General features: G+C 72.6%; 107 protein-coding genes, 1 tRNA gene and 2 pseudogenes. 69 read left to right on the top strand and 41 right to left on the bottom strand.

Translation table 11 applies throughout. The features are described 5' to 3' along the window. Positions 1–291 precede the first annotated feature (291 nt). Together Q2K16_RS18415 and Q2K16_RS18410 are read right to left on the bottom strand one after the other, a co-directional pair. Positions 292–822, bottom strand: coding sequence for a nitroreductase family protein (locus Q2K16_RS18415; protein ID WP_302738814.1), 531 nt, complete (start codon positions 820–822; stop codon positions 292–294). 84 nt (positions 823–906) lie between these two features. Continuing rightward, positions 907–1,746: a hypothetical protein gene (locus Q2K16_RS18410; protein ID WP_302738813.1), complete on the bottom strand. Its 840-nt coding sequence runs from the start codon at positions 1,744–1,746 to the stop codon at positions 907–909. Positions 1,747–2,062: 316 nt separating this feature from the next. On the opposite strand from Q2K16_RS18410, the gene Q2K16_RS18405 reads away from it, so the two are divergent. Both Q2K16_RS18405 and Q2K16_RS18400 read left to right on the top strand, forming a co-directional pair. Further along, positions 2,063–3,328 (top strand): aspartate kinase, encoded by a 1,266-nt coding sequence (locus Q2K16_RS18405; RefSeq protein WP_088643814.1) that lies wholly within the window; start codon positions 2,063–2,065, stop codon positions 3,326–3,328. A gap of 5 nt (positions 3,329–3,333) precedes the next feature. After that, positions 3,334–4,395: an aspartate-semialdehyde dehydrogenase gene (locus Q2K16_RS18400; RefSeq protein WP_302738812.1), complete on the top strand. Its 1,062-nt coding sequence runs from the start codon at positions 3,334–3,336 to the stop codon at positions 4,393–4,395. A 126-nt stretch (positions 4,396–4,521) separates the two neighbouring features. Here the strand turns inward: Q2K16_RS18400 and Q2K16_RS18395 are convergent, their stop codons facing one another. Beyond that, positions 4,522–5,898, bottom strand: coding sequence for a GGDEF domain-containing protein (locus Q2K16_RS18395; RefSeq protein WP_489671923.1), 1,377 nt, complete (start codon positions 5,896–5,898; stop codon positions 4,522–4,524). A 209-nt stretch (positions 5,899–6,107) separates the two neighbouring features. Here Q2K16_RS18395 and Q2K16_RS18390 point away from each other — a divergent pair, with 209 nt between their 5' ends. The 3 genes from Q2K16_RS18390 to Q2K16_RS18380 all read left to right on the top strand — a co-directional run bounded on the left by Q2K16_RS18390 (position 6,108) and on the right by Q2K16_RS18380 (position 8,069). Beyond that, positions 6,108–6,791 (top strand): histone deacetylase, encoded by a 684-nt coding sequence (locus Q2K16_RS18390; RefSeq protein WP_302738810.1) that lies wholly within the window; start codon positions 6,108–6,110, stop codon positions 6,789–6,791. Between the two features lie 142 nt (positions 6,792–6,933). After that, the gene (locus Q2K16_RS18385) at positions 6,934–7,392 is read left to right on the top strand and encodes a lamin tail domain-containing protein (RefSeq protein ID WP_302738809.1); all 459 of its coding nucleotides are present in this window, start codon (positions 6,934–6,936) and stop codon (positions 7,390–7,392) included. A gap of 200 nt (positions 7,393–7,592) precedes the next feature. Next, positions 7,593–8,069 (top strand): hypothetical protein, encoded by a 477-nt coding sequence (locus Q2K16_RS18380; protein ID WP_302738808.1) that lies wholly within the window; start codon positions 7,593–7,595, stop codon positions 8,067–8,069. Between the two features lie 23 nt (positions 8,070–8,092). Here the strand turns inward: Q2K16_RS18380 and Q2K16_RS18375 are convergent, their stop codons facing one another. Together Q2K16_RS18375 and Q2K16_RS18370 are read right to left on the bottom strand one after the other, a co-directional pair. Further along, the gene (locus tag Q2K16_RS18375) at positions 8,093–9,199 is read right to left on the bottom strand and encodes a calcium:cation antiporter (protein ID WP_302738807.1); all 1,107 of its coding nucleotides are present in this window, start codon (positions 9,197–9,199) and stop codon (positions 8,093–8,095) included. Positions 9,200–9,271: 72 nt separating this feature from the next. After that, complete coding sequence (locus tag Q2K16_RS18370; protein ID WP_302738806.1) at positions 9,272–9,952, bottom strand: M23 family metallopeptidase; 681 nt, start codon at positions 9,950–9,952, stop codon at positions 9,272–9,274. A 163-nt stretch (positions 9,953–10,115) separates the two neighbouring features. Here Q2K16_RS18370 and Q2K16_RS18365 point away from each other — a divergent pair, with 163 nt between their 5' ends. Continuing rightward, a complete protein-coding gene (locus tag Q2K16_RS18365; protein ID WP_302738805.1) occupies positions 10,116–11,432 on the top strand; it encodes a chymotrypsin family serine protease in 1,317 nt (438 codons plus the stop codon). A 112-nt stretch (positions 11,433–11,544) separates the two neighbouring features. On the opposite strand, the gene Q2K16_RS18360 is transcribed toward Q2K16_RS18365, so the two are convergent. Then, positions 11,545–12,276, bottom strand: coding sequence for an SDR family NAD(P)-dependent oxidoreductase (locus tag Q2K16_RS18360; protein ID WP_302738804.1), 732 nt, complete (start codon positions 12,274–12,276; stop codon positions 11,545–11,547). A gap of 69 nt (positions 12,277–12,345) precedes the next feature. Between Q2K16_RS18360 and Q2K16_RS18355 the strand changes: the two genes are divergently transcribed. Beyond that, the gene (locus Q2K16_RS18355; RefSeq protein ID WP_302738803.1) at positions 12,346–13,173 is read left to right on the top strand and encodes a LysR family transcriptional regulator; all 828 of its coding nucleotides are present in this window, start codon (positions 12,346–12,348) and stop codon (positions 13,171–13,173) included. 481 nt (positions 13,174–13,654) lie between these two features. Here the strand turns inward: Q2K16_RS18355 and Q2K16_RS18350 are convergent, their stop codons facing one another. Beyond that, positions 13,655–13,993 carry a hypothetical protein gene (locus tag Q2K16_RS18350; RefSeq protein WP_302738802.1) on the bottom strand — a complete coding sequence of 113 codons (339 nt, stop codon included), beginning with the start codon at positions 13,991–13,993 and terminating at the stop codon, positions 13,655–13,657. 147 nt (positions 13,994–14,140) lie between these two features. Between Q2K16_RS18350 and Q2K16_RS18345 the strand changes: the two genes are divergently transcribed. After that, positions 14,141–15,556 carry a helix-turn-helix domain-containing protein gene (locus tag Q2K16_RS18345; RefSeq protein WP_302738801.1) on the top strand — a complete coding sequence of 472 codons (1,416 nt, stop codon included), beginning with the start codon at positions 14,141–14,143 and terminating at the stop codon, positions 15,554–15,556. A gap of 3 nt (positions 15,557–15,559) precedes the next feature. On the opposite strand, the gene Q2K16_RS18340 is transcribed toward Q2K16_RS18345, so the two are convergent. Continuing rightward, positions 15,560–16,126 (bottom strand): NUDIX hydrolase, encoded by a 567-nt coding sequence (locus Q2K16_RS18340; protein ID WP_302738800.1) that lies wholly within the window; start codon positions 16,124–16,126, stop codon positions 15,560–15,562. 516 nt (positions 16,127–16,642) lie between these two features. On the opposite strand from Q2K16_RS18340, the gene Q2K16_RS18335 reads away from it, so the two are divergent. The 5 genes and pseudogenes from Q2K16_RS18335 (at position 16,643) to Q2K16_RS33045 (ending at position 23,004) form a co-directional block, all read left to right on the top strand. Continuing rightward, positions 16,643–17,620: a hypothetical protein gene (locus tag Q2K16_RS18335; RefSeq protein WP_302738799.1), complete on the top strand. Its 978-nt coding sequence runs from the start codon at positions 16,643–16,645 to the stop codon at positions 17,618–17,620. A 657-nt stretch (positions 17,621–18,277) separates the two neighbouring features. After that, a complete protein-coding gene (locus tag Q2K16_RS18330) occupies positions 18,278–18,970 on the top strand; it encodes a hypothetical protein (protein WP_302738798.1) in 693 nt (230 codons plus the stop codon). Positions 18,971–20,021: 1,051 nt separating this feature from the next. Next, on the top strand, positions 20,022–21,593 hold the full coding sequence (locus Q2K16_RS18325; protein ID WP_302738797.1) for a replication initiator: 1,572 nt from the start codon (positions 20,022–20,024) through the stop codon (positions 21,591–21,593). Next, positions 21,590–21,787 (top strand): excisionase family DNA-binding protein, encoded by a 198-nt coding sequence (locus Q2K16_RS18320; RefSeq protein ID WP_302738796.1) that lies wholly within the window; start codon positions 21,590–21,592, stop codon positions 21,785–21,787. Before Q2K16_RS18325 ends, Q2K16_RS18320 begins: the two co-directional genes overlap by 4 nt. After that, positions 21,787–23,004 (top strand): annotated as a pseudogene (locus tag Q2K16_RS33045) (tyrosine-type recombinase/integrase). The gene Q2K16_RS18320 and the pseudogene Q2K16_RS33045 overlap by 1 nt, the downstream one beginning before the upstream one ends. Before the next feature lie 742 nt (positions 23,005–23,746). On the opposite strand, the gene Q2K16_RS18305 reads toward Q2K16_RS33045, so the two are convergent. Further along, on the bottom strand, positions 23,747–24,559 hold the full coding sequence (locus tag Q2K16_RS18305) for a protein phosphatase 2C domain-containing protein (RefSeq protein WP_302738794.1): 813 nt from the start codon (positions 24,557–24,559) through the stop codon (positions 23,747–23,749). A 5-nt stretch (positions 24,560–24,564) separates the two neighbouring features. Beyond that, the gene (locus Q2K16_RS18300; RefSeq protein WP_302738793.1) at positions 24,565–25,395 is read right to left on the bottom strand and encodes a sigma factor-like helix-turn-helix DNA-binding protein; all 831 of its coding nucleotides are present in this window, start codon (positions 25,393–25,395) and stop codon (positions 24,565–24,567) included. Positions 25,396–26,083: 688 nt separating this feature from the next. Between Q2K16_RS18300 and Q2K16_RS18295 the strand changes: the two genes are divergently transcribed. The 20 genes from Q2K16_RS18295 (at position 26,084) to Q2K16_RS18200 (ending at position 39,224) form a co-directional block, all read left to right on the top strand. Beyond that, positions 26,084–26,455, top strand: coding sequence for a DUF6284 family protein (locus Q2K16_RS18295; protein WP_302738792.1), 372 nt, complete (start codon positions 26,084–26,086; stop codon positions 26,453–26,455). Beyond that, a complete protein-coding gene (locus Q2K16_RS18290; RefSeq protein ID WP_302738791.1) occupies positions 26,455–26,835 on the top strand; it encodes an RRQRL motif-containing zinc-binding protein in 381 nt (126 codons plus the stop codon). Before Q2K16_RS18295 ends, Q2K16_RS18290 begins: the two co-directional genes overlap by 1 nt. 26 nt (positions 26,836–26,861) lie before the next feature. Further along, positions 26,862–27,173 carry a hypothetical protein gene (locus tag Q2K16_RS18285; RefSeq protein WP_302746528.1) on the top strand — a complete coding sequence of 104 codons (312 nt, stop codon included), beginning with the start codon at positions 26,862–26,864 and terminating at the stop codon, positions 27,171–27,173. Beyond that, positions 27,173–27,838 (top strand): NUDIX domain-containing protein, encoded by a 666-nt coding sequence (locus Q2K16_RS18280; protein WP_302738790.1) that lies wholly within the window; start codon positions 27,173–27,175, stop codon positions 27,836–27,838. The genes Q2K16_RS18285 and Q2K16_RS18280 overlap by 1 nt, the downstream gene beginning before the upstream one ends. Positions 27,839–27,853: 15 nt before the next feature. Next, positions 27,854–28,714, top strand: coding sequence for an ABC transporter permease (locus tag Q2K16_RS18275; RefSeq protein WP_302738789.1), 861 nt, complete (start codon positions 27,854–27,856; stop codon positions 28,712–28,714). Further along, the gene (locus Q2K16_RS18270) at positions 28,714–28,872 is read left to right on the top strand and encodes a hypothetical protein (RefSeq protein WP_302738788.1); all 159 of its coding nucleotides are present in this window, start codon (positions 28,714–28,716) and stop codon (positions 28,870–28,872) included. Before Q2K16_RS18275 ends, Q2K16_RS18270 begins: the two co-directional genes overlap by 1 nt. 97 nt (positions 28,873–28,969) lie before the next feature. Next, complete coding sequence (locus tag Q2K16_RS18265) at positions 28,970–29,110, top strand: hypothetical protein (RefSeq protein WP_302738787.1); 141 nt, start codon at positions 28,970–28,972, stop codon at positions 29,108–29,110. Next, positions 29,107–29,295, top strand: a complete 189-nt coding sequence (locus Q2K16_RS18260) for a hypothetical protein (protein WP_302738786.1) — start codon at positions 29,107–29,109, stop codon at positions 29,293–29,295. Before Q2K16_RS18265 ends, Q2K16_RS18260 begins: the two co-directional genes overlap by 4 nt. Before the next feature lie 104 nt (positions 29,296–29,399). Continuing rightward, a complete protein-coding gene (locus Q2K16_RS18255; protein ID WP_302738785.1) occupies positions 29,400–29,624 on the top strand; it encodes a hypothetical protein in 225 nt (74 codons plus the stop codon). Between the two features lie 96 nt (positions 29,625–29,720). After that, positions 29,721–31,853, top strand: coding sequence for an FtsK/SpoIIIE domain-containing protein (locus tag Q2K16_RS18250; RefSeq protein WP_302738784.1), 2,133 nt, complete (start codon positions 29,721–29,723; stop codon positions 31,851–31,853). Between the two features lie 189 nt (positions 31,854–32,042). Then, a complete protein-coding gene (locus Q2K16_RS18245; RefSeq protein ID WP_302738783.1) occupies positions 32,043–32,318 on the top strand; it encodes a hypothetical protein in 276 nt (91 codons plus the stop codon). Then, the gene (locus Q2K16_RS18240) at positions 32,315–32,617 is read left to right on the top strand and encodes a hypothetical protein (RefSeq protein ID WP_302738782.1); all 303 of its coding nucleotides are present in this window, start codon (positions 32,315–32,317) and stop codon (positions 32,615–32,617) included. Before Q2K16_RS18245 ends, Q2K16_RS18240 begins: the two co-directional genes overlap by 4 nt. After that, positions 32,614–32,943: a nucleoside triphosphate pyrophosphohydrolase family protein gene (locus tag Q2K16_RS18235; protein WP_302738781.1), complete on the top strand. Its 330-nt coding sequence runs from the start codon at positions 32,614–32,616 to the stop codon at positions 32,941–32,943. The genes Q2K16_RS18240 and Q2K16_RS18235 overlap by 4 nt, the downstream gene beginning before the upstream one ends. Beyond that, on the top strand, positions 32,943–33,245 hold the full coding sequence (locus tag Q2K16_RS18230; protein ID WP_302738780.1) for a hypothetical protein: 303 nt from the start codon (positions 32,943–32,945) through the stop codon (positions 33,243–33,245). The genes Q2K16_RS18235 and Q2K16_RS18230 overlap by 1 nt, the downstream gene beginning before the upstream one ends. Before the next feature lie 23 nt (positions 33,246–33,268). After that, entirely contained in the window at positions 33,269–34,054 is a 786-nt protein-coding gene (locus Q2K16_RS18225; RefSeq protein ID WP_302738779.1) for a phosphoadenosine phosphosulfate reductase, read from the top strand. Between the two features lie 99 nt (positions 34,055–34,153). Then, on the top strand, positions 34,154–35,140 hold the full coding sequence (locus Q2K16_RS18220; RefSeq protein ID WP_302738778.1) for a bifunctional DNA primase/polymerase: 987 nt from the start codon (positions 34,154–34,156) through the stop codon (positions 35,138–35,140). Beyond that, on the top strand, positions 35,137–36,696 hold the full coding sequence (locus Q2K16_RS18215; RefSeq protein ID WP_302738777.1) for a hypothetical protein: 1,560 nt from the start codon (positions 35,137–35,139) through the stop codon (positions 36,694–36,696). The genes Q2K16_RS18220 and Q2K16_RS18215 overlap by 4 nt, the downstream gene beginning before the upstream one ends. A 445-nt stretch (positions 36,697–37,141) precedes the next feature. Beyond that, a complete protein-coding gene (locus tag Q2K16_RS18210; protein ID WP_302738776.1) occupies positions 37,142–37,315 on the top strand; it encodes a hypothetical protein in 174 nt (57 codons plus the stop codon). Further along, complete coding sequence (locus Q2K16_RS18205; protein WP_302738775.1) at positions 37,312–37,671, top strand: helix-turn-helix domain-containing protein; 360 nt, start codon at positions 37,312–37,314, stop codon at positions 37,669–37,671. Before Q2K16_RS18210 ends, Q2K16_RS18205 begins: the two co-directional genes overlap by 4 nt. Before the next feature lie 38 nt (positions 37,672–37,709). After that, positions 37,710–39,224 carry a LacI family DNA-binding transcriptional regulator gene (locus Q2K16_RS18200; protein ID WP_302738774.1) on the top strand — a complete coding sequence of 505 codons (1,515 nt, stop codon included), beginning with the start codon at positions 37,710–37,712 and terminating at the stop codon, positions 39,222–39,224. 117 nt (positions 39,225–39,341) lie between these two features. On the opposite strand, the gene Q2K16_RS18195 is transcribed toward Q2K16_RS18200, so the two are convergent. Together Q2K16_RS18195 and Q2K16_RS18190 are read right to left on the bottom strand one after the other, a co-directional pair. After that, positions 39,342–39,418: transfer RNA gene (locus Q2K16_RS18195), tRNA-Pro, on the bottom strand. Positions 39,419–39,585: 167 nt separating this feature from the next. Beyond that, positions 39,586–40,479, bottom strand: a complete 894-nt coding sequence (locus Q2K16_RS18190) for a metallophosphoesterase (RefSeq protein WP_204927041.1) — start codon at positions 40,477–40,479, stop codon at positions 39,586–39,588. 25 nt (positions 40,480–40,504) lie between these two features. Here Q2K16_RS18190 and Q2K16_RS18185 point away from each other — a divergent pair, with 25 nt between their 5' ends. Then, positions 40,505–40,960, top strand: a complete 456-nt coding sequence (locus Q2K16_RS18185) for a GatB/YqeY domain-containing protein (RefSeq protein ID WP_088643824.1) — start codon at positions 40,505–40,507, stop codon at positions 40,958–40,960. Positions 40,961–41,056: 96 nt separating this feature from the next. Here the strand turns inward: Q2K16_RS18185 and Q2K16_RS18180 are convergent, their stop codons facing one another. Next, positions 41,057–43,489 (bottom strand): penicillin-binding protein, encoded by a 2,433-nt coding sequence (locus tag Q2K16_RS18180; protein ID WP_302738773.1) that lies wholly within the window; start codon positions 43,487–43,489, stop codon positions 41,057–41,059. 402 nt (positions 43,490–43,891) lie between these two features. Between Q2K16_RS18180 and Q2K16_RS18175 the strand changes: the two genes are divergently transcribed. Next, positions 43,892–44,212, top strand: a complete 321-nt coding sequence (locus Q2K16_RS18175) for a WhiB family transcriptional regulator (RefSeq protein ID WP_302738772.1) — start codon at positions 43,892–43,894, stop codon at positions 44,210–44,212. Between the two features lie 44 nt (positions 44,213–44,256). Here the strand turns inward: Q2K16_RS18175 and bagB are convergent, their stop codons facing one another. Genes bagB through Q2K16_RS18160 form a run of 3 tightly spaced genes read right to left on the bottom strand, consistent with a single transcriptional unit; the run spans position 44,257 to position 47,066 of the window. Continuing rightward, positions 44,257–45,402 (bottom strand): ArsA family ATPase, encoded by a 1,146-nt coding sequence (bagB, locus tag Q2K16_RS18170; protein WP_302738771.1) that lies wholly within the window; start codon positions 45,400–45,402, stop codon positions 44,257–44,259. Positions 45,403–45,456: 54 nt separating this feature from the next. Further along, the gene (gene bagA, locus Q2K16_RS18165) at positions 45,457–46,434 is read right to left on the bottom strand and encodes an ATPase BagA (protein ID WP_302738770.1); all 978 of its coding nucleotides are present in this window, start codon (positions 46,432–46,434) and stop codon (positions 45,457–45,459) included. Positions 46,435–46,460: 26 nt separating this feature from the next. Then, on the bottom strand, positions 46,461–47,066 hold the full coding sequence (locus Q2K16_RS18160; RefSeq protein WP_302738769.1) for an Rv0361 family membrane protein: 606 nt from the start codon (positions 47,064–47,066) through the stop codon (positions 46,461–46,463). Between the two features lie 328 nt (positions 47,067–47,394). Here Q2K16_RS18160 and Q2K16_RS18155 point away from each other — a divergent pair, with 328 nt between their 5' ends. The 7 genes from Q2K16_RS18155 to Q2K16_RS18125 all read left to right on the top strand — a co-directional run bounded on the left by Q2K16_RS18155 (position 47,395) and on the right by Q2K16_RS18125 (position 55,321). Next, positions 47,395–47,880: a hypothetical protein gene (locus Q2K16_RS18155; RefSeq protein ID WP_302738768.1), complete on the top strand. Its 486-nt coding sequence runs from the start codon at positions 47,395–47,397 to the stop codon at positions 47,878–47,880. Positions 47,881–47,925: 45 nt separating this feature from the next. Further along, entirely contained in the window at positions 47,926–48,081 is a 156-nt protein-coding gene (sp36, locus tag Q2K16_RS18150) for a Sp36 family protein (RefSeq protein ID WP_088643831.1), read from the top strand. Positions 48,082–48,093: 12 nt separating this feature from the next. Further along, positions 48,094–48,555: a RidA family protein gene (locus Q2K16_RS18145; protein ID WP_302738767.1), complete on the top strand. Its 462-nt coding sequence runs from the start codon at positions 48,094–48,096 to the stop codon at positions 48,553–48,555. A 123-nt stretch (positions 48,556–48,678) separates the two neighbouring features. Next, positions 48,679–49,479 (top strand): MBL fold metallo-hydrolase, encoded by an 801-nt coding sequence (locus tag Q2K16_RS18140; protein ID WP_302738766.1) that lies wholly within the window; start codon positions 48,679–48,681, stop codon positions 49,477–49,479. After that, on the top strand, positions 49,476–53,051 hold the full coding sequence (locus Q2K16_RS18135; protein ID WP_302738765.1) for an adenylate/guanylate cyclase domain-containing protein: 3,576 nt from the start codon (positions 49,476–49,478) through the stop codon (positions 53,049–53,051). Before Q2K16_RS18140 ends, Q2K16_RS18135 begins: the two co-directional genes overlap by 4 nt. A 164-nt stretch (positions 53,052–53,215) precedes the next feature. After that, positions 53,216–53,734, top strand: a complete 519-nt coding sequence (locus tag Q2K16_RS18130; protein ID WP_302738764.1) for a hypothetical protein — start codon at positions 53,216–53,218, stop codon at positions 53,732–53,734. Between the two features lie 30 nt (positions 53,735–53,764). Further along, positions 53,765–55,321 carry a serine/threonine-protein kinase gene (locus tag Q2K16_RS18125; RefSeq protein ID WP_302738763.1) on the top strand — a complete coding sequence of 519 codons (1,557 nt, stop codon included), beginning with the start codon at positions 53,765–53,767 and terminating at the stop codon, positions 55,319–55,321. On the opposite strand, the gene Q2K16_RS18120 is transcribed toward Q2K16_RS18125, so the two are convergent. After that, entirely contained in the window at positions 55,308–55,634 is a 327-nt protein-coding gene (locus Q2K16_RS18120) for a hypothetical protein (protein ID WP_302738762.1), read from the bottom strand. The genes Q2K16_RS18125 and Q2K16_RS18120 overlap by 14 nt on opposite strands. 195 nt (positions 55,635–55,829) lie before the next feature. On the opposite strand from Q2K16_RS18120, the gene Q2K16_RS18115 reads away from it, so the two are divergent. Further along, on the top strand, positions 55,830–56,771 hold the full coding sequence (locus tag Q2K16_RS18115; RefSeq protein WP_302738761.1) for a transporter substrate-binding domain-containing protein: 942 nt from the start codon (positions 55,830–55,832) through the stop codon (positions 56,769–56,771). After that, positions 56,768–57,808: a hypothetical protein gene (locus Q2K16_RS18110; protein WP_302738760.1), complete on the top strand. Its 1,041-nt coding sequence runs from the start codon at positions 56,768–56,770 to the stop codon at positions 57,806–57,808. The genes Q2K16_RS18115 and Q2K16_RS18110 overlap by 4 nt, the downstream gene beginning before the upstream one ends. An 18-nt stretch (positions 57,809–57,826) precedes the next feature. Here the strand turns inward: Q2K16_RS18110 and Q2K16_RS18105 are convergent, their stop codons facing one another. The 8 genes and pseudogenes from Q2K16_RS18105 to Q2K16_RS18070 all read right to left on the bottom strand — a co-directional run bounded on the left by Q2K16_RS18105 (position 57,827) and on the right by Q2K16_RS18070 (position 67,085). Continuing rightward, positions 57,827–58,990, bottom strand: a complete 1,164-nt coding sequence (locus Q2K16_RS18105; RefSeq protein ID WP_302738759.1) for an acyl-CoA dehydrogenase family protein — start codon at positions 58,988–58,990, stop codon at positions 57,827–57,829. After that, positions 58,987–60,996 (bottom strand): ATP-binding protein, encoded by a 2,010-nt coding sequence (locus tag Q2K16_RS18100; protein WP_302746527.1) that lies wholly within the window; start codon positions 60,994–60,996, stop codon positions 58,987–58,989. Before Q2K16_RS18100 ends, Q2K16_RS18105 begins: the two co-directional genes overlap by 4 nt. Before the next feature lie 70 nt (positions 60,997–61,066). Next, positions 61,067–62,668: an acyl-CoA carboxylase subunit beta gene (locus Q2K16_RS18095; protein WP_302738758.1), complete on the bottom strand. Its 1,602-nt coding sequence runs from the start codon at positions 62,666–62,668 to the stop codon at positions 61,067–61,069. Between the two features lie 11 nt (positions 62,669–62,679). Further along, positions 62,680–62,832: pseudogene (locus tag Q2K16_RS18090) on the bottom strand (acyl-CoA dehydrogenase family protein); the annotation flags it as partial. 38 nt (positions 62,833–62,870) lie between these two features. Further along, entirely contained in the window at positions 62,871–64,577 is a 1,707-nt protein-coding gene (locus Q2K16_RS18085) for an acyclic terpene utilization AtuA family protein (protein ID WP_302746526.1), read from the bottom strand. Positions 64,578–64,752: 175 nt separating this feature from the next. Beyond that, complete coding sequence (locus Q2K16_RS18080) at positions 64,753–65,397, bottom strand: TetR/AcrR family transcriptional regulator (RefSeq protein ID WP_302738757.1); 645 nt, start codon at positions 65,395–65,397, stop codon at positions 64,753–64,755. Positions 65,398–65,528: 131 nt separating this feature from the next. Further along, positions 65,529–66,272, bottom strand: coding sequence for a metallophosphoesterase family protein (locus Q2K16_RS18075; protein WP_302738756.1), 744 nt, complete (start codon positions 66,270–66,272; stop codon positions 65,529–65,531). Positions 66,273–66,407: 135 nt separating this feature from the next. Continuing rightward, entirely contained in the window at positions 66,408–67,085 is a 678-nt protein-coding gene (locus Q2K16_RS18070; protein WP_067306583.1) for a Crp/Fnr family transcriptional regulator, read from the bottom strand. Positions 67,086–67,305: 220 nt separating this feature from the next. Between Q2K16_RS18070 and Q2K16_RS18065 the strand changes: the two genes are divergently transcribed. The 6 genes from Q2K16_RS18065 to Q2K16_RS18040 are packed head-to-tail and all read left to right on the top strand — an operon-like array spanning position 67,306 to position 72,605. Further along, positions 67,306–67,971 carry an adenosylcobinamide amidohydrolase gene (locus Q2K16_RS18065; RefSeq protein ID WP_302738755.1) on the top strand — a complete coding sequence of 222 codons (666 nt, stop codon included), beginning with the start codon at positions 67,306–67,308 and terminating at the stop codon, positions 67,969–67,971. A 57-nt stretch (positions 67,972–68,028) separates the two neighbouring features. Further along, positions 68,029–69,186: a CapA family protein gene (locus Q2K16_RS18060; protein ID WP_302738754.1), complete on the top strand. Its 1,158-nt coding sequence runs from the start codon at positions 68,029–68,031 to the stop codon at positions 69,184–69,186. 52 nt (positions 69,187–69,238) lie between these two features. Then, complete coding sequence (gene nth / locus Q2K16_RS18055; RefSeq protein WP_368052484.1) at positions 69,239–70,027, top strand: endonuclease III; 789 nt, start codon at positions 69,239–69,241, stop codon at positions 70,025–70,027. Next, a complete protein-coding gene (locus Q2K16_RS18050; RefSeq protein ID WP_302738753.1) occupies positions 70,024–70,641 on the top strand; it encodes a TlpA family protein disulfide reductase in 618 nt (205 codons plus the stop codon). The genes nth and Q2K16_RS18050 overlap by 4 nt, the downstream gene beginning before the upstream one ends. Before the next feature lie 28 nt (positions 70,642–70,669). Continuing rightward, complete coding sequence (locus tag Q2K16_RS18045) at positions 70,670–71,368, top strand: NUDIX hydrolase (RefSeq protein ID WP_302738752.1); 699 nt, start codon at positions 70,670–70,672, stop codon at positions 71,366–71,368. Between the two features lie 58 nt (positions 71,369–71,426). Then, complete coding sequence (locus Q2K16_RS18040) at positions 71,427–72,605, top strand: MarP family serine protease (RefSeq protein ID WP_302738751.1); 1,179 nt, start codon at positions 71,427–71,429, stop codon at positions 72,603–72,605. A 55-nt stretch (positions 72,606–72,660) separates the two neighbouring features. Here the strand turns inward: Q2K16_RS18040 and Q2K16_RS18035 are convergent, their stop codons facing one another. From Q2K16_RS18035 to eccCa, 4 genes are all read right to left on the bottom strand, one after another. Then, positions 72,661–73,386: a phosphatase PAP2 family protein gene (locus tag Q2K16_RS18035; RefSeq protein ID WP_302738750.1), complete on the bottom strand. Its 726-nt coding sequence runs from the start codon at positions 73,384–73,386 to the stop codon at positions 72,661–72,663. Between the two features lie 29 nt (positions 73,387–73,415). Continuing rightward, positions 73,416–74,213, bottom strand: coding sequence for a phosphatase PAP2 family protein (locus Q2K16_RS18030; RefSeq protein ID WP_302738749.1), 798 nt, complete (start codon positions 74,211–74,213; stop codon positions 73,416–73,418). A 41-nt stretch (positions 74,214–74,254) separates the two neighbouring features. Next, the gene (gene mycP / locus Q2K16_RS18025; RefSeq protein ID WP_302738748.1) at positions 74,255–75,610 is read right to left on the bottom strand and encodes a type VII secretion-associated serine protease mycosin; all 1,356 of its coding nucleotides are present in this window, start codon (positions 75,608–75,610) and stop codon (positions 74,255–74,257) included. Positions 75,611–75,685: 75 nt separating this feature from the next. After that, positions 75,686–79,657, bottom strand: a complete 3,972-nt coding sequence (eccCa, locus tag Q2K16_RS18020; RefSeq protein ID WP_302738747.1) for a type VII secretion protein EccCa — start codon at positions 79,655–79,657, stop codon at positions 75,686–75,688. Positions 79,658–79,759: 102 nt separating this feature from the next. Between eccCa and eccD the strand changes: the two genes are divergently transcribed. Beyond that, positions 79,760–81,160, top strand: coding sequence for a type VII secretion integral membrane protein EccD (gene eccD, locus Q2K16_RS18015; RefSeq protein ID WP_302738746.1), 1,401 nt, complete (start codon positions 79,760–79,762; stop codon positions 81,158–81,160). Positions 81,161–81,251: 91 nt separating this feature from the next. Here eccD and Q2K16_RS18010 read toward each other — a convergent pair whose 3' ends face one another. Beyond that, positions 81,252–81,755: an inorganic diphosphatase gene (locus Q2K16_RS18010; protein ID WP_302738745.1), complete on the bottom strand. Its 504-nt coding sequence runs from the start codon at positions 81,753–81,755 to the stop codon at positions 81,252–81,254. Between the two features lie 578 nt (positions 81,756–82,333). On the opposite strand from Q2K16_RS18010, the gene dacB reads away from it, so the two are divergent. The 4 genes from dacB (at position 82,334) to Q2K16_RS17990 (ending at position 87,760) form a co-directional block, all read left to right on the top strand. Continuing rightward, positions 82,334–83,755 carry a D-alanyl-D-alanine carboxypeptidase/D-alanyl-D-alanine endopeptidase gene (gene dacB / locus Q2K16_RS18005; protein WP_368052483.1) on the top strand — a complete coding sequence of 474 codons (1,422 nt, stop codon included), beginning with the start codon at positions 82,334–82,336 and terminating at the stop codon, positions 83,753–83,755. Between the two features lie 137 nt (positions 83,756–83,892). Next, positions 83,893–84,960 (top strand): zinc-dependent metalloprotease, encoded by a 1,068-nt coding sequence (locus tag Q2K16_RS18000; protein ID WP_088643858.1) that lies wholly within the window; start codon positions 83,893–83,895, stop codon positions 84,958–84,960. A gap of 91 nt (positions 84,961–85,051) precedes the next feature. Further along, the gene (tilS, locus tag Q2K16_RS17995) at positions 85,052–86,122 is read left to right on the top strand and encodes a tRNA lysidine(34) synthetase TilS (RefSeq protein WP_368052482.1); all 1,071 of its coding nucleotides are present in this window, start codon (positions 85,052–85,054) and stop codon (positions 86,120–86,122) included. Between the two features lie 9 nt (positions 86,123–86,131). Continuing rightward, positions 86,132–87,760, top strand: a complete 1,629-nt coding sequence (locus Q2K16_RS17990) for a gamma-glutamyltransferase family protein (RefSeq protein WP_302738743.1) — start codon at positions 86,132–86,134, stop codon at positions 87,758–87,760. 43 nt (positions 87,761–87,803) lie between these two features. Here the strand turns inward: Q2K16_RS17990 and Q2K16_RS17985 are convergent, their stop codons facing one another. Continuing rightward, a complete protein-coding gene (locus tag Q2K16_RS17985) occupies positions 87,804–88,766 on the bottom strand; it encodes a GlxA family transcriptional regulator (protein WP_204927076.1) in 963 nt (320 codons plus the stop codon). Positions 88,767–88,916: 150 nt separating this feature from the next. On the opposite strand from Q2K16_RS17985, the gene Q2K16_RS17980 reads away from it, so the two are divergent. The 4 genes from Q2K16_RS17980 (at position 88,917) to folE (ending at position 92,868) form a co-directional block, all read left to right on the top strand. After that, positions 88,917–89,054: a hypothetical protein gene (locus tag Q2K16_RS17980; RefSeq protein ID WP_168222574.1), complete on the top strand. Its 138-nt coding sequence runs from the start codon at positions 88,917–88,919 to the stop codon at positions 89,052–89,054. Between the two features lie 99 nt (positions 89,055–89,153). Beyond that, entirely contained in the window at positions 89,154–89,729 is a 576-nt protein-coding gene (hpt, locus tag Q2K16_RS17975) for a hypoxanthine phosphoribosyltransferase (protein ID WP_067302270.1), read from the top strand. A gap of 434 nt (positions 89,730–90,163) precedes the next feature. Further along, positions 90,164–92,170 carry an ATP-dependent zinc metalloprotease FtsH gene (ftsH, locus tag Q2K16_RS17970; protein ID WP_145922108.1) on the top strand — a complete coding sequence of 669 codons (2,007 nt, stop codon included), beginning with the start codon at positions 90,164–90,166 and terminating at the stop codon, positions 92,168–92,170. Positions 92,171–92,205: 35 nt separating this feature from the next. Next, complete coding sequence (gene folE / locus Q2K16_RS17965; protein ID WP_302746523.1) at positions 92,206–92,868, top strand: GTP cyclohydrolase I FolE; 663 nt, start codon at positions 92,206–92,208, stop codon at positions 92,866–92,868. A 72-nt stretch (positions 92,869–92,940) separates the two neighbouring features. On the opposite strand, the gene Q2K16_RS17960 is transcribed toward folE, so the two are convergent. Then, on the bottom strand, positions 92,941–93,627 hold the full coding sequence (locus Q2K16_RS17960; RefSeq protein WP_302746522.1) for a hypothetical protein: 687 nt from the start codon (positions 93,625–93,627) through the stop codon (positions 92,941–92,943). A 243-nt stretch (positions 93,628–93,870) separates the two neighbouring features. Then, positions 93,871–96,756 carry an FtsK/SpoIIIE domain-containing protein gene (locus Q2K16_RS17955; protein WP_302738742.1) on the bottom strand — a complete coding sequence of 962 codons (2,886 nt, stop codon included), beginning with the start codon at positions 96,754–96,756 and terminating at the stop codon, positions 93,871–93,873. Between the two features lie 226 nt (positions 96,757–96,982). On the opposite strand from Q2K16_RS17955, the gene Q2K16_RS17950 reads away from it, so the two are divergent. Beyond that, on the top strand, positions 96,983–97,546 hold the full coding sequence (locus Q2K16_RS17950; RefSeq protein WP_302746521.1) for a hypothetical protein: 564 nt from the start codon (positions 96,983–96,985) through the stop codon (positions 97,544–97,546). Between the two features lie 3 nt (positions 97,547–97,549). Here Q2K16_RS17950 and Q2K16_RS17945 read toward each other — a convergent pair whose 3' ends face one another. Genes Q2K16_RS17945 through Q2K16_RS17915 form a run of 7 tightly spaced genes read right to left on the bottom strand, consistent with a single transcriptional unit; the run spans position 97,550 to position 106,461 of the window. After that, positions 97,550–98,152: a hypothetical protein gene (locus Q2K16_RS17945; protein ID WP_302738741.1), complete on the bottom strand. Its 603-nt coding sequence runs from the start codon at positions 98,150–98,152 to the stop codon at positions 97,550–97,552. A gap of 13 nt (positions 98,153–98,165) precedes the next feature. Further along, complete coding sequence (locus Q2K16_RS17940) at positions 98,166–99,341, bottom strand: M23 family metallopeptidase (RefSeq protein ID WP_302738740.1); 1,176 nt, start codon at positions 99,339–99,341, stop codon at positions 98,166–98,168. After that, positions 99,338–99,886, bottom strand: coding sequence for a hypothetical protein (locus tag Q2K16_RS17935; RefSeq protein ID WP_302738739.1), 549 nt, complete (start codon positions 99,884–99,886; stop codon positions 99,338–99,340). The genes Q2K16_RS17940 and Q2K16_RS17935 overlap by 4 nt, the downstream gene beginning before the upstream one ends. A 4-nt stretch (positions 99,887–99,890) precedes the next feature. Continuing rightward, positions 99,891–101,864, bottom strand: coding sequence for an MFS transporter (locus tag Q2K16_RS17930; RefSeq protein WP_302738738.1), 1,974 nt, complete (start codon positions 101,862–101,864; stop codon positions 99,891–99,893). A 2-nt stretch (positions 101,865–101,866) separates the two neighbouring features. After that, entirely contained in the window at positions 101,867–105,721 is a 3,855-nt protein-coding gene (locus Q2K16_RS17925) for an ATP-binding protein (protein WP_302738737.1), read from the bottom strand. A 49-nt stretch (positions 105,722–105,770) separates the two neighbouring features. Beyond that, positions 105,771–106,133: a hypothetical protein gene (locus Q2K16_RS17920; protein ID WP_067302246.1), complete on the bottom strand. Its 363-nt coding sequence runs from the start codon at positions 106,131–106,133 to the stop codon at positions 105,771–105,773. 13 nt (positions 106,134–106,146) lie between these two features. After that, on the bottom strand, positions 106,147–106,461 hold the full coding sequence (locus Q2K16_RS17915) for a hypothetical protein (RefSeq protein ID WP_302738736.1): 315 nt from the start codon (positions 106,459–106,461) through the stop codon (positions 106,147–106,149). Between the two features lie 356 nt (positions 106,462–106,817). Here Q2K16_RS17915 and folP point away from each other — a divergent pair, with 356 nt between their 5' ends. The 7 genes from folP to Q2K16_RS17880 all read left to right on the top strand — a co-directional run bounded on the left by folP (position 106,818) and on the right by Q2K16_RS17880 (position 111,378). Further along, the gene (folP, locus tag Q2K16_RS17910; RefSeq protein ID WP_302738735.1) at positions 106,818–107,705 is read left to right on the top strand and encodes a dihydropteroate synthase; all 888 of its coding nucleotides are present in this window, start codon (positions 106,818–106,820) and stop codon (positions 107,703–107,705) included. Further along, on the top strand, positions 107,702–108,061 hold the full coding sequence (folB, locus tag Q2K16_RS17905; RefSeq protein WP_302738734.1) for a dihydroneopterin aldolase: 360 nt from the start codon (positions 107,702–107,704) through the stop codon (positions 108,059–108,061). The genes folP and folB overlap by 4 nt, the downstream gene beginning before the upstream one ends. Continuing rightward, positions 108,058–108,585 (top strand): 2-amino-4-hydroxy-6-hydroxymethyldihydropteridine diphosphokinase, encoded by a 528-nt coding sequence (folK, locus tag Q2K16_RS17900; protein WP_302738733.1) that lies wholly within the window; start codon positions 108,058–108,060, stop codon positions 108,583–108,585. The genes folB and folK overlap by 4 nt, the downstream gene beginning before the upstream one ends. Positions 108,586–108,652: 67 nt before the next feature. Continuing rightward, the gene (locus tag Q2K16_RS17895) at positions 108,653–109,129 is read left to right on the top strand and encodes a DUF3180 domain-containing protein (RefSeq protein WP_302738732.1); all 477 of its coding nucleotides are present in this window, start codon (positions 108,653–108,655) and stop codon (positions 109,127–109,129) included. A 100-nt stretch (positions 109,130–109,229) separates the two neighbouring features. Further along, positions 109,230–110,429 (top strand): ABC transporter permease, encoded by a 1,200-nt coding sequence (locus Q2K16_RS17890; protein ID WP_302738731.1) that lies wholly within the window; start codon positions 109,230–109,232, stop codon positions 110,427–110,429. Between the two features lie 77 nt (positions 110,430–110,506). After that, positions 110,507–110,812: a hypothetical protein gene (locus Q2K16_RS17885; RefSeq protein WP_088643875.1), complete on the top strand. Its 306-nt coding sequence runs from the start codon at positions 110,507–110,509 to the stop codon at positions 110,810–110,812. A 65-nt stretch (positions 110,813–110,877) separates the two neighbouring features. Next, a complete protein-coding gene (locus Q2K16_RS17880) occupies positions 110,878–111,378 on the top strand; it encodes a hypothetical protein (RefSeq protein WP_302738730.1) in 501 nt (166 codons plus the stop codon). 12 nt (positions 111,379–111,390) lie between these two features. On the opposite strand, the gene Q2K16_RS17875 is transcribed toward Q2K16_RS17880, so the two are convergent. Continuing rightward, entirely contained in the window at positions 111,391–112,386 is a 996-nt protein-coding gene (locus tag Q2K16_RS17875) for an ABC transporter ATP-binding protein (protein ID WP_302738729.1), read from the bottom strand. A 2-nt stretch (positions 112,387–112,388) separates the two neighbouring features. On the opposite strand from Q2K16_RS17875, the gene Q2K16_RS17870 reads away from it, so the two are divergent. Both Q2K16_RS17870 and Q2K16_RS17865 read left to right on the top strand, forming a co-directional pair. Further along, positions 112,389–113,075 carry an ABC transporter permease gene (locus Q2K16_RS17870; protein ID WP_088643878.1) on the top strand — a complete coding sequence of 229 codons (687 nt, stop codon included), beginning with the start codon at positions 112,389–112,391 and terminating at the stop codon, positions 113,073–113,075. A 164-nt stretch (positions 113,076–113,239) separates the two neighbouring features. After that, positions 113,240–113,962: an ABC transporter permease gene (locus tag Q2K16_RS17865; protein WP_302738728.1), complete on the top strand. Its 723-nt coding sequence runs from the start codon at positions 113,240–113,242 to the stop codon at positions 113,960–113,962. The last annotated feature ends 111 nt before the right edge of the window (positions 113,963–114,073 follow it).

The raw sequence follows: 114,073 nt of genomic DNA, 5'->3' as shown, positions 1-114,073 counted from the left end.
TCAGCATTGCGAAGGTGTCGGCGGGTGCCGGGCGGCGATGCCCGGACGGGTGCCGAGATGGAGTTCGGATCTGCTGGACGGCGCGGTTCGACTCCGCGACGGGGTGCCGGCCGGTCAGGCCCCGTCGCGGCGACCAAGGAGAAGGTACGCCCGCCACATGACAGAGTGACCCTACGTGATGAGCCGGGGGGTGCAAAGGTGGGTCCGGACTCTGAGATCGAAATCGCACCCGCCGGCCGCCGTCGCCGGACCTCCGACCGGGGTCCCGCCGTCACCGTCCAGGGCGGGGGGTCAGCCGAGCAGCAGGGCGTGGACCGGGTGCCGGCGGCGTAGCGCGGTCTCCCGGCGCAGCAGGTCTCCGGGCAGGGCGGACGGGTCGCCGAGTGGGCCCACGGCGGTCACCACCAGGGGGCGTACCCCGGTGGCCAGGTCCAGGTCGGCGGCGAGCGCGGCCCGGTCGAAGTCGCGGATCTGGCGCACGTGCAGACCGAGGGCGGTGGCCTGGACGCTGAGGTGGGCGATCGACTGGCCCAGGTCGTACGCGCACCGCTCCGGGTCGCCCGCGACGTGCGCGCCAACCACCAGCGCGGCGGCGTGCCGAGCCCAGCGCTGGTCGGCCTCGGCGAGGCTGACCAGGATGCGTTTCCAGGTCTCGTCGTCGCGGCGGCCGAGGGCGAACCGCCACGGCTGGGCGTTGCCGGCCGACGGCGCCCAGCGGGCCGCCTCCAGCAGGGATGCCGCCTCGTCGCCCGCCAGTTCGGCGGTCGGGTGGAACGCCCAGGGGCTCCAACGGAAGGCGAGCAACGGGGTGAGGTGAGCCATGCGAAGAGAATCCCGTATGGGGCTTTTGGCGGATTACCCCGCTATGGCAAATGTGGTCAAGGCCACCCGTAACGCCCGAACGGGTCAGGACGTTTCGGGGCTCGGCTCCGCCGCCGACGATCCCGGCTCCCGCCCGAGCGGCTCACCGGGCACCACCGGCCCCGCCAGCGGCACCGTGTCCGGCGCCGGGCCGGGTGGGCCGGCCAGGGTCAACGTGCCCAGCGCCGCCCGGACGAAGGTGGGCGTCCCGTCCGGCTGGTAGCAGTAGATGCCCACGTCCAACGGCGGGTTCAGCGAGGCGGCGGTGCTCTCCACCGCGTAGCAGGCCCCCGGGACCCCGGCCGGCGTGGTCGCGGTGGAGACCGACAGCGCGGTACGCCGGTCGGTGAGCACCTCCAGCCAGTCGGTGAACGGGTGCTGCACCCGGGGGTCCAGCCGGTGCGGCACCGTGTCGTCCCGGTCGCCCAGTCGTACGCAGCTCGCCGGCTCCGGCCGGCCGGCCGACGGCAGGCCGCACTGGAACAGCCCGTCCCGGGTGGCGGTGAGCGCGACGTCCGCCGTCCCGCCGAGAGCGCCCCCCGGCACGTCCACCCGCCAGCTGCCGTCGTTCGCGCTGGTCACGGTGATCTCGCGGGTCGGGCCGCCGGTGCCGGTCAGGGTGTACCGGGCGGTCAGGTGCCGGTCCCGGGCGGCGGCGGCCAGCGCGGCCAGCTCGTCGCGGGCGCTGTCGACCGCGGCGGGCGTCGGATCGGACGGCGACCCGGTCGGCGGGGCGTCCGGCCCGTCGGAGGCGCAACCGGCCAGCAGCACCAGCACCGGCAGCACCGGCAGCACCGACCGGACCGGCATCCCCCGGCGGCCCGGCGACCCCGATCGGAGCAGCGGTTGCGGTCGGGCCGGACCGGCCAGCTGGGCCGGCGGCATCCGACGGTCCGGAGGCGCCGGTCGGGTCGCGGGCTCCGGGGACGGCGGGATCGGGCGGGGGCGGGCATGCACCGGGTCATTCTGCGCCTGGCGACCGCCCCGGACGACCCCGCGCGGGCCGGTGACGGGCCGGGCGTGTCGCGTCGCGTCCCCGTGCGAACCGCCCTGCGCGGCGGTGGCCAGCGCCGGATGGTGGGATCACCCGACCCGCACTCGCGTACCGCCCGATACCCTGGGGTGGTCTGACACGCGCCGCCGGACTTCAGCCGGCGGCGTCGGCACGCTCAGGGTCGTCGCTGGGAGGGAGTGCGCCGTCGTGGCACTCGTGGTGCAGAAGTACGGCGGGTCCTCCGTCGCCAACGCCGAGCGGATCAAGCGGGTGGCCGAGCGCATCGTCGCCGCCCGCAAGGCCGGCGACGACGTGGTGGTGGTGGTCTCCGCGATGGGCGACACCACCGACGAGCTGCTCGACCTGGCCAACCAGGTCAGCCCCCTGCCGCCGGGCCGTGAGCTGGACATGCTGCTCACCGCCGGGGAGCGGATCTCGATGGCGCTGCTGGCCATGGCCATCCACAACCTGGGGTACGAGGCGCGCTCGTTCACCGGCTCGCAGGCCGGCGTGATCACCACCTCGGCGCACGGCCGGGCGCGGATCATCGACGTCACCCCGGGGCGGCTCAAGGGCGCGCTCGACGAGGGCGCGGTGGTGATCGTGGCCGGCTTCCAGGGCGTCTCGCAGGACACCAAGGACGTCACCACGCTCGGCCGGGGTGGATCGGACACCACCGCCGTGGCGCTCGCCGCCGCGTTGCACGCCGACGTCTGCGAGATCTACACCGACGTGGACGGCATCTTCACCGCCGATCCCCGGATCGTGCCCAACGCCCGGCACATCCAGCACATCACCTACGAGGAGATGCTGGAGCTGGCCGCCTGCGGCGCCAAGGTGCTGCACCTGCGTAGCGTGGAGTACGCGCGCCGGGCGGGGTTGCCGATCCACGTCCGTTCGTCATACTCGACCAACACCGGCACCATGGTCACCGGATCGATGGAGGACCTTCCCGTGGAACAGGCACTGATCACCGGGGTTGCCCACGACCGCAGCGAGGCGAAGATCACGATCGTGGGGGTGCCCGACGAGCCGGGCGCCGCCGCCAGCATCTTCGACACCGTGGCCGGTGCCGAGATCAACATCGACATGATCGTGCAGAACGTCTCCACCGAGGGCACCGGGCGCACCGACATCTCGTTCACCCTGCCCAAGGCCGACGGGCCCACCGCGATGGCCGCACTCAGCAAGATCCAGGAGCCGGTCAAGTTCAAGGGCCTGCTCTACGACGACCACGTCGGCAAGGTGTCGCTGATCGGTGCCGGCATGCGCTCGCACCCGGGCGTCGCGGCCGGTTTCTTCGCCGCCCTCGGCGCGGCCGGCGTCAACATCGAGATGATCTCCACCTCCGAGATCCGGGTCTCCGTGGTCTGCCGGGACACCGACCTCGACCGGGCGGTACGCGCCATCCACGACCAGTTCGAGTTGGGCGGCGACTCCGAAGCCGTGGTGTACGCGGGAACCGGGCGGTAGCCCCGATGGGACCGCAGCCCACCCTGGCCGTGGTCGGGGCGACGGGGGCTGTCGGCACCGTGCTGTGTGACCTGCTCTCCTCCCGGCGCAACGTCTGGGGCGAGATCAGGCTGCTCGCCTCGGCCCGCTCGGTCGGGCGGCGGGTGCGCTGCCGGGGCGAGGAGCTGACCGTGGGCGCGCTCACCCCCGAGGCGTTCGCCGGGGTCGACGTGGCGGTCTTCGACGTGCCCGACGAGGTGTCGGCGCACTGGGCGCCGATCGCCGTCGAGCGGGGTGCGGTCGTCGTCGACAACTCGGCCGTGTTCCGGATGGACCGCGACGTTCCGCTGGTGGTGCCCGAGATCAACCCCGAGCAGGTGCACCACCGGCCCCGGGGGATCATCGCCAACGCCAGCTGCACCACGCTGACCATGATCGTGGCGATCGCCCCGCTGCACCGCGAGTACGGCCTGCGGGAACTGGTGCTCGCGTCGTACCAGGCGGTGTCGGGTGCCGGGCAGGCCGGGGTGGACGCCCTGCACCTGCAACTCGGCAAGATCGCCGGGGACCGGGTGCTCGGCTCCCGGCCCGGCGACGTCCGGCAGGCGGTCGGCGACGAATTGGGCCCGTTCCCCGCGCCGCTGGCCCTGAACGTGGTGCCGTGGGCCGGATCGCCGGCCGAGCAGGGCTGGTCGTCCGAGGAGCTGACGGTCCGCAACGAGTCCCGCAGGATCCTCGGCCTGCCCGACCTGAAGGTCTCCGCCACCTGCGTCCGGGTGCCTGTGGTGACCGGCCACTCGGTCGCGGTGCACGCCGTCTTCGCCACCGAGGTCGACGCCGAGGGGGCCCGGGAGGCGCTGCGCAACGCCCCCGGCGTGATCCTGGTCGACGACCCGGCCGCCGGGGAGTTCCCGATGCCCATCGACGCGGTCGGCACCGACCCGTCGTGGGTCGGCCGCATCCGCCGGGCCGTCGACGACCCGCGCGCCCTCGACCTCTTCGTCACCGGCGACAACCTGCGCAAGGGGGCCGCCCTCAACACCGCCCAGATCGCAGAACTCGTCCTCAAGCCCCGTACCCGCCCCTAACCCCCACCCCCCACCCCACCCCGTGTCGATCAAGGAGTTGTGGTGCTCACAAAAGGCGTGAGCCAGGGCAAAAAGCCCACCACGAGTCCATGATCGACGCTGTCTGCGGCGGGGCGGTGGTGGGGGTCAGGGGGCGGAGAGGTGGACCCGGTTTCGGCCTCGGTGCTTGGCCGCGTAGAGGGCCTGGTCGGCGCGGTGCAGGGTACGGTCGGCCGGTTCGCCGGGGAACGGTAGGGCCACGCCCACACTGATCGTGCGGCCGGTGCGCCGGGCGGCCTCGGTCAGCCGCTCGGCGATGCGGACCGCCTCGTCGGCGTGGGCCACCTCGATCACCGCGACGAACTCGTCGCCGCCGGTGCGGTACAACTCGTCGCCGTGCCGCAGCGCCGCCTCCAGGGCACGGGCCAGCCCCACCAGCAGCCGGTCCCCGGCCTGGTGGCCGTACGTGTCGTTGACGCTCTTGAAGCCGTCCACGTCGATGGCGAGCAGCGCGGTACGCCCGGGGGTGGCCGCCGCGATCCGCCGCCCGAACGTGCCGGTGTGCCGTAGCCCGGTCAGCGGGTCGAGGCTTGCCTGTTCCCGCAGTTGCGCCAGGGTGCGCAGCCGCTCCAGGGCGGCCCACGCCTGCCCGGCGAGCAGTTCCATCAGGTTGACGGTGGTCGGGTCGGGGCGCAGCAGCCGCTCGTCGGCGACCAGCAGCACCCCGCCGTCGTCCGGTGGGCCGACCGGCACCGACACCAGGGTGCGTACCCCGGCACGGGCCAGCGCGAGGTGTTCCTCGGTGGGCGGGCAGCCCGACTCGCCCAGGGTGTAGGCCGCGCCGTACCGGTGGGCCCGCGCGACGATCCGGTCGAGCTGCGAGGTCGAGGCGTCGGCCAGCGCGGACCGGACCCGCGCCTCCCACTCGGTGGGGACGGTGGTCGGTGCGCCGACGTGGGGACCGTGCCGGCCGGCGAGCACCAGCACGGCGGTGGAGAGGGTGGAGACCTCCCGGGCGGCGGTGAGCGCGGCGGTCAGCAGGTCCCAGTCGGTGGGGGCGGCGGTCATCGCGGTGGCGTGCCGGAGCAGTTTCTCGCTGCGGCTCTCGGCGGGCGGCCCGCCCAGCGCCGCGATCCGGGCACCGAGCCGCTCGGCGAGCCGGTCGGCGGTCTCCCGCCACGGGGTGAGGTCCACCGGCCCGCTCCACTGGAGGTCGAGCACGCCGATCGGCCGGCCCTGCGGGTCCCGTACCGGTACGCAGATCTCGGCCGTGACGTCGGGGCGCAGCGGTAGGTAGTCCGGGTCGGCGGTGACGTCACCGACGGTGGCCCCCACGCCGGAGGCGTACACCCGGCCGACGATGCCCGACTTCGGCGGGACGGCGGAGAAGACCTGCCAGGCCCCGGTGGCGGCGATGCAGCGCAGCCGGTCGTGCACCTGGAGCAGGACGGAGATCGTGGCGGGGGCGTACCGGGCGAGCGTGGTCACCGTCCACCGGCAGGCCTCGGCGGCGGTCGACGCCATCGACAGGCGGACCGTGACGTCCCGGACGACTCGCTCGTGATCCACGTTCTTCCAGGTGGGAAAGGGCCCGGCGGGTACCGGGGCTGCGATCAAGCGTACTCAGCGGTGAGTGGTCGGACCCGCCAAGATCAGTTTGTTCGTACACATGTTTCATCCACAGGGTGTGGACAGGGCCTGTGGGGCGATAGCGTGGCGCGAGAGGGGGCGGGATGGAACTGCTCTGGTACGTCGCCTACGGGTCGAACCTGCACGCGGCCCGGCTTGGCTGGTACCTCTCCGGTGGCCGCCCACCCGGCGGGCTGCGCTCGTACCCCGGCTGCCGGGACTGCCGACCGCCGCGCCGGACGCTGCCGGCGCTGATCCCCGGCGGCATCTACTTCGCCGGCGAGTCCCGGGCCTGGACGGGCGGGATGGCCTTCTACGACCCGGCGCTGCCCGGCGTCGCGGCGGCCCGCGGCTACCTGCTCACCCGGGCGCAGTTCGCCGACCTCGCCGCCCAGGAGATGTACCGGCCCCCCGGCGACGACCTGCCCGCGCTCGACACGGCGGTCGCCGACGGCCGGGCCACCCTCGGCCCGGGGCGCTACGAGACCCTGCTGCGGGTCGGCACCCACGACGGCCTGCCGATGCTCACCTTCACCGCGCCGTGGCGGGCCGCCGACGTGGCGTGGACCCCGCCCGCCCCGGTCTACCTGCGGATGATCGCCGCCGGGCTGCGGGAGGCGCACGGCTGGACGCCGGCCCAGACGGTCGACTACCTGGCCGACCGGCCCGGGGTGACCGGGCACTGGACCCGACCCCGACTGGTCGACCTGATCCGCCCGCCGGACGAGTGCGGGTCGGTGGAAGGGACGCCCTCACCTGACGATCGCGCCATCCATGATCACCATTAGGGTCCCGCTGCCGGGACTGGCGGACCGGATTGGCGACGCGGCGCATTTCCGGTCCACGGTCGCCGGTCCGCGTCGATAACCTCGGCTCACTTTCCGTGACCGGTCCCCGTGGACGCCGGTCCGTGAACCTGTGGGGGTACGCGTGAAGCACACCAGACTCGTCGGACTCGCCGTGGCGCTCGCCGTCGCCGTCGGCGGTTCGCTCACCGTCGCCGGGCCGGCCCAGGCCGCCACCCCGGCCGTCGAGATCACGAAGGTCTACTACAACTCCCCGGGCACCGACACCCGCTCCAACACCAGCCTCAACGCCGAGTACGTCAAGCTGACCAACCGGCGCAGCTCGACGATCAACCTGAAGTCCTGGACGCTGCGCGACAAGTCCAAGCACGTCTACACGTTCTCCGGCGACGTCCGCCTCGCCAAGGGCGCCAGCGTCTACATCCACACCGGCAAGGGCAAGAACACCTCCACCCACCGGTACTGGGGCTCCGGGAACTACATCTGGAACAACACCGGGGACACCGCCTACCTGCGCAACTCCGCCGGCACCGGGATCGACTCCTGCTCGTGGGGAAGCAAGGGCAGCTACACGTACTGCTGACCACCGCTCGGACCCGCGGTGACCGGAGCGTTGAGGGGCGTACTCCGGCCATCGTCCGACCGTCCCGGGAAGGGCGGCCGGCGACTCCTCGCACCGGGAGTCGCGGCCGGTCCCGGGGCGGTCGCCCCGTTTGCGCCCATGCCGGCCCGACCCCGGCGTCCGGCCGGGTCCGTGTCGGTCGGCTCTGCCATGCTGGGCCGGTGACGGTGACCTGGCGACACCTGCCCGCCCCGGCCCGCGAGATCGCGGTGGCCGCCACCGCGGCCGTCGAGGCCGCCCAGGCCCACGACTGCGCGGCGTACGACGGCGTGGTGCCCCGGCTCGCCGGTGCCGACCGCGCCGGGCTGGTCCTCGGCGGGGTGGTCCGGCTCCTGCTGGAGCAGGCCCACCCCGACGGGCTCGACAGCGACGACGTGCGGCAGGTGCTGGAACGCTGCGTCCGCTCCGCCGCGACCTGGCGGCCCGACGTCGACCCGCACGTGGTGCTGGTGCTGCTGGCCGGGGCGCTCGGCGTCTACGACCCGGGTGACGACGACACCCCGCCCGACCCGGTCGCCGTCGCCGCCCACGCGCCGCTGCTGGTGGTCGACCTGCTCGCGGTGACCGGGGTCCCGTTCGCCGGGTGCCTGGAGGCGGCGTTCGCCGAGGTCGCCCGCACCGAACGCCACGACGACTGACGACGCCCCGCCGGTGCGGCGGGTCAGGGGCTGGCGGCGAGGAAGACGAACGCGGCGAGCAGCACCAGGTGCACCCCGCCCTGCAGGACGGTGGCCCGGCCCGGCACCACGGTCAGCACCCCGGTGACGACGGTCAACGCCAGCAGGGTCAACTGGGTGCCGGCGAGGCCGAGCAGCAGCGGCCCGTCAAGCCAGATCGAGGCGAGGGCGATCGCCGGGATGGTCAGGCCGATGCTCGCCATCGCCGAGCCGAGCGCCAGGTTGAGGCTGATCTGCACCCGGTCCCGGCGGGCCGCGCGGGCGGCGGCCAGGGTCTCCGGCAGCAGCACGAGCAGCGCGATGATCACCCCGACGAAGGACTGCGGCAGGTTCGCCGCCGCGACCCCGGCCTCGATGGTCGGGGAGACGGTCTTCGCGTCACCGACCACGGCGACCAGGGCGACGACGAGCAGCACCAGACTCGTCACCGCGGTACGCGTCGACGGCGGGTCGGCGTGCCCGTCGCCGTCGGAGTCGGGCACGCTGCCGTCGCTGGTCACCGGCAGGAAGTAGTCCCGGTGCCGGCCGGTCTGCACCATCACGAAGAGCCCGTACAGCGCCAGCGACGCCACGGCCGCGAAGGCGAGCTGGGCGGGGGAGAACTCGGGGCCGGTCTTGCTGGTGGTGAACGTCGGCACCACCAGGCTCAGGGTGGCGAGGGTCGCCACGGTGGCCAGCGCCCCACCGGTGCCCTCCGGGTTGAACACCGCCACCCGTCGCCGGAGCGCGCCGAGCAGCAGCGAGAGCCCGAGGATGCCGTTACAGGTGATCATCACGGCGGCGAAGACGGTGTCCCGGGCCAACGCCTGGGTCTTGTCGCCGCCACTGATCATCAGGGTGACGATCAGGGCGACCTCGATGACGGTGACCGCCACCGCGAGCACCAGTGAGCCGTACGGCTCACCGACCTTGTGGGCGACCACCTCGGCGTGGTGCACGGCCGCCAGCACCGCGCCGGCCAGCAGGAGGGCCACCACCGCCACCAGCACGCCCGGCAGCTCGCGGTTCCAGGTGACGAGCAGCAGCAGCACCGCGAGGACGGGTACCACTATCGTCCAGTCGGACATCCGGGGGCGGAGCAGCGCGGGCATGCCGTACACCCTGCCAGGAAAACCGGGTCGTCGCGCTGCGCCGGGCGGCGGACGTCACCGGGCGGGTGGTGGTCACCGTGTCGGCTCGACCACCGCCGCCTCGCCCGGGACGCCCCGGTCGACCTCGACCGGCGGGTCGCCCGCCCGCCGCCACGACCGGTAGTGCCGGAAGGTCATCGGCAAGCCCCGGGCGGCGTACGGGTCGGCGGCGTCCATCACCTGTAGGTGCAGGTGCGGCTGGGTGGAGTTTCCCGAGTTGCCGCAGTCGCCCAGCTCCTGCCCGACGCCGACCTCGTCGCCCACCGCCACCTGGACCGACCCGGCGCGCAGGTGGGCGAGCAGGACGTACCCCCGGTGCCCGGCCAGCTCGACGATCACGTGGTTGCCGGCGACGGCGCCCGCGCCCCGGCGGACCCGGGCCGCCTGGGTCAGCGCGTAGGACAGCAGCGTCGTCGGCGACCGGCGGGCCTCGTGGTCGGCCTCCCCGTCGTGCGCCGCCACCACCCGGCCGGCGGCGGGGGCGAGGACCGGCCGCCCGAAGGCGAGGAAGCGCTGCGGCGGCTCGGTCGCCAGCAGCGTCCGCCAGTCTCGGACGGTCGCCGTCCGTCGCCCCCGCACCGCCACGAAATCCATCGCGTACGTGGTGGCGAAGAGGTCGGTGCCGTGGCTGGGCACCCGCCGGGCGGGGCTGTTGCGGACCAGCCAGGTGCCCCGGAACGGCAGGGCGAGCACGACCGGACCGGGGACCGGCATCGGGCTCCTTCCGGTGGGACGCCAACGGTACGACGCCACGGCCACCGGCATCCCGGGGGCGAATCCGGCCCGGTCGTGACGTTCCACATCGGCCGGACAATTCTCCCGACGAAAACAGTACGCCCGTTCCGAATGGTCGGGCCGGCCCGGTGGCGTTCAGTCCGTGACCCGACAGGCGGGATTATTGCCGAACTTCAATTCATGGAAGATGCTCTCGATGGAGAAACAATCTCCAATTGTCGAGAGGACGCAGATGAACAATTCGCTCCGAAGACTCATCGCCCTGGTGGGCGTGGGTGTCGTACTGCCGTTCATGGCCGTGCCGGCCAACGCGGCATCACCGCGACCGCTCAGCATCGAGGCGGTGGCGGCCATGACGCCGGAACGACAGGCCACGGTGCTCGAACCGCTACGGGTGGCGGCCGACGCCGTGGCCCAGGTCGGGCTGGGCACCCGGACGGACATCTACACGCAGGTCGAGATGGCCGCCGACTACCGGTCGGTCAACGTCTACCTGACCGACGTGCGGCAGGGGCGCGCCTTCATCGCCGCGGTCCGCCGGGTCAACCCCAAGGTGAACACCCGGCTGATCAACGTGGTGCAGAGCAGGAAGTCGCGGCAGCAGCTCCGGCAGGAGATCACCGCCCTCACCGAACGCACCGACCTGCCCTTCACGGTCGGCCTGGCGGGCAGCTCCGTCGACGGCAGCGTCATCGAACTCGCCGTGGACGACGCCCAGGCCGCGCACGCGTACCTCGCCTCGCCGGCCGTCGCGCAGCGGCGCGCCGCCGCCGACGCCACCGAGATCCGCGTCCGGCAGGCACCCCCGTCGAAGCCGCTGAGCCGCTGGAACGACACCTCCCCGTTCTACGCGGGAGCAGCCCTCGGGCCGGCCTACGGAAGCGAGGCCTACTGCACCAGCGGCATCCCCGCCGTCAGCACCTGGGACGGCCGGCAGTGGCTGGTTACCGCCGGCCACTGCTACAACGTCGGCGACAACGTGTCGGCGGCCGGCGGCAATTACATCGGCCAGGTCAAGTACAAGCGGGCCGATCTCGACTCGGTATTCATCGAGGCGCCGACGTACCGATACACGTGGGACGGCGTCGACGCGACCGGCTACGCCCGCTATCTCAACGGCGTACGCAATGTGGCGGTCGGCGATTTCACCTGCCAGCTCGGATACAACTCGAAGGTCGTCTGCAACATCAGGACGGTTTACGCGGGCAATGCCAGCTGGACCGTCAACGGCACCACCGTCTGGGGCAGCTACGGCGTACCGAACGCCGGCGGCATCGTCGGTCGCGGTGGCGACAGCGGCGGGCCGGTCATCTACCTCAACGACCCCAACTCCCGCCAACTCAACGGCATCGTCAGCGTCGGCTACGGCTGCGGCGCGTCCGGGTGCACCACCGGACTGGGCTGGGTCGACGTGTGGACGATCTTCAACGGCTTCTCCATCAAACTGAACCCGTCCTGACCTGACCGACGGGGTCCGGCGGGCACGGGTGACCGGGCCGCCGTCGTCCCCGACTGCGCCAGGGGTCACTCTCAGTTGACGGGAGTGGCCCCTGACCTCGGGCTGAGCCGTCTCACCACGGCACCTTCCCGTCGTCGTCGAAGAACCCGCCGCTGGGGCACTCCCGCCCCAGCGTGGCCAGCCGCACCACCACCGCCGCGCCCTCGGCCGGCGTCCGGGACAGCTGAAAGGGCAGCCCCTTGACGAAATCCGTGTCGCACGCGCCCGGCGCGACCGCGTTCACCAGGATCCCGTCCCCGGCCAGCGCCTTCGCGTACTGCACGGTCAGCATGTTCAACGCCGCCTTGGACACCGGATAACCCAGCGACGCCGGCATCCGGCTCAGATAGTGGGTCGCGTCGGTCGTCCACGCCATCGACGACGTGCCACTGGACACGTTCACGATCCGCGCACCGGCCGAGCGGCGCAGCAGCGGCAGCATCGCCTCGGTCACCGTCACCACCCCGAACAGGTTCGTCTCGAACACCTCCCGGATGCCGTCCAGCCGGGCCGCCCCCGGTGCCTGCGCCGTCAGGTCACCGCCGATCCCCGCGTTGTTGACCAGGATGTCCAGCCGGCCGAACCGGGCCCCGATCTCCTCGGCGGCAGCAGCGACCCCGACCGGATCGGTCACGTCCAGCCGGATCGCCGACGCGCCCCCGATCTTCGCCGCCGCCTCCGCTCCGCGCTCCGGGTCCCGGGCACCGACCAGCACCGTGATCCCCAACTCCGCGAGGCCTTCGGCGACGGCCCGCCCGATCCCCTTGTTCGCGCCGGTCACCATCGCGATGCGTGCTCCACTCATGCACCAAGCCCATCACCGGCAGCGCCTGCGGACCAGGACCGAACCGGTCCGTGGCGATACCTTGGCGGTATGGATGACGTCGAGACGCGCGAGCTGCGTTACTTCGTCGCGGTCGCCGAGGAACTGCACTTCGGCCGCGCCGCACAGCGCCTCGGCATCGCCCAGCCACCCCTGTCCCGAGCGATCCGCCTGCTCGAACGCCGGATGGGTGTCACGCTGCTGGAACGCACCAGCCGCGCGGTCCACCTCACCCCACCCGGCGAGGTGCTGCTCACCGAGGCCCGCCGCGCGCTCGACGCGGTCGAGGCGGCGATCCGGCGTACCCGAAAAGCCGCCCAGACCACCCCGCGCCTGACCCTGGCCCTCAAACCCGGCGGCGACGCCGGACTACTGCGCACCATCCTTGACCGCTACGCGGCGTCTCCCGGCGCCGTCCCGGTCGACCTCGCCTTCCGGGTCGGCGAACGCGCCGCCATGGTCCGCGACGGCCGCGCCGACCTCGCCCTGCTGCACCGGCCGCAGAACGACCTGACCGGCCTGGACAGCGACGACCTGCACACGGAGGACCAGGTCGTGCTGCTGCCCGAGGGCCACCGGCTCGCCGAACGCGCCACCGTGTCGATGGCCGACCTGCACGGCGAGCCGATGCCCCGCTGGCCCGAAGCCCGCCCCGGCGTCACCGGCCACCCGGTCGCCGACAGCAACCAGCTGCTGCACCTGATCCAGCTCGGCCGCCTGATCGCCGTCGTCCCGGAATCGGTAGGCGAGTACCTGCCCCCGGGCCTGATCAGCCGCCCCGTCCTGGACGCCGACCCGGCCACCCTGGTCCTCGCCTGGTCGCAGACCAGCACGTCACGCGAGGTCGCGGCCTTCGTCCGCGCGGCGGTCACCGCCTGACACCGGCTCACCGCCGCAGCAACACCCGCGCAGCACCTGCCTTCCGCACCACGTCGATCCCGCGCAGCCGCACGGAACCGCTTGTACGTTACTGCCGTACAGAAGCACAAGGGGCACATCCATGGATCGGATGTGCCCCTACCTTTGTCGGGGTGGCCGGATTCGAACCGACGACCTCTTCGTCCCGAACTGGCGGCACGCTGGTCGGATCGGCTGTCATCCGAGGCCATCCGGCCTGCTGGGGTCGGGTGTGGTCGGCTCGGTTGCTGTACTTCGCTGCTGTACTGCTCGTCGACGAGGAACTGCCGGAGTGGGTGCGCATCTCCAGCCAGTGCCGGTGTTCGTCGCACGGGTGGAGTCGGCCGCAGCGGCACAGACTGAGGGTCGACTCGGCGTGCTTGGTCAGCAGGATGTCCGCGTAGGCCACCTGCGCTCGGGCGTACTCGCGGAAGGCTGCCGAGGTGTAGAGGGCTCCCACCGGTCACCGCCCCGACCTGTGGGTGTGGCGGCGGTGCCAGAGGGCTTCGGCGACGGCGTCCATGGGGTCGATCTCGCCGGCGGCCAGGCGTTCACGGGTGACGGCGATCCAGGGCGGCGAGGCGCTGACGGCTTCTCCGCAGGCCGTGCGCATCCCCTCCTGGGCGAGCCGGGCCAGCCGGCAGGGGTCACGTTGGTTCGTGTGCCAGCAGCCGGCGGCCACGCAGAAGCTGGTGCTGTCGGGTCGGTGGGCTTCCCAGAGGGCGCGGGCCAGTCGCCACAACAGGCGGTGCGGGCAGTCGGCGGGTGGTTTCACGGGCGGGTTGTCGATATCGAAGGACATGCGCCGACCATCCCGGCCGGCGGCGGCCGGTTCCATGGTCAGCGGTCATGTCACGGTGACATGGGACGGCTCGACCAGTGCGAATGGTCGCCCTAGGCTGTCGACCTGAACACCTTGAGTAGTTGGAATGCGACGCTGGGAGCTGCCATGCTGCCCGATCCACTGGGAATACCGGAGGATGCGTGGTCGCACGGCGGGGTGCTGAATGTCCTGGCCGCCCGCGACATCGGCGGGCTGTTCCGCTGGATCACGAGTCTCACCGGGGCGAGTCAGAGCCAGATCGGGGCCGCCGTCGGGCTGGCACAGGGCTACGTCAGCCGGATCATGGCCGGACGCAAGGTCACCTCGATCGACGTCCTGGAGCGGATCGCCGACGGCTGCCGGATGCCCGACCAGGCGCGTACCACGATGGGCCTGGCACCCCGCCAGGCCGCACCACCGGCCGCCGCCCCCAGTCGGCGCGTTCCCGACGCGCCGCCTATGCAGCGGACCTGGCGCGACGACGTAAGCAGTGCCGCAGAGCTTTGGCGAGGTGACGTGAACCGTCGAGACGTACTCCGGCAGGTGGCCTTCAGCTCCGCCGGCTACACCCTGCCGGCGCTGCGCTGGTTCACCGCCCCCGACCCGGCCCCGGTCACCCAACCCGGACGCAGCGCGGTCGGTCAACCCGAGATTGACACCATCCGGGCGATGACGGCGACCTACCGCCAGTTGGACAACCAGTACGGCGGCGGGCACGCCCGCGACACCGTCGCCCGCTACCTCCACCAGGAGGTGACCCCGCTGCTCACCGACGGCCGGTACGACCATGCCACCGGTCAACGGCTGCTCAGTGCCGCCGCCGAGCTGGCCCAACTCGCCGGGTGGCAGGCGTACGACACGGCCGAGCACGGCATTGCCCAGCGGTACCTGACCCTTGCCCTGGACTTCGCCCACGCCGCCGGAGACGACGGCCTCGGCGCGGAGATCCTCGCCGCGATGAGCCACCAGGCCACCTACCTCGGCCACACCGCCACCGGCCTCGACCTCGCCCGCGCCGCCGGCCGGACAGCCCGCCGCGCCGGGGTCCCCGTGCTGACCGCCGAAGCTCACGTCATGGAAGCCCACGCCCTGGCCAAGGCCAACGACGAACGGGCCTGCGCTGCCGCCCTGCACCAGGCGGAACAGGCTCTCGACCGGGCCGACCGCAGCGCCGACCCGCAGTGGCTCAGCTACTTCGACGAGGCGTACCTGTCGGCCAAGTTCGGCCACTGCTTCCTCGCCCTCGGCCGCAACACCCACGCCGAACGCTTCGCTGCCCGATCCCTACGCATGGACAACCGGTACGTGCGCGGCCGAGCCTTCAACCTGGCACTGCTCGCCAGCGTCCACGCCCAGCAGGGCGAACCCGACCGGGCCTGCGCCATTGGCGCGGAAGCCCTGACCCTGACCGCCCAGCTCCGGTCGGCCAGGGCCGTTCGCTATCTCCGTAACCTGCAAGCGCAGCTTGCCCCACATCGGCGGCTACCCGCCGTCCGGCACTTCACCGGCCGCGTTGACGCCACCCTCGGCCGGCGACGCTGAACGTCACAGCTCTCCCCGGGCCTTGCGCGCCACCAGCTCCAGCACCGCGATCACCGTGCCGGCACCGACGATCTCACCCAGGGACACCAGGCCGTACGCCTCGTCGAGCGGAATCCAGGCGACCTGCTCAGCCTCGTTCACGTCCACGGGAGCGCCGATGTGCTCAGCCTGCCGGGCCAGGAAGAGAAGGTTCTCGGCGTCAGCGGTGCCGACCCAGGGTTGGAAGGACAACAGCGGCTCCACCGCCTGGGGCCGCCAGCCGGTCTCCTCCTCGACCTCACGTACCGCGCACTGCGCTGGCTGCTCCTGGTCGTCGACGTAACCGCCGGGCAGCTCCCACACCCACCGGTCGAACACGAACCGGTGCCGCCGCATCAACAGCAGGCGCTCCCGATCGTCGAGTACGGCGACCATGGCCGATCGGGGAGCCCGGACCACGTACTGCTCAAAGCGCACCCCGTCGGGCAACTCCACCTCGGCGATGCTCAGCCGCGCCCGCCGGGTGTCGTCCACGACCCGTTCGCCGTGGATGGTCCACCGGGTCAACTCCGTCGCCTGCTCCTCCACCACCCCGCCAGTATCCGCGCCGAACCCTCACCACGCGCCGCAGGCAACGTCTCCTGGCGCACTGCTCGGCCGCCGCTCAGCCGACGAGGACCCCCACACTGGCCCCCGCCGGGGGGATGCGGTCTTAAGCTGTCAGCCGGTAGCAGTTGGTGGCGGTCTGCGTCGGCGAGCAGGTACCGGACGCCAGCGGTTCGCGTTCAGGGGCGACCCCTGTCGGCGCTCGTGCTGCCTTCTTGCTGCCTAACGCCTCGCTGACAAGTTCTGGGCGCTCAGTCCAGCCGTGTGCGTTCGTGTCTGCGAACAGCCGCGCGACTGTCCGCGTCGGGCCGCCGGCCAGCTGACCTCGTGCTGGCCGGTTGCTGTCGGCAGCTATGCCAGCCGTCTACAGGCATTCGCCGACCCCGCCGACTCAATGGGTGGACAGTCGGGTTTCGTACAGGTTGCGGGCCAGATGTTTACAGTTGGGGGCAGATAGTTTATTTTGGCCTTCCCGCTTCCACTATAGGGGAGGATTGGAAGATGGGCCATTATGGCTACCGGCTCTTCTTGGTGCGAGCTAGAGATGGCATGGGCCGAAAGAACCTGGATTTTGGCAACATCGCCAAGAGGCACTTCGCTGACATTCTGCATGAAGACATCAGCAAAAATCTAGATGAGACGTTAAAACTCGAAGACCCGCCAAAGATCCTGGAAAACGGATCATCTGCGCCACCCACCGGGTCTGTAGTGCGTTTTACCGCTATTGACCGCAAAGAGCTTGAACTTCGCCTCGATTTCTTCCATGGGCCATTTGGCGAGGGCGGGACACTTATCGACCCGGAAGGGGAAGATGAGGACCAGGATGTGGAGGGCCGGGCACTGTCAAATCCCTACCGCGCAATCCTCTGGTTTCCCAAGACCGGCACGGCTGGAATCCTTGCCGTTGAAGCCCGAGGTCGCGCTTGCCCGTATAGGCGAATCCTTGCCAGCCTCAAATATGTCCACAGCACCACGCATCGCCTCTTCGTAGAGGCCGGCGTTGCAGACAGGGCTGCCGTAGCTCACTTTATTCGAAATGGCGTGGTTCGTGAGCTGGAAGTTACATCTCACGGAACCGCCCGAGACGGTGACGTGCTAACCGACCGGATCAAGATGGTCGTGAAAATCAGTGGAGCCTCGAAGCTCCAGGAGAAGATGAGAGAGAAGGCCCTCCAGTGGGCCAATGTTCAGTGGAAGCGGCTTACAAATCAGGATGCTCGGCGGACGCTTGCTAAAGAACTTACGGAAACAGCGGTTGGTGTAACCATCCCGCTCGACTTCGATGACAGCTTGCTCCGAATCGACGGTCCCAACGACAGGAAGCGCACTTTGCGCCCGTCGAGAGACGTAGGCGAGTGGATTTATGACATCGCCGACTACCGGCTTGACGACGAAAAATGGTTCGCTCAAGTTTCGGCCTCCATTTCGGAGATCTTCCCAACGATCGCAGCATCTGAGGGTGTCGTACCTCCCAGCTAGAGTACGAAGGTGCTGGGAGGTGCTGTATGCGTGCAGGGCTGCTAGATCGGTTCAACCTGGGACCACTATTTCTAGATCACGTACGATCAATGCGGCAGGTGCGCCCCGACGGGTCTCCCGAAGACAAGGGCGACCCGCCGGATGCGGCTGCCCGAATTTTCCTATACGCGACTCCCGTTGCAGTCGCAGCTGCTTCACTTTGGCGCGATTGGAAGTTAACCGACCCTGGCTCCCTCTCTGGCGCGAGTGCGCTTATGGCAGGGATTCTCTTCGCCGCCTTCACGCAGTTGGCGACGCTCCGGGAGAGGCTTGAGGATCGCGACGAACCCATTAGCGCTACAACTAGAAAGCACTTTCGAGAAACCGCCGCTCACCTGATGATGGGGGCATTGACGGCTGCGGTCGAGGCGGCGTTTTTAGTCGTAGCTTCCGGCTCTCGAAATCATCCGGATGACAAGTTGGCCGAACTCCCAACTGCGATAGCTTTGGGAGTGGGAGCCTACTTGTTTCTGCTATTCGTCATGGCAGTTCGACGAATGTACTCCGCCTACCTTCGCGTCTTCGAAGGAGGCCTATACCTGCGCAAACCGCGCCGAAAGGATCACCAGCCTTACGACCAGTAGTTGCGCAATTGCCGGAACGAGTTAGCCTATAACTATGGATCTCGCGCTCCGCTCTTCGCGTGCAGCCGAGTCCCTGAGTAGGTGGCTCGCGCCGCTGGCCTTCAGTGACTGGTCAGCACCCCGGGTAACCGCAGCGTTGACACGGGGTGTGGTGGATTGGGGCGTCGCGCACGGTTGGCGGGTCCGATGCGAGGTCCCCAGCATCGCCGGTCTGCCCGGCATCCATCCTGACCGGCTGAGCTACCTCGATGTCGTCTGCGAGCGGCTAAACGGGCCGCCCATTGCCATCGAGATAGACCGCACCGACAAGCAATGGTCATCCCGCAAGCTGCTCTGCGAAGCCGACGCCGGAGCTGTCGCCGTCTGGGTTCGTTGGGGCAGCCCTCGGACGTGGATCGTGCCGCACCCTGTCGCCCTGGTCGACATCCCCACCACCTGCCGTCGGGTCGCTGGACGCCTCCTCTACTCCCGCGCCACCTCCGCACCAGCGCATAGCGTCGACGAACAACCCGGGCCAGCACCGGCCCGCTGCTGGGCCACTACCCGCAAGGGCCAACCGTGCCCCATCAACCCGCGTCCCTCTGGGCTCTGCCACGTCCACGATCCCGCCGTGCAGTGCGGCGCCCGCATGAAGAACGGCCAGCGCTGCGGCAACGCCACCGGCGGAGGCCCCTGCAACGTCCACAAGAACAGTCCGGCACTCGAAACTCCGACCGCCCTACTCTAAAACCGCGGCAGCAACCGACAGCGGGTTTGCCATCCCGTCTGCCGTCGACCCGCCCTCCTGGGGAGCGGGCCGCCGCCCGGCCCGCCACGTCAAGACGGCCTTGACGCACGGTCGAACGCTGGCGGGTCGGGCGGTGGTCTGCTCGGCTCGCCCGGGTCGTCGGCTGGCGGGATGGCTCGCGCAACCACCCACGGACCGCAACGCGCCGACGGGGTTGCAACCATCCCGGAGCCCGAGCGCCCCCGCCGGAGGCGCAGTAACCGCAGCCCCGTGATCGCCGCCAGCTCGCCGACGCTGCCGGCGTGCGCTCCCCTGCGCCGCGCGGGCTCGTGGCCGCGCGGCCCGGCCGGCTGCCGGCCCACCACACCCACGGTCAACGGCCTGTGTTCTGCGGCGGCCTCTTGGGCTTTCCGCTTCCGCGCCAGCCGCCGGGCGTTGCGTGGCCGGAGTCGGAGCGCCAGCGGAGCGACGGGCACGCGCCCAGGCGGCGGCGCGTGCGGCCCGTTCAGGGCCGCCTTGATAGACGTACAGAAAGTCCTCCCACACCGGCCGGCAGCCGGCCGTCTTGCGGGCTCACAGCGGGTTGACGTGTCGGTACCCGGTGCTACTCTGGCCCTCGTCGAGCACGCCAGCGCGGCCTTCCCGCCGGATCGCTGAACTCGACTTTGGAGTTGCCGAGCGGCCTTCCTGCCGCTGATGCGGGTCACGTCCCGCCGGCTCTCGATCGCACCGGCCGTTGCTCCGGCCCGGAATCCACTGAGCGGCCCAGCACGGCCTTCCCTGCCGTCCACGATGGCCCTCGGATTCGCACACCTCGACGGGTGGGGATCACCCGCGGCAACCCGCCGGTAGCCGACGACCAGGCACTCCACCCGTCCCGGCATCACCCAAGATCCAGGAACCCAGTTCAACGGCGGTCCAAGGCCGATGGCCAACCCCGCCCTCCGGCGTGAGCCGCCCTCTCCGGCGGTGCCAGGAGACACCACGAACACCACCGACGGACATCACTCCGGCGTCCGGTGGCAGTTCGTCGCCCGTCCCCTGCCACCCCTTGAGGAGAAACCGTGTCCACCTCACCGCCGGCCGTGACGCCCAGGCCCTGCACCGCGCCGCCGCCCCGGACTACTTCGGCTGGCTGGAGCACACCCGCGCCGCCGGAGGCTGCACCCGTCCGATCCGCCTGGCCGGCACCCTCACCGCCGTCGAGCCCGGCACCGGGCGGGTCCTGGCCGAGCAGCACACCGACGAACTGCCCGACCGGACGCTCTACAAGGCGTGCGGCAACCGCCGTGCCGCCCAGTGCCCCGACTGCGCCTGGGTCTACGCCGGTGACGCCTTCCAGGTCGTCCGCTGCGGCCTGACCGGCGGCAAGATCATCCCCACCACCGTCGCTGCGCATCCGGTCGTCTTCGCCACCTTCACCGCGCCGTCCTTCGGCCCGGTGCACCACCGGCACATCCCCCGGCACACCTGCACACACCGGCGGCGCTGCGACTGCCGTCCCGCACCCTGCCGCGCCCGGAGCACCGCCGGCACCTGCCCGCACGGGCGGCCCGCAGCCTGCTTCACCCGCCACGACGCCGACGATCCGCAGCTCGGTCGACCGCTCTGCCTGGACTGCTACGACCACGACCACCAAGCCGTCTGGAACTACTCCTCGGGCAAGCTGTGGCGACGCACGAAACAGGCCATCGAACGCCATCTCACCGCCGTGTGCCGCCGACGCGGCATTCCCCACGTCCAGGTCGTCACCGACTCCGGCCGGATCCGGCGGGTGCCTCCGGTGCGGGTGTCCCACGGGAAGGTCGCCGAGATGCAGCGCCGGGGCACGGTGCACTTCCACGTCCTGCTGCGCCTCGACGGCGTCGACCCCCACGACCGGCACGCCCTGCTCCCGCCACCGACCGGTATCACCGTCGACGACCTCGACGCCGCAGTCCACGCCGCCACCCGACAGATCACCGTCACCACCCCGCCGCACCCCGACCGCCCGCAGGGCTGGCCGATCGCCTGGGGTGAGCAGGTCGACGTACGCCGCATCGGCACCAGCGACGGCGACGTGACCGACGCCAAGGTGGCCGCCTACCTCGCCAAGTACGCCACGAAGTCCACCGAGGTCACCGGCCACTGCTCCACCCGACTCACCCCGGACACCGTCGACGCCTACGCCGACCCGGAAGGCGACCACCTCGCCCGGCTCATCGGCGCCTGCTGGCGACTCGGCCGCCCCACCCGACACCACCTCACCCGGACAGCCGGGAAGACGAAAGACCGTCAAGGCGACCTTGACCCCATACCCAATCCCTACGCCGGGCTGCGCCGCTGGGCGCACATGCTCGGCTACGGCGGCCACTTCCTCACCAAGGCCCGCCGCTACTCGGTCACCTTCGGCCTGCTCCGCGACACCCGCGCCGCCTACCGCCGCACCGAGCACGCTGACACCGCCGACAGCGACGACACCGCCGGCACGGTCACCGTCGGCACGCTGGCCTTCGTCGGCTCCGGCTGGCTGACCGACGGCGACGCCCTGCTCGCCAACACCGCCGCTGCCCAACGCCGGGAACGCCACCGCGTCGGCCGCGAAGAACTCGCCCACGAGGCGTGGTCGGGGGTGGCGGCATGACCCGACCCCTCACCCCGCGCTGGTACTCGCCCGCCGAGGTCGCCGTCCTGCTCGGCTTCGGCCTGTCCAAGGTCAAGATGAAGATCGCTACCGGTGAGCTGCGCTCCATCAAGGACGGCAAGTATCGCCGCATCCTGCCCGAGTGGGTCGACGACTACATCCGCGAACAGGTCGACCGGCAGGAGGCAGCTTGATGCCCGCCCGCACCCGCGCCAACGGCGAAGGCTCGATCTTCCCGTACCGCAACGGCTTCGCCGCGTACGTCTGGGTCACCAAGCCCGACGGGAAGCGGACCCGCAAGTACGTCTACGGCCAGACCCGGGAGGCCGTCCACGACAAGTGGATCAAGCTGCACCAGCAGGCCAAGGCCGGGCCGGTCGCCACCCGGGTGCCGACCCTCGGTGACTACCTGACCTACTGGCACCGGGAGGCCGTGCGCCCCAACCTTGCGCCGCTGACCTGCGCCACCTACGAGACGATCCTCCGGCTGTACGTGATCCCCGGCCTCGGCGGGAAGCGGCTCGACCGGCTCCAGGTGCGCGACGTGCAGACCTGGATCAACGAGGTGGCCCGTGACTGCCAGTGCTGCGCCCAGGGCAAGGACGCCCGCCGCCCGGAACTCAGGCGGCGCTGCTGCGCGCTCGGCCGGTGCTGCGGTGACGTGCCGTCCGCCCGCACCGTCAAGGACGTCCGGGGTGTGCTGCGCTCGGCGCTCAACCACGCGGCCACCGAGGAACTGGTCACCCGCAACGCCGCCGCCCTGGTCTAGCTCCCACCGGTCCGTCGCCGTCGGGGCCGGGCGTGGACCAGCGACGAGGCCCGTCGGTTCCTTGAGTCCGCGCGGGCCGACCACGATCCGCTCTACGCCGCGTACGTGCTGATCCTGGTCCTCGGCCTACGCAAGGGGGAGGTGCTCGGCCTCACCGGGGACGCCGTGGACCTGGCGGCGGGGGAGCTGTCGATCGGCTGGCAGTTGCAGCGGGTCGGCGGCCAACTGCTGCACCGGGAGACCAAGACGCAGACCTCGGACGCCACCCTCCCGCTGCCGGACATCTGCGCGGCGGCACTCGACCTCCGCCAGCTGGCGAGGAAGGCCGACCGCGACGAGGCGGGCATCGCCTGGCAGGGCTCCCGGCTGCTGTTCACCACCCGCTACGGAACGCCCGTGGAGCCGCGCAACTTCAACCGTTCCTGGGACGCCCGCTGCGCCCGCGCCGGAGTTCGGAAGATCACCGTGCACGACGCCCGGCGTACCTGTGCGACCCTGCTCGTCGACCTGGACGTGCACCCGCGCGTCATCATGCAGGTGCTCCGGCACGCCGAGGTGTCGGTGACGATGGAGATCTATTCGCAGGCGTCCTCGGACGCCACCCGCGACGCCCTCAAGCGCCTGGGCGAGAGTTTGCGCTGACCGCTGCTGTACTCCACTGCTGTACAGAAGCACCAGAGGGCACATCCATGGATCGGATGTGCCCTCTGACCTCTGTCGGGGTGGCCGGATTCGAACCGACGACCTCTTCGTCCCGAATTACGTCCGGTTACCTGTTGTGCCTTGAAGTCCAGCTATCCATGCAGGTCAGCATGTCGGCACCCGTTGGTCTGCATCGGGGGTTGGAGCTGCCTCACCCATGATCGTCTCCCAGAATTCTCCCCACGCTGGTGGCGGCGTGAACCCTCACACGCTTTCGAGGTCTGCGCTCACCCGTACAGGATGGGTCAACACGGTACGTGAGCTGCGATCGGAGCCCTATCCGTGCTCAGGTAAACCCCGATGTACGTCCCTGAATGAGACCACAACTGAGACCATGCCGGCCTGCGGTGCGCTCGACGCGATGGGCGCTTGCGCCACCGCCTCCGGAGGGATGGGCCTCTCTCGGCCGCGCCTTGCGGTCTAGCTGGGCGAACGCCGACCGAGGGCGGCGAGAGCTTTCAACTTTGGCACGCATTGGGCACAAGAGGCAGGCGGCCCGCAAGGCGGCCATGTCATACCCATGCGCAACTCTCCGAACACCGCCCGGTTCGTGATCTCGCGTCTACGTCGCTCTCAGCGGGCCGCTCTGCGTCCTTCTGACGCATTGCCTACTGAAGGCCCCGCTTCGAGGAAGGGCGCAACCTCAACGACTGGGTTGAGGTTCGCGCCCTTCCTCGCGAGTTCAACGAAGGTCTGCGGCGTATACAAGGGTAGCGTCATCACTCTTTTTATTGCGCGGCCACCGGGTGGCGATCGGGTCGGACTCTTCGAGTTTTCGTACGCGCCGGAGCGCTTCACCTGGTCCCTGATTCTCCAGCAGGTCAAGCATTTCTTCCCAGCTAACGTCATTGAACATTCGCACGAGCCTTGCCGCTCCATCGGTCAACAGGATCGACCGAGTAACGGATTCGATAGGTACTGATTCGATGATTGCGTGGCTGACAATCGTTGGGTCTGCTGCCGAAACCCAGAAACCGCCCTCGGTGTTACGGGCGGCTAGTTCTGCGTGCTTCATTCGGATCAGGGCATCGGCCTTTTCGGCTGATCCGATTGGATATTCGTCCGCTTCTTGGCGCTCCGTCTGCGCGGTCTTTTCTACTCGATCATCAATGATGACGCTTAGGTGTGAGTCGGAAGCAAGGACTATGCCGACGTCGCCGAGGACCAGGTATTCGAGGTGACTGAGTGTCCGGCGAAGAATGGCCACGGCCGCCGAAGGAGTACCTGGGCTTTTCAAGTCGCATTCGGGATGCTTGTCGGCAACGGTCTTAATTGCCGCTGAAAGGGCTGCTGGCAACGCTATTGATGTGTCGCTTGCCTGTGCCGAAACTGCGGCACCGAGTTGGGCTGCATACCAAGAGACGCCGTGGACGCAGCCGGTGTCGGTCCGGGCAGTCGCGCCGTCCAGCACAACGACAAGATTGGGTGATGCTGAGAACCAGTCTTCGTTGAGCTTGTCTGCCTTTGAAGGCTCTGACGCTGCAAGGATTCGCATGATTCTCAACTTTCGTGACGGTAGATCGGAGTTACGCGCTGGCAGGTGAAAACCCTCCGGGGGTCGGTTGGGTCGTACTCGCAGCGAACCACCATCGAGAATCGGCGATTCTTGAGTTCCTTGTGAAGTTGAGCAAGATTATCGGCAACGAAATGAGCGGCTCCCAGCGTTCCCTGTGCGTGAGTGCCGGCGAGGTACAGAAACGAGCCCTTGCCGTCCGGTCGGGGCAAGCGGCCGATGTAGCCGTAATCGGCAGATTGTCCATCGTCCCGGGGTGAACGATATTCGGTCTCGCCGTCAGTAAGATACCAACCGCGTTCGTCTGATGCGAATCGCAGATGTGGATCGGCCTCCATCACTTGTCCGACGAAAGGCAAGAGTCGTGGTGAGGTGAGGACAATGAGATTCGGGCGATTAAGGTGAACGAATCCCGGTGGGGGAACTACCTCGTAGCTGGCATCTAGCCCAACGGCCCGCGCCAGGTCTGCTAGGACGTTGTAGGCCGCGAAACTCTCTGCCGAGAGAACGTCGCCCGGGTCGTGGCGGCCGGATTCTTGCTTGCCCCCAATGGCGACTGTCAGGCGACCAGCACCCAGGAAGGCGCGTTCGGGACGGGTGCCGGCAGACAGCAGCTGCGAGACCCGCGATCGGGACATATCGAGCAGGTCTGCGATCTGAGCTTGCGTCATGCCGTCGACCAAGAGCTGTTCGAGGGCTTCCCGCCGAATTCGTGACAATTCGGCAATCGCGGCTTGGTAGTCCTCGATCAGTCCATGCGCGGCTTTTGCTCGTTCTCGCGTGTCATCCACGGTGGCTACCGCTGCGGGGTCCTTCACCCAGCACTCCCTTCGTCAAGGGGGCTAATCCTACCTGAGCTGCCGTGACCCGCCCGAACGCCTACCCCTCGGTGTCTAGGGGTGAACTCGCTTGTTGAGGGGGGTTGACTCGGTCGGTGGGGCGTGTTCAACTTGTCGCCACCAGCCCCCTGGACCGGATGGTTTAGGGGGATGGATTGCCGGTTGGTTGCTGCGTCGGCGTTGCGGCTTTGGCTGCGGCGTACGCGAACGGACCGCCGTGGCGCTCGGTGTTTGACAACTGCACAGAGGTCCCGGGACGCAGGGAGATCCGTCTTCCTTATTGGGTCCCGATGCGCGCGATCTAGGGGTGGCGAGCGGCGTTCGGCTGTTGACGTGTCCGGCCGCAAGACCTGTCCGCTTTAGGGGTTTGGCCCCTTGCTTGCCCAACCGAGGATCGCCGGGCGTGCCAGCACGGCACGCCCTTGTTGATCGCTGCGGAGCGCGGCCAGACCGGCCGCGCTCTGGCTGTTCGTCCGACCTGTTTCGAGCTGGGGAGAGGTGATCCCGCTATGTCCGCGATTGCTGCGTGTGTGCGTGTCACGACCAAGAGCCGCGCTGTCTGGCGGACCTGCATGGCGTGCGGGGTGCTCGCTCCGCTGGCCCCTGACGAGAGCCGTTGCCGGGCCTGCCCGCAGACGTCTCGCCGTACTGAGAGGAACCGATCGAAGTGACCCCCGCTGAGTTGGAGCCGACCGCCGCCGATCTGGCGGCGATCGACGCCGAGTGGCCGTTGATCGCCGCTGAGCTGGATGTGCTCGACGCCGAGATCAGCCTGTTCTACGCCGATGACCGGGGCGGCCCGTCGCCGCTGGACTGGCGCAGGTTGCGCCGGGCCGAAGCGCGCGTCACCCGCGCCGCCACGATGGTGGTTCGCCCGCCCTGGCACGCCGACGGGTGTGTGCCTCACCGCCTGGCGGTGGTCGGCCGGACCGGTTGCGGTTACGGCTGCGAGATCGTGCGCTGCCCCGGCTGTGGCGGTGAGCAGGTTCTCCACCAGGCCGCCGACGGGTGTCGGGCCAGCCTGCCTCGCGCGGTCTGATGTCCCGCATCCGGGCCGCCTACTGGGACCCGGACGGAACGCGGTTCGGAATCCCGACCTACTGGTGGCGAGGTGCCCCACCCGGCTACGCCACCCGCCGCCAACTCCGCGCCGCCGGCCTGCGCCCCGCCGGGCAGCCGATCGCCGCTCAGGTGCTCTGGCGCGGTGTCGGCGGCACCCGGACCGCCTACCTGTACCGGGTTGATCTGGCCCGGCCGAAGCGCACCGCCACCCCCGCCCAGCGGCGTGCCATCGCCGCCGCGTTGCTGGCCCGCCGCACCTGCCCGACCTGCCGGCGGGTGCGCCCCTACTACATCCCGCGCTCCCTCGGGGAGTGCACCGACTGCTCTCCCCTGGTGTTGAAAGAGGTTCCGCAGTGAGCAACCGGAAGAACCGCCGTTCCGTCCTGGCCGAACTGGTCCTGCTGGCCGACCCGACCGAGATCCGCTTCCGCCCCGACGGCACGTCGCTGGCCGTCGATTTCGCCAGCATCGCTGGCCTGAAGTCGTGGCTGCACCTGGCCGGACTCAACGACCCGGACATGCTGACCTCCGAGTACGACGGCACCACCGACGACGGCCGCGCGTACCGGCAGATGAACGCCTACCCCATGTGGCACGGCTGGAAGGTCTACGCCTCCGCCACCGACTACACCGACACCACCGGGCCGCTCGACCCGTCGACCGCTGACCGGCTCGCCGCGCTGGCGGTGGCCTGATGACCGCACGCACCTACACCCACCCGTCCGTGCTGGCCGGCATCGCCGCCGGTGCGTCGTGGGCCGATCCGGAGATGGACCCGACCCGCATCGACTGGGCTGTGCGCCGGGCGGTCGCCGCGATTCCGTTCCCGCTGGTCGACGGGCGTCCGGTCAACCCCGCCGCACCAACCGGCATCCGGTACGGCCGTAACTTGCTCGGTCACTGGGGCGAGCAGCAATGCGCCGATGCGGTCGTTACGGCGAGCAAGCACGGTTTTCCGTGGCTGGTCATGGTCGAGCGCGCCGATGGGCACGGGTGGGCGCTGCCCGGAGGGTACGTCGACCCCGGCGAAACCGCCCTCGCGGCTGCGGTGCGGGAGCTGGCCGAGGAAACCGGCCTGCTCGCCGACCCCGACCGTCACCCGCACGAGGTGATGCCCGCCCGGGTCGTGCCCGACCCGCGCGCCTCCGACGAAGCGTGGATGGTCACCACGCCGGTCCGCTTCGACCTGGGCATCTGCACCGGCCCGCTGCCCACCGTGACCGGCTCCGACGACGCCCGCCGCGCCGCGTGGCTGCCGGCCGTCGACTACCAGTCGCTCACGGGATACCTGGACACCTGCTACGGCGGCACCGTGTTCGCCGCCCACCGTGACCTGCTCGCCGCCCTGCTCGACCACTGAACGGAGGACATTGTCGTGACTGCCCCCACGCTGTCCGCGTACCCGAAGCCGGTAGACGAGTTGGTGCCCGCCGCGCGGGACCTGGCCGCCCAACTCGGCACGATCCCGTCCCGCAACCGCATCAAGAAGGAGTTGCGGGTGGGCGGGCCGAAGGCTGACGCGATCCTCGCCGAGCTGACCCGGACCCCGCCGCCCGCCGCCCTGTACCAGGGTGCCCTCGCGCGGCCCGTCGTGGCCGCCGCCAGCGTCTCGGAGGCCGAGCCGGAGGTAACCCCGGTGCCCACCGGCCCGGCAACGGACCCGATTGAGCCCACCGAGCCCGCCCCGGCCGACCCCGGCCCGGTGGTGGACCCGCCGCCGGGCGACGACGACGCCCCGCCTCCGGTTGCCGCGCAGCCCGCACCCGTCGCAGACCCGGGCACCAACATCACGTCCCGGCCGCCCCGGCCGGCGGTGGTGTGGCCGGTGGTGCTCATGGCGCTCGGCGCGTTCGTAGCCGTCTGGTCCGGATGGGTGGGGCTCGGCAAGCTCACCGGGTTCGGGAAGGTGGACCTGCTTCCCGGGATCGTGGAACCGGGTTCGTGGGCCACCATCGACTCCGCGATCACTCTCCCGATCGGGGTGGAGGCGTACGCCGCGTACGCGCTGTACGTGTGGCTGTCCGGCAGGGTGCCAACCCGGGCGCGCACGTTCGCCAAGTGGTCCGCGCTGGCGTCCCTCGCCGTCGGCGCGCTCGGCCAGGTCGCCTACCACCTGCTCGTCGCCTACGGCGTCACCGCCGCCCCATGGTGGATCACCACCCTCGTTGCCTGCCTGCCCGTCGCCGTGCTCGGCATGGGCGCAGCCCTGGCCCACCTCGTCAGGGAGGCCCACTGATGTTCCGCAAGACCACCGTCCCGAACACCATCACCGACCAGCAGTACGCCGACCTGAACCGGCGGGCGCAGAAAGCCAACCCGTCGTGGTTCACCGATCAGGCCGTCAAGCGGCGCAAGGCATCGTCCGCCCAGCAGGACAAGGCCGACCAGTCCTGACCCCGCCCGGCGGCACAGCCCAACGGCCTCGACAACCAGTGCTGTGCCGCCGGTCCCTACCCCTCAACCCGCATGGGATCTCGGGAGGACCCTCAGTATGTCCGATCGACAGTTGCGCGAACACCACGACCGCATCGTCAACCGCCGCCGGGAAGCACGCCTCGCCCAGATGGCCGAAGCGCAGCGCCAGGCCGACGACCGCAACCGGGCCGCCGCCGAGAAGCGGAACACCCGGTGAGCGGCGACCGGTTCGCCGACGCCTACGAGCGGTGGCGCGACCTGGACGCCACCGCCACCGCCACCGGCAGCACCACCGCCCGGCAAGAGGCTGAGCGGCAGCGCAAGGCCCTGCACGACCGTCCGGAGGTTGACCGGGCGCGGCGGCAACTCAACGGCCGCGCCGCCCCGCGTGACCGCCGCTGACCTTCCCCCAGCAGCACCGCTGGCTGTTTCCGCCGCTACCGGCTCATCACCCGGTGGCGGTGGTGGCTGCCAGACCGCCTGGCCGCCGGAAGGGACACCCCGTCATGGGTCTGTTCGGCAAGAAGTCCACTCCCACCCCTGCTCCGATCAATCGGGATGCGGTGCGGACCCTGCTCAAGCTCGGGATGGCCGAGACCGACGCCGCTGATCGCGACATCGACAGCCGCGAGTTCCGCGATGCCAAAGCCAAGTTCGAGCGGGCCTTCCGTTCTGCCGCGCCGGCTGACCAGGCCGCCGCGTACGACGCCCTGCGCCGACACGGCTACTGACCTGCCCGGCGGCACGGCCCTGGCCTCGCAAACCGTGCCGTGCCGCCAGCCCCCATCCGACCCGAGAGCAACGGACCTATTGGAGGAACCCCCATCATGACCAGCGATCCCATCATCAACCCGGCGGGGCCGCCGCCGGATGAGAAGGCGGCCCGGATTGTGGATCTGGCGCAGCGGCGTGCGGATCGTGCCGCCGCCGCGCAGGGCCTGGCCGTCGCTGACACCGCCGATGGCGAGACGGTCACCCCGGAGGCGGTCACCTTGGGTGGGCCGGTGGACCCGCCGGACCGCCGCCCCGATTTGGCCGAGTTGCTTGACCGGCGGTCCGGGCCGGTGCTGCCGGTGTGGTTGACCGACCGGCACCAGCGCCGTGACATGCTGCGCCGCGCCGTCGGAGCGGCCGGCTACCACGTGGGTACCCACGTGGTGCTGTCGCCGGTCTACGCGGGCAAGGTCGTGTGGTATGCGCCGCAGGGTGCGGCGCGGTTGGCGTCTCGGGTGCTCGGGTGGACCAGCGCCGAGACGGGGAACTGGCACCTGCGGCAGGACGCGGCGAACCGTAACGATCCGAAGACGTGGCTGGACCTGGACCGGCACCGGATGCGGCAGGCGTCGTGGCGGTGGTGGGTCACCGGGGCGGGCACCCTGGCCACCGGGACCGGTGGGGTGGTGCTGGCCTCCGACCTGGCCCCGTGGTGGGTGAAGGTTCCGATCCTGGCCGCCGGGCTGGTCGGGCTGGCCCGCTACGGCCGCCCGCTGGACAAGCCGATCCTGGCCCGCACGGTGGTCCGGGCGACGTATCGGAAGCTCACCGCGGAGTTGACCCGCAAGGGCATCATGGCCACCGGCCTGGTGAAACGGCCGGAGGACATCGTGTTCCCGGCGGGGGTGGGTGAGATCCGCCGTGACGGCCCCGGCTACCTGGCCATCGTGGACCTGCCCGACGGGGTGATCGCCGTCGACGTGGTGGAGCGGCGTGACCAGTTGGCCGGTGGGCTGCGGCTGCCGATGGATCAGGTGTGGCCGGAGGTGATGCCCCGGGAGCACCCGTCACGGCTGGCGCTGTGGGTGGCCGACCGGCCCGTGTCGGCGATGAAACAGCCCCCGTGGCCGCTGCTGCGCGGCGGGCAGACGGACTACTTCAAGCCGTTCGTCTACGGCTTCGACCCGCGTATGCGGCCGGTGGACTACCGCATGGATGAGCGCAACAGCCTGTTCGCGGGTTTCCCCGGCTCCGGCAAGTCGCTGTCCGCGCGGGTGGTCATGGCGGGGATGGCGCTCGATCCGCTGGTGCAGTTCGCCGTGTTCGACCTGGCCGGGCGGGGTGACTTCGACGCGTTCGAACCGCTGTGCGCGCCGGAGTTGTTCGGGTCCGGCGCGGACGAGGGCACCAAGCAGGACGCCTACCGGATGCTGATGTGGTTGCTCAAGGAGTGCGACGTGCGCGGCCCGCGCATCAAGCACTACGCCACGCAGGGCATGAACAGCGAGAACAAACTCAACCGGGCCATCGCCGCCAAGGACGCCCGGTTGCGGCCGATCGTCGCCGCGATCGACGAGGTGCAGGAACTCATCACCGACCCCGAGTTGGGCAAGTCCGCCGCCGCCGCGATGACCAGCATCATCAAACGCGGCCGGGCACTGGGCATCCACCTGATCATGATGACGCAGCGCATCGACAAGGAATCCCTGCCCAAGGGCGTCACGTCCAACATCGCCGTCCGTACCTGCCTGGCCGTGCCGTCGCACGTGGAAACCGACCTGGCGTTGGGCACCGGCGCGTACCGCCAGGGTGCCCGACCGACCCACTTCGAAGTCGGCGTGGACTCCGGATGGGGCGTGCGGGTCGGCTACGGGCCGATGACCTCCGCTCGCGCCGCCTACCTCGACCGGGCGGCGGTGGAGAAGGTCTGCGCCCGGGGCGTGGCGCTGCGCGGCGGCATCACCGGCCCCGCCGACATGCCGGCCGCGCGGGACATCCTGGACGACCTGCGGGCCGTCTGGGTCGGCGACGAGTCGGGCCAGCACTGGGAGGTGCTGACCACCCGACTGGCCGACCGGTTCCCCGAGGCGTACGGGTCGCTGACCCCGGCCGCGTTGTCCGCGCTCGTGCGCGGCAAGAAGGTCGAGTGCTCACGCCAAGTGAAGGTCAAGGGCACCAACCGGTCCGGTCTGTACCTGGAGAACCTCACCAAGGCACTCGCCGAGCGCGACAGCGCCGCCGGCTGAGAACCGGTAGCGCGGGCGGTAGCGGCCCGGAAAGAGGTAGAGCGAACTCTACCCGGGCCGCTACCGGCCCCACCTGCACCAACCTTCACCGGTAGCGGTAGAGCGGCACGCCGCCTACCGCCGGTAACCCCCTGTTTGGAGCCTCCAGTGACCCCCATCATGGCCGCTACCAGCACAAACACGCCCGAAATGTCCGTAGTCCTGTTCGCCGGAATTGCTCTGATTGTCGCTGTCGGTTACGCCGGAGCCTGCTACGTCCGGCCGTTCACTGCCTGTCACCGCTGCAAGGGCACCGGCACCGCCCCACCCACCTGGTGGCAGCGGCTACGCCAACGGGCCACCCACCCCCGCGCCCTCCACGGCCGCCCCGACTGCCGCCACTGCACCGGCACCGGCCTACGGCTACGCATCGGCCGCCGCGCCTTCAACCACTTCCGACGACTCCGCCGCCAAGGCACCCGATGACCACCCGCCGCACCAGACACGGCCACACCGACTGGTGCGGCCGGGACCACCGCTGCGGACTCGGCGAACACCGCTCCGAAGAGATCGTGGTCGACCTACCCGGCCACGGCCGCGCCGTCCTCGTCAGAGTCCGCACCGCCGCCGGCCGGGACCACGCCGAGGTCCGCGTGCGGGTCGCTCTCGCCCCGGCCGAGTTGCGCGCCCGCCGGCAGCTCCACGGGCTGCTGACCGATCTCCGGCACACCGTCACCCGGGCTGCCGTCGCCGGCCGCCCCCACCCATGGAAGGCCACCCCATGAAGCCCACCGCCGAATCCGGCGTGTTCGACGTCGCCGCCCTGGTCGCCGCCCGACTGGACGCCATCAACGGCACCGGCCGCGAAGAAACCTCGCTGCGCATCCTGAAAGTCACCGAGGAAGCCGGAGAGGCCGCCGCCGCGTGGATCGGCACCATCGGCCAGAACCCCCGCAAGGGCATCACCCACACCACCGCCGACGTCGCCGCCGAACTGGCCGACGTGGTGCTCACCGCCCTGGTCGCCATCGCCAGTATCGGCCACCACCCGCAAGAGGTGATCGGCGCGTGCGTCGAGAAGGTCACCGCACGTCTCGGGAAGCCCGCGTGATGGCCGGCTACCGCGACGACCGGCCTTCCCGGCGCGACGCGCCACTGACCGGCCTCGAAGTGTGGCTGGCCGGCTCTCCGGCCGAACTCGACGCCGCTGCCCGTGCCCTGGCCGCCGCCGGCCGCGTCGCGTGGCAGGGGACGCGCCGGCCGCTGACTGGCACCGACGCCGGTCGTTCCCGGCTGTACCTGCGGCTAACCGTCACCGCGACCCGGCGCGGCGTGCGGCCCGTCGGCCCGGCCAGCGACGACGGCGCGACCGTGCTGCCGTTCCCCGACCGGCGCTCCGGAGGTGCGGCGTGAGGGTGTTCTCCTACGGCGGCGGGGTGCAGTCGACCGCCGCCCTGGTCTTGGCCGCGACGGGGCGGATCGACTTCCCGGTGTTCCTGTTCGCCAACGTCGGCAACGATTCCGAAGACCCCGCGACGCTGGCCTACGTGGAGCGGTACGCCAAGCCGTACGCAGCGCTGCACGGCATACAGCTCCACGAGCTGCACCGGCAGCGCCGCGACGGCACGCGGGAGACGCTGTACGGCAGGCTGACCCGTGAGGGGTCACGGTCGCTACCGATCCCGGTGCGAATGTCCAACGGCGCTCCGGGCACGAGATCGTGCACGGCTGACTTCAAAATCAAGGTCATCGGCCGGCACCTCAAGGCCCACGGCGCGAGCGCCGACAACCCGGCCACGGTCGGGGTGGGCATCAGCCTGGACGAGATCGAACGCGTCAACAACCGCCGCTCCGAGCCCTACGAACGCACCGTGTATCCGCTGCTCGACCATGCGCCGCCGCTGCGCCGCCACGACTGCGCCCGCATCATCACCGCCGCCGGTCTGCCCGTGCCGCCCAAGTCGGCGTGTTGGTTCTGCCCGTTCCGCCGCCCGGCGACGTGGGCCGAAACCCGCCGCGACCGGCCCGACCTGTTCAACCGGGCGTGCGACTTGGAAAACCTGCTCAACGCCCGGCGGGCCGCGCTCGGCAAAGACCCCGTCTACCTCACCCGGTTCAACCGGCCGCTGTCCGCCGCCGTCGCCACGGCGCAAGACATGCTGCCCGGTTTCGACCCCGCCGACGATGACGCGCTGTGCGACAACGGCGCGTGCTTCACCTGACCCGAAACCCCTGACCGGCGCGCTTCGCGCGCTCACTGCCTGGTGGCCAGCGCCCGCGCGGCGCTGGCCACCGGCACGCCGCCGTCTGGAAGGACCGTCATGCCTGACCTTTCGCCGCTGTTGGCCGCCGCGCTCGCTCACGCCGCGCGCGGCTGGCACGTGTTCCCGCTGCGTCCCGACCACCCGCAGGCCGCCGAGGATGAGGCGAAGCGGCCCGCGTTCCCGAACCGGTGCACCGCCGACCGGTGCGACCGCACCGACCCCCGCTGCCGGGCCGCCGGGCGGCACGTCGGGTGGGAGGAACGCGCCACCACCGACCCGACCCGTATCCGGCGGGCGTGGTCGGCCCGCCCCTACGGCGTCGGCATCGCGTGCGGGCCGTCCGGGCTGCTGGTGGTCGACCTGGATGTGCCCAAGCACCCCGACGACACCCCGCCGGCCGAGTGGGCCGGCATGCGGGACGGCGTGGACGTGCTCACCGCCCTGGCCGCTCGGCACAACGGCACCATTGACGCGACCTACACACAGACCACCGGGCGCGGCGGAAGCCACCTGTTCTACCGCCACCCGGCCAGCGGCCCGGAACTGCGCAACACCACCGGGGAGCGCGGCGGGCTGGGCTGGAAGGTCGACACCCGCGCCCACGGCGGGTACGTCGTCGCCGCCGGCTCCACCGTCAACGGCCGCCCCTACACCGCCGCTCTCGACGTGGAGCCCGCACCGCTACCCGGATGGCTGGCCGGGCTGCTCGCGCCGGCCGTGCGGCCCGTCTACCGGCCTACCGCGGTGGCGCTGCCGCCGGACCGGCGCGGCCGGTATCTGGCCGCCGCGATCCGCCGCCAGGTCGACCACCTCACCACCGCCCGCGAGGGCCAGCGCAACCACGCCCTATTCGCCTCCGCCGTCGCGCTCGGCCAGTTGGCCGCCGGGGGCGCGCTCACCGAGGACGACGTGTGGGCTGTCCTGGAACCCGCCGCCGCGTCGATCGGGCTGCCCTCCCGGGAGATCGCGCACACCATCACCAACGGGCTACGCGTCGGCGCACGTAACCCCCGCCGCCTGCACACCGCAGGGAGGGCCGCGTGACCGAACGGTTGCAGGTCGGCTCCGGCCCCGAGAGCATCCGCGTCCTCAAAGCCGCACTCGTGCGCGGCCTGTTGCCGGACACGTACGTGTCCGCCGGGGCGCTGGTGCACATGGAAGCCGTCTCCGGTGGCCTGCCCGCCGCCGCCGACGAAGACTCACCCCTGCCCGTAGCCGCGAGCACCATCAACCCCGCCAGCCTGGCCGGGCTGCTCGCCGAACACGCCCGCGTCTACCGGATCAAGACCCGCAAGGACGCCGCCGGCAACCCCGAACCCTACGAGGAGGAAACCACCCCCTCCCGGGAGATCCTGTCCTCAGTGCTGGCCGGGAAGACGTGGCCGGGGGTGGCTCCGCTGCGCGGGATCATCGGTGCCCCGGTGCTGCGCCGCGACGGCACCCTGTTGCAGACCCCCGGCTACGACCCCGCGACCGGCTTCTACCTCGCCACGAAGGTGGCGCTGCCGCCCGTGCCCGACGAACCCACCCCGGAGCAGGTGGCCGAAGCACGCCGGTTCCTGCTCGGCCGATTCCTACGTGACTTCCCTTGGGCGTCCGCCGCCGATCGGGCCAACTACGTGGCGCTGCTGGCAACGCCGATCCTGCGGCACTTCACCCGCTCCCTGACCCCGTTCGCCCTGATCGACGCCACCATGCCGTCGTCCGGTAAGACGATCCTCACCGCCGGACCCGGGATGCTCTACGGGCAGCGGGTCATGCCCTGGGCCTACGCCGATGAGGAGTTGCGCAAGTCCATCACGGCGGTGCTCGCGGAGCAGGTGGGCGTGGTGATCTGGGACAACCTGGCCGAGGGCACCGTCATCGACTCCGCCGTGCTCGCGCAGCTCGTCACCGCCGGAGTGTGGTCCGACCGGCAGTTAGGCGCATCCCGCAACATCGCCACCGTCAACGACCGACTCTGGATGGCCACCGGCAACAACCTGCAAGTCGGCGGCGACATGGCCTCCCGCACCGTCCGGGTGCACCTCGACCCGAACATGCCCCGCCCGGAACTCCGCGACCAATCCGGGTTCGGCATCCCCCACCTCGACCAGTGGATCACCGCCCCCGCCAATCAACTCACCGTCCTGTGGCACCTGCTCGTGCTCGTGCTCGACTGGACACACCAGGGAGCACCCCGCGCCGCCGGGTTGTCGATGCGGCAGTTCACCCCCTGGGCGCAAGCCCTCGGTGGATTCCTCCACCACCACGGCATCGACGGATTCCTCACCAACGCCGCTGATGTCCGCGACATTGACGAAGACGAAACCCGCTGGCGGGCGTTCCTCACCACCTGGCACGACCGCCACAGCGACAAACCCCTCACCGCCGCCGACCTACGCCGCGACGCCGAACCCATGCACCTGGGCAGCGACGAACACGACCCCTGGGACGGACAGTTCATCACCACCACCGCCGGACGCCTACCCAACCCGCTGCAACTCGGCCGCATGCTCACCGGACAAGCCGGACGATGGCGCGGCGAACACGTCATCCGCGCCGGCCGCCACGAACGCGGCAACCGCGCCGTCTTCTGGGTCGAACGCCACCAGGGTTGAAACCCGCTGAACCCATCTCGGCATCTCGGCATCTCGGCAGAACCGGCCCGCTAGCTGCGAAAACACCCTGCCGAGATCCGGCCGATCAGAGAACGTCAATCTCGGCATCTCGGCAACATCCTGCCGAGATCACCACCGTTTGCCGAGATCTTGAAAACCCGCCTCCAAGATCTCGGCAAGCATTTCCGCAGCTCAACCGCACCTTTGCCGAGATGCCGAGATGCCGAGATGGGTTCAGCCCTCCCACACCACGACACGACCACCCGCCACCAACCCACCACGCCCACCCGCTGAGAGCGTCTGCGCAAGCCTCGCGCATTGCCTAACACCAACCCACCGGAGATCTTGGCTCTACGGCGCTCTCAGCGGGCCGCCCTACGGCTCCCTGTAGCAAGTCCTCTCGAACCCACCACCCGACCCGCCCGACAACCGAGAGGCCGCCAGCATGCGAATCAGGCTGCACGGCACCCCCACCGAAACCGCCGCCATCCTCACCGCACTCGCCCACGTGCTCACCATCCAGCACATCAGCCGGCCCTACCCCGACCGACCCCCGTCCGCCTGGCACCGCATCTACATCGACGCCGTACCCCGCGACCGTGAGGAGGCTCGCCAGTGAAACCCCATGACCTGAAACTTCACCGCGACAATCCGACCGGCCACCCCGGGCCGCTCCATCGGCCAGCAGAAGTCGCCAAAATCCTCCGTTGTTCCGAATGGTGGGTGAAGGAGCAAGCGCGGAAGGGCCGCATTCCATTCAGTTGGATCGGCGGAAGCTACCGGTTCACCAATGAGCACATCGCGGAGATAGTTCGTCTGTTCGAGCGTCGCCCGGCTAGCGCCGCGCCGCCGCGCCGCGAGACTCCTGCATCGCGCAGTGGTCGATCAGAAAACGCGGAGCCGGCAATTCAACTCAAGGCGCGCCGGCCCCGGCGGGTGCGTAACGCGGACGGGCAACCATCTATCGCGGCCTAGCCCACGTCTGGTGCCGCTGTATTGGGAAGGAGATCGATTTGGGGTACGCCGAGAAGCGCGGAGACTACTGGCGCGGCCGGTACAAAATCGAGCGCGGAAAGTATGGCACTGTCAGCGACACCAACGGTGAAACCATCCGCTTCCGCACCAAGCGGGAGGCCGAGCGCGCGGCCAACGACGAAGAGGCAAAGGTACGCGCTGGCCGCCGCCGCGACCCGGCCGAGAGCCGGACGACCTTCGGGCAGTACGTGAGCCGGTGGTACGCGGCTCAAGACCTGGCCGCGTCCACCTTGCAAAACTACAAGCGCCACATTGAGGAGCACTTACTACCCGCGTTCGAGCACGCCGTCATTGCCGATATCACGGCTACCGACGTTGTGACCTGGGAAAAGGAGGAAAGGGCATTCGGCTATGCCGAGTCGAGTATCAAGACCTGGCGTGCAACCCTCCATCTCATTCTTGCCGACGCGGTAGACGAAGGGTTGCGCGACGCTAACCCGGCCACGCGCCGCCGTGGCAGAGGTAAACGAGCGGGCCGCTCTCGCAATCGCGGTCCCGAGAAGGCAGTTACCAGCTCGCTTGGCATCCTGTTGCTTGCCGAGCGGGCCGCACTCCTGTCGGGTCGTGACGATGAATTCGTTGCGGTTGTTCTCAAGGGTTACACGGGAATTCGGTGGGGTGAGCTTGTAGGGCTAGAAACTCAATACGTCCGCTCTGCCGGGCTGAGGGTGGAATGGCAGCTATACGAACTCGACACGGGAGAGTTTCACCGCTGCCCGCCCAAGGACGATTCCCACCGCACGCTTGATTTGCCCGCGTGGCTGTTCGGCTTGGTGTCCGAGCACATCGCCCGCACGCAACCGAAGCCCTGCCCGTGCCATGGGCTCAAGTATGTCTTTCGCGGCTATCGGTCCGCCAACGGTGCGCCGCAGCGGCCAGGGCCGAAGCTGGCGGACGTGGCTCGCCGTGCTGGCGTGTCGATCGGCACCGCCTCCACTGTCCTAAACCACCCGGAGACAGTGCCGGAGACAACGCGAGCCAAGGTCGAGATTGCGGCCGAGGAATTGGGCTACATCCGGGGCGGCGGCCCATCGGGAGAGCTGGCCGCGCACTGGCGGCGCAACAGCTTTACGACATGGCTGTTCCGCCCGGCGGCTACTGGGTGGTATGCGAAGAAGGCCCCGCAGGATGCTCGCCCGGTGCCAGTGCTCTCGGACCCCTGGCCCGGCGTGCCGGTGCGCGGCCGGAACGCCACCGGCCGCGCTGACTCGTGTTGGCTGCCGATCGCACCCCGCCTGACGCCACATGGGCTAAGGCACACCCACAAGACGGTCATGGTCGAGCTGGGCACCCCTCCGAAGCTCATGGACGAGCGGATGGGGCATGAGGATGGGTCGGTGCAGGCTCGCTACTCGCACGTCACGCCGGAGATGCGTCAGCGGCTTATGACGGCGCTCACCGGCCGGTGGGATGCGTCGCTTGCGGCCCGCCGGGAGATGGCCCCGTGCTCGCCCGTGGCAGCGCTTGACCGGCTGTTGAAGGCGCGGGTGTAGATCGGCCGGGAGACAGGTTCCCATGATCGTCTCCCAGATTTCTCCCCACGTGCACTTTGGGATACGACTCAGGGCCGGCTTCCCGCAAAGGAAACCGGCCCTGAGCTGCACTAACTCTGGTCGGGGTGGCCGGATTCGAACCGACGACCTCTTCGTCCCGAACGAAGCGCGCTACCAAGCTGCGCCACACCCCGAGGCGTGCGGTGAAATAGTAGCCCACCCGCTCCGCCGATCAAACTCGGTACCCCCGGCACCGGCGACGGCGAGCCAGGCACCCGGCTCCGGCCTGCCCGCCCCCATGATCAGATCGCGGAACGGCAACCTGATCATGGGGTGGAGCGGCGGGGCAGCAGAGCGGGGATCAGCGGGGGGTGAGGGTGAGGATGCTGGCCTCGGGTGGGCAGGCGAAGCGGACCGGGGCGGTGGGATGGGTGCCGAGGCCCGCCGAGACGTGCAGCCAGGAGTCGGAGCCGGGCCAGCGGTGCAGGCCCTTCGCCATCGCCCTGGGCAGCCCGCAGTTGGTCACCAGCGCGCCGTAGCCGGGTACGCAGACCTGACCGCCGTGGGTGTGCCCGGCCAGCAGCAGGCCGAAGCCGTCGGCGGCCATCTGGTCGAGCAGCGCCGGTTCCGGGGCGTGGGCGAGCGCGATGGACAGGTCGGCGGCGGGGGTGACCGGGCCGGCGACGGCCGGGTAGTCGTCCTGCCCGATGTGCGGGTCGTCCACGCCGACCAGCTCGACGAGGCGGCCACCGGCCTTGATCGAGGTACGCGCGTTGTTGAGGTCCGCCCAGCCGGCCCCGGTGAGCACGTCCCGCAGTTCCTCGTACGGCAGGGCGGCGCCCTCGGTGTACTCCCGGCCGGGCAGGAAGTAGGTGAACGGGTTCTTCCAGACCGGCCCGGTGTAGTCGTTGGAGCCGAAGACGAACGCGCCCGGATAGTCGAGCAGGGGTTGCAGGGCGCGCAGCACCCCGGGCACCGCGTCGGGGTGGGCCATGTTGTCCCCGGTGACCACCACCAGGTCCGGGTCGAGGGCGGCCAGCGACGCCACCCACTGCTGCTTGCGCCGCTGGTCGGGCATCATGTGCAGGTCCGACAGGTGCAGCACGCGCAGCGGCTCGGCGTCGGCCGGCAGCACCGGCACGTCGTACCGGCGCAGGGTGAACATGTTGCGTTCGACGAGGGACGCGTACGCCAGCGTGGCCGCCCCGGCGGCGACGGTCCCGGCGGCGAGGCCGAATAGTGTGCGCTTTCGCATGCCGACCAGGGTAGTTTGGGCGTCCATGAGCACGCTGAAGGACCGCCTGACCGCAGACATGCGCGCCGCCCTCAAGGCGCGCGACGAGCTGACCACCTCCACGTTGCGGATGGCGCTGGCCGCCGTCGGCAACGCCGAGGTCGCCGGCAAGGCCAAGCGCGAGCTCTCCGACGACGAGGTGCTCGCGGTGCTGACCAAGGAGGCGAAGAAGCGCCGGGAGGCGGCTGCCGCGTTCGCCGACGCCGGCCGCGCCGAACAGGCCGACAAGGAGACCGCCGAGGGTGCGGTGCTCGACCGCTACCTGCCGAAGCAGCTCTCCGAGCAGGAGCTGACGGAACTGGTGTCGGGGGCGCTGGCCGCGGGCGGCTTCACCGAGAAGTCCCAGATGGGCCCGGCGATGAAGGCGGCCCAGGCCGCGGTGGCCGGCCGGGCCGAGGGTGGTCGCGTCGCCGCCGAGGTACGCCGACAGCTCGGCCTCTGACCCACCGTCACGCCGGTCGGTCCGCTCACCGGTACGTCGGACACGCGACGGGCGGGCACCCCGTGTGGGGTGCCCGCCCGTCGTCGTCGGTAGGGGTCAGTTGCCGTTCGGTGGTCGGCCCCCGGGGCCTCCCGGCCCGCCGGGCGTGTCGCCGCCCTGGTTCGGGGTGCTGCCGCCGCCGCTGCTCACCTCGATGGTGACCACGCCGCCCTTGATGGTGCGGCCGTTGGGGCTGGTGCCGGCGACGGTGCCGGCCGGGCACTCCGAGGCGATCTTGTTGTCGGAGACGACGACGGAGAAGCCTGCCTCCTTGAGCTTGCCCCGGGCACCGTCCACCGACTGGCACTTCACGTTCGGGATGGAACGCTGGTCACCGTTGATGATCTTGCCGTTGGGTGGGGTGAACTCGATGCCGGGCTTGCCCTTCATGGCGTCCCGCAGCGTCTGGTAGACCGCCGGGTTGATGCCGGTCGGCGTGTCGTGACCCATCTGCTGGTTGGTCTGCGCCCAGTCCGGGTCGGCCATGATGCCGGCCACCGCGAACTGCTTGGTCATCGCCACCAGCGAGGAGGTCTTCTCGCTGTCGGTGGTGCCGGACTTGCCGGCCACCGGCTTGCCGACGATGCCCCGGACGTTACGGGCGGTCGCCCCGGAGCACTTGGAGACCGACGACCGGTCACCGACCGGGCAGCGGGCCGCGTCCACGGCGGCCCGGGCCACCTCGGTGGAGATCCGCTGCTCGCAGCGCGGGTTGGCGACGTCGAGCTTGTTGCCCTCCGGGTCCTTGATCTGCTGCACCGGGATCGGCTCGCAGTACTTCCCGTCGGCCGCCAGGGTGGCGTAGGCGTTCGCCAGCTCCAGCGGGGTGGTCTGGGAGACACCCAGGGTGAACGCGCCCCACTGGTTGGCGCCGCCCTCCTTGGTGGCCCGGCGGGCGTCGTCGCTGCTGCGGAAGGTGATGCCGAGCTTCTGCGCCGCCTTGATCACGTTCTCTGCGCCCACCTGCTGCTCCAGCGGGACGAAGTAGGTGTTGACCGAGCTGCCGAAGGCGGTCCACATGTTGTGCACGCCGGCCATGCTCGCCGAGGCGTTCTTGGGGCAGTAGAAGTGCGTCCCCGGGCAGGCGGCCGGCGAGTTCTGCTCGACGATGTACTCCGACTTGAAGACCGGCGGCGAGTTGATCGGGTAGGCGAGCGGGATGCCCTTCTCCAGCGCGGCCACCATGGTGAACATCTTGAACGTCGAGCCGGCCTGGTAGCCGGTGATGCCCTGGCCGCCGCTGAGCAGCGGGTTCACCGTGTTGGGGTAGTTGCCCCGGATCTTCTTCTTGGCCTTTCTGGGGTCGCTGGAGTACTTGTTCTGCGGCTTCTTCGGGTCATCGATCTTGAAGTTCCGGTTGACCGACAGCGCGCGTACCCGACCGGTGCCCGGCTCGATCGCGGCGACCATCCGGGCGGCCTTGCTGTTCACCCCGAGGTTCCTGCGGACGGCCCGGTCGGCACCGTTCTGCGCCTGCACGTCGAGCGTGGTGGTGATGGTGTAGCCGCCGCTCTTGAGCCGCCGCTCCCGGTCGTACGTGGTGGAGCCGAAGGTCTCCTGCGAGAGCCACCAGCGGTAGAAGTAGTCGCAGAAGAAGCCCCAGTCCTTCTGGTTGGTGGCGACGCAGCCGTTCGGGGTGCGCTTGTCCTTCACCACCAGCTTGGTCGCCTTGGCGGCGTCCCCCTCCTGCTGGGTGATGGCCTTCGTCTTGATCATGTTGTCGATGACGTAGTTACGCCGGTCGAGCGCGAGCGGGTAGCCGCTGCGGGTGGTCGGATCGTTGGTGGTGGGCGCCTTGACCATGCCGGCCAGCAGCGCCGCCTCCTCGATCTTGAGGTTCTTGGGGGACTTGCCGAAGTACACCTGGCTGGCGGCGAAGATGCCGTACGCGCCGTTGCCGAAGGAGGCGAGGTTCAGGTAGCGGGTGAGGATCTCGTCCTTCGAGAACTCCTTGTCGACCTGGAGGGCCAGCCGCATCTCGCGGATCTTGCGGGCGCTGGTGTCCTCGGTCGCGGCGACCACGTCGGCCGGGTGGGTGGCCGAGTAGGCGATGGCCAGCCGGACGTACTGCATGGTCAGCGTGGAGGCACCCTGCTGGGAGTTGGTGCCGGACTGGTTGTTGACGAACGCCCGGGCCACGCCGTTGACGTCCACGCCGTTGTGCTTGTAGAAGTCGTGGTCCTCGGCGGCGACGATCGCCTTCTGCATGTACGGGGAGATGTCCGCGAGCTTCACGTCGCGCCGGTTCTCGTCGTACATGGTGGCCAGCGGGGTCTTGCCGTCGCTGGCGAGCAGGTAGCTGATCTGTGGCGCGCGGGCCACGGTCAGCTCCTTGGGCAGTGCGCCGAATGTCTCGGCGCCGGCCTTGGCCGCCAGGCCGGACATCGCCACCGCGGGGAAGGCCGCCGCCGCCACCACCACACCGGCCAGCAGGCCGCAGATCAGTAGCGATGCGGCGTTGGTGAAGACATTGTGGTCACGTTTCCGCATCCAGGTCACCTCGACAGGGTACGCGAGTAGGGAACGAGGGGCGCCGGGGCGTTCTTTCCCCATTTCCTGCGCGCGCCGACCTCGTTGTGCTAAACGCACGACCCCCGCTGCGAGGTTGCGGGTGACCGCGCCGAGTCTCCACCGATCGGTGGAGCCCGCGCAGCGTTTTCACGTACTCCGACGGGGTAAGCGGCGATCGAAGGCCCGGGAAGCCGGGACTGTCCGGAATGTTGGATTTCGCCGACAACGTTGCGTAATCATGTGACTACAGAGCATGATGGTGGCGGCGACACGAGCCACACGTCGTCCGTGCCTCCTTGGGGAAGGAACGGGCCGGACGACCGGGGGGAACGACGGCTGGTCGCACGAGTCGGTTGGTACTGCAAGGGGGGACGTGTACAGATGGGGATGATCACTGACTGGCCGTCGCTGGCGGCGTGTCAGAACGGGGACCCGGACGCGTTGTTCGTACAGGGCGCCGAGCAGAACGTCGCGAAGCGGATCTGCCGCAGCTGCCCGGTGCGGTACGAGTGCCTGGCCGACGCGCTCGACAACCGCATCGAGTTCGGCGTGTGGGGTGGCATGACCGAACGGGAACGCCGGGCGCTGCTGCGCCGGCACCCGCAGGTGGCGAGCTGGCGCAAGATGTTCGAGGCGGCGATGAAGAAGAACGCCAAGGAGCGCGGCGGCAAGGACAAGATCCTGGTCACCACCGCCGGCTGAGACCCGACCCGGCCGGTGACCGGCCCCGGCGGGCCGCTCACCGGTCAGGGGTGGCTGATCGCCGCGCCGATCGTCCGCAGCCCGTCGACGTCGTGCACGTCGGCGGGCTGCGCCGTCACCGACACCGTCGGCACCGCCGGGAACGCCTCGGTGAACCGCCGGGCCACCTGCTGCTCGCGGGCCGCCTGCTGGGCCAGCGCGGCGTGCGCCCGCAGCACGTCGACCGTGGCGTCGTGCCCGCCCAGCTCGGCCAGCCGGTCGGCCGCCGCCCGGCTGGCCGCCGGGTCCGGGCCCGCCGCCGGCCGGTGCACCCGGTTGAGCACCAGCCCGGCCAGCGGCATCCGCTCCGCGCCCAACCGCCCGGCGAAGTAGGCCGCCTCCCGGACCGCGTCCGGCTCCGGCGTCGCCACCAGCAGGAACGCCGTCTCGCTGGCCTGGAGGATCCGGTACGTCTGCTCGGCCCGCTGCCGGAACCCGCCGAACATCGAGTCGAGGGCCGCGACGAAGCCGGAGAGGTCGGTCAGCAGCTGCGCCCCGAGCACCTTCTGCACCACCTTCGAGAACATCCCGAAGCTGGCGGTGACGAAACTGAACATGCTCCGCCCCCCGCTGCGGGCCGGGGCGAGCAGCAGCCGCAGCATCCGGCCGTCGAGGAAGCGGGAGAGCCGGGCCGGGGCGTCGAGGAAGTCCAGCGCCGAGCGGGACGGCGGGGTGTCCACCACGATCAGGTCCCACTCGCCCCGGGCGTGCAACTGGCCGAGCTTCTCCATCGCCATGTATTCCTGCGTGCCGGCGAAGGTGGAACTCATGGCCTGGTAGAACGGGTTGGCGAAGATCTCCGCCGCCTTCGCCGGGTCGGTGTGCTGGAGCACCACGTCGTCGAAGGTGCGCTTCATGTCCAGCATCATGGCGTGCAGCTCACCGCCGCCCTCGACGTCGATCCCCTTGACCTGGCGGGGGGTGTTGTCCAGCTCGGTCAGGCCGAGCGACTGGGCCAGCCGGCGGGCCGGGTCGATGGTGAGCACCACCGTGCGCCGGCCGTGCCGCTCGGCCGCCCGCAGCGCCAGCGCCGCCGCGGTGGTCGTCTTGCCCACCCCGCCGGCGCCACAGCAGACCACGATGCGCACGCCGGGGTCGGCGAGGATCTGGTCGACGTCCAGCACGGGCGCCGCGTCTTCGGAAGGCACCAATCGAGCGTATCGGGCCGGTGGGGTCCGTGCGTCCGGGCCGACGTGAGGTGTGCGTCAATCCGCCCGACGGAGGATCTCGGCGAACGCCGCCAGCCCGGCGGAATCCACCCCGTCGGGCAGCAACGGCAGCTCGGTCACCGGCCGCCCCAGCTCCATCAGGTCGGTCCGTAGCGAATCCTCCAGCTCCCGCCGTACCTGTTGGTCCCGTGCCTCGCCGGCCAGCCCGGCCACGGTCGCCGGGTCGGTCGGCAGGCCGGCGGCGGCCAGCCCGCGTTTCAGCTCCGCCCGGGTCACCTCCCGGCCGGTGGTCGACGGCGGGCGGGCCGCGTTGACGATCACCCGGCCCACCGGGAAGCCGAGCTGGGTCAGCTCGGCGATCGCGTCCACCGTCTCCTGGACCGGCATCTCCTCCAGCAACGTCACCACGTGCACCGCGGTCATCGGGGAGCGCAGCAGCGCCGACACCCCGTCGCTCTGGGTCTTGATCGGGCCGACCTTCGCCAGCCGGGCGGTCTCGGCGGTGACGTTGAGGAAACGACCGATCCGACCGGTCGGCGGGGCGTCCAGCACCACCGCGTCGTACACCCGGCGCTGGCCGGCGGTGCGGGTGGTGGCCTCCTTGACCTTGCCGGTGAGCAGCACGTCCCGCAGGCCCGGGGCGATGGTGGTGGCGAAGTCGATCGCGCCGAGCTTGCGCAGCGCCCGACCGGCCGCGCCGAGCTTGTAGAACATGTCGAGGTACTCCAGCAACGCCTCCTCGGCGTCCACCGCGAGGGCGCGCACCTCGCCGCCGCCGGGGGCGTCGACGAGGTGCCGCTCGGCGTACGGGAGGGGGTCGACCCCGAAGAGTTGGGCGATGCCCTGCCGGCCCTCCACCTCGACCAGCAGGGTGCGGCGGCCGTCGGCGGCCAGGGCGAGCGCCAGCGCCGCCGCCACGCTCGTCTTGCCCGTGCCGCCCTTGCCGGTCACCACGTGCAGGCGGGACGGCCACCCGGTGCCGGCCGGGTCGGCCGGCCGCTCAGCTGCTCGCACCGGTCGAGCCTATCCACCCCGCGCGGTCAGCCGACCTCGCAGACCCACCAACCCGTCTTCCGTACGACGGTGAACCGCAACGGCTGCTCGGCGATCTTCTCGTCGGCGGTGGTCATGGTGAGGGTGGTGGAGACGGTGGCCCGGTCACCGTTCTGGCTGTCGACGGTCGGGCTGGACCAGCGGAACCGCGGGTTGATGTAGGTGGTGGCGTACCGCTGCACCTCGGCCACCTTGGCGTTGATCTTCTGCGGGTCGCGCGATTCCGCGCAGACGAAGGCGGCCGCCCTGCCGGCGTCGCGGTCCTGGTAGACGGCGGTGAGGAAGCCGTCCACCGCCACCGTCGGCTCCTTCGCCCCGTCGCCGCCCTCGGTGTCGCGTAGGGTCAGGAAGGCGAGCGTCCCACCGCCGCCGCAGAGCACGACGGCCGCCGCCAGCGCGAGCCAGGCGACCAACGCGCCGCGCCGCCGCGTCGGGGCCGCCGCCCGGTACCCGGGGTGACCCGTCGACGGCGGCGCGCCGACACCGGACGGGGAGACGCCGGAGGCGGTCGTACCGCCCGGCTCTGGTGGGTCCTGCCGTGGCGGTGGCCCGCCTGGCGATCCGCTCGCACCACCGAACGGTGGATGGGTCATGTGGTCCCCCGGGGGATGGGGCGCCGTCGCCGCCCCTGGCGACGACGCGGGTACGGGCGCGGCGGGCGACCCCTGATCGCCCGTCCGAGGCGCAAGGGTAACGGTCGATGGGCGGCGCGTGGCGGACCGCTCACTAGCTGCGGTGGGTCGCGATCACTTTGCAGACCACGCGAGTGTCACATATGTGACTTGATGTGATCAACCGTGCGCGTCCCGTTGTCCCTGCCCCGGGCGGGGTCCTACGTTCGTCCGGATGCGGGGGGAGCGGACCGGGTCGGCGCCCGGTCCGGACGGCGGTCATTCATGGTACGAGGCCGGAGGAAGGTACATGCGCGACGCGGAGAACATCGCCCGGGCCCACTTCTCATCACCAGGAGACCGGGGGAGGCGGGGAGGTTCGGCCGGCGAGGCGGACGCCCCGGGCATGGGGCTGCCGATGAACGAGCGGTCCTACCGCCGCTGCGCCGAGCCGACCGAGGCGCTGCGGATGCTCGGCCGCCCCGGTGACCGCACCCGGGACGACGAGGAGCCCGGCTACGTCATCCACCTGCCGATCCGGGTGGCCGACCTGGCGGCGGCGACCGCGCTGGCCGGCACCGTCGCCACCTCGCTGGGCTTCCTCGTCGAACTCGACGCCGGCGAGACCACCGTCTCCACCGCCGACGACCAGAACAACAGGCACCGGGTCTTCTGCGACCTGCTGCTGCCCGACCGGTCCCGCTGCCCCCAGCCGTACGACCACACCGGGCAGTGCGGCGAACTGCCCACCGCCCCCGAGCAGCGCCCCGCGCCCCGGCCGTCACCCGGACCGTAGGCTGTCGGCGACACAGTCCACGCCAGGCAAGGGAGCCTTCCACCGATGCAGAAGTGGGAATACGCCACGGTCCCGCTGCTGGTCCACGCGACCAAGCAGATCCTCGACAACTGGGGCGAGGACGGTTGGGAACTCGTCGCCGTGATCCCCGGCCCGAACCCGGACCAGTTGGTCGCGTACCTCAAGCGTCCCAAGGGCTGAAGGGGTCCGACGATGAGCAACGGACCCCACGCGAAGCTGGCCGAACTCGGCCTGGCCCTGCCCGACGTGGTGCCGCCGGTGGCCAGCTACGTGCCGGCCGTGCAGTCCGGTCAGCACGTCTACGTCTCCGGTCAACTGCCGGTGGCCGAGGGGAAGCTGCTCGCCACCGGCCAGGTCGGCGCGGGTGTCTCGCCCGAGCAGGCCAAGGACCTCGCCGAGCGGTGCGCGTTGAACGCCCTCGCCGCCGTCGACTCGCTGGTCGGCCTGGAGAACATCGTCAAGATCGTGAAGCTGACCGGCTTCGTGGCCTCCGCACCGGGCTTCCACGGCCAGCCGGCCGTGATCAACGGGGCCTCCGACCTGCTCGGCGCGATCTTCGGGGAGGCCGGCCGCCACGCCCGCTCGGCCGTCGGGGTGGCCGAGCTGCCGCTGGACGCCCCGGTCGAGATCGAACTGATCGTCGAGGTGGCCTGACCCCACCGCCACTCCCCGCGAGGTGACCCGGCCGGTCGGTCGAAAGCCGTGAAGGACCACAAACCAGTGGGCCGGTTCGGCAAGATCGCGGGGAGTGGCGCACAGGGTCGTACGATCGCAGCCATGACCGGGCATGTGACGGCACCGCCGGCCGCGCTGGCCGACCGGCTGCCGCAGTGGGTGACGTTGCTGCGTGCCCCCAACCCGGGGCCGATGACCCTGGAGGGCACCAACACCTGGCTGCTGCGTGCCCCCGACGCGGCACGGGCGATCGTCGTCGACCCCGGCCCGGCCGACGAGGGGCACCTCGCCGCCGTGGCCGCGTCCGGGCCGGTCGGGCTCGTGCTGATCACCCACGGGCACCCCGACCACACCGAGGGCGCGCCCCGGCTGAGCGACCTGCTCGGCGGGGTCCCCGTGCTCGCCGTCGACCCGGCACACACCGTCGGCGGGGACCCGCTGACCGGGGCGGCCGGGCAGCTCGACGGGTACGGGCTGGGCGTCGACCTGATCGCCACCCCCGGGCACACCGCCGACTCGGTCTGCCTACTGGTGTCGTACGGCACCGAGCGGGTGGTGCTGACCGGGGACACCATCCTCGGCCGGGGCACCACCGTCGTCGCCCACCCCGACGGCCACCTCGGCGACTACCTGGCCAGCCTGGAGCGGCTGTCGGCGTACCAGGGCATCCCGGCGCTGCCCGGCCACGGCCCGGCGCTCGCCGACTGCGGCGCGGCGGCCGACTTCTACCTCGCCCACCGCCGGGCCCGGCTCGACCAGGTCCGGGCTGCCGTCGACGCGGGCGCGCGCACCGCGCCCGAGGTGGTGGCGACCGTCTACGCCGACGTGGACCGGTCGCTGTGGTGGGCCGCCGAGTGGTCCGTCCGCGCCCAGCTGGAGTACCTGGGAGTGGAGCAGCCGTGACCTGCCCGGTGTGCGGCACGCTCGCCGTCCCGGGCGCGCGGTTCTGCCACAACTGCGGGGCGGCGCTGCCGGCCGCCGCCGGCCTGCCCACCGCCGAACGCCGGGTCGTCACCGTGCTCTTCGGCGACCTGTCCGAGTTCACCTCGTGGTCGGAGGATCTCGACCCGGAACGGGTCGGCGCGGTCACCGACCGGGTGCTCGCCGCGCTCGCCGGCGCGGTGAAGACGTTCGGCGGGCACGTCGACAAGCTCACCGGAGACGGCATCATGGCGGTCTTCGGCGCGCCCGTGGCCCACGAGGACGACGCCGAACGGGCCGTCCGGGCCGCCCTGTCGATGCAGCGGGCCGTGCGCCGGGTGCTCGACGACGAACGCGGCGGCGGCGCACCGCTCGGCCTGCGGGTCGGGCTGAACACCGGGGACGTGATCGCCGGCATCCAGGCCGCCATCGAGTACACGGTCATCGGGGACACGGTGAACACCGCCGCCCGGCTGGCCGACGCCGCCGCCGTCGGCGCGATCTACGCCGGTGCCCGTACCGCGTCGGCCACCCGGCACGTCGCCTCCTGGCGGGTGCTGCGCCCGCTGCGGCTCAAGGGCAAACGCGAGCCGGTCGAGGCGTACGAGCTGCTGGGCCTGCTCGACGCCCCGGGCACCCGGTCGGGGCTCGGCGACGAGGCGCCCTTCGTGGGACGGGAGACCGAGATCGGCCGGGTCGCCGGCCGGCTCGCCGAGGTGATCGACCGGGGCGAGCCCCGGGTGCTGCTGATGACCGCCGAGGCGGGGATCGGCAAGTCCCGGTTCGCCGCCGAGGTGGAACGCCTCGCCGCCGGCTACGACGTCGGCGCGGGCCGGTACGCCGCCCACAGCGGGGCCCGGGTGCTCTCGGTACGCTGCGCCGCCTTCGGCGAGCGACGCCGGCTGGCCCCGCTGGCCGACCTGGTCCGGGCCGCCGTCGGCCTGCCCAGCGACACCTCCACCGCGCTCACCCGGCCGGCCGTGGAGGAACGGCTGCGCCGGCTCGCCCAGCGGCTCGGCCGGCTGCGCGCCGACGCGCCACCGCTCGCCGGTGACCAGCTCCTGGCCCTGCTCGGGTACGCCGAACTGCCCGCCGGCAGCCCCGGTGACCAGGGCGGCTGGGGGGCCACCCCGCCGACCGCCGACGCCGAGGCGGTGCCGGTCGCGGTGGCCGGGCTGCTCAGCGCCCTGGCCGCCGAGGCGCCGCTGGTGATCGTGGTCGACGACCTGCACGACGCCACCGGCGAGACGATCGCCGCCCTCGGCGCGACGCTGTCCCGGCTCACCGGCCCGGTCCTGGTGATGCTGCTGGGCCGCCCGGAGCTGGTCCGGACCGCCGGGGCGTTGACCTGGATCGCCGACGCCGAGGTGCAACCGCTGCCGCCGCTGCGTGGTGCGGACGCCTCCCGCCTGCTCACCAGCTATCTCAACGGCGGCAGGCTGCCCCAGGCCGACGCCGACCGGCTGCTCGCCACGGCCCAGGGCAACGCCTTCTACCTGGCCGAACTGGTCACCCTGCTGCGGGAACGGGGGGCGTTGACCGCCGGCCCCGACGGCGGCTGGCGGCTGGTGCCCGGATCGCTGGGCAGCCGGCTGCTCTCCCGGGACCTCGCCGCCGTGCTCGCCGCCCGCATCGACGCGCTCCCGCCGGAGGCCCGGTCGGTGCTGCGCGACGCCGCCGTGGTCGGCGACGTGGTGCCCACCGGAGCGTTGGAGGCGCTGCGCGAGCAGCGGTCCGGGCCGGCCGGCCGGCCCGGTGCGGTGGCCGCCGTCGAGCTGGAACGGGCCGTGGAGGAGCTGCTGCAACGCCGGATGCTGCACCGCACCCGCAGCGGTTTCGCGTTCGCCACCCCGCTGATGCGGGAGGCCGCCTACGCCGGGGTGAGCAAGGCCGAACTCGCCGAACGGCACGCCGCGCTGGCCCGCTGGGCGACAGGCGTCCCCGGCGCGTCGGTCGCCCCGCCTGGCGGGTTCACCGACGCGGCCCGGGACGACTTCGTGGCCGAGCAGGTCGAGCGGGCCGCCGTCCTCGCCGACGCGGTGAAGCTCCGCCCGGACTCGCCGGCCCGGACGGTCGCCGGGCTCGGGGTGGCCGCGCTGGGCCGGGCCGCCCGCCGGGCGTTGCAGGCCGGTGAGCCGGCGCTTGCCGTCGAGTACGCCGAACGCGCCGCCGACCTGGCCCGCGACGGGCTGCCCCCGGCCGACCGGGTGGTGCACGCGCGGGCGTTGCTCCAGGTCGGCCGGGTCGGTGACGCGCTCTCCTTCGCCGAGAAGATCGCCGCCAACGCCGGTGACGACGCCGGCACCCGGGCCAGCGCCCTGCTGCTCGCCGGCCAGGCCCACCAGACGCAGGGCGACCAGGCCCGCGCGGTGGCCTGCTGGCAGGAGGCGTTGCAGGTGGCCACCGCCGGGGAGGTCACCAACCTGCGGGCGTCGGCGATGCGCCGGCTCGGAATGGCCGACTTCGTCGCCGGTCGGCTCGGGCAGGCGAGCAGCCGGCTCGCCGCCTCCTACCAGATCAGCCTCGCCGCGAAGGACCCGCGCGGGCAGGCGTGGGCGTTGCAGAACCTCGCCTGGGTCACCACCACCCGGGGGGACTTCGCCGGCACCGACGCGGTGCTCGGCCGGGCCGCCCGGCTCTTCGCCGAGCTGAAAGACCCGTACGGGCGGGCCTGGCTGCGCGGCACCACCGCCTTCGCCCGGCTGCTGGCCGGCCGGCTGGGGGAGGCCTGCCGGCTGGCCGGGATCTTCCTGCCGTTCGGGGAACGCGTCGGCGAGGCGTGGGCGGTGGGCACGCTGCGCGCGGTGGAGGCGTTCGCCGGGGCGGAGCTGGGCGAGGTGGCCGAGGCGGACCGGGCGGCCCGCCGGGCGTACCGGGACTTCGCCGCCGTCTCCGACGACTGGGGGCGCGGGTTCGCCCTGGTCGTCCGGGGGGTGGTGGCGCGGGGGCTGGGCGAGCCGGAGCACGCCGCCGACCTGTTCACCGACGCCCTCGCGTACGCCGGGCGGACCTCGCACCCGCTGCTGACCGGGATGGCCGGCACGCTGCGCGGCTTCGTGGCGCTGGACATGGGCGACTGCGAGACCGCCGAGCGGGACGCCCGTGCGGTGCTGACCGCCGTGGAACCGCACAACCCGCAGGCCCCGGCGCAGGCCGCCCCCCGGGTGCTGCTCGCCACCGCCCGGCTCGCCGCCGGTGACCCGGCCACCGCGGTCGGGCTGCTCGCCCCGGTGGCGACGACCGCCGCGAAGACGCCGACCCTGCTGTTCTCCCGCCGGCAGACCCTCGCCCGGTACGCTTCCGCGCTGCTCGCCCACGGCCAGACGGAGCAGGCGTTGGACTGGGCCCGACGGGCGGTCGCCGCCCCGGCGGAGGACGTCCGCAGCCAGGTGATCGGTGCCGGGGTGCTGGCCGAGGCGTTGGCGGCGTGTGGCCTGCCGGCCGAGGCGCTGGCCAGCGCGCAGGAGGCGGTGCGGCTGGCCTACGCCACCGAGCAGCGCAGCGAACGGGCCAGCGCCGACGCCCTGGCGGCCCGGCTGGCCGACGGGGTCTGACCGGGGCGGTCGGCGGGTGCCGGCGGTGGTCCCACGGCCCCGATCGCCGGCGGACGGTAGGTCTGTCGGTTCCGGGGATGTGCGCCCGTCGGCCGGGGCGGTTAGCGTGTCACTTCACGCGACCGCCCCTCGGTGCCGGTCGCGCCGTCGGGTGGGGGGGCAGGATGAGGTTGCCGCGTTCGGGCGCCGGTTGGACGATCGCGGTCTTCGGGGGGCTGGCGGTGCTGCTCGGCGCGCTCGGGCTGGTGTGGCCGGAGGCGCAGCTGCGGATGCTCGGCTTCGAGGTGCCGACGACCCGGGCGCCCGGCGACTACACCGGCACGTTCCTCACCGCGTCCTCGATGGCCTCGTTCAACATGGGCGTCTACTACCTGCTGGCGGTGGCGACCGAGTGGCGGGCGTTCTACCGGTTCACGGTGGTCTTCCGGTTGGTCACCTTCACCGTCTTCACGCTGACCGTGCTGGCCGACGTGGCGCCGGACCGGTTCCTCGGGGTGGCGCTCTGGGAGGGGGCGGGTGCGGTGGCGACGGCGGTCGGCCTGCGCTGGGACGCCCGTCGATCCACAGATCAGGGCGGTAGCGCTCCCATCTCGAAACCGTCCCAGGTCAGCGGCGTCTCCGGGGATGCGACGGGCCGGTCGGCGGCTGCCGGTCCGGCCGCCGCAGCCGGTACGGACCGCTGAGCGCCCCGGCGGAACGGGTATTTTCGAGCCGTGACCGAGACCCCGCCCGGCGCCCTCCGGCTGCCCAATGTGCCCGGTCTGACCGACTTGCAGGTCTTTGCCCGGGGTGGCTACGCCACCGTCTACCGGGCCACCCAGATCTCCGTCGGTCGGGAGGTCGCCGTCAAGGTGGAGAACCGCACCCTGGACAACGAACGCGACCAGGCCCGCTTCCTGCGGGAGGCGCGGGCGGCCGGGCGGATGTCCTCGCACCCGCACGTGGTGGACCTGTTCGACGTCGGGGTGACCGTCGACCGGCACCCCTACCTGATCATGGAGTTGTGCGACGGGTCGTACGCCGAACGGATGCGGACCTCGCCGCTCGACGCGTCCGAGACCCGTGACCTCGGCATCAAGATCGCCGACGCGCTGGCCCACTCGCACGCGGCCGGGGTGCTGCACCGCGACGTCAAGCCCGCCAACATCCTGCACTCGCACTTCAACTCGGCGGTGCTCGCCGACTTCGGGCTGGCCGTGCTGGCCGAGGCGCGGGACGCCTCGGTCACCCTGGAGGTGCTCACCCCGGCCTACGCCCCGCCGGAGATGTTCAACCACAGCCCGCCGTCACCTGCCGTCGACGTGTACGCCCTCTGCGCCACCCTCTACGCGGTGATGACCGGACGCCCCCCGCGCTGGCAGTCCGAGCGCAACCCGAGCCTGGTCACCGTCCTGGAACTGTTCCACCACCCGATCCCCGACCTGCCGGGAGTGCCCACCGAACTGGTCGACGTGCTGCGCGCCGGGATGTCCAACGACCCCGACGCCCGCCCCTCCGCCCTCGAACTGCGCGACCTGCTCACCGCGCTGCCCGTCGACCCGGCCCCTGCCCCGGTCAGCGGCGCCCCGGTCTCCGGCGGGCCGTCCGGTGGCACCGGCGGCGGTGGGCCGTACACCCTTGGGTGGACCACCAGCCAACCCGGACGGATCACCGGGCAGCCCGCCCCCCGCCCCCCGGCCCAGGACGACCACCCGACCGTGCCGCACGGGACCCGTCGGCGGCGACGCTGGTTCTTCGGCGGGGCCGGGGTGCTCGCCCTGGCCGCCTCGGCGAGCGCCGGAGCGTGGGTCGCCGGTGGCACGCCGCCGCTGGCCGGCCCGACCGCCGCCCCGTCGACAGTCGGCTCGTCCAGCCCGGCCGCCCGCTGGGGCACCCTGCCCGGCTGTGCCGCCGACGGCACCGCCGCGGTCCTGCCCCCTGGTGCCCGGTGCGCTCCCGTGCTGGAGTGCTTCGGCCCCGTCCGGCTGCGCGCCGACCGGGCCGAGGCCACCCAGGTCTCCTGCGAGGGGCGGCACACCTGGGAGACGTACGTGGAGGGACAGTTGCCGGCCGCGCTGGCCGCCGCCGGGCACGCCACGATCAGCGCCGACCCGACCGTCCGGTCGGTGTGCAACGCGCGGACGTTCCGGCTGACCAGCGGGATCGACTACACCAACGGCTGGCGGCTCGAAGTGCTGCCGCCCGGCGAGAAGGACCTCGACCGCACCTACCGCTGCCTCGCGGGGCGGGGCGTGAACGCCCTGGTCGCCCCCACCCTCACTGGTCGCTGACCTCGCGCATCCGGTGCAGCCGGCTCAACACCGCCGCGCTGTCCAACGCTTCCAGGGTGTCGGCGTCGAGGAACGAGCCGGCCTCCGGCAGCCCCGGGGCGGCCGCCGCGACCGGGGGCTCCCGGTCGTCGCGCTCGCGCAGGGCGGCCAGCGCGGTGCCGGTCACCGTCGCGAAGAGGACACCGAGCAGCGCCAACCCCACCGTCATGATGCCGGCGGGATGCCGGAAGACCAGCGCCACCACCACCGCGCCGGTCGCCAGCGCCGCGACCACCGCCACGGTCCGCGCGTCAGGCCTCAGGAATCGCCTCACCCGACAAGCATGACCTGTTCGGGCGTGCTGTCAAACCGTACGGCCCGACGCGGTCGACCGTTCTGCCTGGAGTGACGGGCGTCGAGATGTCGCCCTCCCGTCCCCGCCGGGACTGCCGGCCGGGCGACGCGACGGAGATGGACCGGAGCCGCTACCCTCGGTGTCCCCCAGGCTGTCCGTCAGCGAGGTGCGCCGATGAACCACATCCACGCCCGCCACCGGGTCCGGTCGGTCGCCACCACCCTGGCGGTGGCCCTGACCCTCACCCTGGCCGCCGCCGCCGGCTGCGACAACCGGCGTGAACCCTCGCTGCCCTCGGTCCGCGACAAGCTGCGCGAGTCGCACATCGACGGCCAGTCGAAGATCAAGATCGGGGTGGCCACCACCGAGCCGCTCATGGGCGAGCTGCGCAACGGCGCACACGTCGGCTTCGACGTGGAGATCGCCCGCTACGTCGCCTCCTACCTCGGCTACGAGGGCGACCAGCGCATCGAGTGGGTGTCGGTGACCACCGAGGACCGCATCCCCGCCCTCCAGGGTGGCGTGGTCGACCTGGTGGTCTCCAGCTTCTCCATCACCGAGGAACGGGAGAAGCTGGTCAGCTTCGCCGGGCCGTACTTCGTCACCACCCAGGAGGTGATGGTGCCGACCCGGCTCAAGGACAAGATCCGCACCATCGAGGACCTCCGTGAACCGACGTACAAGGTGTGCACCAGCGGCGGCTCCACCACCGAGGCCGAGCTGGCCAAGCACGACGTCAAGGCGCTGGTGGTCAAGGAGGTCGGTGACTGCGTCCGGGGCATCCGGGAGGGCCGCTACGACGCGGTCAGCTCCGACGAGACGATCCTCGCCGGGTTCCTCTCCCTCTACCCGACCGAGTTCGAGATCGTCGACATGCCCTTCGGCACCAGCGAGCTGCTCGGCATCGGGGTGCCGATCGGCGACCCCGCCCTGCGTGACCTGGTCGCCTTCGCCCTCCAGAAGAGCTACCTTCAGGGCCGCAGCGGGATCAGCAGTCCGTGGCTCACCGCCTACAACCGAACCCTCGGGCCGTGGCTCAAGGCCGAGAAGGCACAACCACAGCCGCTGAACGTGCCGGAACTGGTCGACTTCGACGACAAGGCGCCGACCCGGTGACCGCCCCGGCCGTACCGCGGGATCCGGGCGCCACCACCGTCGGAGTGCGCGACGGCTGGGACCCGGCGGTGGAGCGGCGGGCGCGGGCCAGCCAGTCGTTCTGGACGGCCGTGGTGGGGGTGCCCGCCGTCTTCTCCGTGCTGCGCCTCGGCGTCGAGGCGGGCGGTGAACTCCAGACCACGCTGCTGCTGGTGGCGAACGTCGGGCCGGTGAACCTGCTCGCCGGCTTCCTCACCACCGCCGCCCGGCTGCTCTCCACCGGCATGGTCGCGGTCTTCGCCCTCGGCGCGGTGCTCCGGGTCAGCGTCGAACGGATGCCGCCCACCGTCCGTCGCCCGCTCTTCGTCCGCTGGGCGGACCTCACCCCGGCCTGGTTCGTGCTGGCCAGCTTCCTCACCGCCCTGGTCACCTGGCAACTGCTCTACCTGCCGCTGCTGCTGCCGGCGTTCGTGGCCGCCTTCCAGCTCACCCCGGCCCGCCTGCACGAGCACGTCGTGCCCCGGACGCTGCTCGTGGTGGCGCTGCTCGGCGGATACGGGTGGCTGCTCGCCCCCACCCTGGTCGACGCGTGGCAGCAACGGGAACTGCTCGCCCTGGCGCTGCTCGTCGCCCCGCCGCTGCTCGCCCTCGCGGTCACCGGCCCGCTGCCCGGGGCGGTGATCCGGCCGCTCGCCTCGGTCACCGAGGCGGCGGTGCTGGCCATGCTGGTCTGGGCGGCGCTGCCGGTGATCACCACACCGGTGCTGCCGCTCACCGTGACCACAGTGGAGACCACCCCCGGCGTCACCGAGGACGTCCGGGGGCACGTGGTCACCGTGGACGACGTCAACATGGTGCTGCTCCAGGAACGCGGCGGCGTCCGGTACGTGCCGGTGGACGACGTCCGTGCCCAGGTGCTCTGCCCCAGCGAGGAGGAACTGCCCCGGCACCGGCTGCGCATCCGTGACTACCACGTGGAGGACTCGCTGCTGGAGGGGCTGGGCCGGCGGGTGCGCCCGGTGCACCGTACCGACGCGGCCTGCCGTGCCGTGCCGTGACGCGGTCGACCCGACGGATCAGTAGGACTTCTCCTGGCCCAGCACGTGCTGGGCGACGAAGTTGAGGATCATCTCCCGGCTTACCGGGGCGATCCGACCGGCCCGCACCGCGCCGAGCAGCGTGGCCACGCCGTACTCGGTGGTCATGCCGGCCCCGCCGAGGGCCTGCACGGCGGTGTCCACGGCCAGCGCGGCGGCCTCCCCGGCCGCGTACTTGGCCATGTTGCCGGAGACGCCGGCCTCCAGGTCGCGGCCCGCGTCGTACAGGGTGGCCGCCTTGTGGATCATCAGTCGGGCGAGTTCCACCTGTACCGCCGCGTGCGCCAACGGGTGCGCCACACCCTGGTGCGCGCCGATGCTGCGCCCACCCCAGACCCTGCGGGTGGCGGTGTAGTCGGTGGCCCGCTCGATGGCGTACCGGCCGGTGCCGACGCCCATCGCGGCGACCGTGATCCGCTCCGGGTTCAGCCCGGCGAACAACGCCGGCAGGCCGGCGTCCAGCGACCCGCCGACCAGCGCGTCGGCGGGCAGCCGGACGTCGTCCAGGTAGAGCAGGAACTGGTTCTCCGGGGAGACGATCTCCATGTCCAGTGTGGACCTGGTCAACCCGGCCGCGTCGGTCGGCACCACGAACAGCGCGGGCTTCAGCTTCCCGGTCGTCGCGTCCTCGGTGCGGGCCACCACCAGGACGTACTGCGCCTCGTCCACGCCGGAGATGTAGCACTTGCGGCCGGAGAGCAGCCAGTCGTCGCCGTCGCGGCGGGCCACCGTGCCGAGCCGGTGGAAGTTCGACCCGGCCTCCGGCTCGGTGATCGCGAAGACCACCTTCAGCGAGCCGTCGGCGAACCCGGGCAGGAACCGCTTGCGCTGCTCCTCGGTGCCGTGCCTGTTGATCACCGTGGCGGCGATGGCCGGCGACACCACCAGCAGCAGCAACGGGCAGCCGGCGGCGGCCAGCTCCTCGCAGACGATGGCCAGCTCGGTGAGGCCGCCACCGCCGCCGCCGTACTCGGTGGGGACGTTGACACCCAGGTAGCCGAGCCGGCCGGCCTCGTCCCACAGCTCGGTGGTGTGCCCACCCGACTTCGCCTTCTCGACGAAGTAGGGGTGGCCGTACCGGCGGCCCAGCGCGCGGACGGCGTCGCGGAGTTGATCCTGCTCGGGGGTGAGGTCGAAGTTCATCGGGGTGCCTCCTCGGGGTCGACCACGGCCAGCACCGCACCCGTCTCGACCTGCCCGCCGGCGGGCACCGGCAGGTCGGCGACCACGCCGTCGGTCGGGGCGAGCACGGGATGCTCCAGTTTCATCGCCTCCAGGGTCAGCAGCAGGTCCCCGGCGGCGACCCGCTGACCGGCCCCGACGTGCACCCGGGTCACCGTGCCGGGCAGCGGCGCGAGCAGCGACCCGACCGCCGGCGCCGCGCGGGACAGCGGGAAGCGGGGCAGCTCGGTCAGCTCCGCCGCCCCGTCCGGGCCGTCCACGAAGACCGCCGACCCCGCCCGGTGTACGCGGAACGCCCGCCGCACCCCTGCCACGTCGAGCAGCACCCGGTCCGGTGCCGCCGACACCAGCGCCACGACCGGCGGCGCGCCCGGTGCGTCGGCCGTCTCCGGGCCGGCGACGGCCGGATCGGTGGACCAGTAGGCGAGCGCGCCGGACCGGTCCAGCCGGTAGCGCACCTCGATCTCGTCCCCGGTCGTCGTGGCGTACCTGACGACCTGGGGGAGGGCCGGCACGTTCCGCCAACCCGACGGGAGGCCGGCGAGCACCCGGGCGGCGGCCCGACGCGCGGCGGCCCCGGCGAGCGCGGCGGCCAGCGCGGCGAGCGGAAGCCGGTCCGCCGCCAGCAGCGGTGCGAAGACCTCGGGGTGCGCGTCCAGGAACCCGGTGTCCACCTGCGCCGCGCCGAACTCCGCGCTGCGCAGCACCCGGACCAGCAGGTCCCGGTTGGTGGCCACCCCGTGCAACTCGGCGCGGGCCAGCGCCCCGGCGAGCGACCGGGCCGCCTCGGCCCGGGTCGGCGCCCAGGCGACCAGCTTGGCGAGCATCGAGTCGTAGTGGACGCCCACCGTCGACCCGGTGTCCACCCCCGAGTCGAGCCGCAGGCCCCGGGTCGGAGTGAACCCGCCGACCACCCCGGGCACCGCGAACCGGTGCAGCGTGCCGGTGGCCGGCCGGAACCCCCGCGTCGGGTCCTCCGCGCAGAGCCGTACCTCGATGGCGTGGCCGTCGGCCGGCGGGGTCGCCGGCACCGGCAGCGCGCCACCCTCGGCGACCAGCAGTTGCAGCCGGACCAGGTCCAGCCCGGTGACCGCCTCGGTGACCGGGTGCTCCACCTGGAGCCGGGTGTTCATCTCCAGGAAGAAGAACTCGCCGGTCGGGGCGAGCAGGAACTCCACAGTCCCCGCCCCGACGTAGTCGACCGCCCGTCCGGCGGCGACCGCCGCCGCGTGCAGCCGCTCCCGGACCCCGTCGGGCAGTACCGCCGGGGCCTCCTCGACGATCTTCTGGTGCCGCCGCTGGATCGAGCAGTCCCGCTCACCGAGGGCCACGACCGTACCGTGGGTGTCGCCGAAGATCTGCACCTCGACGTGCCGGCCGCGTTCGACGTACCGCTCGACGAAGACCGTGCCGTCGCCGAACGCGGCGGCGGCCTCGCGGCGCGCCGAGTCGACGGCCGCCGGCAGGTCGGCCGGGTCGCGGACGATGCGCATCCCCCGGCCGCCGCCCCCGGCGGACGCCTTGACCAGCACCGGGAAGTCGGTGACCGCGTCGCCGTCGGTCCAGGTCGGCAGCATCGGCACGCCCGCCCCGGCGAGCAGCTCCTTCGCCGCGATCTTGTCGCCCATCGCCGCGATCGCCCCGGCCGGCGGACCGACCCAGGTCAGGCCCGCGTCGGTCACCGCCGCCGCGAACCCGGCGTGCTCGGCGAGGAACCCGTAACCCGGGTGTACGGCGTCCGCGCCGGTGCGCCGGGCCGCGTCCAGGATCGACCCGACCCGCAGGTACGTCTCGACGGGCGTGTTCCCCGGCAGCCGGACCGCCTCGTCGGCCTCGGCCACGTACGGCGCGTCGGCGTCGGCGTCGGAGTGCACGGCGACAGTCGCCACACCGAGCGCCCGACAGGTGGCGAAGACCCGCCTGGCGATCTCCCCCCGGTTGGCCACCAGCAGTTTCCGCACAACCATGCTCACGCCCTCTCGCTGGTGTTCGCGACTGCGGGACTCCGCTGCGCTGCGTTCCTCGCGCTCACGGGCCCTACATCCGGAAGACGCCGAAGCCGTCGGCGCCCTTCACCGGTGCGTTGTGGATCGCCGACAGGCAGAGCCCGAGGACGGTACGGGTGTCCCGGGGATCGATCACCCCGTCGTCGTAGAGTCGGCCGGACAGGAACAGCGCCCCCGACTGCGACTCGATCTGCTGCTCGACCATCATCCGCATCGCCGCGTCCGAGTCCTCGTCGTAGTCCCGGCCCCGGGCGGCGGCGGCCTGCCGGGCGACGATCGACAGCACCCCGGCCAACTGCGCCGGACCCATCACCGCCGACTTCGCGTTCGGCCAGGTGAACAGGAATCTCGGCTCGTACGCCCGGCCGCACATCCCGTAGTTGCCGGCACCGTACGAGGCACCCAGGTTGACCGTCAGGTGTGGCACCGTCGAATTCGCCACCGCGTTGATCATCAGGGCGCCGTGCTTGATGATGCCGCGCTGCTCGTACTCGGTGCCGACCATGTAGCCGGTGGTGTTCTGGAGGAAGAGCAGCGGGGTGTCGGCGGCGTTGGCGAGCTGGATGAACTGGGCCGCCTTCTGCGCCTCCGCGCTGAACAGCACCCCCCGCGCGTTCGCCAGCACCCCCACCGGGTAGCCGTGCAGCTCGCCCCAACCGGTGACCAGCGCGGTGCCGAACGCCGGCTTGAACTCGTCGAACTCGCTGCCGTCGAGCAGCCGGGCCAGCACCTCACGCGGGTCGAACGGCACCTTCAGGTCGGCGCTGACGATGCCGAGCAACTCCTCCGGGTCGTACCTCGGCGGGCGCGGGGCCGGATCGCGTGGCGGCGGACCCTGCTTGCGCCAGTTGAACCGGCGTACGCACCGCCGGGCCAGCCGGATGCCGTCCCGCTCGTCCTCGGCGAGCTGGTCGGCGAGGCCGGACGTGCCGGCGTGCATCGCCGCGCCGCCGAGCGACTCGTCGTCGGTGACCTCGCCGGTGGCCATCCTCACCAGCGGCGGCCCGGCCAGGTAGACCTGCGACCGGTCCCGGATCATGATGACGTGGTCGGACATCCCCGGCACGTACGCGCCACCGGCGGTGGCGTTGCCGAAGACCACGCTGACCGTGGGGATGCCGGCGGCGGAGAGCCGGGTCAGGTCACGGAACACCCGGCCGCCCGGAATGAAGATCTCCGCCTGGGTGGGCAGGTCCGCCCCGGCGCTCTCCACCAGGTTCACCATCGGCAGCCGGTTGGCCAGGGCGATCTCGCCGGCCCGCCGGGTCTTCGCCAGCGACCACGGATTCACCGCGCCACCGCGTACCGTCGGATCGTTGGCGACGACCAGGCACTCGACGCCCTCCACCACGCCGATGCCGGTGACCACGCTCGCCCCGACCGGGAAGTCGGTGCCGTACGCGGCGACCGGCGACAACTCCAGGAACGGGCTGTCCCGGTCCAGCAGCAGCTCGATCCGCTCCCGGGGCAGCAGCCTGCCGCGCCCGTGGTGCCGGGCGACGTACTTCTCGCCACCGCCGGCCCGTGCCCGGTCGAGCGCGGCGTCCAACTCGGCGAGACGCTCCCGCAGCGCCTCCCGGTTCGCCACGAAGGCCGGCGCGGCCGGATCGACCGTACTCTCCAGTGTGGTCATGAACTCTCCCCGTAGTGCCGTTCCACCTCGGCGTCGCGCAGGTAGCCGAAGCCGCCGTGCAGTTGCAGAGCCGCGTCGACCACGTGGTCGTAGGCGGCCACCGCGACGTTCTTCGCCATCGCCACCTCGGTCACCACCGGCTCGCCCGCCGCCACCCGCGTGGCCTCCCGCAACTGTCGCCGCTCTGGGGTGTCCACGATGGTCACCTGTCCGCCTCCCCGGCTGCGGGCGGTCCGGGGGTGAGGGCGGCGGGCAGGTCGACGATGCGGGAGCGGAGCAGCTCGCCGAGCGCCTTGGCCTGCGGGTCGAACCGGGTGGAGGCGGCCACCCCCGGCCCGAGCAGGCCCCGGATCACGAAGTTGACCGCCCGCAGGTTCGGCAGCTCGTACCGCTCGACGGTCGACGCGGCCGTCTCCGGCAGCAGCTCGGCCAGCCGGTCGACGGTCAGCCACGCACGCAGCCACTCCCAGGTCGCGTCGGTGCGCGCCAAGACGCCGAGATTGGCGTCGCCACCCTTGTCGCCCGACCGCGCCCCGACCAGCTCACCAAGTGGCCCCCGCCGGGTCGGCCCGGCGGCCGGGGTCGGGCCCGCCGTGCCGGGCGTCGGCCCGGCCACCGCCGGTGCCACGGACGGGGGCGGGGGGATCGGCAGCCGGGTGCCGTCCGGCAGGACGGCCACGTGCGGCACGTCGGCCTGCGGCACCGCGTCGGCGGTGAAGACCCCGTACGGGGTGGCGTCGCCGGGCAGGGTGGTCAGCGTGCACCCGGGATAGGAGGCGAGGGCCAGTTCCACGGCCGCCGCCGAGAACGCCCGCCCGGCCCGCGCCCGGTCACCGTCGCGCAGGTGTACGTGCAGCAGCGCGCTCGCCGTCTCGGTGTCGGCCGCGTCGGCATGGTCGGTACGGGCCAGCGTGAACTCCAGCCCGTCCGCGCCGACCGCCGCCTCGATCTGCCCCCGGACCAGGGCGGCCTTGGCCGGGACGTCCAGCCCGCAGAGCACGAACGTCATCGCGTTGCGGAAACCGCCCAGGTTGTTGACGCCCACCTTGAGGGTGGCCGGCGGCGGGGTGCCCCGGACCCCGTCCACCCGGACCCGGTCCGGCCCGTCGGGGTGCAGCCGTACCGTGTCCAGCCGGGTCACCACGTCCGGGCCGAGGTAGTCGGGGCCGTCCACCTCGTACAACAGTTGGGCGGTGACCGTCTCGACGGTGACCGCGCCGCCGGTGCCGGGATGCTTGGTGAGCACCGACGAACCGTCCGGGTGGATCTCGGCGATCGGGAAGCCGGGCCGGTGCCCGCCGTCGGGCAGCTCGGTGAAGAAGCTGAAGTTGCCTCCGGTGACCTGCGCCCCGCACTCGATCAGGTGTCCGGCGACGGTCGCCCCGGCCAGCGCGTCCAGGTCGTCGCGTCCCCAGCCGAACCGGGCGATGGCCGGCCCGACCGCCAGCGAGGCGTCGGTGACCCGGCCGGTGACCACCACGTCCGCCCCGGCGTCGAGGCAGGCGGCGATGCCGAACGCGCCGAGGTAGGCGTTGGCGGTGAGCGCGTCCGGCCGGGCCAGGGCGTCACCCTCGACGTGGGCGACCCGGACGGCGAGGCCGAGCCGGTCGGCGAGCGCGCCGATCGCGGCGGCCAGCCCGGCGGGGTTCAGCCCGCCCGCGTTGGTGACGATCCGTACCCCCCGGTCGCGGGCGGTGCCGAGACACCCTTCGAGCTGGCGCAGGAACGTCTTCGCATAGCCGAGGCCGGGGTCGCGCAGCCGGTCCCGGCCGAGGATCAGCATGGTCAGCTCGGCCAGGTAGTCGCCGGTCAGCACGTCCAGCTCACCGCCGTCGAGCATCTCCCGCCAGGCGGTGGACCGGTCGCCGTAGAAGCCGGAGGCGTTGCCGACCCGCAGCACCCCGGTCACCGGACGGCCGTCCCGGCCGCGCTCGCGCGGACCGTCCGGTCGGGGGCGGGGGCCCGGCCGCGTCCACGCCCCGGCGGGCGGGGCGACGGGCTGGTCGGACTCGTCGGTCAGGTCGACGAGCGGTGCGGTCGGGTCGACCATGGTGCCTCCGGTCGGGTGGGCCGGCGAGTACGGGTCAGGTCGGGTCGGCGTCGTGGGACTGGCCCGGTGCCGCTCCGGGGGCGAGCAGGGTGGCGAGCTGGTGTTTCCAGGTGCGCAGCAGGGCGGTACGCCGGACCGAGTCGTCGTTGAGCAGGTTGGCCACGCCGAGCCCGCGCAGCAGGTCGAGGGTGGCCTGCACGGCCTCGCGGACGCCGGGACGGCGCTCGTCCACGTCGAGCAGCGCCACGGTGAGCCGGTGCATCTCGCGACCCACCCGCGCCTCAAGCGGCACCAGCGCGTCGCGCAGCTCCGGGTCGGTGCGGGCGGCCACCCACAGCTCCAGCGCGGCGACGAAGAGCGGCCCGGTGAAGGCGACGCCGAGCAGGTCGACCACCCGGTCGAGGCGCTGCGGCCCGACCGGCAGCGCCTCGGCCTCGACGCGTAGCTCCTCGGCGCGGCGCTCGGCGAGGTGGGCGACGGCGGCGGTCACCAGGGCCGCCTTGGTGGGGTAGTGGTGCAGTTGGGCACCCCGGGAGACGCCGGCGTGGGCGGCGACCACGGTCGTGGTGGTGCCCGACCAGCCGTACCGCACCAGGCAGTCGACCGTCGCCTCCAGCAGCCGGGCCTGGGTGGCGCGGCTGCGTTCCTGCTGGGGGACGCGGGTCGACGGGGTGGACACGGGAACAGCGTGCCGCCGCCGAAACAAACAGTCAAGCCTGACTTTTTCGGCTGCGGGTGACCCCGGGGCCCACTGGTCGGCCCGGTGCCGGTGGCCCGCCTGGTTTAGCCGGCCCGGCGCCGGTGGCCGGGTCAGCGGCCGTCGCGCGGGGCGAAGGCGGTGAGCGCGTCGAGGTCGCTGTGCCGGGAGCGGAGGTACTCGTCCGCCCAGGCGGCGGCGTCCGGACAACCCGATCCGGCGGCGACCCGGGCACAGGCGGCGTCGACGTCGAACCCCGTACGGCGTAGCTGCACCCCCGGGCCGAGCAGCGCCCAGTACGCCCCCGGCCCGCCGTACGGCATGCCCACACTGCCCGGATTGACCACCAGACGGCGGTCGACCAGCCGGGTGAACGGCATGTGGGTGTGCCCGCAGACCACCGTGCGCACCTCCGGGGGCAGCCCGGCGAACACCTCGGCCCAGCGGGCCGGCCGGGAGTCGACCAGCACGACCTCCTCGTCGTCGCGGGGTGTGGCGTGGCAGAAGAGCACCGGGCCGAGGCCGGCGACCGGAAGGGTGAGCGTCAGCGGCAGCGCGGCCAGCAGGGCCAGCTGGTCGGCCCGGAGCTGGTCGGCCGCCCAGTTCGAGACGTCGTGCTCCGACGGCCGGCCGGCGCGGGCCTGCACCAGCTCCCGGTCGGCGTTGCCGCGTACCCAGCGGACCCGGTCACCCAGCCCGGTCAGCAGGTCCAGCACCTCGACCGGCTGCGGGCCGGCCGCCACGTCACCGGTGACCACGACCAGGTCGGCGGCGGCCACCTCCGGCTCGGCCAGCACCGCCTCCAGCGCGGGCAACGCGCCGTGGACGTCGGAGAGCACCGCGACCCGTTCCAGCACCGGTCCACCGTCGCGCACCACGGGCGGGGCTGTCGAGCGATTCTGCCCGAGGCAGAGGCGGAACCGGGCCGCAATGCCGACGAGCCAGGGCCGCCGGTGGGGGCGGCCCTGGCTCGGACGGTGACGCGGTGCCGGTCAGACCCGGGCGCGGCGGGCGAGACGCTCCGGGTCGAGGATGATGATGCTCTTGCCGTCCAACCGCAGCCAGCCCCGCGAGGCGAAGTCGGCGAGCGCCTTGTTGACCGTCTCCCGGGAGGCGCCGACGAGCTGGGCGATCTCCTCCTGGGTCAGGTCGTGCGTCACCCGCAGCACGCCGCCGTCGCGGGTGCCGAACCGGCCGGCCATCTGGAGCAGGTTCTTGGCGACCCGGCCCGGCACGTCGGTGAAGATCAGGTCGGCGAGCGAGTCGTTCGTCCGGCGCAGCCTGCGGGCGAGCACCCGCAGCAACTGCTCGGCGATCTCGGGCCGGTTGTTCAGCCAGGGCCGCAGCGCCTGCTTGCGCAGCCGGACCAGGCGGGTGTCGGTGACCGCGGTGGCGGTGGCCGTACGCGGGCCGGGGTCGAAGAGCGACAGCTCACCGACCATGTCCGACGGGCCCATCACCGCGATCAGGTTCTGCCGGCCGTCGGCTGCCCGACGCCCGACCTTGATCTTGCCTGACAGGAGGATGTAGAGACTGTCGCCGGGCTCGCCCTCGTTGAAGACGATCTCGCCCTTGCGGACGTCGATCGTCTCCATCTCCTTGGCGAGCGCCTCGGCAGCCTCCGGGTCGACACCCTGGAAGATCCCGCTGCGGGCCAGTACCTCGTCCATCGCGCACCTCCGGTTGCGCGTTGCCGTCCCTCGGCCGGGTCCGCCGTCCGCTGATCCCTCGCGCGCCGCCAAGTCTAGGCGCACGTGAGGACGAATCAGAGCTGCACCCCTGGAATCTTGATCGTTGGGCGTAACCTTACCGACCCGATCGGGCGCTATGATCGTCCGCCCGAACCACCTGGTCACCGGGGTTCGCCCCCGCCGGTCGTAGGGTGTCCGGGTGCTGAGCGACCCGGTGTTGACCCACCGCCCCGAGGACGGGTGGGACATTCCGGTGCTCGTGTGGCGGGCCCGCGCCCCGCTGCGGGCGGTCAGCTCCGGCCCGCTCGGTGGCGGCGTCGGCCCGCGCAACTGGGTGGTCAACGCGCCCGTGCCGATGTCGTACCAGCGGGACGACCCGGCGGCCCACCTGGCCGCGCTCGCCGCCCGGCTCGGCCTCGACGGGCCCGGGGTCGGCCTGCTCACCGGCGTCGACGTCGCCGAGGTGGTGACCCGGACCGACACCGGGGTCCGCGCCTGGGCCACCGTCGGCCTCGGCACCCCCCTGTGGGCCGCCGCCCCGGACCCCGCCCACGCCCCGGCGCAGCGGGTCGGAACGGTCAACATCGTCGTCCACGTGCCGGCGGCGCTCGCCGACGCGGCACTGGTGAACGCCGTCGCCACCGCCACCGAGGCCAAGTGCCAGGCGATCGGGGAACTGGGCCTGCCGGGCACCGGCACCCCCACCGACGCGGTCACCGTGCTCTGCCCGGCGGGCGACCCGGCCGAGCCCTACGGCGGACCCCGGTCGACCTGGGGCGCACCGCTCGCCCGGGCCGTCCACGCGGCCGTCCGGGCCGGCGGCGCGGTGCCCTGCGTCCCGTGGTCGCAGCGGCGGACGGGCTGAACTTCCGTCCGATCGGCCCGTCGTCGGTCGATTGACCACCCGGTAGCGTCGCGGGCGATGTACTCTGCCGCCTTCCTCCAGCCCCGTCTCCGCCGCCGCACCGCGCTCGCCTGCGGCGCACTGCTCGCCGTGCTCCTCGCCGGCTGCGGCCAGTCGTCCGACAGCCCGGACCCGGTCTGGCGGCCGGGCGGCGGCGGTGGCGCCACCGGCTCCCCGGTCCCGACCACCGGGGCGACCGGAAAGACCGAGGCGATCACCCTGTCGGCGACCGGGGACATCGTCATGGGGATGGCCCCGTCCCGGCTGCCCGCCAACGGCGGCAAGGGCTTCTTCGACGAGGTCAAGGACGCGCTCAAGGCCGACCTGGTGATGGGCAACCTGGAGGAGCCGCTCACCACCGACACCGGCACCGGCAAGTGCGGCGCGGACTCCAGCAACTGCTACCAGTTCCGGGTCCCGCCGGAGTACGCCGGCCACCTCGCCGACGCCGGGTTCCAACTGCTCAACCAGGCCAACAACCACGGCTACGACTTCGGCCCGCAGGGCTACGAGAACACCCAGCAGGCGCTGGAGAAGCACGGCCTCAAGCACACCGGCGCGCCCGACCAGATCACCGTGGTCGAGGTCGAGGGGGTGAAGGTCGCGGTGGCCGGCTTCTCGTCGTACCCGTGGTCCAACAGCCTGGTCGACATCGACGCCGCCAAGGGGGTCGTCGAGAAGGCCACCACCATGGCCGACCTGGTCGTGGTGCAGGTGCACATGGGGGGCGAGGGGTCGGACAAGACCCGGGTCCGCCCCGGCACCGAGATGTTCCTCGGCGAGAACCGGGGCGACCCGGTGAAGTTCTCCCACGCCATGATCGACGCCGGGGCCGACCTGATCGTCGGGCACGGCCCGCACGTGCTGCGCGGGATGGAGTTCTACCAGGGCCGGCTGATCGCGTACAGCCTGGGCAACTTCGCCGGAGGCGCCCGGTCGCTCAACCCGAGCGGCCGGCTCGGCTGGGGCGGGGTGCTGAAGGTCTCCCTCAAGCCCGACGGCAGCTTCGCCGGTGGCTCGTTCACCTCCACCCGGATGAGTTCGGTGGGCAAACCGGGGATGGACCCCGCCGGGCAGGGGCTCGGCCTGGTCAAGCAGCTCAGCGCCAACGACTTCCCGCGTACCGCCGCCCGGTTCGACGGCAAGGGCAAGATCAGCCCGCCCGACGCGGGCTGACCGGGGGGCGTGCTCCGGCGGCCCGTCGGGGTGGCGACGTAGGCTGGCCGGCGTGACCATCAGCTCTCCCGGCCGGGTCGAGACGGAACTCGGCCGTACCCGGCGTGCCCGGCGGATCGGCCGGGCGCTGACCGAGGCGCACCCGGACGCCCACTGCGAACTGGACCACACCACCGCGCTGGAGCTGGCCGTCGCCACGATCCTCTCCGCGCAGTGCACCGACAAGAAGGTCAACGAGGTCACCCCGAAGCTGTTCGCCCGCTACCCGACGGCGGCCGACTACGCCGGGGCCGACCGGGCCGAGCTGGAGGAGCTGATCCGGCCGACCGGGTTCTACCGCAACAAGACCGACTCGCTGATCAAGCTGGGGCAGGCCCTGACCGAGCGGTACGACGGCCGGGTCCCCGGCCGGCTGGCCGACCTGGTGACCCTGCCCGGGATCGGCCGCAAGACGGCCAACGTCATCCTCGGCAACGCCTTCGACGTCCCGGGGATCACCGTCGACACGCACTTCCAGCGGCTGGTGCAGCGGTGGGGGCTGACCATCCAGACCGATCCGGTCAAGATCGAACACGAGATCGGGGCGATGTTCCCGAAGCGGGAGTGGACCATGCTCTCCCACCGGATCATCTTCCACGGCCGGCGGGTCTGCCACGCCCGCAAGCCCGCCTGCGGGGCGTGCACCCTGACCCGGCTCTGCCCGTCGTACGGGCTCGGGCCGACCGAGCCGGCCGCCGCCGCCAAGCTGCTCAAGGGCCCCCGGGCCCGGGACCTCGCGGTCGCCGCCGGGGTCGACCCGGAGCTGGTGCCCGCGCAGGCCGTCGTCGCGGAGGCGCCGTGAAGCCCCGGCTCGCCGCGCTGCTCGTCCCGGTGCTGCTGGCGCTCGCCGGCTGCACCGCCACCACCGGCGGGGAGGGCGCCGCCGCCGGCCCCACCCGCGCCGCCCGCCCGTCGCCGTTCGCCGACTGCGCCACCCTCACCACCGCGCCGGGCTCCACCCCTGCGCCGACCGGGTCCGTCGCCGACACCGGCAGCCCCCTGCCCGAACTGGTGCTCTCCTGCTTCACCGGCGGGGCCCCGGTGGCCCTGCGCGACATCCACGGCCCGGCCGTGATCAACGTGTGGGCCTCCTGGTGCCCGCCCTGCCGCAAGGAGCTGCCGGCCTTCCAACGGCTCAGCGTCCGCGCCGCCGGCCAACTCCAGGTGATCGGGGTGAACAGCCGGGACAGCCGGGACGGCGCACAGGCCGTCGGCGAGGACTTCGGCATCCGCTTCCCGGTCCTGTTCGACCAGGGCGAGGCCCTGCAACGGGAACTGCGCCGCACGGCGGTGCCGCTGACCCTGCTGGTGGACGCGCAGGGGCGGATCAGGCACACCGACAGCTCCGGCGCGCTCGACGACGCCCGCCTCGCCGACCTGGTCCGCCGGCACCTCGGCCTGGTGGTGCCCGCGTGAGGTCGACCGTCGGTGCCGGGTCGACCCGATGAACCGCCGTCCGCCGTCCTGGTTCGATCCGCTGCTGGGCCGGCTCGGCACCGCCCGGGCCGAGGACTTCACCCGGCTGACCACCCCCGAGCAGGGCGGCCGGGAGAGCGCCGTGCTGGTGCTGCTCGGCGAGGAGCCCGGCGTCGGCCCCGACGTGCTGATCCTCCAGCGGGCCGCCACCCTGCGCAACCACGCCGGCCAGCCGGCCTTCCCCGGCGGGGCGGCCGACCCGGAGGACGCCGACGCGCGGGCCACCGCGCTGCGCGAGGCGAACGAGGAGGTCGACCTCGACCCGGCCAGCGTGACCGTCCTCGCCGAACTGCCGAGGCTCTGGATCCCGGTGAGCGACTTCGTGGTCACCCCGGTCCTGGCCTGGTGGCACAGCCCGCACCCGGTGCACCCCCGGGAACCGGCCGAGGTGGCGCACGTCGCCCGGCTGCCCGTCGCCGAACTGGTCGACCCGGCCAACCGGATGCGGGTCCGCCACCCCAGCGGCTGGACCGGCCCGGCGTTCTCCGTCCGGGGGATGCTGGTCTGGGGCTTCACCGCTGGGGTGCTCGCCGCGCTGCTGGAGATGGCCGGGTGGGCCCGCCCGTGGCCCCGGTCGCGGGTGGTCGAACTGCCGCCGACCGGTGCCACCCCGGCCCCGTCCGCCGGCACCGACCGGGCCGACGAACTGGCCGGTCCGCTGACCTGACCACTACGTTCCGCAGCCGCGACGCCGCACCGGTGTCCGGTGCACGTACCCTTGACCGGTGTCGGCCGTGGATCTCGTTCTGCTCCTGCTCATGCTCGTGTTCGCGATCAGCGGATACCGTCAGGGCTTCGTCATCGGGGCGCTGTCGTTCTCCGGGTTCTTCCTGGGCGCGCTCATCGGCCTCCAGCTCGGACCGATGCTGGCCCGCCAGTTCATCGACAGCGGGACGCGGGTGCTGGTCTCCCTGGTCGCCGTCTTCGGGCTCGCCGTCCTCGGTCAGGCGCTGGCCGGCTGGCTCGGCTCCCACCTGCGCCGCACGATCACCAACGACGTCGCCAGGCGGGCCGACGACATCGGCGGCGCGTTCGTCTCGATCCTCGCGGTGATGCTGGTGGCCTGGCTGGTCGCCGTGCCGCTGGGTTCCTCGTCGCTGCCCTGGCTGGCCGCCTCGGTCAAGAACAGCGCGTTGCTGACAGTGGTGGACCGGGTCCTGCCCGACCAGGCCCAGGAGCTGTCCACCGCGCTGCGCGACACCGTCGACACCAACGGCTTCCCCGACGTCTTCAACGGGCTGGGCCGCACCTCGGCCCGGCAGGTCGCCCCGCCGGACCCGGCGCTGGCCGGTTCGCAGGTGGTGGCGAACAGCCAACGGGCGGTGGTGAAGGTGCTCGGGTCCGCGCCGAGCTGCTCGCGGCGGATCGAAGGTTCCGGCTTCGTCTACGCCGACGACCGGGTGATGACCAACGCGCACGTCGTCGCCGGCACCCGCTCCGTCGCGGTCGAGCTGCGCGGCGAACGGTACGACGGCGTGGTCGTCGTCTACGACCCGGACCGCGACCTCGCCGTGCTGCACGTGCCGGGGCTGCCCGGTCCGTCCCTGCGTTTCGCCGCCGGGCAGGCCGGCAGCGGCGCGGACGCGATCGTGCTGGGCTTCCCGCTCGACGGCCCGTACGACGCCCGCCCGGCCCGCATCCGCGACGTCGACCGGATCGAGGGCCCCGACATCTACAACGCCAGCAAGGTCAACCGGGAGATCTACACCATCCGGGCGCTGGTCCGCAGCGGGAACTCCGGCGGCCCGCTGGTCTCCTCCAACGGGCTGGTGCTCGGGGTGATCTTCGCGGCGGCGGCCGACGACCCGAACACCGGCTTCGCGGTGACCGCCGAGGAGGCCCGGCCGGTGGCGCTGGCCGGCGCGGAGCGTACCCGGGGAGTGGGCACCGGCGACTGCACCTGAGCCCCCGACCGGCCGCGACCGGGGCACCGTCACCGGCGATGTGAAGCCGGGGTGGTCAGCCGCCGGCCGGCGCGGTGGCCGGGGCGTCACCGCCGGCCGGGGTGAGGCCGGGCAGCTTGGCCCGACCCCAGGTCAGCGACCTGTCGAGCACCGCCCGCGCCATGATCGCCACACAGGTGCCGCCGTTGACGAAGGACGCCACCACGTCGCTCGGATGGTGCATCCCCCGGTACATCCGGGTCAGCGCCACCCCGACCGGGACCAGCACCAGCAGCGTCCACCAGGTCACCTCGCCGGCGGTGCTCCCCGCCCGCAGGGCCAGCAGCAGCGCGACGCCGACATAGAGGGCGACCGCCGCCGAGGTGTGACCGGACGGGAAGCTCGACGTCGGCGGCGAGGCGTCCATGTGCTCCACCGCCGGCCGACGCCTGTCGATCGCCAGCGTGGTGAGCAGGAAGACCAGCGCCTGGGCGCTCACCGCCGCGCACAGGAACAGCGGCTCCCGCCAGCGGTGCAGCACCAGCCGGAGCGCCAGCGCCACCAGCACGGTGACCACGACGATCAGCTGGGTGCTGGCGAGCGTGCTGAACACCAGCGAGACGTCGTTCCACCCCCCGGTACGGTCGGCCGCCAGCTCGCGGTTGACCGCGTCCTCCACGGTGAACGGCCAGACGTCGTCGAGGACCCGGGTCACCAGCAGCCCGAGCAGGACCATGAACGAGAGCAGCAGGGCCACCGGAAGGAGCACCCGCTTGGCGACCTGCGCAGCGATGGCGGACATGGCCGCCCAGTACCCGGACCGCAGGCCCGCTACGCGTGCCGGTCCGCCGGGTCGGTCAGCTCTGGCGCCACCCCGTCGACCGTGGCCCGGCCGCCGGGCAGCCCGACCCGCTCCCGCCAGGTACGGAACGCCGCCGCGGTGGCCGCCACCACCGCCATCCCCAGCAGGCAGCCGGCGAGCACGTCGCTGGCCCAGTGCACGCCCAGCGCCACCCGGCTCAGGCAGGTCACCCCGACGAGCAGCACGGCGATTGTCCACAGCGCCACCCGGGCCGCCGGACGACCCCGGGTGAACGGCAGGAACACCAGCAGCAGCACCCCCGCCGCGAGGGTCGCGCTCAGCGCGTGCCCGGACGGGAAGGAGTACCCGGCGGCCCGCGCCACCGGATCGAGCAGCTCCGGGCGGTCCCGGCCGACGAGCAGCTTCAGCACCGCCCCGAGCGCCCCGCCGACGACCATCGTGGTGACCACCCAGAGCGCCAGCCGGCGGGCCCGGCGACGCCACAGCCACACCACCACGACCAGCGCGGCCACCCGCAGCGGCCCCGGCGAGGCCAGGTGCGTCCACGCCGTCATCGCCCGCACCCACGCCGGATGGTCGGCGGCGAACCGGTGCAGGGCGTCGGTGACCGCCGCGTCCAGGTCGTGCAGCGGCGGCCAGGCCCCGACCACCAGCACCGCCAGCAGCGCGAACGGCACCAGCACCAGGAACGCCGCCGCCGACGCCAGGGTCAGCCGCAACCCGAGCGAATGGTCCCGGTCCAGGCGGCGGTCCCGCCAGGAGCGGCCCGACGGGGACACGGAGGTACGCGGACCGGAGGAACTCATGCGACCTGCTCTACCCACCCGTACCCGCAATCAGGCCCGGTTCAGCGACCCCGCAGCCGGAATCGGCGGACCATCATCGCGACCCCGGTGACCAGGGCCGCCACGACGGCCATGCCCGTCCACAGCCGACGGGGGGTGTCCTCGTCGGCGCCGCCGGCCGGCTGCGCCGTCCACCGGGTCTGCTGGCGGGGCGCGGTGAACCCGAGCGGGTCGCTGCCGGTGCCACCGGCGCGGGCGTCCTCGGCGGAACCGGGGGCCGGCCCGAACCCGACCACCCCCGGGGAGTCGTTGTCGTCCAACGGGTTGTAGCCGATCAGCGGCACGTCGGCGGTGAGCGCGGCCACCGGGTCGACCAGGCCGTACCCGAAACGGTCGTCCCGGCCGACGGGCCCGATGTCCTTCGCGGTGCTCAGCAGCCGGTTCACCACGTCCCCGGCGGACATGTCCGGGTAGCGGGCGCGGACCAGGGCGGCGGTCGCTGTCACCAGCGGCGCGGCGAAGCTGGTGCCCTGCACGCCCCAGTAGTTGCTCGGCGGGCGGGCCCCGACCAGGCCGGTCGCCGGCGCGGTCAACGTGGTGGCGTGACCGGTGATCGAACCGGACCAGAGGTTCTCGCTGTCGCGTTCCAGACCGGCCACCGCGATCACCCCCGGTTCCCGCGCCGGGTACCAGACCTTCGACGTGGTGGACGTGGCGACGTTGCCGGTGCAGGCGACCACCACCACGTCCCGGGCGAACGCGTAGTCCAGGGCGGCGGCCAGGGCGGGGCTGTCGCCGCTTCCGCCCAGGGACAGGTTGATCACGCGGGCGCCGTTGTCGACAGCCCAGCGCACCCCCCGCGCGACGATCATCGCGTCGTCGTACCGGTTCTCGTCGTCGAGCACCCGGACGGGCAGGATGCGGGCGTCCGGCGCGAGCCCGACCACCCCCCGCCGGTCGTCGCCCCGCCCGGCGATCAGGCTGGCCACCGTGGTGCCGTGCCCCACCGGGTCCGGCTCGTCACCGCCGCCGGGGGAGACTAGGTCCATGCCGGGCAGCACCTGGCCGACCAGGTCGGGGTGGTTACCGTCCACCCCGGAGTCGATCACCGCCACCGTGACGCCACGCCCGGTCGAGGTACGCCAGGCGGTGGCCGCGTTCAACTCGTCGAGCTGGAACTGGTCGTCGCGGACCCGGTCGGCCCGCGCCTGGACCGGGGCGAAGTCGGGCTCGGCCAGCGGACTTCCGGCCCGCGTCCCGACCAGGGTGGACGACGGCGGGGGCGCGGCGGACGCGGGAGGCGGGGCCATGCCGAGCACGGAGACGGTGGTAGCTGCGACACCGAGCAGCGCCCGCCCGGCGAACCGGTGCAGCGCCGTCGGAGAGCCCTGCCGAACCCTGGTCACATCGTCAGCCATTCGTCACGTGGGACACATGCCGCTCGGAGATTACCGGTTCCGGCTGCCGACACGGCACGTTCCGGCACACCCGGATCACGGTGGCGGCAGATGTGCCAGCTGAACGAGGCGGACACCCTCGCGTCGGGTGACCAGCCGACCACGCCCCGCCGGCAGCGGACCGGGACGGACCGCGCCGACGAGTTGGCCCTCGTCCGGGCTGCCGCTCATCACCAGACCGGCGGTGGACAACTCCCGCAACCGCTGCACGACCGGCTCGTACTGGGACCGGCCCGCGCCACCGCAGCGACGGGCCAGCACCAGGTGCAGGCCGACGTCCCGGGCCTGGGGCAGGTGCTCCTCCAGCCCGCGCAGCGGGTTCGCCGGGCCGCTGGACACCAGGTCGTAGTCGTCGACCAGGATGAACAGCTCCGGGCCGGACCACCAGGAACGGTCCCGCAACTGGGCCGGGGTGACCTCCGGGCCGGGCAGCCGACCGCGCATGTAGCCGGCGACCGACTCGATCAGCTCGGTGGTGTGCGCCGCCGCCGTGCCGTACCCGATCAGGTGGTCGGTCTCGACCGCGCCGAGCAGGCTGCGCCGGTAGTCGACCAGGATCACCCGGGCCTGCTCCGGGGTGAACCGCGTGACGATCGAGGTGGCCAGCGCCCGCAGGAACGACGACTTGCCGCACTCGGCGTCGCCGAAGACCACGAAGTGCGGCTCGGTGGCGAAGTCGAGCAGCACCGGGCGCAGGTCCGCCTCGGCGATCCCGATCGGGAACGCCAGTCCGCCGTCGGCGGTGGTGTCCAGGTCGGCGTACGGCAGCACCGGGGGAAGCAACCGCACCCGGGGGGCGGGCGGCCCCGACCAGGCCGTCGACACAGCCTTCACCAGGTCCGCCGTCTCCCCGCCGGTGAGCTGCGGCAGGGCGGTGAGGAAGTGCAGGCTCTGCGCGGTGATCCCCCGCCCCGGCTGCTCCGGCACGCCTGCCGCCGCCACCCGCCTCACCACCGAGTCGGACGGGTCACCCAGGCGCAGCTCCATTCGGGACCCGAACAGGTCCCGGATGCCGGGCCGGAAGTCCAGCCAGCGCACCGCGCTCGCCACCACGTGCACCCCGTACGACAGGCCCCGGGTGGCCAGGTCGGTGATCAGGGGTTCCAGGTCGTCGTACTCGCCGCGCAGGGTGGCCCAGCCGTCGACGACGAGGAACACGTCACCGAACGGGTCGACGTGGGGCTGACCGGCGGCGGCCAGCTCCCGCCGCCGCCTGCGCCACGCCGCCATCGACTCCACGCCCAGCTCGGTGAAGCGGCGTTCCCGCTCGGCCAGCAGCGTGGCGATCTCCCCGACCGTGCGTCGGACCACCGTCGGGTCGGCCCGGCCGGCGACCCCGCCCACGTGCGGCAGCTCCCGCAGCGCGGTCAACCCGCCGCCGCCGAAGTCCAGGCAGTAGACCTGCGCCTCGACCGGCGTGTGGGTGAGCGCCAGCGCGCAGACCAGCGTCCGCAACGCGTGCGACTTGCCGCTCTGCGGCGCGCCGACCACTGCCACGTGCCCGGCCGCCCCGCCCAGCGCCAACCACAGCAGGTCGCGGCGCTGCTCGTACGGTTTGTCGACCACCGCCACCGGCACCTGGAGACCGCCGTGCAGCTCCGGGTTGGCGAAGGTCAGCCCCCGTTCGGGGTCGACGCCGGGCGGGCCGAGCAGCTCGTCCAGGGTGGGTGCCCGGTCCAGCGGCGGCAGCCACACCTGGTGCGCCGGCGGCCCCTGCCCGGCCAGCCGGCCGACCAACGCGTCGAGCAGGCTCTCCGGCTCCTCCTCGACGACAGGTGGGGCAACCGGGGCGGCCGGCTCGGGCACCGGCACGACATGGGTGGTGAAGGCGAGCAGCCGGGCCGCCCCACCGGCCCCGCCCCCGGCCGGGCCGCCCTGCCGTCGCAGCGGACCGGAGACGTACGCGGCCCGGAACCGGACCAGCGGGTCGGTGCCGGCGCGCAGGTAGCCGTGCCCGGGGGAGCGGGGCAGCTCGTACGCGTCCGGCACCCCGAGCACCGTGCGGGACTCCAGCGCCGAGAAGGTCCGCAACCCGATCCGGTACGACAGGTGGGTGTCCAGCCCGCGCAGCCGCCCCTCCTCCAGCCGCTGGCTGGCCAGCAGCAGGTGGACCCCGAGCGACCGGCCCAATCGGCCGATCTGCACGAACAGGTCGATGAAGTCGGGCTTGGCCGAGAGCAGTTCGGAGAACTCGTCGCAGACCAGCAGCAGCGACGGCAGCGGGGCGAGCGGCGCGCCGGCCGTCCGGGCCCGCTCGTAGTCGCGCAGGCTGGCGAAGTTGCCGGCCCGGCGCAGCAGCTCCTGGCGGCGCATCAGCTCGCCGTTGATGGCGTCCACCATCCGGTCGACAAGCGGCAGCGCGTCGACCAGGTTGGTGATCACGGCGGCGGTGTGCGGCAGCCGGTCGAACGAGGCGAAGGTGGCCCCGCCCTTGAAGTCGACCAGGACGAAGTTGAGCTGTTCCGAGCTGTGCGTGGCGGCCAACGCCAGGACCAGGGTGCGCAGCAGCTCCGACTTGCCGGAACCGGTCGCCCCGATCAGCAGCCCGTGCGGGCCCATCCCGTCCTGCGCCGACTCCTTGAGGTCCAGCTCGACCGCGCCGCCGTCCGGGCCGACCCCGATCGGCACCCGCAGCCGGTCCCGGGGCGGGCGGGGCAGCCAGCCCTGGTCGGCGGTGAACCCCTCCGGGTCGCCCAGTCCGAGCAGCTCGGGGAGGCCGGGTTCGGCCCCCGGGGCGGCCTCGGTGCCCCGGGTGACGGCGGCGAGCCGCAGCGGGGCGAGCCGCCGGGCGACCGCCTCCGCGTCGACGACGTCCAGCCGGTCGGCGGTGCCCACCTCGGCGTGCCCCTCGGCCGACCAGGAGTGCAGCCGTCCGGCGCGGACCTCCATGAGCAGGGCGAAGCGGTCCAGCAGACGCGGTGGCGGGGTGTCCAGGTCGAGCACGGTGACCGCGTCGATGCCGCCGTCCCCGGTCAGTTCGGTGGCGTCGGTCAGGTCGCCGCCGTCGAGGAGCACCACCACGTGCGGGCCGTCGGTGGCCGGCCCGGCCGGGCTGAACCGGGACCGGCTGGCCAGCACGTCGCCGAGGAGCCGTTCCAGGTCGACGGCGGAGCTGGTGACCAGCCGGACGGGGCCGAGCGCGTCGACCCTGCTCGGGTGGTGGGCGTGTGGCAGCCACTTCACCCACTCCCAGTGCCGACGCCGTTCCGGGCCGGCGCAGACGGCGACGAGCAACTCGTCGGGGGCGTGGAACACGGCGAGTTGGACGAGCATCGCGCGGGCCAGCGCCTGCGCGTCGGGCGACCCGGTGCCACCCTCCGCCGTGCCACCGCCCGTGCCGGCCGGCTGCCCGCCCCGGACGAAGACCCGGGCGAAGCTGCGCAGCGACAGCGCCACCGGCAGGTCCGGCACCACCGAGTACGCGTCGAGGAAGCGCCGCAGCGCCCCCGCGGTCATCGGCTCCAGTTCCTCCAGCGGCCTGGTGACCGGCGGCACCAGGGGGGTGGCCAGCGTCTGCGGGCCGACGGCGACCCGCACCACGCCGAAGTCGGGGTCGCCGGGGCGGCGTTCCCAGACCCGATGACTGTCCACCGTGGACCAGAGCCGGCCCGGGTCGGGATGCCTGTAGTACAGCCCGGCCCGCTGCTGCCGGGCGGTCTGCCGGACCCGTCGCCGCAGGGTGGTCAGGTGCCGCAGGTACTCCCGGCGGGCGGCCATCATCTCCGACTTCCCCGGGCTGCCCGAGGCGCTACCCCAGGAGGTCATCAGCATCGCCACCGAGGAGAGCCCGAACATCCCGCCCACCACGTACGAGTACGCGCCGCCGCCGCGACCGAACATCATCGCCATCGCCACCGTGCCACCGAGCATCGGCAGCACCATCAGCGCCTGCTGCCAGCGCCCGCCGGTGACCACCGGGATCTCCGGCGGACCCGCCACGGGCAGTTCGCCGACCGGGATCTCCGGGGCGGGCCGGCGCGGTGGCCGCTTGATGACGACAGTGGACAAATCCATCTCCCTGTGGCGCTCGGTAACCCGAACCTGGCTCATCGTAGGTAAAGTGCGCGTCGTCCGTCAGCCACCGCCTCCTATCGATATGGAGTCCAGTCGATGACCATCGGGCTGGCCAGGGTCACCATCAGCGCGCCGGGGCGACGCGTCGACGTGGCCCTGCCGGAGCAGGTCCCCCTGGCCGAGCTGCTGCCCGAGGTGCTCCGGCACGCCGGGGAGGGACTGGCCGACGACGGCGAACGGCACGGCGGCTGGGTGCTGCGGCGTACCGACGGGGCGGTGCTGGTGACCGCGCAGCCGCTGCTCCCGCAGGGGGTGCGCGACGGCGAGGTGCTGCACCTGGTGCCCGCGCACGACCAGTGGCCCGAGTTGGAGTACGACGACGTGGTCGAGGCCATCGCCGACGGCGCACGCCGTCGGGGCGCGGCCTGGTCGCCGGCGGCGACCCGGGCGGCCGTGCTGGTCGGCGCGGCCGTCCCGCTCGCCGTGGGGCTGCTCGCCGTGCTGGCCGCCGGGCCGGGACAGCCCGCCGCCTGGCCCGCCGCGGGTGCGGTGGCACTGCTGCTCACCCTCGCCGGCACCACCGCCTCCCGGGCGTACGGCGACGGCCCGACCGGGGCCACCCTCGGCGGCTACGCCCTGCCGTACGCCGCCACGGCCGGTGCCCTCGCGGTCAGCTCGGGCGACCCGGTGGGGGTGCTACGGCCACTGCCCTGGGTCGGCGCGCCCGAGCTGCTCGCCGGTGCGGTGGTGCTGCTCTTGGCCGCCGTGCTGGGCCTGCTCGGTGTCGCCACCCGGCTGCGGGTCTTCGTGGCCGGCGCGACGGCCGGCGCGGTCGGCGCGTTCGCGGGTCTGGGCGGGCTGCTGCTCGGCCCGGCCGGCACCGCCGCCGTGCTGCTCTGCGTACTGGTCTTCGTCCTCGGGGCGCTGCCGTTGCTGGCGATCCGGCTGGGCAAGGTGCCGCTGCCGCCGATCACCCTGCCGGCCGGCCCGACGGGCGGTCCGGACGGCGTACGGGACCTGCCGGACCGGGCCCGGGTGCACGCGGCGGTGGCCCGCAGCGAGGAGATGCTGACCGGGATGCTGCTCGGGCACGCGGTCGCGGTGGTGGCCGCCGTGCTGGTGCTCGCCGCCGACGGCGGGCTCGCCGGGCGGGTGCTGGTGGCCGTCGGTGCGGGGGTGCTGCTACTACGGTCCCGGCTGTTCGTGGCCGTCCGGCACCGGGTGCCCCCGGTCACGGCCGGGCTGGCCGGGTTCGCGGTGCTCGGGGCGGTGCTCGCCGGCCGGCCCGGTGCCCCCGGGCTGCTGGCGTTGAGCGGGGGCGGGCTGCTCGTCGCCCTGCTCGCCGTCGCCGCCGGTACGACGTACGCCCGGCGGCCGGTCTCGCCGTACCTCGGCCGGGTGGCCGACCTGACCGACACCGCGCTGGTGGTGGCGGTGGTCCCGGTCGCCTGCGCGGTGCTGGGCCTCTACGACGCGGCCCGGGGTCTGCTGGGTTGACCGTCGCCCGACCCGACAGGCGTCGGGCGGACACGACGAAGGCCCGGACCGTCCGGTCCGGGCCTGTCGCGAAAGGCTGGTGGCCGGTGGGTCAGTGCCCGCCGCCCTGCGCCTCGGCCTCGCGGGCCCGCTGGTAGGACGCCCGCACCTCGGCCTCGGCCTCGACCCGGCCGACCCAGGTCGCACCCTCGACCGACTTGCCCGGTTCGAGATCCTTGTAGACCTCGAAGAAGTGCTGGATCTCCAGCCGGTCGAACTCGCCCAGGTGGTGGATGTCGCGCAGGTGCTCCTGACGCGGGTCCTCGTAGGGCACGCAGAGGACCTTGTCGTCGCCGCCCTTCTCGTCGGTCATCCGGAACATGCCGATGGTGCGGCAGCGGATCAGGCATCCGGGGAAGGTCGGCTCGGGGACCAGCACCAGCGCGTCCAGCGGGTCGCCGTCCTCGCCGAGGGTGCCCTCGATGAAGCCGTAGTCGGCCGGGTACTGGGTCGACGTGAACAGGGTGCGGTCCAGCCGGATCCGGCCCGTCGCGTGGTCCACCTCGTACTTGTTTCGGTGACCCTTCGGGATCTCAACCGTGACGTCGAAATCCATCTCCCACGCTCCCTCGTCTGCCCACGCTGGCTGAACGGAACCACTGACGCCCCCGGTGCGGATGAATGGCCACCCGTCGGCTCCGGACGCCGCATAGTCTTCGGACCGAAGTAGTGTCACCCAGGCGAGTTCGGCGGCGGGAGGAGGGGGTCGTGGGGAGGGAAGATTCACACTACCGCCCGGAGGGGGTTGACGGCCGGGGATCGGGCCGGTCCGTGACAGGCGGTGCCACCGGTCGGGTCTCGGTGCCCGACGCGAACGTCCCCCGTCGCCCCGAGTCGACGCCCGAACCGCCTGTCACCGGTCGGGCCGGCGAGCATCCGCCACCGCCGGCCTGGCGTCCGCCGTCCGCGACCGGCGACCGGCCGGCCGTGGGGTCCGCCCCGGTGTCGCTCCCGTTCCCCCCGTCCGGTGCCGCCCCGGCCGCCGGCCCCGCATCGGTCCCCCCGCACCGGGGCGAGGCCCCGGTCGCCCCTCAGCCGGGCGCGGCGTCGCCGTCGGCCGATCCGGAGCCGTCGGCCCGTCCCGGTTCCACGCCGCCCGCCGGCGCACCGCGTCGCCGTCGGCGGTGGGTGCCGGTGCTGCTGGTCCTCGTGCTGCTGGCGGGTCTCGCCGGAGCGGCGGCGGTGCTCCGTCCGGGCCCGGTCGCCGGCTGGCTGGGCGGGGCGGACAGCACCCCGCCGCCCGCCGCGCGGCCCCCCGAGCCCGATCCGCCCCCGGTGCTCGCCGGCCCCGACACCACCGCGCCGGAGCCGACCGCCGCCGGGGTACGCGCCGCGGTGGAGCCGCTGACCGCTGCCGCCGCCCTGGGCAGCCGGGTCAACCTGTCGGTGGCCGACGTGGTCACCGGCGAATCGCTGTACGCCAAGGGCGGCGACGACGCCACCGTGCCCGCCTCGGTCACCAAGCTCGCCACCGGGGTGACCGTGCTCAAGGCGCGGGGTCCCGGCCACCGGATCGCCACCCGGGCGGTGGCCGGTGCGAACCCGGGCGAGGTGGTGCTGGTCGGCGGTGGCGACCCGACGCTCGCGGTGGACAAGAACGGCTTCTACCCCGGCGCGGCCCGCCTCGACGCCCTCGCCACGCAGGTCAAACAGGCCCTCGGCGGCACCGCGCCGACCCGGGTGGTGGTCGACTCCACGCTCTTCCCCGGCCCGGTCCACGGTCCCGGCTGGGACGCGGACATCCCGACCGGCGGGTTCGGCGCGTCGATCACCGCCTTGATGACCGACGGGGCACGCCGGGACCCGGTAGGGGCGAAGAAGGACTTCGTCGACAGCCACGGCGCGGCCGAGCGGTACGCCGAGCCCGACCTGGCCGCCGGCCGCTCGTTCGCCCGGCTGCTCGGCCTGCCCGAGGGTGGGGTGGTCCGGGGCGCCGCCCCGGCGGACGGCGGCGCGACGGCGACCGGCACCCCCGCCCCCGGCACCGAGCTGGGCAAGGTCGAGTCGCTGCCGATGGTCCGGCTGGTCGACATCATGATCACCGACAGCGACAACGTGATCGCCGAGGCACTGGCCCGCCAGGTGGCCCTGGCCCGCAACCAGCAGGCCTCCTTCGCCGGTGGCGCGGCGGCGATGGACGAGGTCATCGGCGAACTGGGACTGCCGGCCGACGAGATCAGCCTCGCCGACGGCAGCGGACTGTCCCGGAGCAACCGGATCAGCCCCTCGCTGCTCACCGACCTGATCGCGGTGGCCGGCAACGGCGCCCACCCGGAGCTGACCGCGATCTTCGGCGGCCTCCCGGTGGCCGCCTGGTCGGGCACCCTCGGCGGCCGCTACGAGTCGACCGAGACCGCCGCCGGGGCCGGCGTGGTCCGGGCCAAGACCGGCACCCTGACCGGGGTGCACGCGATCGCCGGTCTGGTCACCACCCGCGACGGCCGGCTGCTCACCTTCGCCGTGCTCACCGACCGGGCCCCGGCGGGCGATCCGGAGGTGACCCGGGCGGCGCTGGACCGGATCGCCGGCGCACTGGCCGGCTGCGGCTGCCGCTGAGCGGTGGCACCCGACCTCCCGGGGTGGGCGCGGCCCGTCCGGGCCGCCCCGTCGGTGGGGCCCGTCCGGGCCGGCCGCCGGGCGGCCCGTCGCGTGCACTCCGGCCGGGGTGTCGCGCCGCGGGTACGGTGGGTGGCATGGCGCAGTTCGTGGACTGGGATCTGGCCGCCGCCACCGCTGGGGCGCTGAGCAAGTCGGGCCCCCGCGTGTCGTACGCGGAGGCGACCGGGGTGGTCGGCGATCTGCGCCGGCTCACCGACGAGGCGGCCGGGCACGTCGCCGACTACACGGGGCTGCGCCCGCAGGTCAGCCATCCGCCGGTGCGGGTGGTGGACCGGCGGGACTGGGCGGCCACCAACATCGCCGGCCTGCGTGAGGTGATCACGCCACTGGTCAGCCGGCTCTCCGGTGACAAGCCACCCGGCGCGCTCACCGAGGCGGTCGGCTCCCGGCTCACCGGGGTGCAGGCCGGCACCGTGCTGGCGTACCTCTCCGGCCGGGTGCTCGGCCAGTACGAGGTCTTCTCGGCCGATCCGGGGCAGTTGCTGCTTGTCGCGCCGAACATCGTCGAGGTGGAACGCAAACTCGGCGCCGACCCGCGTGACTTCCGGCTCTGGGTGTGCCTGCACGAGGTCACCCACCGCACCCAGTTCACCGCCGTGCCGTGGATGCGGGCGTACTTCCTCGGTGAGGTGCAGGCGTTCGTGGACGCCTCGCAGGGCACCGAGCACCTGGTCGAGCGCCTGCGCCGGGGGGTTTCCACCCTCTCCGACGCGGTACGCGACCCGGACAGCCGCACCAGCGTGCTGGACATCGTGCAGACACCGGCGCAGCGGGCGGTGCTGGACCGCCTCACCGCGCTGATGACCCTGCTGGAGGGGCACGCCGAGTTCGTGATGGACGGCGTCGGCCCGCAGGTCATCCCCAGCGTGGAGCGGATCAGGGCGGGGTTCAACCGCCGCCGCGAGGCGGGCAACCCGCTGGAGAAGGCGATCCGCCGGCTGCTCGGCGTGGACGTCAAGATGCGCCAGTACGCCGAGGGCCGCAAGTTCGTGCACGGCGTGGTCGAGCAGGTCGGCATGCCCGGCTTCAACAAGATCTTCGGTTCGCCGCTGACCCTGCCCCGGCTCGACGAGTTGGGCGACCCGGCCGCCTGGGTGGCCCGGGTGCACGGCCCGGCCGGCGCCACCCCGACCGCCGGCTGACCCGGTGGCCGGCCGGCCCACCCCCGCCGACCCGGTGACCGGGTCGCCCCCAGCCACCCCGCCGGCCGGGCTCCGCACCGGGGAGCCTGCGGTGGTCGGGCGGCGCGGTGTCGGTGTCTCTCCCCGGCCGTCCCCCGATCCGGCGGTGGCCGCCGTCCGGGTCGCGGTACGTCGGGCGCTGGCCGGGCTGCCTCCCGCCGGGCCGGTGCTGGTGGCCTGCTCGGGTGGGGCGGACTCGCTTGCCCTCGCCGCCGCCACCGCCTTCGTGGCGTCCCGGCTCGGCCGACCGGCCGGTCTGGTGAGCGTCGACCACGGGTTGCAGGCCGGGTCGGCCGAGCGGGCCGCCGCCGTCGCCGAGTGGGCCGGGCGGGTCGGATTCGATCCGGTCGAGGCGGTGCCGGTGACGGTGGCCGGCCGTCCCGGTGGCCCCGAGGCGGCCGCCCGGCAGGCCCGCTACCAGGCGTTGACGGTGGTTGCCCGGCGGCACGGTGCCGTCGCCGTCCTGCTCGGGCACACCCGCGACGACCAGGCCGAGACGGTGCTGCTGGCGCTCGCCCGGGGAGCCGGCCCGCGCGGGCTGGCCGGGATGCCCGCCCGGCGGGACCTGGCCGGGGTGCCGCTGCTGCGCCCGCTGCTCGACGTCACCCGGGGGCAGACCCGCGACGCGTGCGCGGCGCTCGGTCTGACCCCGTGGCAGGACCCGCACAACACCGATCCGTCGTACGCCCGGGCCCGGGTCCGCGCCGACGCGCTGCCGGCGCTGGTCGCCGCGCTCGGCGACGGGGTCGTGGACAACCTGGCGCGTACGGCCCGACTGCTCGCCGCCGACACCGCCGCGCTGGACGACCTGGCCGCCGCCGCGCTCGGCACCCCGCATCCCCGACCCGACGGCACCCCGGGGGTACGCGACGGCGGCGGGCTGTCCGTGCCGGCGCTGGCCGGGCTCCCCGGCGCGGTACGCAGCCGGGTGCTGCACGCCTGGGCGCGGGAGCTGGGGGCGTCACCCGGTGCGCTGTCCCACCGGCACGTCGACGCGCTGGACGCCCTGGTCACCGCCTGGCGTGGACAGGGCCCGACCGCCCTGCCGGGTGGCGTACGCGTCGGCCGTCGGGACGGGCGGCTGCTCCCCGTCGACCTGGGCGGGCCCGCGCCGGTGCGGTAGACAGGGCTGATGGCGTACCCCCGCAGTGCCCTGTTCGCCCCGCACGGTGCCGTCTCGACGAGCCATCCGCTCGCGGCGGCGGCGGGCCTGGCCGTGCTGCGGCGCGGCGGTAACGCCGTCGACGCGGCGCTGGCCACCGCGATCACGTTGACCGTGGTGCAACCACCGTCCAACGACATCGGCGGCGACCTGTTCGCCATCGTCTGGGACGGCGACCGGCTGCACGGTCTCGCCGCCGCCGGGCGGTCACCGGCCGGGCTGACCCGGGAGGTGGTGCTGGCCGCCACGGGCGGACTGCCGGCGGAACCGGTGGCGGCGCTGGGCGGCGCGCAGGCGTCCGGGCCGGCGATGCCCGTTCGGGGCTGGCTGCCGGTGACGGTGCCCGGCGCTCCGGCCGGCTGGCGGGACCTGCACGACAGGTTCGGCGTGCTGCCCTTCGCCGAACTCTTCACCGACGCGGTCGGGTACGCCGAACACGGCCATCCCGTCTCCACAGGCACCGCCGCCACCTGGGCCCGGGCGCTGGCGCAGCCGGTGCCGACGGGTGCCGAGTTCACCGAGTTCGACAGGGTCTTCACGGTGGCCGGCCGGGCGCCCCGGGCCGGCGAACGCTGGCGCAACCCGGAGGCGGCCCGGACGCTACGGCTGATCGCCGCCACCGGCGCGGAGGACTTCTACCGGGGCACGATCGCGGCGGTGCTGGACCGGCACGCCGCCCGTACCGGTGGCTTCCTCACCGCCGCCGACCTGGCCGGGCACACCTCGACCTGGGTCGACCCGGTCAGCGTCCGCTACCGGGGGCACGAGGTGTGGGAGCTGCCGCCGCCGGGGCAGGGGCTGGCCGCGCTGCAGGCGCTGGGCGTCCTCGACGGCCTCGACCCGGTCGCCGACCCGGTGGACCGGGTGCACCGGCAGGTGGAGGCGGTCAAGCTCGGTTTCGCCGACGCGCACGCCCACGTGGCCGATCCGGAACGCGCCGACGTGCCGACGGCCGGCCTGCTCGACCCGGGCTACCTGGCGGCGCGGCGGGCGCTGCTCACCGACCGGGCCGGCGACCCGGTGGCCGGCACGCCCGGGCGGGGCGGCACCGTCTACCTCTGCACGGCCGACGCCGACGGCCTGATGGTCAGCCTGATCCAGTCCACCTACCTGGGGTTCGGCTCCCGGGTGGTGCTGCCCGGCCACGGCTTCGCCCTGCAGAACCGGGGCACCGGTTTCCGGCTCGACCCGGGACACCCCAACGTGGTGGGGCCGGCCAAGCGGCCCTTCCACACGATCATCCCGGCTTTCCTGACCCGCGACGGCGCCCCGGTCGGGCCGTTCGGGGTGATGGGCGGGCACATGCAGCCGCAGGGGCACGTCCAGTTGGTCACCGCGACCGTCGACGACGGCCGTGACCCGCAGGCCGCCCTCGACGCCCCCCGCTGGTACTGGCACGCCGGCCGGACCCTGCTGGTCGAGCCGGCCCTGGCGGCCGAGCCCGGCCTAGTCGCGGGGCTGCGCGCCCGGGGCCACGAGGTCACCGTCGCCGACGAGCCGTCCGTCTTCGGGTACGGCCAGGCGCTGTGGCGTGCCCCGGCCGGCGGCTGGGTGGTCGGCGCGGAGCCCCGGGTCGACGGCGCGGCGCTGGGCTACTGATCCTCGGCGCGTCCGGCCAGCGCTCCCCCGGTCGGTGGCGGGCTCAGGCGGTGGGAACCCGGTCGCGGAAGGTGGTGCGGTAGCCCTGCGGGGTGGTGCCGACCCGGCGGGCGAAGTGGTGGCGCAGGGCGGCGGCGTCGGGGAAACCCGAGCGGCCGGCGACGCTCTCCACGCTCAGCCGGGTCTCCTCCAGCAGCCGGCGGGCCAGCAGCACCCGCTGGTTGGTCAGCCAGTCGTGCGGGGTGGTGCCGGTCTCGGCCCGGAACCGGCGGGCGAAGGTCCGCGGTGACATGCCGGCGCGGGCGGCCAGCTCGTCCACCGTGGTCGGCCGGTCCAGGTGCCCCACCAGCCAGCTCAGCACCGGTTCGAGGGTGGGCGCGTCGGGGGTGGCCGGGATCGGCGCCTCGACGTACTGGGACTGGCCGCCGTCGCGGTGCGGGGGGACCACCATGCGGCGGGCCAGCCGGGTGGCGGTGACCGAGCCGTGTTCCTGGCGTACCAGGTGCAGGCAGGCGTCGATGCCGGCGGCGGTGCCGGCGCTGGTCAGCACCGGCCCGTCGGCCACGTAGAGGCTGTTGCACCGGACCCGGGCCGACGGGTGCCGGCGTTGCAGCTCGTCGGCGTACTTCCAGTGGGTGGTGCACTCCCGGCCGTCGAGCAGGCCGGCCGCGCCGAGCACGAACGCCGCCGAGCAGACGCTGAACACGTACGCCCCCCGGTCGGCGGCGCGGCGCAGCGCGGCCAGCACCGCCTCGGGCACCTCACCCCCCTGGGTGTACGCGGGCACGGCGACCAGGTCGGCGTCGTCGACCGGGGCGAGGTCGGCGTGCGGCGTGAGGCCGAACCCGGAGGCGGTACGGACCGGGTCGCCGTCGGCGGTGCAGACGGTGAACCGGTAGCCGGGGAAGTCGTCGTCGGTGCGGTCGGTGCCGAACACCTCGGTGAGCACGCCCAGCTCGAAGACGGCCACCTGGTCCAACGCGATGACGGCCACCGATCGAATCATGTGACGAGGGTAACCGGAAACGTGGCAGGAAATCGAGGGTACCTGGCATGACTGCCACTGTCCCGGCCCGGACCGCTGGCGGAAACTGGGATGAGTCCGGTGCGCACCGGCGGCGAAAACCACTCAGATCGCAAGAAAGCGAGCGCCGCCATGCAGTTCGTGTTGTTCCTGCTCTTCCTCGCCGCGTTGACCGCCGCCTCGGCGTTCGGCCTGACCGCCGACACCCGCGACTCGGCCGACTGGAAGCCCACCGAGGAGGGCCGCCGCTGGCGATCCCGTACCTGCTGAGGTGATTGATTCCGTTGTGCCGGAAAACTCGGGGCGGGACCGCGCCAAAAGGGGCGGCCCCGCCGACGCGGGTCCTCCGGCGTACGGCAGGCTAGGAGCATGGCTGACGGCTCCTGGTACGACGCCGACATCGATCACGTGATCATCTCCGAGGCGCAGATCCGCGAGAAGACGGCGGAGCTGGCCAAGCAGGTCTCGGCGGACTACGCCGGGGTCACCGACGGACTGCTGCTCGTCTGCGTCCTCAAGGGCGCGGTCATGTTCATGGCCGACTTCGCCCGCGCGCTGGGCCGGCAGGGTCCGCCCGTCGAGCTGGACTTTATGGCCATCTCCTCGTACGGCCAGGGCACCACCTCCTCCGGCGTGGTGCGCATCCTCAAGGACCTCGACCGGGACATCGCCGGCCGGCACGTGGTGGTGGTCGAGGACATCGTCGACTCCGGCCTGACCCTGTCCTGGCTGCTGCGGTACCTGGAATCCCGGTCGGCCGCCAGCGTCGAGGTGGTGGCCCTGTTCCGCAAGCCCGACGCGGTGAAGGTCACGGTGCCTGTCAAGTACGTCGGCTTCGACATCCCCACCGAGTTCGTGGTCGGCTACGGCCTCGACTTCGGCGAGCGCTACCGCGAGCTGCCCTACGTTGGCGTACTCAAGCCCGAGGTCTACGCCCGCGCCTGAGGTCCGCCCGTATCGGTCGTCATCGAGCGGACGTTCAGCGGGCTCCCAGGCAATCCGACTACGGTAGGGGCTGGTGGCGTGGGGGCAGCTCCGCGTCCGGCACCCCGACCCGCGTGACCGGGCGGTCGACGGCGCCGGTGCGCACGTTCCCCGTCACGCCGGCTGAAACCCCGGTTCGCCGTACGCGTAACTGCAGGGCTCGCAAGCTCGCTCCTCGCGTGCAGAAGGGCTATGAATGTGCCCGACTGCGGGGCTCGCAAGCTCGCTCCTCGCGTGCACGGTGTACCGTCGAATGACCGCGGTGCGGCAGTTCGCGCGCCTCGGGGTCGAGGCCGGCCCGCACGGCGGCTCGACGCCGCCCCAGGCGGCGACACCATTCAGACGGTCAGGACGTCGATCAGGAGGATGCGGGCGCCTCGGCGCTCGACAACAGCATGGAACGTACGCGTTTCTTCCGCCGACCGGTGGTCTGGATCATCCTGGTCATCCTCGGCGCCGTTGTGCTCAGTCAGCTGTTCACCGCTGGTCCCAGCTACCACCGCGTGGACACTTCCGTTGCGCTCGACCAACTGCACACCGCCAAGATCAACAAGGTCGTCTTCCAGGACAAGGAGCAGACGCTCCAGCTCAACCTGGCCGAGAAGACCAAGTTCGGCGACACCACGACCGACCGGATCGAGGCCCAGTTCCCCTACCAGGCCGGCGAGCAGGTCTGGAACGAGGTGCTGGAGGCCAAGGCGGCCAACCGGGTCACCGGCCCGGCGGACGCCAAGGTGTCGTCCGACAGCATCTGGGTGAGCCTGCTGGTCAACCTGCTGCCCATCGCGCTGCTCGTGCTCCTGCTGCTGTTCTTCATGTCGCAGATGCAGGGCGGCGGCTCCCGGGTGCTCAACTTCGGCAAGTCCAAGGCGAAGATGATCACCAAGGACACCCCGAAGACGACCTTCGCGGACGTCGCCGGGGCCGAGGAGGCGGTCGAGGAACTCCACGAGATCAAGGACTTCCTCCAGAACCCGGCGAAGTACCAGGCCCTGGGTGCCAAGATCCCGAAGGGCGTACTGCTCTTCGGTCCGCCCGGTACCGGTAAGACGCTGCTGGCCCGCGCCGTCGCCGGCGAGGCCGGGGTGCCGTTCTACTCGATCTCCGGCTCCGACTTCGTCGAGATGTTCGTCGGTGTCGGCGCGAGCCGGGTCCGGGACCTCTTCGAGCAGGCCAAGGCGAACGCCCCGGCGATCGTCTTCGTCGACGAGATCGACGCCGTCGGCCGGCACCGTGGCGCCGGCATGGGCGGCGGCCACGACGAGCGGGAGCAGACCCTCAACCAGCTGCTCGTCGAGATGGACGGCTTCGACACCAAGGGCGGGGTCATCCTGATCGCCGCCACCAACCGGCCGGACATCCTCGACCCGGCGCTGCTGCGCCCGGGCCGGTTCGACAGGCAGATCCCGGTCGACGCCCCCGACATGGAGGGCCGCAAGGCGATCCTGCGGGTGCACGCCAAGGGCAAGCCGTTCACGCCCGACGTCGACCTCGACGCGGTCGCCCGGCGTACCCCCGGCTTCTCCGGTGCCGACCTGGCCAACGTGATCAACGAGTCGGCGCTGCTCACCGCCCGCAAGGAACAGCGGGCGATCACCAACGACTCGCTGGAGGAGTCGATCGACCGGGTGATCGCCGGGCCGCAGCGCCGGACCCGGGTGATGAGCGACCAGGAGAAGAAGATCACCGCGTACCACGAGGGTGGGCACGCGCTGGTCGCCTGGGCGCTGCCGCACGCCGCGCCGGTGCACAAGGTGACGATCCTGTCCCGGGGGCGCTCGCTGGGGCACACCCTGGTCCTGCCGACCGAGGACAAGTACACCCAGACCCGGGCCGAGATGATCGACACCCTGGCGTACGCCCTGGGTGGCCGGGCCGCCGAGGAACTCGTCTTCCACGAGCCCACCACCGGGGCCGGCAACGACATCGAGAAGGCCACCCAGTTGGCCCGCGCGATGATCACGCAGTACGGCATGAGCTCCAAGCTCGGCGCGATCAAGTACGGCACCAGCGGGGACGAGCCGTTCCTCGGCCGCAACATGGGCCACGAGCGGGACTACTCCGACTCGGTCGCCGCCGAGATCGACGGCGAGATGCGGGCCCTGATCGAGCTGGCCCACGACGAGGCCTGGGAGATCCTGGTGGAATACCGGGACGTCCTGGACAACATGGTCCTGGAGCTGATGGAGAAGGAGACCCTCTCCACCGCCGACATGGCCCGGATCTGCTCCCGGGTGGTGAAGCGCCCGCCGATGGCCCCGTACAACGGCTTCGGCAAGCGCCTGCCCTCCACCGAGCCGCCGGTCCTCACCCCGGCCGAAAAGGAGAAGCTCAAGGCGCAGGCCACGGCCGACGGCATCTCCGTCGGCGGGGCCACGAACAACTCGGACGGTCTGCACTGAACACCGACGCCGCGGCCAGCCCCGACAACCCGGGGCTGGCCGCCTCGTCCACCGAGCCGGGTGACGAGACGTTGGACTACGTCGCCGCCCGGTTGATCAGTGGCAAGCTCAGCGGTCGCCCGATCGAGGACACCATGGACCTCGGCCGGATCGAGAAGGCGGTCCGCGAGATCCTCATCGCCGTCGGCGAGGACCCCGACCGGGACGGCCTCCAGCAGACCCCGGCCCGGGTGGCCCGCGCGTACGCCGAACTCTTCGCCGGCCTGCGGGTCGACCCGTCCCAGGTGCTCAGCACCACCTTCGAGGCCAACCACGAGGAGTTGGTGCTCGTCCGGGACATCGACGTGATGAGCCTCTGCGAACACCACCTGCTGCCGTTCCGGGGCAGCGCGCACATCGGCTACATCCCCGGCCCCGACGGCCGGATCACCGGCCTGTCCAAGCTGGCCCGGCTGGTCGAGGTCTTCGCCCGCCGGCCGCAGGTGCAGGAGCGGCTCACCTCGCAGATCGCCGACCTGCTGATGAGCAAGCTGCAACCGCGTGGCGTCATCGTGATACTGGACTGCGAGCACATGTGCATGGCCATGCGCGGCATCCAGAAGAGCGGGGCCAAGACCATCACCTCGGCGGTCCGGGGCGTGCTCCAGCACGACGCGAAGTCCCGCGCCGAGGCGATGTCGCTGATCATCCCCCGCTGAGCCGCTGAGCCGCTGAGCCGCTGAGCCGCTGAGCCGCTGAGCCGCTGAGCCCCGGGGCGTGGGCGGCGCGGGTCAGCCGGCCAGTAGCGCCAGCATGATCCCGGCGGAGGTCACCACCGCCGGCACCAGGCAGGTCAGCAACCCCAGCCGGGGAGTACGGTCCCACCGGCCGTCCGGCCCGGGCGGGAACAGCCGGGCCACCCCAACCCAGCCGGCCGCGAACGCCGCCGCCGGCATCGGCAGGCCCACCAGCAGCGCCGCCACGACCACCGGCCCGGTGCCGAGGGCCACCAGGAGCACCAACTGCACCAGCGGCACGACCAGCGCCAGCGGGCCGTACACCAGCAGGTTGCGCAACCGGGGCGGCCAGGCCGCCGGCCGCAGCGAACCACGCGCCGCCAGCGCCGCGTCGGCACCCTCCGCCCAGCCCTGCGCCGTCTTCAGGCCGGCCAGCACCGCCGCCGGACCACCCGCCATCGCCCGGGTCGCCTCGCCCAGTTCCGGTGGCGTCGGGGTCAACGAGATCGCCGGTACGCCCAGCTCGCGCAGCCGGGCCTGCTGCGGCGTCAACCGGGCACGCACCTCGGCCAACTCGGCGCGGGCCGCCTCCACCGCCCGGGCCTGCGCGGCGGCGGCCGTCGCCGCGCCCCGGCGTACCCCGTCGAGCTGACGGGCGGCGGCCAGGTAGTCGGTCCAGGCGGCGGCCACCGACGGGGCCGGCTCGCCCCCGGTCCGCTGCCGGACCGGGGCCACCGTCACGGCGTCGTCGATGCTCACCCCCGACGCTCCTCGCGGCCGGTCACGTCCGGTCCCCCTCGCGGTCGGTCACCTGCGCTCCTCCTGACGGTCGGTCCCGTACGCCGCCCCTGGCGGTCGGCCATGCCAACTCGCCCCGGGCAGTCCGCCACCCGTGGTCCTCGCGCCGACGGACATGAGACCTCTGTGTGGTAGGTCACCGGTGGTCCCCTCGTGGGTGGCCGTGGCGGGCCTCGTGGTGGTCGGTCACGGCTGGCCCTCCTCGTGGGTGGTCAGCTCCGGGCCTGGTGATGGTCGGTCACGGAGATCCGTCCCGTCGGCGAACGGCACCAGGACCCGGCCCCGGTCGTCGGCGTTGTCCCAGAGGACCACCCGGGCCGGCCGGGGACGCCACTGCACCGGATGCCCGAAGAGCGGGGCGAGCTGCGCACCCGGCACGTCGACGGCGGCCACCGCGGCGAGCTTTCCCACCTCGCCGTCCGGCTCCACCAGCCCGGCGAACGGCGGAACCGTCCGCCACCAGCCCAGCAGGTGCCGGCCCGCAGGCGGGCCATCCCGGAGCAGCACACGCAGCCGGTCCGCCGGCAGCTCCGCCGCCGGGGGCGTGTCCACCCCGAACACCACCAGGTAGGTCGGGTCGGTACCCGTCGGCACGGTCAGCAGACCCGGCCCGTCCACCACCGACACCCGATGGCGCTCGCTCAACTCGGCGGCGAGCGCGGCGGCCAGCTGCGCGGAGCCCTCGGCCAGCGGGGCGATCACGAACTCGGCGCCGCCCGGCGGGTGATGGGCGGCGGTACTGCGCGCGGCCGTCGCCAGCAGCGTCGCCGCCGCCGGGCCCGGCCCGAGGACGGCCAGGTTGCGGCCGGCCACCGGACCCAACGGCACCGCCACCGTCGTCCGGGCCACGTCCACCGCACGGCCCAGCAGCGCCGCCGGGGCCCCGGACCGACCGGCCACGGCGGCGCGCATCCGGGGATCGTTGCCCAGCAACGGCCGGGCCCAGCCCGCGAACACCACAGGCGGTACGGCATCCTCCGGCCGTGCGGCGAACAACCGGCGCCGCAACTCCTCGACCACCTCCGGTGCGTCGTGCGGGTCGGGGAAGCGGACCAGCCGCTCGTGCCCGCGCGTCGCGCCGCGTGGGCCACCCAGGCCACCGGCGGTGTTGACCACGGCACTGCCCACCGCCAGACCGGCGGCGGCGTCGTTGGTCGGCATCAGCACCGCACTGCCACCGGCGAGCGCCACCCGCACCGGGAACTGCCCCAGCACCGAGTCCCGGGGGGCCGGTCCCGCGCCGACACCCAGATCACCCGAGCCGGCCAGAACCAGGTGCACGCCGTACCCGCGCCCCGACCGGGCCAGCCCGTCCAACCGGGCCAGCACCTCGGCGGCCACCGGTTCCCGATCCGCTAGCAGCAGTGGAAAATTGTCGATGACGCAGACGACGCGCGGCAGCACCTGATGGTCACGCAACTCGGCGAAACGCTGACCGCCGGCCCGCGCCGCCGCCTCCTCCCGGCGGTGGATCTCCGCCGCCAACTGGTCGAAGAGGTCCCGCACGTACTCCGGGTCGGCGGCCATCCCCGCCGCGCGGACCTGCGGCACCCACGACCTGTCCCGCTGGGTCTGGAGGAACTCCACGAACGACTCCCCGGCACCCAGGTCAACCAGGTACAGGGCCAACTCGTCCGGGCCGTAGCGGGCGGTCAGGCCGAGCAGGGTGTTGGTCAGGAAGGCCGACCGGTCCGCGTCCGACCGGCCACTGACCAGCCAGTGCGGGGTCAACTCGGTGAAACCCACGGTGACCGGCCGGCCGCCGGCATCGCCCACCGTGGTGGACAGGCCGTCGACCGAGGAGGACGCCCAGAGCGGTGCGTCCGCGGGCGGTAGCAGCTCGGCGAGACCCAGCCGGGAACCCGCCTCCACCTGGTCGGCCAGCCGACGGCAGACGGCCCCGATCAGCTCCGGACCCGGGTCCTCGTCGACGAGGACGGGACAGTTCAGGCCCCCCGGCGCGTCGGTGCCCGGCCCACTGAACGGGCTCCCCGGCGGATCACCCAGCAACGCGTACGAGGTGCGCAGCCGTACCGGGGTGGCCTGCGGCAACGGTGGCCGGGCCGCCGGCCAGCCGGCGACCACCAGGTGCAGACCGGCACCCCGGCCCCGCTCGGCGAGCGCCACGATCCGCTCCAGGTCACTCGGCCCGGTCGGCCCGGGCAGCCCGGCGATCACCAACAGCAGGGTCCGGTCGTGCCGACGAGGCCGTCCGGCCCCGGGGGAGACCCACTGCTCGGCCTCGGCGAGCACCGCCCGCAGACCGGCCACGTCCGTCGCCGCAGGCGGGAACAGACCCGCGTCGGCGAGCGCGGTGAACGGGGCGAAGACGGCCCCGTCCCGGATGTCTGGTGTCCCGCTGTTCCGCGACGCGATGCTCGCGTCGTCGGTGACGGTGGCGCTCCGGGAAGCGGCTCCTGAGGTGCCGGATCGTCCAGCTTGTCCAGCGCCGGCCTTTCCGATGCCTGGGCCGGTGCTGGTGCTGGCCGGGCGGATGGTGGTGTCGACGGTGCCGGTGCCCGGTCGGGTGCCGACGCTTGCGGTGCCCGGCGTGGCGGTGCCCGGTGTGGCGGTGCCCGGTGTGGCGGTGCCCGGTGTGGCGGTGCTTGTGGTGCCCGGTGTGCCGGTGCCGTCGACGCCACGGACCAGCAGGCAACCCGCCGGAGTGGCCGCCAGCAGACGCAGCAACACGGCCCGGACGAGACCCGCCACCCGGGTGTCACGCACGTCCACGTCGAGGGTCAGGTGCGCCGAGCCGAGCAGCGGCACCAGCGCCGGGAAGCGTGCATCCTCCAGCGGGGCTGCCGTACCGATCCGGACGAAGGGCGGATGCACCTCACCACACGGGGTGTCCGCCGACAGGTCCTCCAGGGCGTCCCCGGCCCAGCCCGGGGCGAGCCGGGCGGCGGCGATCCGCAGCCGGTCCGCCAGCTCGTACTGGCGGCGCTGGTCGGCGGGGGCCGGACGGATCTCGTCGAGGACCGTGGCGGCAGCGGCAACGGTCGCGGCGGCCCGACGGTGCAGGGCTGCGGCGCGGTTCGTGCGAGCCTTCGGACCGGCCACCGCGCCCACCCCTCTTTCCGAGGTGCGTCCACCCCGCTGTTCGCGACGGGAAGCCTCCCCGACTGCAGACCGTATCCCAGCCCCGGCCGCTCCTCCGGGAAGCGCGGCGGCGGTGCGCCGGGCTTGTCGCACATCGCGGCGAACTCTCACCTCCCGGGGTCGTCCTGTCACGATCCGCAGCTTCCGGGGCATTGGGTACGGAGCGTTCAGCCGATAGCCTCAGGGGGTGGAATCAGTGCAGCCCCCCGCCGGTTCCCAGGTGTCCCGAGTCCCGGCGCAGCGGACCCCACCGGAGCACTCGGCACCCCCTGCGCCGCCGCCGGTGCCGCAGCAGCGTCCACCCCGCCGCCTCCGGACCGTCCTCACCGTCGTCGCCGGGGTGCTGGCATTGCTCTGCGTCGGCGGCGGGATCACCGGCTACGTGCTGTACGAGCGGGCCGCCACCCCGGACCGCAGCGCCCCGGACGTCGTCGTCGACAACTATCTGCGTGAGTTCCTGGTCAACGAAAACGACACCCGCGCCGGGCTTCTCGTCTGCAATAATGCGGATCTTGGCGCAGTAGCGGCTCTCCGTGAGGAGCTGCGGCAAAGAGAAAGCAACTTCAATGTTGTGGTGCGAGTTGGCTGGGGGCCGTTGACCAGGGTGGAAACGCCTCAGGGGGAGTCCGTGACGACAACTTTGACCATTTCCGGTTCGTCCAACGGCCAGCAGCGCAGCAGCCGTCGGGAGGACTGGACTTTCGACGTCATCGACATTCGTGACGGTTGGCGTGTCTGCGGTGCACGTAAGGCTGTCTGACAGCTATTCGATCCACAGCAGATGGACGGGGATCTCCATGGTGGTGGGCGGCTGTCCGCGCCAGGCCCAGCGGTACCACTCCAGTTCCGGCGTGACCCGGACGCAGATGTCACCGTCGGCACCGGAGTAGGACTCGGTCACCGCGCGTAGATCACGGTGTTCGACGGCGTCCTCGACGTGGACCACCCGCCTTCCGCTGACCGCGTCGGTCTCGAAGACCGGGGTGGGTGCCCGGTGCGTCGGCCCGTCCAGCGACACGAGCTGGATTCCCTGCTCGCGGACCGGGCCGGTGGGTACAGGCCGGTCACCCAGGGTCTCCACCCAGACCCGCTCCACGGGGACGAGCGGGGCGAAGACCTCCACCTGGTCGGCCTCCGCCCGGTACCACTCGTGCTCGGGGATGACCGGCACGTAGGTGCGGCTGCCCTGCACCACCCGCTCGTCGGCGCGCAGGTCTCCCCGCCAGCCGAGGCCGGGAAGGCCGACGAGGACCCGCCTGCCGCGCAGCTCGACCCGGCCGGTGGCGGGAACGATCTCGACCGGCCGTGGTGGAAGCGGTGCCCAGTCGGGCCGACCGGCGAACGGGTCCGGCAGTGGTCCGTTCATCGGGGCGACGGCCTCATGCCGAACCGTTCAGCGGTGCACCGCGCTGCCGCATGAACGGCACCGGGTTGATCCCGCCGGAGAAGCTGCGGTTGCTGTCGATGTGTACCTCGAAGTGCAGGTGCGGGCCGGAGGAGTTGCCACTGCTCCCTACCAGCCCGATCACCTCCCCGGCCTTGACGAGCTGCCCGGGGACCACCCGGGGCTTTTCGATCATGTGGCAGTACCGGGTGATGAAGCCGCCGGCGTGCAGGATGTCGACGAACCATCCGCACCCCCCCTTGCCGGGGAAACCGTCGACGTCACAGTTGCGGTTTCCACGGTGGTCCGGATCGCAGCGGGCCACCAGCACCCGGCCGGTGGCGGCGGCGTGGATCTCGGTTCGCTTGCGGGCACCGATGTCCACACCGTTGTGCCGCGGCCGGCTCGCCGTACGGAAGCCGGAGCCGACCCCGCCGTCGATCGGCGCGGTCCAACCGGAAGCGGCGATGGTCCGGGCGGAGGCCCGGTCGCACACCGCCTGCTCGGCGATCTGGACCGTGCGGGCAGCCCCGCCGGCGAGCGCGTTGACGATCTGACTGGCGACGTCCTCGTGCTTCGCGTACGCGTCGGGATAGGCGCTGATCTGCACCTTCTGCGCGGCCCGGGTCAGGGGCATGTGCTCCCAACCGTCGATCTTCAACAGCTTCTCGTAGAACTTGCGGGCCGCATAGTCGGGGCTCATCCGTTGGGTGACGCTGCCCCAGCCGGCCCGCTGCTGGAAGAGACCGAGAGAGTCGTGGTCAGAGCCGACACCCTCGTTCGGGATACCGCGGGAACCGGCGACGGTGCTGTTGGACAGGTTGCGCAGCCCCGACTCCTGCATCGCTGTGGCCACCGCGATCACCCAGCCCCGGGGTGGCACCTTCATGTCCTGACCGACCTTGATGATGACTGCGGCATTACGCATCTGGCTGGCCCCGTACGCGGACATCCGGGGCATCTTGCCGGTGACGTCGACCCGGTGTTCGTCATCGCACTGCTGCTCGTTCGACACCAGGGTCTCCTGGTCGCCGCCGAGATTGGTCAGGAAGAACGCGGCACTGCCGCCACCGCAGCAGAGCAACGCGAAAACGCCGGTCAGCGCGGCGGCGACGGCACCCGCCCGGACCCGGCGGCGTGGGGCACCGGTCGGTGACAGTTCGGCAGTCATTCCCGCTCCCAGTCCACGGCATCCACCAACCAGCGGCCGTCGGGGGCAACCAGTTCCAGCCGCAGCCGTCCGCCCTCCAACGGAACCAGTACCTCCGTGAAGACCGCCGTCCGGGGACGCAGCGTCGGGGTGCCGGCGATCTTGACGGCAGGCACTCCGGCCGGGTCGGCACCGGTCAACTTCTCGGTGAGCTCCGGCGTCGACATCGGCCGCAGAGCCGCCTGCCACTGCTCCGCAGTGGTGGTGGACCCGCCCAGCCAGGCAGTGGTGAACCGGGTGGCCGTCTGCTCGGGGCTCAACTCGCCGGGCCGGGTACGCGGCGACTCCGGGACCGGGGTGGCGATGACGCCGTCGTCACCCTCCTCTGGATCGACGGTGGTGATTGGCTCCCGTGGGCGGCTGCTGAGTCCCGCTGCGAAGTCGTCGGGACCGGACACCAGGCGGGCCGTGCCGATCACCCCGAGCACCAGCACGGCGATCACGAGCGCGATGCCGATCCGTGACCGGATGAGCCGCGTGAAGAGAAGTTCGACCGCTCGCCGCATCGCGTCACCTGGCCTCGGAGCGGATACGGGGGCTGGGCTTCACGGGTGTCGGTGCCGGCGCGGCGGAGTCGGGTCGGTAGACCACGAAGGACGGGGCCTCCTCCGGCACGTCCGGCTCGGTCCAGCCCGTCGGACGACGTCGGGGGCGGGGTGCGGCCGTGGGCCGGCTGCTCTCCCTCGCCGGTGGCTTCGCCTCGGTCTCGTCGACGCGTTCGCGTCCATCCGGGCGCTCGCGCTGCGCCGGCGTGCTGACCGTCGAGTGGCTCGGATCCTCCCGCCTGGCCTCAGGACGTAGCGTGGCCGGTTCCAGCGCGGCCCCGCGCCCCCGGGTGAGCTTCGGCTCGGCCGTACCCCCCGGCTCGACCACGTCGAGTCGGGCGGCGACGCGCATGTCCCGGAAGAACCGGCGGTGCCACGACCCGGCCGAGCCGACCGCCTCACTGCTGTCCTTGCCACCGAGCTGGGTGATCCTCCGATAGGGCCGGAGCAGCAACCAACCGACCACACCGCAGAGCCAGACCAGCACCACCTGGAGCCAGCCCGGCAGGGTCGGAGTGCTCATGATCAGGTCGACGGCGAACAGGTAGATAGCCGCTCCGGTGCCGAAGATGGCGATGTTGAACACGGCAGCGACCACGGCGTTCGCCAGCCGCCGCAACCCGGCGCTGGCCGGGCGGAGCAGGCCGATCGTGCCCAGGATCGGAGCGGCGATGACCGCCCACCGAAAGATCATGAACCCGAGCAGCACTAGGAGCGAGGCGGTGAGGTCGAACATGGCGAAGAGCAACGCGGCCAGGACCGCGATGAACCCGGAACCGATCCGGTCCATGTCCCGGCTGCCCTGGAGATACTCGTATGCCTCAGGATCCTCGGTCTTGATCTGCTCGGCGACCGTCATCCACTGCTGCTGCTTGGCCTTGATGGTGGCGTCGCGGGTGGCGGGATTCTCCCGGAGCTTCTCGGCCTCCTCCCACGAGAGCGACTTCGCATCGTAGAGGGCCGCCCCGTACTTCTTGGCCGTCTCGCTGTCCGCCGAGCCCAGGACCCCGCGCAGCCAGTTGCGGTACAACATCGATTCGGTGGCGGTGTCACTGGCGCGAACGGCCGGGGGGCGGCTGTCCTTGCACGCATCGGGATTCGGATCGTCACACTGGTCCGCCGGTGTGTCGCGTGCTGCCGGACCGATTGCGTCATGGACGACGCCCAGTGAGGTGATGAGGGTGCCGTCGGCGATGTTGGCGGACTTCACCGGCCAGGCGGCCAGCGCGGTCACCGCGACCATCACCAGCAGCGCCCAGCCTGCGGTGGTCATCGCGTTGCTCATGTCCGACTGGCGGGAGCGCCAGAGCAGGTAGAGGCCCACCACACAGAGCGTCACGATGCCGAAGACGCTGAACACCTTCTGGTAGACGGCCTTGGTCGCCTTCTCCACCAGCGGGTCGGCCCAGTTCCACATCGACCGCGGATCCCAGGCGCGTTCCCGGAGCGCGTTCGAGGCACCCACCACGGCGGTGGCCATCATCAGTTCCCCGTTGGCGACGGTGGTGGTGAACTTGTAGTCCGGATGCAGGACGGTGGAGGCGCAGCCCCCCTCCACGTCGTACGTGTTGAAGCTGTAGCCGCCGTAGCCGTAGTCGCTGTAGAGGCCCTTCGGCCCGGGGAGCTTGGACGAGTCGGGGCGGGAGGCGAACCAACCGGCCAGGCCGGAGTCCGGGGCCGACGGCACCGGCGGCTTACGGCAGTCCACCTCCGTCTCGCTGACCTGCTTGAGCTTGGCGACGCAGGCGCGGAAGTCGGCCTGCCACTCCTTCGTGGTGCAGAGGTCGGCAGCCGCCTGTGCCGTCAGGACGGCCTGGGCTGTGACAGGGGTACGGGCGTACGCCGGTGTGGCCCCGACCACCGGCCAGGCGATCGTGGCACCGGCGAGTACGCCGAGTGCGAGGAGGAGCGCCGTGATCCGTGCCCGGGCCCTCGCCATTGTCACGCCTCCAGATCAGCCAGGACGGTCGGCAGTATCCCGGCGGCCTGGGCGACCGCGGCGGGGGTGGTGTCGAGGTGATCCAGCAGCCCCTCGACGTACGACACGTCGACCCGGACCTTCTGCACCCGGCCGTCCACGTCCCGCATGACGAACTCGCGGAAGCCGAGCCGGGTGGCGGAGGTGGTGTCGACGGCGGACAGGGAGGCCAGGGTGGCCTCGTAGCCGTCGTCGACCGGCACGCGGAGCAGCCGGAGCGCCTCGGAGGCGATCTCGGTGTCCTCGGCGATGCGGCCGACGAAGACGGTGGAGACGAGGTTCTGGACGTCCAGGCCGAGGATGTCCTTCGGGTTCTGCGAGGCGACCAGGGCGGCGAGGTTCCACTTGCGGGAGTCGCGGGCGAGGCGGACCAGGAAGGACCGGCCGGAGCGCCAGCCCTCCATGAAGTGTGCCTCGTCCAGACCGACGAGCTTGCGCGAGGACATCGACCCGCCGTAGCAGCGGCGGACGGCGAGGCGGTGGGCGGTGTGCAGCATCGGCAGGGCCAGCGCCTCCTCGGCCGACCAGTACTCGCGTTCGATCTTGAGGTCGGGCAGGCGGAGGCCGGCCATGGTGATCACGGTGAGCGCCGCGCCGGCGCCGAGCAGCCCCTCCGGTGGGCGGCCGAAGAAGAGCATGGCCAACGGCATCTCTGCGGTGTCGAGCAGCAGGTGGGCCAGTTCCCGGCCGGCGTCGTCGTCGAGCCCCTGCAAACAGGTGACCACGTCGTCCAGGGTGGACGTCTCCTCGGCCGGCACCTGGCGTACCGCGTGCCGGAACAGGGTGGCGGTGGACGCCTCCCGGGCCACCTGCGGCGGCACCAGCATCATGCAGATGTCCTGCACCAGCATGCGTCGCTCGGCCCGGGCGTTGGAGACGGCGATCTCGAACTCCCGGTCGCCCGCCGCCCCGGAGGTGAACTCGCTGCGCAGGGGGGTGGGGATGAGCGCGTACGGGGCCAGCGTCCCCGGTTCCGAGCCGGTCAGGTTGAGCACCCGGGCGTACGGCTTGAGTTCCGGCATGGCGCAGAGCCGGGCCAGCGGACCGGACGGGTCGAGCAGGGTGACCTGCACGCCCCGCCGGGCGGCCAGGTAGCCGAGCGCGCCCAGCAGGGTCGACTTGCCACCACCGGGTTCGGCGACGAAGACGGCGAGCCCGGAACGCTCGCGTACCTCCATCGGGAAGTGCAGGTCGAGGAAGACCGGCCGGCGGCAGGTCCCGGCGGTACGCCCGATCAGGTCGCCCCGGCGGTCGCCGACTGTCGACGCCGCCTGGGGGAGCGCGGCGGCCAGCAGCGGCACCGGCATCCGGCGGACGTAACCGGTGTTGGCGATCGGTTCGCCGGGGATGAACTCCCGCGCCAGCCAGTCCTGGTTCTTCGGGTGTTGCAGGGAGATGCGCAGTTCCCGGGAGTAGAGCTGGATGAGCCGGCGGGCCCGTTCCATGCACTCCTCGCGGGTCCGGCCGCCCACGGCGATCCGGTGCCAGCCGTGTGCCCGGGCGGAGTCCACAGGCAGTCCGGTGGTCATCTCGTCGCCGATCACCAGCGCCCGCTTGGCGAGCCGTTCCAACTCGGGCGGGGCGTCGATGCCGTGCTCGGCGTAGTCGAGCTGCTGCGACCGGATCATCCGCAGCCGGTGTTCGAGGTTACGGAAGGAGTCGCCGGAGCCGAGGATGTCGACCCGGGTGGAGATCTCCATCGGCCAGGGCAGCCGCTCGTGGAAGTGCAGCCACGGCTCGTGCCGTTCGGGGATCTCCAGCGGCTCCATCCGGCCGACCGCGAGCACGGCCACGTGCCGTTCCTCGCCTGTCATCCGGTTGACCAACTTGACGGTGGTGCCGTACGGGGTGCGGTAGCGCTCGACCTGTTCGGTGAGGGCGAGCAGGTCACCTCGTTCCCACCGGCCGTTGGTAACCGGGGAGAGCGCGCCGGGCGGGGCCATGCACAGCGCCACCGAGCGGTAGAGCAGCCATTCCAGCTCCTGCGCGGTGACCCGCCGGCCCCGCATGCCGAAGCTGCCCAGCACCTCGTCGAACTGTTCGACGGTCCGGCCCAGCTTGCGCCGTTCACCGTCGGCGGTGCCCCTGCCGAAGGCGCGCAGCAGGCGTTCGGTGAGGGAGTCGCCGAGGGAACGACGGGCGAAGGTGACCCCCAGGTAGGTCTGCCCCTCGGCGTGGTTGACCGACATCAGGTGCTGCTGGGCGGCGACCAGGTGGTCGGCCCAACCGGGCGTGCCGGGGACGTCGGGCAGCGGCGACGCGGTGTGCGCGTCGATGGTGCGGGCCCACTCGTCGGCGGGGAACGGCCTGGTGGTACGGCGCAGGTGCAGCCGGAAGCCGGCCAGGCCGGCGTACTGCTCCGAGATCGCGGAGAGCAGGGCCTCGCGTTCGGCGTCCGGGCGGAACGCCCACCGCACCTCGGGAAGCCAGTACCAGGCGGTGACCGTGTTGGGGGTGAACGTCAGGTGCCCGGCGATCTCGGTGATGGCCAGCTCGATCGACGGGTCCCGGTCCCCGAACTTGATTTTCGGTGGGCGTACCCGGACCGGCTTGGTCGCCGCGGTACGGCGGCTCGCCGCGCGTTCCCGGGGCGTGGCCAGTTCCCGGGAGCCGGGGTCCGTCGGCGTGACCCGGTCGGCGTCGACGGGTGCGGGCCGGGCCGGTTCGGCGGCCAGCGCGCCGGCCGGGGCGACCACGGCCTCCGCCCGGATCGGTTCGGCCGTGTCCGGCCAGGCCGGCTCGACGTCCTCCGGCCAGGCCGGCTCGACGGGTTCGGGCCAGGCCGTGGTCGGGGGCGCCGGGGTGGGTCGGGGTCGGGGGGTCAGGGTCGCGTCCCGCCGGGACTGCCCGGCGTTCTCCCGCCGTGCCTGGTCGGCGGCCTCGCGTCGGCTCCGCTCCGTCGCCTCCCGCCGGGCCGTCTCGGCCGTGTCCCGACGGGCCTGCTCGGCGGCCTCGCGCCGGGACTGCTCCGCAGCCTCCAGGCGGGCCTGTTCGGCCTCGCGTTCGGCCTGCGCGACCGCCTCGCGGTGGGCCAGCTCCGCAGCGTTGCGTTCGGCCCGTGCCACCGCCTCGCGATGTGCCGCCTCGGCGGCCTCGCGGCGGGCCGCGTCCGCCGCGGCCTGTTCGGCGGCCTCCCGGCGGGCCTGCTCGGCGGCCTCGCGCCGGGCCCGGTCGGACGCCTCCCGGGCCCGTTCGGTGGCCTCCCGGCGGGCGCGCTCGGCCGCCTCCCGCGCGGTGAGCGGCTCGCCGGTGTCCCGGGGGAACAGGTCGGTGGGGACCCGGCGCGGTGGCCGCTGCGGTGCCCCGGCCGGCCGGTCGTCGGTCGGGGCCGTCGCCGACCGGTCGCCCTGCTGGTGCGGGACGCGGGTACGCGCGGTCCGCTCGGCCGGTGGGGCCGCCTCGATGGCCGCCGGAGGTGCCTGCGCCGCGATGGCCGGCGGCGCGGGGGCCGGTTGGTGCGGCACGGGTCGCTGCTCCCGGCCGGGACCTCGGCGCGCGGGGGTGCCGGGCGAGGGGGCGGTGCCGGGGCGGGGGCCGCCACCGAAGAGGTCGAGGAAGGGGGAGTCGATGTCGGTGCCGTCACCCACCAGCATCGGCGCGGCAGGCGTCGGCTCGGCCGGGGGGGCGCTCCGGCCGGGGCCGGGCCGGGGGGCCTGGAAGACCCCCACGCCGCCCTGCCCCGGGCCGGTGAGCAGGGACGGGTCGTACGGCTCGTCGTCCCGCAGCTCCTCCTGCGGGTAGTCGAACGACCGCGCACGGTTACCGTGTGGGGCGCTGTGTCGTCCGGCCGGGAAACCCGGCGTGGAAGAGCGACTCATTCGACCGCCTCACCCGTGTGGTCCGACTGCCCGGTTCGGGTACGCCCCGTCATGCCAGTTCCTCCCGGATCCTGATCCGGCTGCCGACCAGGCGGGGGTCCCGCAGTTCGGCGGCCGGTTCCCGGGTGCGTCGCCAGTCGGTGAGCGCGGTGCGGATGACCATCCGCGCCGGCCGGTCCGGGTCGACGTACCGGAAGATGAACGAGGTGCTCACGATGGCGAGCGCGATCTCCCAGGCGGGAAAGAGCTCAACCTGCAACGTGAACAGCCAGTGGATGAACATGTAGAGGGGTACGAGCAGCATGAACAGTCCGTACTGGGCGTACGGCAGGTGGACCGGAAGGGTGTATCCGGGCGGCCCGAGGTAGACCAGGCGGGCCCGGTAGATGTCGTCGTCGGTGCGCAGCCGCATGTCTCGCCCGCGCCTATTCGAAGATCAGGTCGATCAGGTAGTCACCGACGAAGAACAGTGTGGCCGCGCCGGCGATGAAGGCCAGCCCGACGATCGCGATGGCCGAGCTGGTCAGCACCTTGGAGATCTCGCCCCGGCTGGCCCGGCCGATGAAGATGACCCCGAGCACGGCGAGCAGGATGGGTGCGATCTTGCTGGCGAAGAAGGTGACGACACCGTTGGTGTCGATGCCCTTGGGGGCCGGTTCGGCGAGTGGCGTCGTCGCCAGGGTGTGCAGCACCTGCGCGACGCCGGAAGACGTCGTCTCCATCAGCTCGAAGGCGATCACTGGAACCTCCCCATAACGCGGCCGGCGGTGCCGCGGTGGTGCAGTAGGCAAGCCTGGCGGGAATGTGCTCACTTGTGCACGGCGTCGGTGACGCGGCGCGGGCTCCTCACCACGGAGAGTGGCGAGATTTGGGGGGATTTTCCCGCTTTGGCCCTCCCTCCAGGCTTCGCCATCTCTTGATGCTGGGCAATTCCACAGCGTACGGGCCGCCCCCCTTTGCGACAAGCCGCGAAGAGTCGGCCCGATTCGACCCGGAAGACCGATCGTACACGTGTTCCAACAGGCACGTCAGGGTGGCCGTGGGAGGGCTGGCGGGGGCCCCTGGAGCGGCCCGACGCGACCGGTACCGTCTAGTCGTGACCGATCTGGTACGGGCGCAGGCCCCGGTGGTGATGGGCGTCCTCAACGTCACCCCCGACTCCTTCTCCGACGGCGGCCGGTACGCCGACCTCGACGCCGCCGTCGCACACGGTGTGCGACTGCACGACGAGGGCGCGCACCTGGTCGACGTCGGAGGCGAATCCACCCGGCCGGGTGCCGACCGGGTCGACCCCGGCACCGAGGCGTCCCGGGTGCTGCCGGTGATCCGTGAACTCGCCGCCGCCGGGGTGCCGGTCAGCATCGACACCACCCGCGCCCCGGTCGCCGAGGCGGCCGTCGTCGCCGGGGCCGCCGTGGTCAACGACGTCTCCGGCGGGCTGGCCGACCCCGACATGGCCCGGGTGGTCCGTGACGCCGGCTGCCCCTGGGTGCTGATGCACTGGCGGGGACACTCCCGGGGGATGCGCGGGCTGGCCAGCTACACCGACGTGGTCACCGACGTCCGGGCCGAACTGGCCCAGCGGGTCGACGACGCGCTGGCCGCCGGGGTGGCCGCCGACCGGCTGGTGATCGACCCCGGGCTCGGCTTCGCCAAGACCGCCGCGCACAACTGGGAACTGAGCGCCCGCCTGCCCGAACTGCTCGACCTGGGGCTGCCGCTGCTCTTCGGCGCCAGCCGCAAGTCCTACCTGGGCCACCTGCTCGCCGCCCCCGACGGCACCCCCCGGGACACCGACGGCCGGGCCGCCGCCACCATCGCCACCAGCGTGCTCGCCGTGGCCGCCGGCGCCTGGGGGGTCCGCGTACACGACGTCCGGGGCACCACCGACGCGCTCGCCGTCTGGTCGGCCACCGGCCGCCCCCGGCTCGCCGCCACAGGCAACGACCCGGCCCCCACCGGCCGGACGGAGGGAGGAACGTGACCGACCGGATCGTCCTGACCGGACTGCGGGCCCGGGGCCGGCACGGCGTCTACGACTTCGAGCGCGCCGAGGGCCAGGTTTTCGTGGTCGACGCCGAACTCGAACTCGACCTCGCCCCGGCCGCCCGCTCCGACGAGGTGACCGACACCGTGCACTACGGCGAGCTGGCGCAGCGGCTGGTCGCGGTGGTCACCGGCGAACCGGTCAACCTGATCGAGACGCTGGCCGACCGGCTGCTCGCGGTCTGCCTGGCCGAGCCGCTGGTCACCGCCGCCACCGTCACCGTCCACAAGCCCGAGGCCCCGATCCCGCACACCTTCACCGACGTGGCCGTCACGATGCGGCGTACCCGGTGACCCGGGCGGTGTTGTCGATCGGCAGCAACCTGGGCGACCGGCTCGACCACCTGCGGGCCGCGGTCGCCGGTCTCGGTGACGCGGTGCTGGTGGTCTCCGGCGTCTACGAGACACCCCCGTGGGGCGACGCCGACCAGCCGGCGTACCTGAACGCGGCGGTCATGGTCGCCGACCCGGCGGCGGCCCCGGACGACTGGCTGGCGCGGGCGCACGCCGCCGAGACCGCCGCCGGCCGGGTCCGCGACCCGGCCCGCCGGTACGGGCCGCGCACCCTCGACGTGGACGTCGTGGCCGTCTGGGACGACGACGGCCGGCCGGTGCTCAGCGACGACCCCCGGCTGACCCTGCCGCACCCCCGCGCCCACCAGCGCGCCTTCGTGCTCCGGCCGTGGATCGACATCGACCCGCACGGGCGGCTGACCGGGCACGGCTGGCTGACCGACCTGCTCAACGCCGAACCGGTCGCCGGGGACGCCCTCGAACTGACCCCCCGCCCCGATCTTTCGTTAGAGTCGGACACATGAACCAGTGGAGCCGGCCGGTATGACGCCGTCCCGACCGTCCCGTGACCGGGAGCCCGACGGGTCGAGGATGGGTCCCACCCGGTTCTCGACGCTGCTGGTCGCCGCGCTCGCCGCCGCCGCCGTGGCCTGGTTGCTGATCAGCAGCTTCTACTACAGCGGCATTCCCCGGCTGCCCTGGCTGCCGGTGGTCACCCTGGCCGCGCTGGCCGTGCTGGAGGCGTACGCGGCGGTCAACACCCGTGGCCGGATCGAACGCAAGCCCGGCCGGGAACCGGTCAACCCGCTGCTGGTCGCCCGGTTCGTGGTGCTCGCCAAGGCGTCCGCGCTGGCCGGGGCGATCTTCCTCGGCTTCTACGCCGGGCTGACCGGCTGGCTCTTCGTCGAGCCGACCAACGCCGCCATCGAGGACCGGCCGGCCGCCGGGGCGGGCACCCTCGCCGCGCTGGCCCTGGTCGCCGCCGCGCTCTGGCTCGAACGTTCCTGCCGGGTCCCCGAGTCCGACGACGACGCCGACGACCGGGCGGACCGACCCGGGCAGCGCTGACAGGGGTTACGTCCGCCCCCGGCGCGCGGGTACGGTGCCTGGCGACCGGAACACAGTCAGCCGTCACCGGTGACGGCCGGTCACCTGGGAGGCGCACCGCATGGTGTACGACGAACCGGGCCGGACCGCGTCGGCGGAGACGCCCGAGACTGTCCTCGACGACCCGGCGCAGGGGGAACCCGGCCGGGACCGGCTCGGCGTGCACGTGGTCTGGGAACTGGTGCTGCTGCTCGCCCTCGCCGCGCTGGCCTACCTGCTGTGGCGGGAGGACCCCGACGCGCTGCGCGGGGCCGGCCTGCGGCGGCTGCTCGTCGACGCGGTCGCGCTCGGCCTGCTCGTCCTCGCCGCCGGGCTGAGCCTGCGGACCGCTGCGGTGAACCTGGCGATCGGCCCGGTCGCGCTGGCCGCCGCGCTGCACTTCGCCGAGCAGGGCGACCGGGGGGTGTCCACGGCGGTCGTCCCGGCCCTGGTCGCCGCCGCGCTGGGCGGGCTGGCCCTGGCCTGGGCGGTGGTGGTGCTGCACGTGCCCGGTTGGGCGGCCAGCCTCGCCGCCGCCGCCGGGGTGATCGTCTGGATCGAACGACGGGACCTGCCGGTGGTGGTGCAGGCCGACTACGACCCCCGGCGCAACGCCTACTACCTGTTCGCCGGGTTCGCCGCGGTGGTCGTCCTGCTCGGCGCGTTCGGCGCGATCCGGACCGTACGCCGGCTGGTCGGCCGGTTCCGGCCGGTGGCGGACCCGGCCCGTCGACGCGGCATGACCGCCGCCCTGGTGACCTCGTCCGCGCTGATCGCCTCGACCGTGGTGGCGATGCTCGCCGGGGTGCTCGTCGCCGCCAACGCGGACGGCCCGGTGACGCCGACGTCGGGACTGGACTGGACGGTGCTCGCGGTCGGGGTGTCCATGTTCGGCGGCACCAGCGCGTACGGCCGGCGGGGTGGGATCTTCGGCGCGCTCCTCGCGGTCGGCCTGGTGGTGACCTACCTGACCTGGGCGGACGACGTTGGTGCGCCGACCGACCGGTGGGCCGTCGGGGGGACGGCACTGGCCGGTGGGCTGCTGGTCACCCGGCTGGTCGAGACGTACGGCCGGCCCCGCAGCGTGCCGGGCGAGCCCGTCGAGCTGCCGCCGGTGCGGGACGGGGCGATCAGCTCCGGGTGGTCGATGCCCCCGGGCGGGGAGGCGCGCAACTGGACCCCGGCCCTGCCGGAGCGGACGACCGACGACACCCCGCCCGACCCCTGGGAGGCCCCCCGCTGGCAGAGCGCCCCACCCCGCTGGGACGCCGGCGAGCGGTGAACGCCCCGGTGCGGCTCCCGCTGCGGGCGGGCGTGGACGACGGGCCGACGACGATCTCGCCGGTTAGGCTCGCGGGCATGACCGAGACTCCTTCCGCCGGCACCGGCCACACCTTCGACCAGCTCGACGCCCTCTCCACCGAGGAGCTGCGGGAGCGGGCCTTCGCGCGGGCCCGGGAGCGGCGGGACGTCGGGTTCTTCTGGTCGGTGCTGCGGCACCTGCCGAACGCCGACGAGGCCGCCGCGCTCGACGGGGCGCCCAACTCGGTGGGGCCGACCATCGACGAGGCGGCGGCGCTGTGGCGGGAGCTGACCGGACACGGCTACGAGGAGTCCGCGCCGCTGTTGCGGGCGGCGTTCATCGACTACCTGATGAAGCACTGAGCGGGCGACCCGCCGGGTGGTGGGAGAGGTTTGCCGGCCGTGGCGGGTCGGGAACTTCCCGCCGCATGGCCCTCACCCGACGCCCCCGCACCGTGCAGGGGTACGGCACCGCCGCCGGCACCGGCACCCTCGCCGCGCTGATCCTCGTCGGCGTCTGCGGCAGCCCCTGGTACGTCGGCTGGGCCGAGGCCCACACCGATCCGAACTCCGCCGGGGGCTGGTACCTGCGGCTGCTCGCCTGGCCCGCCTGGCGGGTCGAGTCGGCTGACCCGGAGCACGGGGTGCTCGCCACCGACCTGCGGGCCATCCTCCTGCTGCTGTTCGCCGGGGGCCTGCTCTACCTGCTACCCGCCGGTCAGGTGGCCCGGGTGCCCGGGTCGGCCAGCCAGTTCTTCTCCGGTTGGGCCGCGTACACCCTGGCCGCGGCGGCGGCGACCCTACTGGCGGCGCTGCTCACCGTGGACGGTCCGTTGCTGGCGGCCTTCGAGACCACCGGCACCGGGGCCGGCTACGGCTTCTTCGCCGGGTGGATCATCGGGCTGGCCAGCCTGGGCGGCCGGGCCTGACCGGACGCGGGGCTAGCTGCCGTGCTGTCCGAGGTCGAGCACCCGGGCGCGGCTGAGCGTGCCGGCCGGCCGGCCGTCGGCGGTGACCACCACCGCGTCGGTTCCGGCGGTCAGCATCGCGGCCAGCGCGTCGTACGCCGAGCGGCCCAGCGGCAGTTCCGGCAGGGTGGCGTCGGTGGCCTCCCCGTCGAGCACCTCCCGGGTGACCGGGGTGACCGCCAGCCGGCGGATGCCCCGGTCCGCGCCGACGAACTCCCGCACGAACGGCGAGGCGGGCGTGCCGAGCAGGGCCGCCGGGGTGTCGTACTGCTCCAGCCGGCCGCCCTCGGAGAGCACCGCGATCCGGTCGCCCAGCCGGACGGCCTCGTCGAGGTCGTGGGTGACCAGCACGATGGTCTTGCGGACCTCGGCCTGGAGCCGGAGGAACTCCTCCTGCAACCGGGTCCGCACGATCGGGTCGACGGCGGAGAACGGCTCATCCATCAGCAGCACCACCGGGTCGGCGGCCAACGCGCGGGCCACCCCGACCCGCTGCCGCTGCCCGCCGGACAACTCGTGCGGGTAGCGGCGTCCGAACTGGGCCGGGTCCAACCCGACCAGCTCCAGCAGCTCGCCGCTGCGCTGCCGGATCCGCTCCTTCGGCCAGCCGAGCAGCCGGGGTACGGTGCCGACGTTGGTGGCGACCGTCTGGTGCGGGAACAGGCCGACGTTCTGGATCACGTAGCCGATCCGTCGGCGCAGTTTCACCGGGTCGACCCGGGTGATGTCCTCGTCGCCGAGCATGATCCGGCCGCCGGTCGGCTCGATCAGCCGGTTGACCATCCGCAGCACCGTCGACTTGCCGCAGCCGGACGGGCCGATCAGCACCACCAGCTCGCCGGCCGGCACCTCCAGGCTCAGCTCGCGGACCGCGTCGGTGCCGTCGGGGTACCGCTTGCGGATGCCGTCGAGCGTGATCGAGGCGGCGCTGTGTCCTGCGTCGCCGGTGCCCCCGGGGGTAACGTCCACGTGTGTCCTTCCACCTGAGTTACCGGGCCGAGCCGGGTAATCCGTGGTTCTCCTGGCAGTACGTGCGGGACAACTCTGACACCATTCTCGCCGCGCTGCGCGAGCACGCCTCGTTGACCGGCCGGGCCGTGCTGCTCGCCGCGCTGGTGGCCCTGCCGTTGGCGGTGCTGGCCTACTGGTACCGGCGTCTCGCCGGGCCGATTCTCGCATTGACCGGCGTGCTGTACACGATCCCCTCCCTGGCCCTGTTCGCGTTCATCGCCCCCTACCTGGGCATCGGGGCGGTGACCGTGCTCACCGTGGTGGTGCTGTACGCGCTGCTGGTGATCGTCCGTAACGCGGTGGCCGGGCTGAACCAGGTGCCCCCCGAGGTGCGTGACGCCGCCGAGGGCATGGGGTACGGCAGGTGGGCCCGGCTGTTCCGGATCGACCTGCCGCTGGCCCTGCCCGGCATCCTCACCGGGGTACGCCTCGCCACGGTCTCCACCGTCGCGTTGGTCACCGTCGGGGTGGTGATCGGCCGGGGTGGCCTGGGTCAGTTGATCTTTGCCGGGTTCCAGAACAACTTCTACAAGGCCCAGATCATGACCGGCACGCTGCTCTGCGTCCTGCTCGCCCTGGTGCTGGACCTGATCCTGGCCGGCGTGGGCCGCCTGCTCACCCCCTGGCTCCGGAGCCGCCCCCGATGAGCGCAGCGCAGCGGAGCCCCGCAGTCACGAACGAGAGGCAGACCCGGTGAGTGCGAGGAGTGCAGCGCAGCGGAGCCCCGCAGTCACGAACGAAAGGCAGACCCGGTGAGTGCGAGGAGCGCAGCGCAGCGGAGCCCCGCAGTCACGAACGAAAGGCAGACCCGGTGAATCCGGTGCAGCAGGCGGTGGTCTGGCTCAACGACCCGCTCAACTGGACCAACCCCGGTGGGGTGCTGGACCGGGTCGGGGAGCACCTGAGCATGTCCGCCGCGGCGGTGCTGCTGGGCTGTCTGGTGGCCTGGCCGGTCGGCCTCTGGCTGGGGCACTCGGGGCGCGGCGGCGGCGCGGTCGTGCTGATCTCCAACCTGACCCTGTCCATCCCCACCCTGGCGCTGCTCACCATCCTGCCGCTGACCTTCCTCGGGTTCGGGCGACCGGCGGTGGTGGTCGCCCTGGCCGTGTTCGCGGTGCCGCCGCTGCTGGCCAACGCGTACACCGGGGTGCGGCAGGCCGACCCGGAGGCCCGGGACGCGGCGCGTGGGATGGGGTTGTCGGCGTGGCAGGTGCTGCGCCGGGTGGAGTTGCCGCTGGCGGTGCCGTACCTGGCCGCCGGGTTCCGTACGGCCGCCGTGCAGGTGGTGGCGACGGCGGCACTGGCCTCGTTCGTCAACGGCGGAGGGCTGGGCCAGATCATCCGGGCCGGTTTCGGGCTGGACATCGCGGCCGGTGGCGGGCAGATCATCGCCGGCGGGGTGCTGGTGGCGGGGCTGGCGTTGGCGGCGGAGGGGGTGCTGGCACTGGTCGAGCGGGCGGTGACCCCGCGACCGCTGCGGCGTACCCGGCGGGCGGCGAACCGGCGGGCGGCGGACGCCACGGCGGGGAACTGATCCCTTTCCGTGACGATCACGTGACGAAAGTGGTTCAGAGTTTGTCGGTCGGTCCGGAAGGATATTGGCTGAACCCGCGGGCGGCGACCGTCGCCTGTCGGACACGCGGCC

Origin of the sequence: Micromonospora cynarisoli, assembly GCF_030518815.1 — a bacterium.
Lineage (GTDB): Bacteria > Actinomycetota > Actinomycetes > Mycobacteriales > Micromonosporaceae > Micromonospora > Micromonospora wenchangensis.
This window is presented reverse-complemented; position numbering and strand designations above follow the sequence as displayed.

Bases quoted from the DNA above. Each gene is read 5' to 3' on its own strand.
- Q2K16_RS17945 (WP_302738741.1), bottom strand. From the start codon at position 98,152: ATGAACGGACCACTGCCGGACCCGTTCGCCGGTCGGCCCGACTGGGCA.
- Q2K16_RS18250 (WP_302738784.1), top strand. From the start codon at position 29,721: ATGACCAGCGATCCCATCATCAACCCGGCGGGGCCGCCGCCGGATGAG.
- Q2K16_RS18355 (WP_302738803.1), top strand. From the start codon at position 12,346: ATGGATGACGTCGAGACGCGCGAGCTGCGTTACTTCGTCGCGGTCGCC.
- Q2K16_RS18100 (WP_302746527.1), bottom strand. From the start codon at position 60,996: ATGGTTGTGCGGAAACTGCTGGTGGCCAACCGGGGGGAGATCGCCAGG.
- Q2K16_RS18410 (WP_302738813.1), bottom strand. From the start codon at position 1,746: ATGCCGCCGGCCCAGCTGGCCGGTCCGGCCCGACCGCAACCGCTGCTC.
- Q2K16_RS17890 (WP_302738731.1), top strand. From the start codon at position 109,230: ATGGTGTACGACGAACCGGGCCGGACCGCGTCGGCGGAGACGCCCGAG.
- Q2K16_RS18030 (WP_302738749.1), bottom strand. From the start codon at position 74,213: ATGAGTTCCTCCGGTCCGCGTACCTCCGTGTCCCCGTCGGGCCGCTCC.
- Q2K16_RS18190 (WP_204927041.1), bottom strand. From the start codon at position 40,479: ATGCGAAAGCGCACACTATTCGGCCTCGCCGCCGGGACCGTCGCCGCC.
- Q2K16_RS17930 (WP_302738738.1), bottom strand. From the start codon at position 101,864: ATGGCGAGGGCCCGGGCACGGATCACGGCGCTCCTCCTCGCACTCGGC.
- Q2K16_RS17925 (WP_302738737.1), bottom strand. From the start codon at position 105,721: ATGAGTCGCTCTTCCACGCCGGGTTTCCCGGCCGGACGACACAGCGCC.
- eccD (WP_302738746.1), top strand. From the start codon at position 79,760: ATGACCATCGGGCTGGCCAGGGTCACCATCAGCGCGCCGGGGCGACGC.
- Q2K16_RS18095 (WP_302738758.1), bottom strand. From the start codon at position 62,668: ATGACCACACTGGAGAGTACGGTCGATCCGGCCGCGCCGGCCTTCGTG.
- Q2K16_RS17990 (WP_302738743.1), top strand. From the start codon at position 86,132: ATGGCGTACCCCCGCAGTGCCCTGTTCGCCCCGCACGGTGCCGTCTCG.
- Q2K16_RS18400 (WP_302738812.1), top strand. From the start codon at position 3,334: ATGGGACCGCAGCCCACCCTGGCCGTGGTCGGGGCGACGGGGGCTGTC.
- Q2K16_RS18370 (WP_302738806.1), bottom strand. From the start codon at position 9,952: ATGCCGGTCCCCGGTCCGGTCGTGCTCGCCCTGCCGTTCCGGGGCACC.
- Q2K16_RS18245 (WP_302738783.1), top strand. From the start codon at position 32,043: ATGTCCGTAGTCCTGTTCGCCGGAATTGCTCTGATTGTCGCTGTCGGT.
- Q2K16_RS18115 (WP_302738761.1), top strand. From the start codon at position 55,830: ATGAACCACATCCACGCCCGCCACCGGGTCCGGTCGGTCGCCACCACC.
- Q2K16_RS18045 (WP_302738752.1), top strand. From the start codon at position 70,670: ATGAACCGCCGTCCGCCGTCCTGGTTCGATCCGCTGCTGGGCCGGCTC.
- Q2K16_RS17985 (WP_204927076.1), bottom strand. From the start codon at position 88,766: ATGATTCGATCGGTGGCCGTCATCGCGTTGGACCAGGTGGCCGTCTTC.
- Q2K16_RS18255 (WP_302738785.1), top strand. From the start codon at position 29,400: ATGGGTCTGTTCGGCAAGAAGTCCACTCCCACCCCTGCTCCGATCAAT.
- Q2K16_RS18130 (WP_302738764.1), top strand. From the start codon at position 53,216: ATGAGGTTGCCGCGTTCGGGCGCCGGTTGGACGATCGCGGTCTTCGGG.
- Q2K16_RS18330 (WP_302738798.1), top strand. From the start codon at position 18,278: ATGGATCTCGCGCTCCGCTCTTCGCGTGCAGCCGAGTCCCTGAGTAGG.
- Q2K16_RS18395 (WP_489671923.1), bottom strand. From the start codon at position 5,898: ATGGCGTCGACCGCCGCCGAGGCCTGCCGGTGGACGGTGACCACGCTC.
- Q2K16_RS18010 (WP_302738745.1), bottom strand. From the start codon at position 81,755: ATGGATTTCGACGTCACGGTTGAGATCCCGAAGGGTCACCGAAACAAG.
- Q2K16_RS17885 (WP_088643875.1), top strand. From the start codon at position 110,507: ATGACCGAGACTCCTTCCGCCGGCACCGGCCACACCTTCGACCAGCTC.
- Q2K16_RS18270 (WP_302738788.1), top strand. From the start codon at position 28,714: ATGTTCCGCAAGACCACCGTCCCGAACACCATCACCGACCAGCAGTAC.
- ftsH (WP_145922108.1), top strand. From the start codon at position 90,164: ATGGAACGTACGCGTTTCTTCCGCCGACCGGTGGTCTGGATCATCCTG.
- Q2K16_RS18235 (WP_302738781.1), top strand. From the start codon at position 32,614: ATGAAGCCCACCGCCGAATCCGGCGTGTTCGACGTCGCCGCCCTGGTC.
- Q2K16_RS17980 (WP_168222574.1), top strand. From the start codon at position 88,917: ATGCAGTTCGTGTTGTTCCTGCTCTTCCTCGCCGCGTTGACCGCCGCC.
- Q2K16_RS18145 (WP_302738767.1), top strand. From the start codon at position 48,094: ATGAGCAACGGACCCCACGCGAAGCTGGCCGAACTCGGCCTGGCCCTG.
- Q2K16_RS18390 (WP_302738810.1), top strand. From the start codon at position 6,108: ATGGAACTGCTCTGGTACGTCGCCTACGGGTCGAACCTGCACGCGGCC.
- Q2K16_RS18175 (WP_302738772.1), top strand. From the start codon at position 43,892: ATGGGGATGATCACTGACTGGCCGTCGCTGGCGGCGTGTCAGAACGGG.
- Q2K16_RS17935 (WP_302738739.1), bottom strand. From the start codon at position 99,886: ATGCGGCGAGCGGTCGAACTTCTCTTCACGCGGCTCATCCGGTCACGG.
- Q2K16_RS18305 (WP_302738794.1), bottom strand. From the start codon at position 24,559: ATGCGAATCCTTGCAGCGTCAGAGCCTTCAAAGGCAGACAAGCTCAAC.
- Q2K16_RS18210 (WP_302738776.1), top strand. From the start codon at position 37,142: ATGCGAATCAGGCTGCACGGCACCCCCACCGAAACCGCCGCCATCCTC.
- Q2K16_RS18335 (WP_302738799.1), top strand. From the start codon at position 16,643: ATGGGCCATTATGGCTACCGGCTCTTCTTGGTGCGAGCTAGAGATGGC.
- Q2K16_RS18240 (WP_302738782.1), top strand. From the start codon at position 32,315: ATGACCACCCGCCGCACCAGACACGGCCACACCGACTGGTGCGGCCGG.
- Q2K16_RS18155 (WP_302738768.1), top strand. From the start codon at position 47,395: ATGCGCGACGCGGAGAACATCGCCCGGGCCCACTTCTCATCACCAGGA.
- Q2K16_RS17895 (WP_302738732.1), top strand. From the start codon at position 108,653: ATGGGTCCCACCCGGTTCTCGACGCTGCTGGTCGCCGCGCTCGCCGCC.
- Q2K16_RS17880 (WP_302738730.1), top strand. From the start codon at position 110,878: ATGGCCCTCACCCGACGCCCCCGCACCGTGCAGGGGTACGGCACCGCC.
- Q2K16_RS17920 (WP_067302246.1), bottom strand. From the start codon at position 106,133: ATGCGGCTGCGCACCGACGACGACATCTACCGGGCCCGCCTGGTCTAC.
- Q2K16_RS18180 (WP_302738773.1), bottom strand. From the start codon at position 43,489: ATGCGGAAACGTGACCACAATGTCTTCACCAACGCCGCATCGCTACTG.
- Q2K16_RS18185 (WP_088643824.1), top strand. From the start codon at position 40,505: ATGAGCACGCTGAAGGACCGCCTGACCGCAGACATGCGCGCCGCCCTC.
- Q2K16_RS18105 (WP_302738759.1), bottom strand. From the start codon at position 58,990: ATGAACTTCGACCTCACCCCCGAGCAGGATCAACTCCGCGACGCCGTC.
- Q2K16_RS18060 (WP_302738754.1), top strand. From the start codon at position 68,029: ATGTACTCTGCCGCCTTCCTCCAGCCCCGTCTCCGCCGCCGCACCGCG.
- Q2K16_RS18265 (WP_302738787.1), top strand. From the start codon at position 28,970: ATGTCCGATCGACAGTTGCGCGAACACCACGACCGCATCGTCAACCGC.
- Q2K16_RS18415 (WP_302738814.1), bottom strand. From the start codon at position 822: ATGGCTCACCTCACCCCGTTGCTCGCCTTCCGTTGGAGCCCCTGGGCG.
- Q2K16_RS18280 (WP_302738790.1), top strand. From the start codon at position 27,173: ATGACCGCACGCACCTACACCCACCCGTCCGTGCTGGCCGGCATCGCC.
- Q2K16_RS18035 (WP_302738750.1), bottom strand. From the start codon at position 73,386: ATGTCCGCCATCGCTGCGCAGGTCGCCAAGCGGGTGCTCCTTCCGGTG.
- Q2K16_RS18000 (WP_088643858.1), top strand. From the start codon at position 83,893: ATGGCGCAGTTCGTGGACTGGGATCTGGCCGCCGCCACCGCTGGGGCG.
- Q2K16_RS18320 (WP_302738796.1), top strand. From the start codon at position 21,590: ATGACCCGACCCCTCACCCCGCGCTGGTACTCGCCCGCCGAGGTCGCC.
- Q2K16_RS18375 (WP_302738807.1), bottom strand. From the start codon at position 9,199: ATGCCCGCGCTGCTCCGCCCCCGGATGTCCGACTGGACGATAGTGGTA.
- Q2K16_RS18070 (WP_067306583.1), bottom strand. From the start codon at position 67,085: ATGGACGAGGTACTGGCCCGCAGCGGGATCTTCCAGGGTGTCGACCCG.
- Q2K16_RS18230 (WP_302738780.1), top strand. From the start codon at position 32,943: ATGGCCGGCTACCGCGACGACCGGCCTTCCCGGCGCGACGCGCCACTG.
- Q2K16_RS18345 (WP_302738801.1), top strand. From the start codon at position 14,141: ATGCTGCCCGATCCACTGGGAATACCGGAGGATGCGTGGTCGCACGGC.
- hpt (WP_067302270.1), top strand. From the start codon at position 89,154: ATGGCTGACGGCTCCTGGTACGACGCCGACATCGATCACGTGATCATC.
- mycP (WP_302738748.1), bottom strand. From the start codon at position 75,610: ATGGCTGACGATGTGACCAGGGTTCGGCAGGGCTCTCCGACGGCGCTG.
- Q2K16_RS18350 (WP_302738802.1), bottom strand. From the start codon at position 13,993: ATGTCCTTCGATATCGACAACCCGCCCGTGAAACCACCCGCCGACTGC.
- Q2K16_RS18160 (WP_302738769.1), bottom strand. From the start codon at position 47,066: ATGACCCATCCACCGTTCGGTGGTGCGAGCGGATCGCCAGGCGGGCCA.
- Q2K16_RS18140 (WP_302738766.1), top strand. From the start codon at position 48,679: ATGACCGGGCATGTGACGGCACCGCCGGCCGCGCTGGCCGACCGGCTG.
- Q2K16_RS18220 (WP_302738778.1), top strand. From the start codon at position 34,154: ATGCCTGACCTTTCGCCGCTGTTGGCCGCCGCGCTCGCTCACGCCGCG.
- Q2K16_RS18360 (WP_302738804.1), bottom strand. From the start codon at position 12,276: ATGAGTGGAGCACGCATCGCGATGGTGACCGGCGCGAACAAGGGGATC.
- sp36 (WP_088643831.1), top strand. From the start codon at position 47,926: ATGCAGAAGTGGGAATACGCCACGGTCCCGCTGCTGGTCCACGCGACC.
- Q2K16_RS17940 (WP_302738740.1), bottom strand. From the start codon at position 99,341: ATGACTGCCGAACTGTCACCGACCGGTGCCCCACGCCGCCGGGTCCGG.
- Q2K16_RS18290 (WP_302738791.1), top strand. From the start codon at position 26,455: ATGTCCCGCATCCGGGCCGCCTACTGGGACCCGGACGGAACGCGGTTC.